Origin of the sequence: Streptomyces sp. NPDC088261 (genome assembly GCF_044740805.1) — a bacterium.
In the GTDB taxonomy this organism is placed as follows: Bacteria; Actinomycetota; Actinomycetes; order Streptomycetales; family Streptomycetaceae; genus Streptomyces.
Map to the genome: position 1 here is coordinate 513,526 of NZ_JBIURL010000001.1, position 115,343 is coordinate 628,868.

Here is a 115,343-nt window from a genome sequence, read left to right on the forward strand (position 1 = left end):
GGGAGGACGGGTGAGGGGTGAGGGGTGACGGGTCACGCGTGACGGGTCACGCGTGAAAGGCGGCGGCTGACAGCATGCGGGCCCCGAGGCCCGCTCAGTCGCGTACCGGCGGGGCCGCCAGCCCCAGCCGCCGGTCCTTCAGCGCCGGGAACTGCTCGCGTGTCACCGCCACCCGCGCCGGGTCCAGCTCGACCGTCAGGACCTCCTCGCCGTCCCCCGCCTCGGCCAGCACCTCGCCCCACGGGTCCACGACCACGCTGTGCCCCGCCTGCTCCACGCCCGCGTGGGTCCCGGCGGTCCCGCAGGCCAGGACGTACGACTGGTTCTCCACCGCGCGGGCCCGCGCCAGCAGCGACCAGTGCGCGCGCCGCCGCGCGGGCCAGCCGGCCGGGACGACGAGCACCTGCGCGCCCGCGTCGACCAGGCCCCGGAAGAGCTCGGGGAAGCGGAGGTCGTAGCAGGTGGCGAGGCCGATCGTGGTGTCGGGGAGCGCCACGGTGACCAGTTCGGCGCCCGCGTCCATCAGCGTCGCCTCGCCCTTGTCGAAGCCGAAGCGGTGGATCTTCCGGTACGTACGGACCAGCTCGCCGGCGGGGGAGATGACCAGCGAGGTGTTGAAGAGGCGGTCGGAACCCCCGTCCCGCACCCGCTCCACGATCGACCCCGCGTGCAGCCAGACCCCCGCGTCGCGCGCCGCCGCCGACATCGCCCCGAACGTCGGGCCGTCCGGCGTTTCCGCCTCCACGGCAAAAAGTTCGTACGCGAATGCCCCCATGGGCCACAGTTCCGGCAGCACCACCAGGTCCGCGCCGCGCTGTTCCCGTACCAGCGCCGCCACCCGCCACCTACGGGATTCGACCGATTCGTCCGGGTCTACTGCGATCTGGAGGAGAGAGGCGCGCACAGTACCACCGTCCTGGCATTCGAGCCGTCAACACGGGCCTACGATCGTCACACGAAAGCACTGCCGGGGTGCCATCGGGCAGCGTAACTTAGCTGCCGAGCCTCCCACGCAGCCCGCAGACCGCAGCCAGCAAGCAAGCCAGCCCGCGTACCGCAGAACCGCCGAGGGGTCCCGTGACCGTCCATCCCAGCCTTCAAACCTACGCCGATGCCTGGACCCACTCCATCGAGGCCATAGTCGAGCTGGTGCAGCCGCTCGTCGAGGGCGAATGGAACTGGCGCACACCGTGCCCCGCCTGGTCCGTACGCGATGTCGTCTCGCACGTCATCGGCATGGAGTCTGAAATGCTCGGGGACCCACGGCCGATCCACTCCCTGCCGCGTGATCTCTACCACGTGCAGACCGAGTTCGCCCGGTACATGGAGATGCAGGTCGACGTGCGGCGGCACCACACCGCGCCGGAGATGACGGCCGAGCTGGAGTACACGATCATCCGCCGCAACCGTCAGCTGCGGAACGAGACCCGCTCGCCCGACACGATGGTCCGGGCCCCTCTGGGCAAGGAGCAGACCCTCGAAACCGCCCTGCGCGCGCGGGCGTTCGACGTCTGGGTCCATGAGCAGGATCTCCGTACGACCCTGAACCGGCCGGGCAACCTCGACTCCCCCGGCGCCCACGTGACCCGCGACGCGCTGCTGGCCGCGCTGCCGAAGGTCGTCGCCAAGGACGCGGGCCTGCCGCCCAACTCCGCCGTGGTCATCGATGTGCACGGCCCGCTGGAGTTCCTGCGGACGGTCCGGGTGGACGGGGACGGCCGCGGCTCGATCGACGGCTCGCCCTCGCTCGGCCCGCTGGTGTCCCTGGCGCTGGACTGGGAGACGTACTACCGGCTGGCGTGCGGCCGGGTGCGGTACAACGCGGTGGCGGACCGCGTGAAGATCGACGGCGACCAGGAGCTGGCGGCGGCGATCCTGCGCGAGTTCGCGGTCACGCGCTAGCGGGTCGGGGCAGTCGGTCCGCGAGGCCCCGCACGCCTCACGCGGCCGCGCCCAGGCCTCACGCCGCCGCGGTCACGCCGGACCTCACGCGGCCGGCACGGTCACGCCGGTACGTGCACGGCCTCCACCCGGCTCGCCACCAGCCGCTCCCGCTCCCGCCGTTGCGTACGCGCCCGCAGGCGCAGGATCTGCACCACGCCGAGCGCTTCGAGGACGAAGACGGACGAGAAGGCGATCCGGTAGTCGCCGCCGGTCGCGTCCAGCAGGACGCCGACGGCGAGCAGCGTGAACATCGAGGCGACAAAACCGCCCATGTTGACGATTCCGGAGGCCGTGCCCTGACGCTCGGGCGGGTTCGCGGGGCGGGCGAAGTCGAAGCCGATCATCGACGCGGGGCCGCAGGCGCCGAGGACCACGCAGAGGGTGATCAGCAGCCACCCCGGCGCGTGCGCGCCCGAGTACGCGAGGGTCGCCGCCCACAGCACCGCCGTCGCGCCGACCGTGCCGAGGGCGAGCGGGATCCTGGCCTCGTGGTGGCGGCCGATGACCTGCCCGTACACCAGCCCGACGACCATGTTGGAGAGCACGACGAGGGTCAGCAGTTCACCGGCGGAGGCGCGGGACATGCCCTGCGCCTCCACCAGGAACGGCATGCCCCAGAGCAGCAGGAAGATCATCGCGGGGAACTGCCCGGTGAAGTGCACCCACAGCCCGAGGCGGGTGCCCGGCTCACGCCAGGACTCGGCTATCTGCTTGCGTACGTAGGCCGTTCCGGCGTGCCGGGACGGCGGCGGCTCGTGGCCCTCCGGGTGGTCCTTGAGGAACAGGAGCAGCAGCACGAGGACGACCACCCCCGCCAGCGAACTGCCCGCGAAGGTCGTGGTCCAGCCGAGGCCGTGCAGGGTGCGGGAGATGAAGACGGTGGAGACGAGGTTGCCGGCCATCCCGAAGAACGCGGCGACCTGCGCGATCATCGGCCCGCGCCGGGCCGGGAACCACCGGGTGCCGAGCCGCAGGACGCTGATGAACGTCATCGCGTCGCCGCAGCCCAGCAGGGCGCGCGACGCGAGAGCCGTACCGTACGAGGTCGAGAACGCGAAGCCCAGCTGGCCGACGGTGAAGAGGACCACGCCGAACGTCAGCATCCGCTTCGTGCCGACCCGGTCGACCAGGAGGCCGACGGGTATCTGCATGCCCGCGTACACGAGGAGCTGGAGGATCGAGAAGGTGGAGAGGGCGGAGGCGTTGACGTCGAAGCGGTCCGCCGCGTCGAGTCCGGCCACTCCCAGGCTCGTACGGAAGATGACGGCGACGAAGTAGACCGCGACGCCGATGCCCCAGACGCCCAGGGCGCGGCGCCCGCCCGGTGGGTCGCCCGGCAGGCCGACGGCGGCGGCGCTCACCGGTCCTCACCCCTGACCAGCACCTTGACGCGGCTCACATGGCGGCGGATGCTCCGCGCGGCGCCCTCGGCGTCGCCGGACCTGACGGCGTCGAGGAGTTCGGCGTGCTCCTCGATGCTCTTGGCGACCCGCTCGGGGTGGGCCTCCAGCACCGCCACGCCCATCCGCAACTGCCGGTCCCTGAGCTGGTCGTAGAGCTTCGACAGGATCTCGTTGCCCGCGTAGCGCACGATCTCCGCGTGGAAGCACCGGTCGGTGACGGCGAAGGCGGCGAGATCGCCGATCCTGGCCTTCTCGCGCTGCTCCTCCAGCACCTCTTCCAGCCGGGCGATCAGCCGGGCGGAGGCCGGGACCGCCTTCCGTACGGCGAACTCCTCGACCAGCAGCCGCGTTTCGACCACGTCGGCGATCTCCTGCACGGAGACGGCGAGGACCAGCGCGCCCTTCTTGGGGTAGAGCTTGATCAGCCCTTCCACCTCCAGCTTGAGCAGCGCTTCCCGGACCGGGGTACGGGACACCCCGACGGCCTCGGCGAGTTCGCCCTCGGTGAGGAGGGTGCCGCCCTCGTAGCGGCGGTCGAGGACGGCCTGCTTGATGTGGCTGTAGACGCGGTCGGCGGCGGGCGGCTGTTTGGCGGGGGACTGGTCGACGGGGGCGGCGGAAGGCATGCGCACAGCTTAGATACAACAGAGGTGCAACAGAACCTCCGTCCGCATGGCGGACCGCGCCCGGTCCCGACCCGGTCCCGGCCCGGCTCCGCCCCGCCGCCGCCGCCCGCCGCCCGCCGCCCGCCGAACATCAAACATTCGCAAACTCGTGCGCCCCGTACATCCCTGGGGGATCCTCAGGAGTCTTACCTCGGACCCCTCTTTCAGGAGGGCCCGCACACGTCGCTTGTCACCGCATTCGCGAACTCGGAGCGTTTCCTTTGATATCCACCCTCCCGGGCATACGCAAGGCCGCCGTGGTCGCTCTCGGCGCCGGTCTCCTGCTGGCCGCCTCTCCCCTGGCCTCCTCCGCGCAGGCCGCCACCAAACCGACGGTCGGCGGCAAGGGCGCCTTCCTGCTGAACAACTCGTCCAGCGCCACGGTCTTCAGCAAGGCCCCCGACACCAAGCGCCAGATGGCCAGCACCACGAAGATCATGACGGCCGCCGTGGTGCTCAGCACCAAGGGCGTCGACCTCAACAAGAAGGTCACCGTCAAGCAGACCTACCGCGACTACGTGGCCAAGGAAGGCGCGAGCACCGCCGACCTCAGGACCGGCGACAAGGTGACGGTCCGCCAGCTCCTGTACGGGACGATGCTGCCCTCCGGCTGTGACGCGGCGTACGCGCTGGCCGACACGTACGGCACGGGAACCACCGTCGCCGCCCGGACGAAGTCGTTCATCTCGAAGATGAACGCGAAGGCGAAGTCGCTCGGCCTCAAGAACACCAAGTTCGACTCGTTCGACGGCATCTCGGCCGGCGGCAACAACTACACGACCCCGCGCGACCTCGCGAAGATCGCGCAGTACGCGATGAAGAACAGCAACTTCCGCGCCGTCGTGAAGGCGACGAAGTACGTGGCCCCGGCGACGACGAGCACCGGCAAGAAGCGCACGTACACCTGGTACAACACGAACAAGCTCCTCGGCTCCTACAAGGGCGCCATCGGCATCAAGACGGGCACCGGCACCGCCGCGGGCCCCTGCCTGGTCTTCGCCGCCACCCGTGGCAGCAAGACGCTGGTGGGTGTGGTCCTGAACGGCTCGGACCGTTACGCGGACGCCGCGAAGCTGCTCGACTACGGCTTCGGCACGAAGACCGCCAAGACGATGAAGCTGCGCACGCTGCCGGCCTCCGCCCAGCAGGACTGACCGCGCGGCACGGCTGATCGACCGGACGCCGGTCCACTGATCGCGAACCGGCACGAAGGGGGCGGGGCCACGACGGTGGCCCCGCCCCTTCATGACGAAGAGGGATGACCGGAATGGCGAACATATCCGTCGTGCGGGCGGACGACTCCGACGCGGACGAGGTGACGGCCGTCCTCTCGACCGGGTTCCACCAGGACCCCGTGAGCGGCTGGATCTTCCCGGACGAGGCCGACCGCGTACGGCTGCACCCGCCGTTCTTCCGCCCCTTCGTGGAGCTGACGCTCGCCGAGGGCGCGATCTGGACGACCCCCGACCGCGCGGCCGTGGCGCTCTGGCTGCCGGTCGACGTCACGGCGCACGGCGGCGGGCCGGACCTCAGGGCGCTGTACGAGCCCCTCCTCGGCGCGTACCACGCGGAGCGGATCGGGGCGTTCGACATCCGGTCCTCGGCCAACCACCCGGCCCACACGAACCACCAGTACCTGCCGTTCATCGCCGTACGGCCGGAGCGGCTGGGCGAGGGGCTCGGTACGGCCCTGCTGACCGACCGCCTGGACGACCTCGACCGGCAGGGCGTGCCGTCGTACCTGGAGGCGAGCAACGAGCGCAGCGCGAAGCTGTACGCGCGCCTGGGCTACGCCCACCTGGACGTCACCACGGATCTGCCGGGCGGGCCGACGCTGTACCCGATGTGGCGCGATCCGGCGCGCTGAGAGGCCGACGAACAGACGAACCCACGAACTGAAGGCATACCGACAGCGGGCCGCGGACGTCTCACGTCCGCGGCCCGCCCGTGTTCCGGTGCCGTGCCGTCAGGCCCAGGTGATCAGCCGCTTGGGCTGTTCCAGGATCGCGGCGATGTCCGCCAGGACCTTCGAGCCCAGCTCCCCGTCGATCAGGCGGTGGTCGAAGGACAGCGCCAGGGTGGTGACCTGGCGGGCCTTGACCTTGCCCTTGTGCACCCAGGGCTGGAGCTTGATCGCGCCGACGGCGAGGATCGCCGACTCGCCCGGGTTGAGGATCGGCGTACCGGTGTCCACGCCGAAGACCCCGACGTTGGTGATGGTCACCGTGCCGCCCTGCATCGCCACCGGCGTCGTCCGGCCCTCGCGGGCCGTGGACACCAGGTCGCCGAGCGCGGCGGCCAGTTGGGGCAGGGTCTTGTCGTGCGCGTCCTTGATGTTCGGGACGAGCAGACCGCGCGGGGTCGCGGCGGCGATGCCCAGGTTCACGTAGTGCTTGACCACGATCTCCTGGCGCGCCTCGTCCCAGGTCGCGTTCACCTCGGGGTGGCGCTTGATCGCGACGAGCAGGGCCTTGGCGATGAGGAGCAGCGGGTTGACCCGCACGCCCGCCATCTCCTTGTCGGCCTTCAACTCCTCGACCAGCTTCATCGTGCGGGTCACGTCGACGGTGACGAACTCCGTGACGTGCGGCGCGGTGAACGCGCTGCCCACCATGGCCGCCGCCGTGGCCTTCCGTACCCCCTTGATGGGGATACGGGTCTCCCGCGCGCCGGCCGCCGGGGCGGGGGCCGCCACGGGGGCGGTCGCCGGTACGGGGGCGGGGGCGGGCGCCTGGACGGGCTCGGCGGGCGCGGTCGCCGCGTGGACGTCCTCGCGCGTGATGACCCCGTCGGGACCGGTCGGGGTGATCGCCCCCAGGTCCACGCCGAGGTCCTTGGCCAGCTTGCGCACGGGCGGCTTGGCCAGCGGCCGGGTCCGCGCGGGCTCCTGGACCGGTACGGCCACGGAGGTCGCGTAGCCGTTCATCTCGGCCTGTACGGCGGCGGCCGCCGCCCCCTGCCCGGGGACGGACGGGGACGGGGTCGCGGGGCCCCTGCGGGCGCGGCGCTTGGTGGACGCCTCGGCGACTCCGTACCCGACGAGGACGGGCGTACGACCGGCGGAGGCGGCGGTACCGGTCCCGGTGGAAGCGGAAGCGGAACCGGCGCCCGTAGCGGCAGAGGACGAGGCGGGCGCGGAAGCCTCCGAAGCCTCCGAAGAGGACGCAGACGACGGAGCCACCGGCTCCGCCCCCCCGCTCCCCGGCGCCACGTCCACCGTGATGATGGACTCCCCGACGTCGACGGTCGTGCCCTCGGCGAAGCGCAGCTCGTGCACCACCCCGTCGTACGGGATGGGCAGTTCGACCGCCGCCTTCGCGGTCTCGACCTCGCACACCACCTGGCCGTCGGTGACGACGTCACCGGGCTGGACGTACCACTTGAGGATCTCGGCCTCGGTGAGCCCCTCGCCCACGTCGGGCATCTTGAACTCGCGGTAGCGCGTGGACGTGTCAGCAGTCATGGTCACGGCACTCCTCAGTACGCGAGCGAGCGGTCGACGGCGTCGAGCACCCGGTCCAGGCCCGGGAGGTATTCGTCCTCCAGGCGGGCCGGCGGATACGGCGCGTGGAAGCCGCCGACGCGCAGCACCGGGGCCTCCAGGTGGTAGAAACACCGCTCCGTGACGCGGGCGGCGATCTCCGCGCCCGAGCCGTAGAACACCGGCGCCTCGTGCACCACCACCAGCCGGCCGGTCTTCTCCACCGACGTCTGGACGGTGTCGAAGTCGATCGGGGAGATCGACCGCAGGTCCAGGACCTCCAGCGACTTGCCCTCCTCGGCGGCGGCCGCCGCGGCCTCCAGGCAGACCTTCACCATGGGGCCGTACGCCGCCAGGGTGAGATCGGAGCCGCTGAGCGCGACCCGCGCCCTGTGCAGCGGGCCGGGGATGGCCTCGGGGTCGACCTCGCTCTTGTCCCAGTAGCGCCGCTTCGGCTCGAAGAAGATCACCGGGTCGTCGCTGAGGATGGCCTGCTGCATCATCCAGTACGCGTCCGAGGACGTCGACGGCGAGACGATCTTCAACCCGGCGACGTGCGCGAACAGCGCCTCGGGGGACTCCGAGTGGTGCTCGACCGCGCCGATGCCCCCGCCGTACGGGATACGGATCACGACGGGCATCTTGATCTTGCCGAGCGCGCGGGCGTGCATCTTCGCGAGCTGCGTGACGATCTGGTCGTACGCGGGGAAGACGAAGCCGTCGAACTGGATCTCGACGACCGGGCGGTAGCCGCGCAGCGCGAGGCCGATCGCCGTGCCGACGATGCCCGACTCGGCGAGCGGGGTGTCGATGACCCGGCCCTCGCCGAAGTCCTTCTGGAGCCCGTCCGTCACCCGGAAGACCCCGCCGAGCTTTCCGACGTCCTCGCCCATGATCAGGACCTTGGGATCGGTCTCCAGGGCCTTGCGCAGCGATTCGTTGATCGCCTTCGCGAGAGGAAGCTTCTGTACGGCCATGATCACTTACCCCCCTCGGCGGAGTCGGCGGAATCGGCGAACGACGCCTGGTACGCGGCGAACTGCGCGCGCTCCTCGTCGACGAGCGCGCTCCCGTCCGCGTACACATGGTCGAAGATCGCCAGACGGTCGGGGTCCGGCATCGCCCGTACGGCCTCGCGGACGCGCCTGCCGAGCGCCTCGCTCTCCTCCTCCAGACCGGTGAAGTACGCCTCGTCGGCGTGCCCCTCCCGCTCCAGGAGGCGGCGCAATCGCAGGATCGGGTCCTTGGCCCGCCAGGACTCCGTCTCCTCGTCGGCGCGGTACTTGGTCGGGTCGTCGGACGTGGTGTGGGCGCCCATGCGGTACGTGAACGCCTCGACCAGCATCGGCCCCTCGCCCCGGCGCGCCCGCGCCAGCGCGGAGCGGGTCACCGCCAGACAGGCCAGGACGTCGTTGCCGTCGACCCGGACGCCGGGGAAGCCGTACCCCTGCGCGCGCTGGTAGAGCGGCACCCGCATCTGCTTCTCGGTGGGCTCGGAGATCGCCCACTGGTTGTTCTGGCAGAAGAAGACCACCGGCGCGTTGTAGACGGCGGCGAAGGTGAACGACTCCGCGACGTCGCCCTGGCTGGAGGCGCCGTCGCCGAAGTACGCGATCACGGCGCTGTCGGCGCCGTCCTTCGCCACCCCCATGGCGTAACCGACGGCGTGCAGGGTCTGTGAGCCGATGACGATCGTGTACAGGTGGAAGTTGTTGGTGCCCGGGTCCCAGCCGCCGTGGTTCACGCCGCGGAACATGCCGAGCAGGTTGATCGGGTCGACTCCGCGGACCCAGGCCACTCCGTGCTCACGGTAGGTGGGGAAGACGTAGTCGTCGTCGTGCAGGGCGCGGCCCGAACCGATCTGGGCGGCCTCCTGGCCCAGCAGCGACGCCCACAGCCCGAGCTCTCCCTGGCGCTGGAGCGAGGTGGCCTCGGCGTCGAAGCGCCGGGTCAGCACCATGTCCCGGTACAGGCCCCGCAGCTCCTCGGGGGTCAGGTCGATCTCGTATTCCGGGTGCTCCACGCGCTCACCCTCGGGGGTGAGCAGCTGTACGAGCTGGGGCTCGGAACTCTGCTGCTGCGGCGTCCTCCTGGCGCTGGTGCGCTTGGTGCCGCTACTGCGTCGCGGTTTGCGCGGGGCAGTGCTCTCCACGGTCACGTGCGTGCTCCTCCGTCTGTCCGGCCCCCGGGATCCGCCGGGAACCAGTGCGGCTCGCCGCTTCCGTCCGTCCGCACAGGGTGGGTGCGGGTCGGCCGGGACCGGCGTGACAAGTTGCCCCGGCGAGCGCCCTGTCAGAGGCACGTTACCCAGTGGGCGGCATTCCCGCGAAACCCCTTGTGACCTGCGATTTTGCTCGGATATCCAAGTAAATCGAGGGAAGTCGGAAACACCCACTGGTCACAGCCTTGCAGGCCGCCGGAACAACGGCACGTTATCCCGGCGGATCCGTGCCAGGGAAGGGCAGGCGGAGGGTGAGTGTGTGAGACTGATTTATGTGGGTGAAGACGGAAAAATCTCAGTATTCCTGGTCGATGACCACGAAGTCGTCCGCCGCGGTGTCCACGAGTTGCTCTCCGTGGAGGCGGACATCGAGGTGGTCGGCGAGGCGGGCACGGCCGCCGACGCGATGGCGAGGATCCCCGCCACCCGTCCGGACGTGGCGGTGCTCGACGTACGGCTGCCGGACGGCAGCGGGGTCGAGGTGTGCCGCGAGATCCGCTCGCGCGACGAGGACATCAAGTGCCTGATGCTGACGTCGTTCTCGGACGACGAGGCGCTGTTCGACGCCATCATGGCCGGGGCCTCGGGCTATGTGCTCAAGGCGATCCGGGGCAGCGAACTGCTGAGCGCGGTACGGGACGTGGCGGCGGGACGCTCGCTGCTCGACCCGGTGGCGACCGCCCGGGTGCTCCAGCGCCTGCGGGACGGCAGCGGCCCCAAGCCGGACGACAAGCTGTCGGGCCTGACGGACCAGGAGCGCAGGATCCTCGACCTGATCGGCGAGGGCATGACGAACCGCGCGATCGGCGAGCAGCTGCACCTCGCCGAGAAGACGATCAAGAACTACGTGTCCAGCCTGCTGTCCAAGCTCGGCATGGAACGGCGCTCGCAGGCCGCCGCGTACGTGGCCCGCCTCCAGGCCGAAAGGCACTGATACGCCCCGATTCCGACCGGAGTGCGCGGGCCCTTTCGGGACCAACGTCCCGCGGCATCGGGGGCTGCCTCCCCTGGTGAGAGGGGGCGCGGTGACGGAGAGTGGACGTCATGCCCACCACGACCCAGGAACTCCGCGCACTGGAGCTGCTCACCCTCGTCTCGTACGGACGGGTGGCGACGACGATGCGAGCAATGCCGTTCGTCGCGCCGGCGCGCCACGTCGTGGCGGACGGGGACGTGCTGCTGCGGATGCACGCGGGCCACGGCTACCACCGGGCCTGCGCGGGCGGGGTGGTGGCGTTCGGCGCGGACAACTTCAACGTGGAGGGTTCCGGCCTCTGGTCGGTGCAGCTCACGGGGACCGCACAGATCATCGAACCGACCCCCGCAGAGCTGGAGCTGTTCGGCCCGGCGCCGACCCTGATCGACGGCGAACCCTACGAACCGGCATATATGCGACTGACGCCGCAGTTCTTCTCCGTACACACGCTCGACTACTCCGCAGGGCGACAGACCAGGCACACCGTGTGATCTAACATCTGACATGTGCTGCGCTCATATGCAATGGCTGTGCCCGCCGCGATGCCGGCGACCCCCACCCTCACGTTCGTTCCACCCGCTCACCGGCCCACCGCCCACTCCCGTCCGCCCGTCGGAGCGCTGCTCCGCCGCTACCGCGGCGCGGGCGAGCCGCTCTCCTGCGAACCGGTCGCCCAAGGGCTGCTGAACCGCGGCTACCGGCTGGCGACCACCCGGGGCTCCTACTTCCTCAAGCACCACCTGGACGGCGACCACGAGGCCGTCGCCCGCCAGCACCGGGCCACCCGGCGATTACCGGGCCACGGCGTGCCGGTGGCCGAGGCCGTCGAGAACGCCGCCGGCGAGACCGTCACCGTCATCGGCGGCCACTGCTTCGCCCTCCACCCCTGGATCGAGGGGCGCCACCGCGACGGCGCCCAGCTGACCCGCGCCGGATCGGAGCGCCTCGGCGCCCTCCTCGGGCTCGTCCACACCGGCCTGGAGCAGGTGATGGAGGCGGACCCGGTGGCCCTCACCCACGCCCTCACGTACGACAGCCAGGACCCCGCCTCGACGTTCGCCCTCATCGACGAACTCCTCGCCCTGGCCCGGCACAACGCCCCCCGCAACGCCTTCGACGAACTGGCCGAGCACCGCCTGACCGAGCGTCGGACCCTGCTGGAACGTCACGCCCACCGCCGCCCGCCCCCGGGCGCGGAACCGGCCACGGGATGGGTGCACGGCGACTTCCACCCGCTGAACCTGCTCTACCGGGGCGCCGAGCCGGCCGCGATCGTGGACTGGGACCGGCTGGGCGTGCAGCCGCGCGCCGAGGAGGCCGTACGGGCGGCGGCGATCTTCTTCGTACGGCCGACCGGTGAGCTGGACCTGACGAAGGTACGGGCCTACGCGCGCGGCTACCGGCGGGCGGCCGGCGCGGGCTCCGCCGAACTGGCCGCCGCCGTGCACCGGGTGTGGTGGGAGCGGCTCAACGACTTCTGGATACTCCGGTGGCGCTACCAGCTGGACGACCGGAGGGCCGACCCGCAGTTCGCCGCGGTGTCGGCCCTGGCGGTGTGGTGGACGCGGGAGTACGAGGCGGTGCGTGAGGCGTTCGCGGGGTGACGCGACAGCGCGGTGACCGCACGGGGGTGCGAACGCCTCACGCGGGGCGGGTACGGGGTCAGGGGGTGGTGGCGCCTTCCGTGCCCGCCACGGCCCCGGCGTCCGTGCCCGCGACCGCGCCCCCGTCGGTGGCGCCCGGGTCGCCCGTCGTGGCCGGCTCCGAAGGCCCGCCCGACGGCTCGCCGTTGGTGCTGCCGCCGTCCGTGGTGCCCCCGTCCGTCGTACCGCCCTCGGTGCCCCCCGTGTCCGTGCCGGTGTCCGGCGAGGACGGCGTCTCCGACGGCTCCTTGGAGGGGGAGAACGACGGGGTCGGCTTGCGCGGAGGCGTGTAGTCCGGCTGCTGCTGGCCGCCCGACGACGTGTCGGGCTCCTCGGTCTCCTCCGACTTGGACTCGCTCGGCGTGGGCTTGTCGGAGGGCGTCGACTCGCTCGGGCTGACCGAGGGCTTCGGGTTCTTGTCGCTGTCGTCCTTCGCGCCCATGCCCTGCACCGCGAAGGCGACACCCGCCACGATCGCGACCAGCGCCAGCGCGACGAACAGCAGCATCTTGCCGCGCCCGCCACCGCCCTGGCCGCCGTGACTGTTCACGTACGCGCCGTCGTTCGGGTTCATCGGCGGCAGGATCGGGCGCTGCGAGGTCTCGCCGTGCGGCGGGTGCCCCATCGCGGTCGTCGCGGCCATGCCCATCGGCGGGGTGCCCCCGCCGTGCGCGTCGACCGGGCCGGTGTTCCAGGTGTGGGTGTGGCTGCCCTGCTGCTGGAGCATCTGCATGCCGTACTGGATGAGCCCGCGCATCTCCTCGGCGCTCTGGAACCGGTCGTCCGGTTCTTTCGCGAGGGAGCGCATCACCATGCCGTCGAGCTCCGGCGGCGCCAGCGGGGAGACCTCCGAGGGCGGCACCGGGATGTCCTGCACATGCTGGTAGACGACGGACAGCGGCGTCTCACCGGTGAACGGGGGCCGCTGCGCCAGCAGTTCGTACAGCAGGCAGCCCGTCGCGTACAGGTCGGACCGGTGGTCGACCGACTTGCCCAGCGCCTGCTCGGGGGAGAGGTACTGGGGCGTGCCCATGACCATGCCGGTCTGCGTCATCGTCGACTGCGCGCCGTGCAGGGCACGCGCGATGCCGAAGTCCATGACCTTGACCGCGCCGCTGTGCGTGATGATCACGTTCGCGGGCTTGATGTCGCGGTGCACGATGCCGTGCTGGTGCGAGTAGGCCAGCGCCTCCAGCACGCCGGAGACGATGATCAGCGCCTGCTCGGGCGGCGGGGCCTCCGCCTCCATCAGCAGCTCGCGGATCGTGCGGCCCTCGACCAGCTCCATCACGATGTACGGCACGACCTGGCCGTTGACGACGTCCTCGCCGGAGTCGTACACCGCCACCACCGCGTGGTGGTTGAGCCCGGCGACCGACTGTGCCTCACGGGTGAAGCGGGCCTTGGAGATGGGGTCCTCGGCCAGATCGGCCCGGAGCAGCTTCACCGCCACGGTGCGCCCGAGCCGTACGTCCTCGGCCGCGAACACCTCGGCCATACCGCCGCGGCCCAGGCGATGGGTCATCCGGTAGCGGCCGTCGCCGACCAGTCCGCCCTCGCCCCAGGAGTCCGCGGCATCCGACACTCCGCCGCCGCTTGCTTCCGGTTCGGGTGCCATCAGTCCTCGCCGTCGTTTCTGTCCGCGTCAAGTCCGCCAGCGCGGCCCGCGGTGGTTCGGGGATTTTCAGGGGTACGGGAATTTTCGGGGGTACGGGGATTCTCAAGGGTGCTATGCCACGTCACGCTACAGCCTTCGTGTGACACGCCGGTTCAGGATGGACCGGTCATGAAACCCGTACGGACGGGGCCGCGCAAATTACATGGAGTTCCTGTAACGCTTCCGAGACGCTCTGTCGCGCTTACGGTCACGGTACGGGCACCCGGCTTGACGTGTCCGGGGCCTGGGGCAGACTTGGCGCGTCATCGCGCAACAACGCGCGACCGTCATCGCGCACCAACGGGAACATCGCGTCAGCGGCACGGCATTCAGCGCGCACCTGCCGGCGCGCCGAGGGGGAAGCACAGTCATGAGCCAGGACGGCGCACGGGGCCGCTACGCGGGCGGTTCGGTCGCGGGCGGCCGGTACCAGCTTCGCGACCTGCTCGGCGAGGGCGGCATGGCGTCCGTCTACCTCGCCTACGACTCGGCGCTCGACCGCCAGGTCGCCATCAAGACCCTCCACACGGAACTGGCGCGCGAGCAGTCGTTCCGCGAGCGGTTCCGCCGCGAGGCGCAGGCCGTGGCCAAGCTGTCGCACCCGAACATCGTCTCGGTCTTCGACACCGGCGAGGACACCCTCTTCGAGCACGGCGCGGCCGGCGGCACCGGCGCGATGATGCCGTACATCGTCATGGAGTACGTGGAGGGGCAGCCGCTCGGCTCCCTGCTCCAGGCGGACGTCGCGCGGCTCGGCGCGATGCCGGCCGACCGGGCGCTCGGCGTGGCGGCGGACGTGCTGGCCGCGCTGGAGGCCAGCCACGAGATGGGGCTGGTCCACCGGGACATCAAGCCGGGCAATGTGATGATCAACCGGCGTGACGTGGTCAAGGTCATGGACTTCGGCATCGCGCGCGCCATGCAGTCGGGTGTCACGTCGATGACGCAGACCGGCATGGTCGTCGGCACCCCGCAGTACCTCTCCCCCGAACAGGCGCTGGGGCGCGGGGTCGACGCCCGCTCCGACCTCTACTCGGTCGGCGTCATGCTCTTCCAGCTGCTGACGGGCCGGCTGCCGTTCGACGCGGACTCGGCGCTGGCGATCGCGTACGCGCACGTGCAGGAGGAGGCCGTCGCGCCGTCCTCGGTCAACCGGTCGCTGACGCCCGCGATCGACGCGCTGGTCGCGCGGGCGCTCAAGAAGAACCCGAACGAGCGTTTCCCGAGCGCCGCCGCGATGAGCGCCGAGTGCCGGCGGGTGCTGCCGTCCGGTCCCGCGGGCGCGCCGGTGATCATCCAGGGCGCGCCGCCGAACAGCGGGGCGGGGGTCGGCTCGGCGGTCTTCCCGCCGGTCGACCAGTCCGCGCAGGCGCCGGGGCCGTACGACATGCGGACGCCGTACCAGCCGCCGGCGCACCAGACACAGCCTCAGCAGCCCCGGCCCCCTCAGCACCCGGGCGTGTACGGGCCGCCGGCCCCGGCGCCGCAGGTGGCCGGCCCCGGCTACGGGTACCCGCAGGCCGCCCCGTACCAGAATCCGGGCCAGCACACCCCGCCGCCGTACGGGATCGCTCCGCAGCAGACCGGGGGCGGGACGGGCGGCAAGAAGCGGAACGTGCCGGTCATCGTGGGCGCGATCGTCGTAGCCCTGCTGGCGATCGGCGGGCTGGCGACGGCCATGTCGCGGGGCAGCGGCTCCGAGGACAACGGCGGCGGCGGGGCGGACCCGACCTCCAGCAGCGCGGCGGTGGACGGCTACCGGCCGCCGGACCGCAGCCGGACCATCGACGAGGACGCGTGCACGGATCCGCAGGAGGACCCGTCGGACCCGGCCAAGATCTCCGTACCGGACTTCCGGTACAAGGACATCCTCTCCGTGAAGAAGTGCCTGAACGCGGCGCACTGGAAGTACGAGCAGCCGACGACGGTCCAGAACGGGCAGTACGCCAAGGAGACCGTGATCGAGCAGTACCCGACGCAGGGCACGGGCGTCGATCCCAAGACGGTGACCTTCACGCTGCGGCTCGCTTCGGGGTCGGCGCAGTGACGCGGTCCGACCCTTGGCCCTTCGCGCAGGCCTCCTTCGCGTAGTCCTCGTAGTCCTTACGGGGGAGGTCGGTCGCCCGGGATGCCGGAGTTGTCACTCCATGTGACGCTGGGTCCGTGATGCCCAGGCTCCGCACCCACTGCGCTCTCGCGGTCGCGTCCTTGCTGCTGGCCGCGCCGCTCGCGCGGGCCGAGGAATCCCCCTCCCCGTCCGCCGGACCCTCGCTCTCCCCCGACCCGACCGTGTCCCTGGCGGGACGGGAGGCCGGGGAGGGGCACTCCCGGCCCGGCCGGCCGACGGGGCCCCAGGTCTCCCGGCCGGGGGACACACCGGAGGAGCCGCCCGAAGACCTGCCGGAGGACAGCGCGGACCCGGACTCCACCGCCCCGCCGGACAGCCCGGCCCCCGCGTCCCCCTCCCTCACCCCGTCCCCCTCGCCCACCGGCCCTTCCCGCACGTCCCGCCCCCGGCCCTCCGCGTCCCCGGCGCCGACCTCCCGGCGCCCGCACCGCAGGCAGGCGTCCCCGGCCCCGCCGGAGCCCCGGACGACGGAACGCTCCGACAGCGCCGCCGCGAAGCCACGGGACACGGCGGACCCCTCCCGCCGACCGGAGTCCCCGCCGCCCGCCGCCGCCCGGGAACCCGGCGCGCGCGCCTTCCCGGAGCCCGTCGCGGAGCCGGTGGCGGTCCTGACCCTGGGAACCGGCATCACGCTGATCGGTCTCGGGCTCGGCTTCCTCGGCCTGCGGCTGCGCCGCCGCTGATCCGGTTCCCGCGACGCCGTCCCAGGTCTGTCGCGGTGCCGTCACCGGGCCGTATCCCTCTCACGACGGACCCGTGAGGTCCCTCTCAGGTCGCTTGCGGCCGGCGACCTACCGGGTATACATACTGAGTATGTCGATTCGCCACGGGCTTCTCGCCCTCCTGGAACGTGGCCCGCGCTACGGCTCCCAGCTCCGTACGGAGTTCGAGTCCCGTACGGGATCCACCTGGCCGCTCAACGTGGGCCAGGTCTACACGACCCTGAACCGTCTGGAGCGGGACGGCATGGTCACGCAGGACGGCGAGGACGAGGCGGGCCACGCCCTCTACGTGATCACGGAGCCGGGCCGCGGCGAACTGCGGGCGTGGTTCCGCAGGCCCGTCGACCGCACCAGCCCGCCCCGGGACGAGCTGGCCATCAAGCTCGCCATGGCGGTGGGCGCCCCGGGCGTCGACATCCGGGAGGTCATCCAGTCCCAGCGCCACCACACGATCCAGGCGATGCAGGACTACACCCGCCTCAAGGCCCAGACCCTGGACAGCACGCCGGCCGACCGCGACGAGGTGGCGTGGCTGCTCGTGCTGGACCAGCTCATCTTCCAGACCGAGGCCGAGGCCCGCTGGCTCGACCACTGCGAGGTACGGCTGATCCGGCTCGCGAGGCGTCAGGAGACGGCGGGCGGGGCGGGCGAGGCGACCGCGGGGACCTCCGCCGGGCCGGCGGAGGTCCCCGCGGTCGCGGCGGCCCCCGCGCCGGCGCCCCTCGCGCCGGAGCCGCCGGAACCGACCGCGACCACCCCCACTCGCCGGGGCCGCCGCCGCTGACCGGACCTCGCCCCGCCACGCCTCACCCGTCCCGGGCGCACGCCGCCCGTCCCATCGCCTTCAGCTCACCATCCGTACGCGCGCACACGACCGCGTACGCACAGAGGGGGACCCACCCATGCCCAAAACACCCCAGACCCCGCGGCAACCGGTGCTGCGGCTCCAGGAACTGACCCGCGTCCACGGCAGCGGAGCCACCGAGGTGCACGCCCTGCGCGGCATCGACCTCGACGTGTTCCCCGGCGAACTCGTCGCCGTCATGGGCCCGTCGGGCTCCGGGAAGTCCACGCTGCTCACCCTCGCGGGCGGCCTCGACCACCCCACCTCCGGGCACGTGATCGTCGAGGGGACGGACCTCACCACCGCCGACCGCAAGCGGCTCGCGGCCCTGCGCCGCCGCAGCATCGGCTACGTCTTCCAGGACTACAACCTGATCCCCGCTCTCACGGCGGCGGAGAACATCGCGCTCCCCCGCGAGCTGGACGGCACCTCGGCCCGCAAGGCCCGCGTCGAAGCCCTCGCCGCGCTGGACGAGATGGGTCTCGGCCAGCTCGCCGACCGCTTCCCCGACGAGATGTCCGGCGGCCAGCAGCAGCGGGTGGCCATCGCCCGCGCCCTCGTCGGCGACCGCAGGCTGGTGCTCGCCGACGAGCCCACCGGCGCCCTGGACTCCGAGACCGGGGAATCCGTCCTCGCCCTGCTGCGCAGCCGCTGCGACGCGGGCGCCGCCGGCGTCCTGGTCACCCACGAGCCGCGCTTCGCGGCCTGGGCGGACCGGGTCGTCTTCCTGCGGGACGGCTCCGTCGTCGACCAGACCGTCCGCAGCGAGGCGGACTCGCTCCTCACCGGTCAGGCGGCGGACCTGTGATCACCTGGTTCCACTCCTGGCGGGCCGCCCTGCGCATCGCCCGCCGCGACGCCTGGCGCTTCAAGGGCCGCAGCTTCCTCGTCCTCGCGATGATCGCGCTCCCCATCCTCGGGGTCAGCGCCATGGATCTGACCATACGCAGCGCCGAACTCTCCCCGCGGGAGACCCTGACGCGCGAACTCGGGCGCGCGGACGCCCGGCTCAGCGATCCGGGGCTCGCCGGGGTGCCCCTCCTCCAGGGGCCCACGGGTACGGAGTACGCCCCCGCGAAGGACTACGGCGACCGGAGCTGGCCGGACGGTCCCACCGACCTCAGGAAGGCGCTTCCCGCCGGGGCCAGCACCCTGACGGATGCGAGCGGCAGCGCGAAGCTCCGTACGACCCACGGGCTGCTCCAGGCCCAGGTCCGCGAGCTGAAGGCCACCGACCCGGCGGCCGAGGGGATCCTGCGCCTGGACCGCGGCCGTTTCCCGGCCCGCGCCGACGAGGTCGCCGCGACCACCCAGTTCCTGGAGACCAGCGGTCTGCGCGTCGGGTCGAAGCTCACCGCACGCGGACTCGACAGGGCCTACCGGATCGTCGGCGCCTACGAACTGCCCGACGAACTGAACACCGCCCAGATCAACGCCCTCCCCGGCGCGCTGCTCGCGCCGGGGAGGGCAGGCCCTCCAGGCCCAGGGACTGGACAGCTCGCCCCCGGACACCACCCAACTGGTGTCCGTTCCGGGTGGTTTCACGTGGAACATGGTCCAGCGGGCCAACACCAAGGGTGTGGTGGTCGTCTCCCGCGCCGTGGCCCTCTCGCCGCCCGCCGACGCGGACGTGCCGCTCTACCGGACGCCCGGCTGGATCTCCTACCGGACCGACCCGGCGACCGACCCGGCCGCGCTCGCCGCGGCGGGTACCGTCGTCGGCCTCGCCATGCTGGAGATCTGCCTGCTGGCCGGTCCCGCCTTCGCCGTCGGCGCCCGCCGCTCGCGCCGTCAACTGGGCCTGGTCGGGGCCAACGGCGGCGACCGGCGCCACATCCGGGCCATCGTCCTCGGCGGCGGTCTGGTCATCGGAGTCGTCGCGGCGGTGGTCGGCACCGTCCTCGGCGTCGCCCTCACGTTCGCCCTGCGACCGGTCCTGGAGAGCTATCTGGGCCAGCGCTTCGGCGGCTTCGACGTACGGCCCCTCGAACTGCTCGGGATCGCGGCGCTCGCCGTGCTCACCGGCCTGCTCGCCGCGATCGTCCCGGCCGTCACCGCGTCCCGGCAGACCGTCCTGTCCTCCCTCACCGGCCGGCGCGGCGTCCGCCGGAGCAACCGGGTGCTGCCGGCGGTGGGCCTGGTCGCGATCGCGCTCGGTGCGGCGATCGCGCTGTACGGGTCGACCGTGTCGGACAGCTATGTGATCGTCGCGGGCGGCAGCGCCCTCGCCGAGCTGGGGGTGGTCGCGATGACCCCCGTCCTGGTGGGACTGTTCGGCAGGGTGGGCCGCTGGCTGCCGCTCTCGCCCCGGCTGGCCCTCCGGGACGCCGTCCGCAACCGGGGCCGTACGGCTCCGGCCGTCGCCGCCGTCCTGGCGGCGGTCGCGGGGACCGTGGCGGTGGCCACGTACACCGCGAGCAGCGACGCCCAGAACCGGGCCGCGTACGTCCCCGACACGCCGAACGGCGTGGTGTCGCTCGTCATCACCGACGACGGCGGCCGGGACGTGCCGGCCGCCCGCGCCGCCGTACAGCGGGAGCTGCCCGTCGCCGTGTCCGCGAAGGTCGGCCGTCTTGTCGTCGGTCCCCCGCGCTGCTCGTCCGACAGCTCGGGCGAGGGCTGCGGGGCCGCCGAGGTGGCCGTACCGGACGCGAACCAGTGCCCGCTGTGGAAGGAGGAGAACGCCGACAAGGAGTTCACCTCCGCCGAGCGCCTGACACTGCGCGCCGACCCCCGCTGCCAGGACGTGGCCGTCTACCCCTCGGCCGGCGACGTGGTGGTCGCGGACAGCGCGCTCCTCCAGGTGCTCGGGATCAAGGACCCCGGCGCCGGGAAGGCGCTGGCGGCGGGCGAGATCGTCTCGTTCGACCCGCGAAACGTGGACGCGCGCGGGCAGATCGGCATCCAGCTGATCCCCGACGTCCGCGCGGCCGACCAGGCGAGGGACCAGGGCAAGAAGCTGCCGGCCGACATCAAGAAGTTCACCGCGCACGAGGTCCCCGGCAAGCCGAACGCGTACGGGTTCAAGATGATCATCCCGGCCGCCGCTGCCGAGGCGGCGGGCTTCGGCACCGTCCCGGTCGGCGGCTACTGGTCGACCACCGAGATGCCCAGTACCGCGCAGGAGCAGCGGCTCACCGCCGCTCTCGACACCCTCGGCGCCAACCCCTCCCTCGACATCGAGAAGGGGTACGTCGGCGAGAACAACATCGTTCTCCTCGCGCTGGGCGTCTTCGCCGGGCTCGTGACCATCGGCGCCGCCGGAATCGCCACCGGTCTCGCCCAGGCGGACGCCGAGGCCGACCTCAAGACGCTCGCCGCCGTCGGCGCGCCGTCCCGGGTCCGCAGGACCCTCAGCGGATTCCAGTGCGGGCTGGTGGCGGGGATGGGCGTCCTGCTCGGCACCGCCGCGGGGCTGCTGCCCGCCGTCGCCCTCCGGCTGACCGAGCGGCGGGCGGGGGAGAACCGCTACCGGCAGGCGCTCACCGACGGCCTGGGCGACGCGGTGCTGCCGCACGTCCCGATCATCGTCCCGTGGGGGACGGTGGCCGCCCTGCTGGTCGCGGTCCCGGTGGGCGCCGCCCTGCTGGCCGCCGTGGTCACCCGCTCCCACGGGACGCTGGGGCGCCGCGCGGCGACATAGACCGGGTGCGAGACAATGAATACATGGAAATGTCGAGGAACGAACGGTCGCAGGAGAGCCCTCATGTCCTGGTGGTGGGACAGGACGGGACGGCGCTCGGCGGCGGTGGAACCGACGACGAGCCGCGTGAGATCCCGGTGACGGACATGGTCGAGCAGCCCGCCAAGGTCATGCGCATCGGCAGCATGATCAAGCAGCTGCTCGAAGAGGTGCGCGCGGCCCCTCTGGACGAGGCGAGCCGGGTACGGCTCAAGGAGATCCACGCCAGCTCCGTCAAGGAACTGGAAGACGGGCTCGCTCCCGAGCTGGTCGAGGAGCTGGAGCGGCTCTCCCTCCCCTTCACCGACGAGGCCATCCCCTCCGAGGCGGAGCTGCGCATCGCGCAGGCCCAGTTGGTGGGGTGGCTGGAGGGTCTCTTCCACGGGATCCAGACGGCACTGTTCGCCCAGCAGATGGCGGCCAGGGCCCAGCTCGAACAGATGCGCCGCGCCCTCCCGCCGGGCTCGGTGCAGGAGGACGACGAGGAACAGGGCGCCCACGGCGCGATCCGCTCGGGGCCCTACCTCTAGGACTCGGGGCCCTACCTCTAGGGCGTGTGCGGCACCCTCGGAGGGGTGCCGCACACCGGCCGCCGGTCGGATCGTTCAGGCCGTCGGGGCGAGCAGCAGGATCTTGCCCACGTGGGTGCTGGACTCCAGGACGCGGTGTGCCTCGGCCGCCTCCGCCATCGGCAGCGTCCGGTCCACGATCGGACGGACCCGCCCGTCGGCGACGAGCGGCCAGACGTTGTCCCGTACGGCGGCGACGATGGCCGCCTTCTCCGCCCGGGGACGGGCCCGCAGCGAGGTCGCCGTGATGGTGCCGCGCTTGCTCAGGAGCGCGCCGATGTTCAGCTCGGCCTTCACCCCGCCCTGCATCCCGATCACCGCGAGCCGGCCGTTCACGGCCAGCGCCTTCACGTTCTGGGCCAGGTACTTCGCGCCGACGATGTCGAGGATGACGTCCGCGCCCGCCCCGCCCGTCGCCTTGCGTATCTCCGTGACGAAGTCCTGCTCGCGGTAGTCGATCAGGATGTCCGCGCCCAGCTCCGCGCAGCGCGCCAGCTTCTCGGGGCCGCCCGCCGTCACCGCGACCCGGGCGCCGAGCGCCTTGGCGACCTGGATCCCCATCGTGCCGATGCCGCTGCCGCCGCCGTGCAGCAGCAGCGTCTCCCCGGCGGTGAGCCGCCCGAGCATGAAGACGTTCGACCAGACCGTACAGGCCACCTCGGGAAGCGCGGCGGCCTCCGCCAGGCTCACCCCCGTGGGTACGGGCAGCAGTTGGCCGGCCGGGACGACGACCTTCTCGGCGTACCCGCCACCGGCCAGCAGGGCGCACACCTCGTCGCCGACGGCCCACCCCGTGACCCCGGGGCCGAGCGCGGCCACGCGGCCCGCGCACTCCAGGCCGGGGTAGACCGAGGATCCTGGCGGTGGGTCGTAGTGGCCCTGCCGTTGCAGGACGTCGGCGCGGTTGACCGCGCTCGCCACGACGTCGACAAGTACCTCGCCCTCGCCGGGGACGGGATCGGGGACTTCGGCCCACACGAGCGCCTCGGGGCCACCGGGTTCCGGAATCGTGATCGCATGCATGGCCGTGAGGCTACCCCCCGCCCCCCGGCGGATATCCGTCCGCGACGCTCAGGTTCCGGCCCCCGCAGCGGTCAGCTCCCGGCCTCCGCGACGGTCAGCCCCCGGCCTCCGGATCCGTCGGGTTCTGGGCGCGCACGATGGTGATCAGCCGGTCGGTCAGCTGGAGCGGGCTCGCGGACGGATCGTCGTACCCGATCAGCCGGTGCCCGCGCAGCACGCTCACCACCAGGTCCTCGGTCTCCCGGACGCTCCGCCCCACCTCCGCCTTTATGACAGGCCGTTCGATGAGGTCAAGGCCGGTGCCCTGCTGGATCAGGTCCTCCATCACCGTGCCGGCCATCGGGCTGAGCACGGACATCCCGAGGAGCCGGCCGGCCGCGCTGGCGCTGGTGATCACCGCGTCGGCGCCGGACTGGCGCAGCAGCGGCGCGTTCTCCTCCTCGCGGACGGCGGCGACGATCTTCGCCGACCGGTTGAGCTGGCGCGCGGTCAGCGTGACCAGCACGGCCGTGTCGTCCCGCTGGGTGGCGATGACGATCTGACGGGCCTTCTGGACCTCGGCGCGCAGCAGCACCTCACTGCGGGTCGCGTCGCCGAGGACCCCGACGAAGCCCTGGGCGTTGGCGGCCTCGATCACCTTGGCCGACGGGTCGACAATGACGATCTGGTCCTTCCGCAGACCCGTGGCGCACAGGGTCTGCATCGCCGACCGCCCCTTGGTGCCGTATCCGACGATGACCGTGTGCTCGCGCAAGTGGGACCTCCAGCGGTTCTGCCGCCATTCCTCACGGGTGCGTTCCGTGAGGACCTCGAGAGTGGTGCCGACCAGGATGATGAGGAAGAGCACGCGCAGCGGGGTCACGAGCAGCACGTTGACCAGCCGTGCGCTGTCGCTGTACGGGACGATGTCGCCGTACCCGGTCGTGGAGAGCGTGACGGTGGCGTAGTAGACGGCGTCGAGGAAGTCGACCGAGTCGTCCGAGTTGTCGTGGTAGCCCTTGTTGTCGAGCCAGACGATGAAGACCGTCACGAACAGCACCACCAGCGCCATCACGAGCCGGCGGGTCACCTGGACGAGCGGGCGCTGGACCTGCTGACGCGGCAACTGCACCCGGGCGGTGACCAGATGCTCGTCGGCGTTCCTGGCTATGGCGTCATGGCCGGGAAGTTTCACGTGAAACACCCGCCGTCGGTCGAAGCGCTCCAGGGCAGGTCGAGGACGTCGACGTCCTCGCCGGGCCGCGCGCCGCCCGGCGGGACGACCGCCAGCCCGTCGGCGGCGGCGATGCCCCGCAGCATGGCGGGACCGTTGAAGTGCAGCGGCACCACGGCGTCGTCGCGGTGGACCACCGGGACGAGTCGGGTGTCGTGCGGATGGCCCTGCGCCTCGTCGCGCAGCGGCGCCCGGTACGGCGGGGGCACCGGGCGTCCGGCGAGCGCCCGGAGCAGGGGTTCGGCGAGCGTCAGCAGTCCGGAGACGGCGGCGAGGGGGTTGCCGGGCAGCCCCACCAGGTGCCGTCCCGAGGGCAGCCGGGCCAGGACCATGGGGTGGCCGGGGCGCACGGCGACCCCGTCGACCAGCAACTCGGCCTCGGCGGCCCGGAGGACGGGATGGACATGGTCGACCGGACCGCCGGCCGTACCGCCCGTCGTGATGACCAGGTCGGCCGTGGACCCGGTCACCGCGCGGTACAGGTCGTCCTCGTCGTCACCGATCCGGCGGGTGGCGACCACCTCCACGCCGAGCGCGCGCAGCCAGGGCGCGAGCATCGGCCCCAGGGCGTCCCGGATGAACCCGTCGCGGGGAAGCCCCCCGGTCAGCAACTCGTCGCCGAGCACCAGCACTTCGACGGCGGGGCGGGGGACGGTCAGCAGCTCGTCGTACCCGGCGGCGGCGGCCAGGCCCAGCACGGCCGGGGTGACCAGCGACCCGGCGGGGAGCAACGGCTCGCCGGAGCGGCACTCCTGGCCCCGCGACCTGATGTCCTGGCCGGGGACGACCACGCGCTCGGCGTGGAGATGTCCGGTGACGTCGGTACGGGCGTGCTCGCTGCGGATCACGGCGGTCGCCTCGGGCGGAACCCGGGCGCCGGTGGCGATCCGTACCGCTGAGCCGTCGGGAAGCGGTACGGACTCGCCGTGTCCGGCGAGGATCCCGGACCGCCCGGCGGCGTCGCCGCGCACGGGCGCGCCCTCCGGGGTCCTGACGGCCCAGGGGCCGGGGCCCGCGACCGCCCAGCCGTCCATGGCGGAGGTGTCGAACGACGGCAGGTCGGTGAGCGCGACCAGCGCCTCGGCGAGCACCTCGCCCAGGGCGTGGTCGAGCGCCACGCGCCGGGCCCGCGCGGCCGGGGCGGCCCGCCCGGAGGCCCCGGCGAGGGCGCGCGCGTCGGCCCACTCCGTACCGTGCCGCCGATCGCCCCCGGGCGCGCGGTCACCGGCGGGGCGGCTCCCGGCGGGGCGGCTCCCGGCGGGGTCCTGGCGGTGGGCGTGGGCGTGGCCTTGGCCGTGATCCTGGCCGAGATCGTGATCGTGACTCTGATCCTGATCCTGACTCTGGTCGTGATCCTGAACCTGATCGTCAGCCTGGTCGTGAGCGTGAGCCGTGTCGTCCTCGGACGCCGGATCGTGGGGCTGGTCGCGTGGGGTGCGTGAGTCGGCCGGGGCAGGGGTGGGGCGCGCGTCGCCCGCGTCCGGGTGGGCTTCGATGTCGTACGGCACGTCGGTGTCGTACGGGACGTACGCGTCCGGCGAGTGGTACGGCGCGCGCGGCGACGGGTGCGCGCCGGACCGGTCCCTCGCCACCAGGGCCAGGGCCTCCTCGACGCCCTCGACCTCGCGGTCCTGGGCGGTCATCCGGCGTCGGCCCCCTTGGCGCCCCCGGCATCCGCGGCGGGACCGTCCGTCCCGGCCGCCTCGTCGGCCCAGCGGAGGGCCAGCGCCACCGCCTTGCGGGTCGCCGCCTCGACCGCTTCCGGGCCGTCGCCGCCGGCCCGGCCCGCCGCGTACCCGACCAGGAAGGTCGTCAGCGGGGCCGCCGGCCTGGCGACGCCGTGCGCGGCGTCGCGGGCGAGGTCCAGGAGGAGAGGGATGTCGACGTCCAGCTCGATGCCGAGTTCGTCCTTGACTGCGGTGATCCATTCTTCCAGCACGGTCCCATGCTCTCTGATACGGGCCCGGGCCGTGGAGATGTCTTCCCAGGTGTCGCAGTCGAACGAGGCGAAGGGATCGGCATCGACGCGGGCGAGGTCGAGTTCGTGCGACAGCAGACGCAGGGGCAGACCGGTGAGGTTCCCGTGTTCCGTGGCCAGCAGGGCCAGTTCACGGCGCAGCGGCTCGGCCCGGTAGGCGGCGACGAGCGGCTGGTCCCGCCCGTCCGCGTCGACCAGCAGCGCCGCCTCCCGGCCGCTGGTGTCCAGCGCCTCGGTCAGCCGGTGGACGGTCGGGGCGCCGAGGAACGGCAGGTCGGCGGAGAGGACGACCACGGTGTCCGCCTCGACGTGGCGCGCCCCCGCGTCGAGCGCGGCGAGCGGCCCGCCGCCCGGCGGGTCCTCCCGCGCCCAGCGCACGGGTCTGACCGTCGGGCGCCTGCCGCCCACGACGACGGTCCTGCCGGCCCCTTCACAGGCCGCCAGGACCCGGTCGAGCAGGGCACGGCCCCCGACCCGCACGGCGGGCTTGTCGATCCCGCCGAGGCGCTTGGCGGCGCCTCCGGCGAGCACGATGGCGTCATACGCGGTCATGACAGAAGTATGACGGTCCACGCTCCGCGATCGGCCGTTCCCGGCAAAGGACCCTCGTCCTACGAGGCCCGGACCTCGTTCACAGGGTCCGCAGCAGCACCGCCGGGTTCTCGACGCAGTCCGCCACATAACGGAGGAAGCCGCCCGCCGTACCGCCGTCGCACACCCGGTGGTCGAAGGTGAGGGACAGCTGGACGACCTGCCGTACGGCCAACTCCCCCCGGTGCACCCACGGCTTGGGAATGATCCGGCCGACCCCGAGCATCGCCGCCTCCGGGTGATTGATGATCGGCGTCGAGCCGTCGACCCCGAACACCCCGTAGTTGTTGAGCGTGAACGTCCCGCCGGTCAGGTCGCCCGGTGTCAGCGTGCCGGACCGGCCGGCCTCCGTCAGACGGGCGAACTCGGCGCTCAGGGACTCCGCGTCACGGCGGTGCGCGTCCCGTACGACCGGGACCACCAGCCCGCGTTCGGTCTGGGCGGCGAAGCCCAGATGCACGTCCGGCAGCCGCACGATCTCCCTGGCGGCCGCGTCCACCGTGGAGTTCAGCTCCGGGTGCCGGGCGAGGCCCGCGACACAGATCCGGGCGAGCAGCGCGAGGAGGGAGATCTTCGGGCCGCCGGCCGCGTTCATCGCCGTACGGGCCACCATCAGTTCCGTCGCGTCCGCGTCGACCCAGCAGGTGGCGTCCGGGATCTCGTGGCGGCTGCGGGACAGCTTGTCCGCGACCGCGCCCCGGACGCCCCGCAACGGCACCCGGACGACGTCCGGCCGCGCGTTCGAGGATCCGGCGGTTCCCACGGGCTCCGTGGAGCCGGATGCGGGGATCTGCGTCTCCGCCGTCGCCCGGCGGATGGCCTGTTCGACGTCGGAGCGCAGGATCAGACCCTCGCGCCCCGAGCCGGACAGCGTCCGCAGATCGAGGCCGTTCTGCCGCGCGAGCCTGCGGACCAGCGGCGAGACGACCGCGACAGGACCGGCCGGACCGGCAGACCCGTTGACCTGCGCCACGACGGGCGCGGGCACCGGAGCGGGGACGGCCGGTGTGGCAGGGACGGCGGCGGCCGCCGGGGACGCCTGCCGGACCCGGCGCCTGCGCGCGGCCGGCGCGCCCGTACCGTACCCGACCAGCACATTGCCCGACCCCTCGTCGGCCGAGGGCGCCTCCGGGGCAGCGCCCTGCTCCGGCTCCCGCCCCCCGTCCGCCGCCGGTTCCGACCCGCCCACCGCGACGGTCAGCAGCGGGGCCCCGACGGGCAGTTCCGTGCCCTCCTCGCCGTAGCGCGCGGTGACCACACCCCCGTACGGGCAGGGCACCTCGACCATCGCCTTGGCCGTCTCGACCTCCACGACCGGCTGGTCTATGGCGACGACGTCGCCCACCTCCACCAGCCAGTGGACGATCTCCGCCTCGGTCAGCCCTTCCCCGAGGTCCGGCAGCCTGAATTCGAGCACCTGGGCCATCAGCTCTCCGTCTCCCACTGGAGCCGCGCGACCGCGTCCAGCACCCGGTCCACGCCGGGAAGATGGTGCTTCTCCAGCATGGGCGGCGGATACGGGATGTCGAATCCCGCGACCCGCAGCACCGGCGCCTCCAGGTGGTGGAAGCACCGTTCGGTGACCCGGGCGGCGATCTCCCCGCCGGGTCCGCCGAATCCGGCGGACTCGTGGACGACCACCGCCCGGCCCGTACGCCGTACGGAAGCGGCCACCGTCTCGTCGTCGAACGGCACCAGGGAGCGCAGGTCGACGACCTCCAGGTCCCAGCCCTCGGCGCGGGCCGCCTCGGCCGCCTCCAGACAGACGGGCACGGAGGGCCCGTACGTGATGAGCGTGGCGCTCGTGCCCCGGCGCCGTACGACCGCGCGCCCGATCGGCTCCACCGCGGCCGGCTCCTCCGGCGACCACTGCGCCTTCGACCAGTACAGCCGCTTCGGCTCCAGGAAGACCACCGGGTCGTCGGAGGCGATCGCGGCCCGCAGCATGCCGTACGCGTCGTCCACCGTCGCCGGGGTGACGACATGGAGTCCGGCGGTCGCCATGTAGTACGCCTCGGAGGAGTCGCTGTGGTGCTCGACCCCGCCGATCCCGCCGCCGTACGGCACCCGCACGGTGATCGGCAGCGGCATCGCCCCGCGCGTGCGGTTGCGCATCTTCGCCACATGGCTGATGAGCTGCTCGAACGACGGATAGGCGAAGGCGTCGAACTGCATCTCCACCACGGGCCGCAGCCCGTACATCGCCATGCCGACGGCCGTCCCCAGGATGCCCGCCTCGGCGAGCGGGGTGTCCGTGCAGCGGTCGTCGCCGAACTCCGCCGCCAGGCCGTCGGTGATCCGGAAGACCCCGCCCAGCGTGCCGACGTCCTCTCCCAGGACGTGGACGGCCGGGTCCTCGGCCATCGCGTCCCGCAGCGCGCGCTGGAGGGCGGACGCCATCGTGGCGGGCTTCACCGCGGTGGTGGTCATCGCCGCTCACCCGCCGCTTCCCCGCCGGTGACGCCGGTGATCGCGGTGCTCCCGGCGTTCCGGCCGTCCCCGGAAGGCGCCGGATCCGCCGCCGCCTCCAGCTCCGCCCGGAGCAGCGCCGCCTGCTCCGCCAACTGGGTGGTCTGCTCCGCGTAGACATGCGTGAACAGGTCCATGGGGTCGAGCGCCGGCTCGGCGTTCATCCGCTCCCGCAGCCGCGCCGCCATCACCTCGGCGCCCTGGGCCGCCTTCTCGACCCCGGCCTCGTCCAGGACCCCGCGCTCCAGCAGGTCGCGCTCCATGAGCTTCACAGGGTCGTGCGCGCGCCACGCCTGGACCTCGTCGTCCTCGCGGTAGCGCGTCGCGTCGTCGGCGTTCGTGTGGGCCTCCACGCGGTACGTCACGGCCTCGACCAGCGTCGGGCCGTCACCGCGCCGGGCCCGGTCCATGGCCTCGGCGAGGACGGTGTGCACCGCGATCGCGTCGTTCCCGTCGACCAGGCGGCCCGGCATCCCGTACCCGACGGCCTTGTGGGCCAGGGAGGGCGCCGCGCTCTGCTTGGCGAGCGGTACGGAGATCGCGAAGCCGTTGTTCTGCACGAGGAAGACGACCGGGGCCCGCCACACGGCCGCGAAGTTCAGCGCCTCGTGGAAGTCGCCCTCGCTGGTCCCGCCGTCGCCCACCAGGGCGAGCGCGACCACGTCGTCGCCCTTGAGGCGGGCGGCGTGCGCCAGGCCCACCGCGTGCGGCAGCTGGGTGGCGAGGGGCGTGGAGAGGGGCGCGACGCGGTGCTCGTGCGGGTCGTACCCGGTGTGCCAGTCGCCGCGCAGCAGCGTCAGGGCCTGTACGGGGTCGAGCCCGCGCGCCACGGCCGCGAGGGTGTCGCGGTAGCTGGGGAAGAGCCAGTCCCGGTCCTCCAGGACGAGCGCGGCGGCGACCTCGCAGGCCTCCTGGCCGGTGCTGGACGGGTAGACGGCGAGCCTGCCCTGCTTGGTCAGGGCCGTGGCCTGCGTGTTGTACCGGCGGCCGCGGACCAGCTCCGTGTAGAGCCGCAGCAGGAGCGCGGGGTCGGCGCCGGCCGCGGCGGGCGTGCCGAGCACGCGGAACGGCTCGGGGTCCGGGAGCAGCGGGGCCGGGTCGGTACGCGGCTGCCACGCCGGGGGCGGGGTGGGCCGGCGGACGGCGGCACCCGGCAGTTCCTGAACCGACGTACTGCTCTTCTTCACGCGTGCACCTCCTCGTGGGAAACGAACCTGGGGTGCCGGGATGTGGCACGCCTCACCTACCGATTGTTCGGTCGTGGCGGCAATTTGGCTACACACGCCCTCAGCCTGTGGACAAACGGTGCCGGGCGGCCTGGGATGGACACAGGTCGTCCATGGGGGAGAGGCGGGGAGACATGGGAGCTGAACAAATGGCCGAGGGCACGGACCGGGCGTCCGGCACGGAGGGCGGCGAGGGCGCGGGTCCGACCCCGCCACCCATCTCGCCGCCGGCCCCGCCACCGCCCGCCCCTCCAGTCGTACCGCCGGCCGTTCCGCCGGCGCTTCCGCCCGTCGTACCGCTCGCCGTCCCGCCGGCAGCTCTGCCGCCGCGTCCGCTGGACGCGATAGACCGCGACATTCTGCGGATCCTCCGCGCGGACGGCCGGGCCTCCGTACGCTCCGTGGCCGAGCGGGTCCACGTCTCGCGCGCCAACGCCTACGCGCGGATCAACCGGCTGATCGACGACGGCGTGATACGGGGGTTCAGCGCCCGGGTGAACGAGGAGCGGGCGGGGCAGGGTGCCTCCGCCTACATCACCCTCAAGATCGTGCAGAACTCCTGGCGCACGGTGCGCGAGCAGCTCCAAGGGCTGCCGGGCGCCACCCACATCGCGCTGGTCAGCGGCGACTTCGACGTGCTGCTGCTGGTCCACACGGCGGACAACAGGACGCTGCGCGAGCTGGTCCTCACCCGGCTCCAGGCGATCCCCGAAGTGCTCTCGACCCGCACGCTGCTGGTCTTCGAGGAGACGGACCTGGACCAGGGGCCTCCGGGCCCCCAGGCCCCGCCCCCGCGCGCGCCTCTTTAGGAAGCGGCCGGCTCAGGTCCTCGCGGCCCCCTGTCCGGACCCCCTACTTCGCCCGTTCCGTGCGCAGCCCGTCGAAGGCCAGTCGTACCACCGCGTCCGCGACCTGTTCGCGGTCGTACCCGCCGGCCGGCTGCGGCCGGTACCACTCCACCAGCGAATTGATCGTCCCGAAGAGCAGCCGGGTCGCCAGCCGCGTGTCCATGTCGGCCCGCAGGTCCCCGTCGGCCGCCGCGTCCTTGAGAAGACCGGCCACCCTCTGGTCGAACTCCCTGCGCCGCTCCATCGCCCAGCGCTCGGTCTGTGTGTTGCCGCGCACGCGCAGCAGCAGGGTCACGTACGGCAGCTCGGCCATCAGCACCTCGACCGTGCGGCGGACGACGTACTCGACCTGTTCGACCGCCCGGCCCCGCGACGCCCCGTCCTCGTCGAGGATCCCGAAGAGCCCGTCGAGCGCCCGGCTGACCGCGAGCCTCAGCAGCTCCTCCTTGCCCGCCACGTGGTGGTATATGGACGATTTGGAGATCCCGGCCGCCTTGGAGAGATGCTCCATGGACGTGCCGTCGTACCCCCGCTCGTTGAAGACCCGCACGGCGACGGTCAGCAGGGTCTCGGGCGTGTACGTGTCCCGCTTGGGCGTGGTCATGACGCGTCGTCCTCCAGCGCGGCGGCCAGGCGGCGGAGCGCCTGGGAAGGGGCGTAGCGGCCCGTGGGGTACTCGTCGTGGAGGAGTTCCAGCGCGGTCAGCACCCAGCGCGCGCCCAGGTCCGCGCCCCACTCGATGGGCCCGCGCGGGTAGTTGACGCCCAGGCGCATCGCGGTGTCGACGGCCTCGCCGGTCGCCACCCCGCGCGCCCGCGCGTCGAGCGCGAAGTCGACGAGCATCGCGACCGTACGGCTCACGATCATGCCGGGGACGTCGGCGATGACGCTCACGTCCTTGCCCAGCGCCTGGAACAGTCCGACGGCGTGCGCGAGGGACGCCTCGTCCACCCGGGACGCGGGGGCGAGCGCGATCCGTGTCGCGGTGCGGTAGTCCAGCGCGAGATCGAAGTGGATCACGGGCATCCCGGCGTTGTCGGCGGCCGAGCCGTCGGACAGGAACAGGCGCGTCCCGCCGGGCAGTTCGATCCAGCCGGGGTGGTCCGGTTCGGCGTCGTCCCCGCGTACGACGTCGATGCCCGCCTCCGCGATCAGCTCGGGCAGCACCCCCGCCGAGAAGAGGTCGCCGTGCACGGAGACGGACGCGGGCGCCGCTTCCGGCGCGGCGGTGTGCGGCTCGTGCGGCTCGGCCCCGGCCGCGTCCTCTCCGTACGAGAACCAGCCCCGGCCGGACTTGCGGCCCAGCCGCCCCGACTCCACCAGCCGGCGCTGCGCCAGCGACGGAGTGAACTTCTGATCGTAGGAGAATGCCTCCCAGACGGACCGGGTGACGGACTCGTTGACGTCCTGGCCGATCAGGTCGGTCAGCGCGAAGGGGCCCATCCGGAAGCCGCCGCTCTCCCGCAGGACGGCGTCGATGGTGGCGGCGTCGGCGCCCCCCTCCTCGTACACCCGCAGGGCCTCGGCGTAGAAGGGGCGCGCGATCCGGTTGACGATGAAGCCGGGGGTGTCCTCGCTGCGTACCGGCGTCTTGCCCCAGGCCAGGACGGTGTCGTAGGCGTCCTGGGCGGTCTCCGGGTCCGTGGCGAAGCCGCCGACGACCTCCACGAGGGGCAGGAGGGGGGCCGGGTTGAAGAAGTGCAGTCCCACGCAGCGCCCGGGGCGGCGCAGGCCGCCCGCGACGGCGGTGACGGAGAGGGAGGAGGTGTTGGTGGCGAGGACGCAGTCGTCCCCGACGGTGTCCTCCAGGGCCGCGAACAGCGCCCGCTTGACCGTGAGGTCCTCCAGGACGGCCTCCACGACGAGCGCGGCGTCCGCCAGCTCCGAGAGGCGCGTGGCCGGACGCAGCCGCGCGCGGGCGGCGTCCCGCTCCGCCGGGCCGAGCCTGCCCTTCTCCACCAGCCGGTCGAGACGGGCGAGGAGCGCGGCGGCGGCCTCCTGCGCCCGGCCTGGCACCGCGTCGTGGAGCCGAACGGGGTGACCCGCCACCAGCGCCACCTGGGCGATTCCCTGGCCCATGGTGCCGGTGCCGACGACCGCGACGACACGGCCCGTCTCGATTGCTGTCATGAACGCAATCCTCCCGCATAAGTTGTCCACAGATGAGCGGGCGCCGGACGCAGGGTTATCCACAGGTTCGCCCGGCCCACTTGTCCCGACCGATCGTTCGGTTACTCTAGCTCTGACTGTTCGCTCATGCCCCCGTTCCCGCCCAGCTCGACGAGGAGTTGGTCCTTCATGGCCGCCCGTCTCAGCCCCCAGCAGCTCTCCGAGAAGCACCGGCCCACGCTCGACCAGGCCCTCGACACCATCCGCACCCGCGCCTACTGGTCGCCGCACCCCGAGCACCCGAAGGCGTACGGCGAGAGCGCGCCCGCCGACGGCCTCGCCGCCTTCGAGGCCCTGCGCGGCACCCGCTTCGAGCTGGACCAGCCCGGCACGGACGGCTGGACGGGCGACGAGGTCTCGCCGTACGGCCCGGCGCTGGAGGTCACGTACCCGCACGCCGACCTGGACGTGCTGCTCCCGGCCATGCGCGCGGGCCTCGGCGCCTGGCGGGACGCGGGGCCGGAGACGCGCGCCCTGGTCTGCGTGGAGATCCTGGCGCGGATCAGCGCCCGGACGCACGAGTTCGCGCACGCGGTGATGCACACCAGCGGGCAGGCATTCATGATGGCGTTCCAGGCGGGCGGGCCGCACGCCCAGGACCGCGGCCTCGAAGCCGTGGCGTACGCGTTCGCGGAGCAGACCCGCACCCCGTCGGTGGCGGACTGGTCCAAGCCGCAGGGCAAGCGCGACCCCCTGGAGCTGACGAAGTCCTTCACGGCCGTCCCGCGCGGCATCGCGCTGCTGGTCGGCTGCAACACGTTCCCCACGTGGAACGGGTATCCGGGCCTCTTCGCCTCCCTGGCCACCGGCAACGCCGTCCTCGTCAAGCCGCACCCGCGCGCGGTCCTGCCGCTCGCGCTGACGGTGCGGGTCGCCCGCGACGTGCTCGCCGAGAGCGGCTTCGACCCGAATCTGGTCGCGCTGGCCGCGGAGCGTCCCGGCGAGGGCATCGCCAAGACGCTGGCCGTCCGCCCCGAGATCAGGATCATCGACTACACGGGGTCCACCGCGTTCGGCGACTGGCTGGAGACCCACGCCCGCCAGGCGCAGGTCTACACGGAGAAGGCCGGGGTCAACACCGTCCTCGTCGACTCCACCGACGACTACCGGGGCATGCTCTCCAACCTGGCCTTCTCCCTGTCGCTGTACAGCGGCCAGATGTGCACCACGCCGCAGAACCTGCTCATCCCCAAGGACGGCATCACGACCGACGCGGGCGAGAAGTCGTACGACGAGGTGGTGGCGGACCTCGCCGCCGCGGTGGACGGCCTGCTGGGCGATGACGCGCGGGCCAACGCGCTGCTCGGCGCGCTGGTGAACGACGGGGTGAAGGACCGGCTGGCGTCGGCCGGCACGCTCGGCGAGGTCGCGCTCGCCTCCCGCGAGGTCCCGCACCCGGACTTCCCGGACGCCGTGGTGCGTACGCCCGCGATCGTGCGGGCCGACGGCTCGCGCAAGGCGTGGGACAAGGCCTGGGAGGAGGGCGTCGAGGCGGAGGTGCCGTATCTGTCCGAGTGCTTCGGCCCGGTGTCCTTCGCGGTCGCCGTGGACTCGACGGAGGACGCCCTGGAGCTGCTGCGGCGCACCGTGCGCGAGCGGGGCGCGATGACCGTCGGCGCGTACACGACCTCCGAGGCCACCGAGCGCGCCGTCGAGGAGGTCTGCCTGGAGGAGTCCGCGCAGCTCTCGCTGAATCTGACCGGCGGGGTGTACGTGAACCAGACGGCGGCGTTCTCCGACTTCCACGGCTCCGGCGGCAACCCGGCGGCCAACGCCGCCCTGTGCGACGCGGCCTTCGTCGCCCACCGCTTCCGTGTGGTGGAGGTCCGCCGCCAGGCATGAGGTCTCGCGGGGGTGTCCGCCCGGCCGGGTCTCCGGAGCCGGGCGGGCGCCCCGGGGCGGGCGCCCCGAGGCAGGGGTCAGGCTGCGGGGGTCAGGCTGCGGGGGTCAGGCTGCGGGGGGCGGGGGCGACGTCAGGCGGAGGCCGTCAGACGGCGGGCGGCGCCGGGACGTCCGCGTAGCGCTGGATCCACGCGTGCATGGCGATCGCCGCCGCCGCGCCCGCGTTGATCGAGCGCGTCGAGCCGAACTGGGCGATCGAGCACACCATCGCGGCGTGCTTCCTGGCCTCCTCGGTCAGCCCGGGGCCCTCCTGCCCGAAGAGCAGGACGCAGCGGCGCGGCAGCGCGGTCCGCTCCAGCGGTACGGCCCCGGGCAGGTTGTCGATCCCGATGATCGGCAGGCCCTCGGCCGCCGCCCAGGCGGTCAGCTCCTCGGTGCCGGAGTGGTGGCGTACGTGCTGGTAGCGGTCGGTGACCATCGCCCCGCGCCGGTTCCAGCGCCGCCGCCCCACGATGTGGACCTCCCGGGCGAGGAAGGCGTTGGCGGTACGGACCACGGACCCGATGTTGAAGTCGTGGCCCCAGTTCTCCACCGCCACGTGGAAGTCGTGCCGCCGGGTGTCGAGATCGGCGACGATCGCCTCGTGCGTCCAGTAGCGGTACCCGTCGACCACGTTGCGCCGGTCGCCGCCGGCCAGCAGCGCGGGGTCGTACCGCTCGCCCCGCGGCCAGGGCTCCGGATGGGGCCCGACACCGATCTCCTTGCCGAACCCGTCGTCGTACTGGACGGGCTCAACGGGCGCCTCGTCCCCGGCCCGTGCTTCGCTGCTCACCCCACGAGAGTACGGGGCTCCGGATCCCGCTCGCCGCGCTGTCCGGGGAGGGCCGCGGTCCGGCCGGACAGCCGGCGCCACCGCCCCGACACCCGGTCCCCGAGCCACCGCAGGAAGGCCGTCGGCAGGAAGACGGCGTCGGCGGCGATCATCGCCAGGGAGAAGAACGGCAGCCCGAGGAGCACCGCGATGCCCGCGTGCTCCAGGATCATCGCGACCAGCAGGACGTTCTTGACGCGCCGGTTGAAGAGCGTGAACGGGAAGGCGACCTGGACCACCACCGTGGCGTACGTCACCAGCATTACCACCACCCCGCTGGCGGCGAGGACGCCGGAGAGCGCGGGCCAGGGCGTGAAGTAGTCCAGTTTGAGCGGGAAGTACAGCGCGGTGCCGTCCTGCCAGCGCGTGCCCTGGATCTTGTACCAGCCGGCGGTCGCGTACACGAGACAGACCTCGGCCATGATGACCATCAGCCCGGCGTTGTGGAGAAGGTTCGCGAGGACGTCGAGCAGCGCGCGCGGCTGCCCGCCCGGCGCGTAGAGCCCCGTCAGCCACCACAGCCCCTGCGCCGCCCACGCGCCCCAGAACAGGACCGCCAGCCAGGTCTCGATCTCGAACCGGTCCGCCGTCAGCGTCCCGGCGAGGAGGAGGGCGCCCATGACGACCCACAGGACGGGCCCCACCCGGTCCCGTACGGCGGCCGTACTCTCCCCGCCGGCGGCCCCGGTGCCCCCGGCGGCCGCCGCGCGGGCGGCCCGCGCCGCCCGCCGGGCGTCCAGCGACCAGACCTGACCGCAGCGGGTCACCACGAGATAGATCGCCATCAGGTGGATGACGTTGTCGCCGCCGTCGCCCATGAAGATGCTGCGGTTCTGGAGCGACAGCACGCCGAACATGAACAGCACCGACATCGTGCGGGTGCGCCAGCCGGCCATCAGCAGCGCGGCCGACACGACGGCCACGGCGAAGACGATCTCGAACCAGATCGCGCTGTCCGACCACATCAGCCCGCTGAACGCGCCGTTCCTGGCGATCAGTTGCCGCGCCATGGTCCAGCTCCACGGCCCGTCGGGCCCGTACAGCTCCCGGCGGTGCGGCAGTTCACGCAGCAGGAAGAGCAGCCAGGTGCCGGCGAACCCGATCCGGACGACCGCGCTCTGGTACGGCCCGAGGGCCGTCCCCGTGACCCGCTGGACGGCGTACGCGTACCGCTGCCCGGCCTTCCGCCCGACGACCGGAAGGCCGGCCTCCCGCCGGCTCACCCGCTCGCCCCCGTCCGGCCGTTCCGTACGCCTCCGGGAAGATCCGCCGAGGTCACACCCCACCAGGGGCAGACCCGGTAGGAGGGCCGTGTGTCGAACGTCTGCGTGCTCCACGCGGGCGCGTCCACGGTCGTCGAGACGGACCTGAGCTGGATCCGCTGCACAGGACCGCCCAGCCGGTGGTCCTCCAGCCGCAGCATCACTATCCGCCGCAGGTACTGCTCGGACAGCTGCCCGCGCACTCCCTGCGGCCGGTTGTCCGCGTCGTGGGAGCCGGTGAAGAAGTCCCAGCCGCGCCGCAGCTCGTTCTGGTCGACGTGGCTCGGGAAGGGATTGCCGCGTATCGCCGCGCCGTCCTCGGCGGAGAGGTCGATCCAGTCGGTGGTCGTCCGCGCGCCGCCGGGCGCCTGCACCTCGGCCCGTACCTGCACGTCGATGTTCTGCTGGAGCGGATTGGGCGCGAAGAGCTTCCAGTTCTGCTCGAACTCGGGGTAGATCCAGCTGTCGACGGCCGCGCCGTGCCGCTTGGTCAGCGTGTTGGACGGGGCGACGTGCAGGAAGACCATGCCGAGGTGGACGCAGGCCAGCACTCCGACGACCGCCAGCGCGAGGGCGGCCACCACCTGGTACGGAAGGGAGAGACCCGCTATGCCCGCGCCGGGCGGCGGCCCGGCCTTCACACCCTCACGGTCGTACGAATCCATCCCACCTCGATCACCACCCGGGAGCGGTCCCGGACCGGCCCCCCGGTCACTCCTCCATCAGAGGACAAACGCCGGACCGCCGTTGTCACTGACCATCGGACGCCCCGCGCCGTCCCAGGCGAGCATGCCGCCGTCCACGTTCACCGCGTCGACGCCCTGCTGCACCAGATACCGCGTGACCTGCGCGGAGCGGCCACCGACCCGGCACATCACATACGCCTTCCGCCCGTCGGCCACGGCCTCGGTCACCTCGCCGAACCGGCCGACGAAGTCGCTCATCGGAACGTGCAGCGCGCCCTCGACATGACCGGCCGCCCACTCGTCGTCCTCCCGGACGTCCAGCACGAAGCCGTCGGACGGAACCGCCGCGACGTCCACGGAGGGCAGCGGGGCGAAGTTCATGGGTGTCGCCTTCTCTCGTACCTGTCCGAGCCGGCCGGGTGAGGCCGACTCCGGAAACCTACCCCGCCAGCTGTGCCAGCTGACTCTCCCGCTCGGAGACCTCGGCGAGCAACTGCTCGGCGATCTCCTCCAGCAGCCGGTCCGGGTCGTCGGGGGCCATCCGCAGCATCGCGCCGATGGCGCTCTCCTCCAGCTCCTTGGCGACCAGTGTCAGCAGCTCCTTGCGCTGCGAGAGCCATTCCAGCCTGGCGTACAGCTCCTCGCTCTCGCCGCGCCGGTGCTCCGCGGGCGCGGGCCCCGCCGCCCACTCCTCGGTCAGCTCCCGCAGCAGCGGCTCGTCCCCGCGCCCGTACGCGGCGTTGACGCGCGTGATGAACTCCTCGCGCCTGGCCCGCTCCTTGTCGTCCTGCGCCAGGTCCGGATGCGCCTTGCGCGCCAGCTCGCGGTAGAGCTTGCGCGCCTCGTCACTGGGCCTGACCCGCTTGGGCGGCCGTACGGGCTGGTCGGTCAGCATCGCCGCCGCCTCGGGCGACAGCCCCTCCGAGTCGAGCCAGTCGTGGAACAGCTCCTCCACCCCCGGCATGGGCTGCACCAGCGCCCGGGCCTCCTCGGCCCTGCGCACGTCCGCCGGGTCGCCGGTACGGGCGGCCCGCGCCTCGGCGATCATCGCGTCCAGCTCGTCGAGCCTGGCGTACATCGGCCCGAGCCGCTGGTGGTGCAGCCGGGAGAAGTTCTCCACCTCGACCCGGAAGGTCTCCAGCGCGATCTCGAACTCGATGAGGGCCTGCTCGGCGGCGCGCACGGCCTTCTCCAGCCGCGCCTCGGGCCGGGGCACGGCGGCCTCGGCCGCGCCTCCCGCGTCCGCCGTCGCGCGCGACACGCTCGTCGCGTCCTGTACGTCCTGCTCGTCGTCGTTACGGATCGTCGGCTCCCCAGGGGCGTCGTGCATCACCCGTCCAGCGTACGGGCGATCCGACCGGCCCCCGCCCCGCCTCCCGGACCGGGCCCCCGCCCCGGCCGACGACGCCCGCCGTCAGACCCCCTCCTCCGCCGCGATCCGCCCGCTCCTGACCGCCGCCACCAGCTCCGCGTGATCCGCCTCCGTACGGTCCGCGTACGCGACGGCAAAGGCCGCCACCGCCACGTCCAGCTCCTCGTTCTTGCCGCAGTACCCCGCGATCAGCCGGGGATCCACGCTGTGCGCGTGCGCCCGCGCCAGCAGCGCCCCGGTCATCCGCCCGTAGTCGTCTATCTGGTCCGCGGGCAGCGCGGCCGGATCCACGCTGCCCTTGCGGTTCCTGAACTGCCGTACCTGGTACGGCCGTCCGGCCACCGTCGTCCACCCCAGCAGGCTGTCGCTGACCACCTGCATCCGCTTCTGCCCGAGCACCACCCGGCGCCCCTCGTGCGTCACCCCGGGCACCTCGAACCCGGCGGCCGGCAGGTACGGCAGCAGGGCGGAGCCGCGCGCCTCCTTCACCTGGAGCACCAGCGGCTCCCCCCGGTGGTCGAGGAGCAGCACCACGTACGACCGGGTCCCGACGCTGCCGGTGCCGACGACCCGGAACGCCACGTCGTGGATCGCGTACCGCGCGAGCAGCGGCAGCCGGTCCTCCGACAGGGTCCCCAGATACTCCTCCAGCGAGGCGGCCACGGCCGCCGCCTCCTCGTCGGGCACCCGCCGCAGGACGGGCGGGGCGTCCACGAAGCGCCGCGTCCCGCCCCGGCGTCCGTCCGCGCCCGGGGAGCCGTCGGCCTCCGGCACGGCCTCGGTCGACCGGGCGGCGAACCGCGCGCTCGTGTTGTTGCGCGCCTTCTCCGACACCCGCTCCAGCGTGCCGGCCAGATCCCGCGCGTCGGCGTGCGAGACCAACCGCTCGTCGGCGATCGCGTTCCACGCGTCGAGCGCGGGGAGCTTCGCCAGCAGCCGCATCGTGCGCCGGTACGACCCCACCGCGTCGCAGGCGCCCCGCCGGCACGTCTCCTCGTCCGCGCCCGCCTCGCGTCCCGCCAGCACCAGCGAGGTGGCGAGCCGTTTGACGTCCCACTCCCAGGGGCCGACGACGGTTTCGTCGAAGTCGTTGAGGTCGATGACGAGTTGGCCGCGCGAGTCCCCGTACAGACCGAAGTTCCCCGCGTGCGCGTCCCCGCAGATCTGCGCGCCGACCCCGGTGACCGGCGTGCCGACCAGGTCGTGGGCCATCAGCCCCGCCGAGCCCCGCAGGAACGCGAAGGGGGTGGCCGCCATCCGCCCCACCCGCAGCGGCGTCAGCCCCGGCACCCGGCCGCGGCCGGACTCCTCGACCGCCCGCACCGCGTCCGGCCGCCCGGCCGCGAGGACGAGGGAGTCGTGCGCCGAGCGCGGCACCCGGGACCGCAGCGCGTGCCCGCGCGCCTTGGGCGTGGGGGCTCCGGCCACGGACGCGCGCGGCGCGAAACCGGACACCTCCGGAATCCGTACGCCGCCGTGACCCGCCTGTCCCCCGGAACCCTGTCCCGCGGAACCGCCCGACCGCCCCGCCACCGCCGATCCGACCTCGCCCATGGCGTGCCGCCTCCCCCGTGCTCGTACGTGCTCGTGCCCGCTCCCGCAGAATCAGGCCAACATCAACCGAGCACGACGTTACCGCCGGGCCAAGCCGGCCGCCTCCCCCTGTGGACAACTACGGACAGGCAGGCGTTCCGGCCATCAACCGGCCACAAGAGCGCGTCGGATCCAGCGGATCTAGCAGTGCCCGTCGGGCGGCGGCTCGCGCAGGTATGACTCCGACCACATTCTCAGCTCTTTGAGCGCGGGCTCCATCGCCTGTCCCGCCTCCGTCAGCCGGTACGCGACCCGCAGCGGCGGCCCGTCGTCGACCTCCCGTACGACCAGCCCCGCGGCCGCCAGTTCCGTGAGCCGGTCGGAGAGCATGCGCTCGCTGATCCCGGGGATGGCGCGCCGCAGTTCGGCGAAGTGGACCGCCCGCTGCATCAGCACGGAAACGATCGGGCCCGTCCAGCGCTTGCCGAACAGCTCGAAGACGCGGGTGATCCCCACGTCGACCTTCCTGCACGCGTCCTCGCTGTGCTCCGCGTTGTCCTCCGCCATGCCCCCAGAGTACTGGCGATCCCCGAACGGGATGAAAAAAAGTAAGCGACTATGTTATCCATAGGTACGCACAGAATCTTGGTTCCTTACGGAGCTTCGCCCTCTGTGCGCGACCACCCCCGCCCCTGCCCGATGGAGACCCGCCATGGCCACGCTTCTGCACCTCGACTCCGCCCTCTTCCCCCAGGGCTCCGCCTCCCGCGACATCACGGCCACCTTCGTGAAGTCCTGGCTGGAGCAGCACCCGGAGGGCAAGGTCGTCTACCGCGACCTCGCCGCCTCCCCGATCCCCCACCTGGACGCGGCGGCCCTCGGCGCGGGACCGGACCACGAGCTGCGCGCCGAGCTGGCCGCCGAACTCGCCGAGGCCGACGCCGTCCTCATAGGCGCCCCGATGTACAACTTCACGATCCCCTCCACCCTCAAGGCGTGGCTCGACCAGGTGATCATCGTGGGCTCCAACACGGGCGCCGACAGCCAGGTGACGGGCACTCCGTTCACGATCGTCGCCAGCCGCGGCGGCTCGTACGCCCCCGGCACCCCCCGCGAGGACTTCGAGTTCGTCCAGAACTACCTGGAGAAGGTCCTGACCGGCATGCTCGGCGTCACGGAGATCGACTTCATCGTCCCGGAGCTGACCCTGGCCCCCGTGAAGCCGGAGATGTCCGACCTGATCCCGCTCGCCGAGGCGTCCCGCGCGAAGGCCCACGAGGAGGCGGTCCAGAAGGCCAAGGCCCTGGCCGCCCGCCACGCGGCCTGACCCCGCCCCGGCCGACCGCCGGCGGGTCTCCCGGCAACTCCCGGGAGACCCGGCCCCGCACAGCAGCCGCTCCCGCCCGCCCGTACGCCTCCTCCAGCGCGCCGGAGCCGAGCGTCCACCCCAGAGACCCGGCCCGGAGACCGACCCGGAGACCAGTGACATGCGTCACTGCGCGCACTCCCCGGCGTACGGAACGACGCCGCGACCACCGAGGGAGCGCGCCCGTCCCCGCCCCGGACCGGACGCGGGCCGCCGCGCCCCCACGCCACCGCACATACGAAGAGCGGGCCCCCGCCAGGACTTTCGTCTCCGGCCGGGGCCCGCTCTTCGGTTTCTCTGTGCGCGAGGGGGGAGTTGAACCCCCACGCCCTTTCGGGCACTGGAACCTGAATCCAGCGCGTCTGCCTATTCCGCCACCCGCGCATTGGGTGTGCCGTCCGGTGCCTCACCTGCTGGTGTGCGCTCCTGGCGACATCGAGAAGATTAGCACGCCGGCGGGGGTCGAATCACATCCGTTTGTTTGGCCGGCCCGGTCCCGGAACAGGGAACGAACAGGGGCGGCCCCCACTCCTCCTCCACGCACCCGGGGTGCGGGACACTGTCGGGAGGCCGCCTCTACGATCCGTGTGAGAGGTGACACTCATCAACGGGGCGGACATGGGGAACCAGCCTATTTCCCGGCGCGTGGATACGATCAGTAAGCAGTACCAGGACAGCAACGACCGAGGAGGTGCCCCATGGGAGTCATGAAGCGTTTCGAACAGCGTCTCGAAGGTTTGGTCAACGGCACCTTCGCGAAGGTCTTCAAGTCCGAGGTCCAGCCCGTGGAGATCGCCGGCGCCCTCCAACGCGAGTGCGACAACAACGCGACGATCTGGAACCGCGAGCGGACCGTCGTACCCAACGACTTCATCGTCGAGCTGAGCACGCCCGACTACGAGCGGCTCAGCCCGTACTCCGGACAGCTCGGGGACGAACTGTCCGGGCTGGTCCGCGACTACGCGAAGCAGCAGCGCTACACCTTCATGGGCCCCATCAAGGTCCACCTGGAGAAGGCGGAGGACCTCGACACCGGTCTGTACCGGGTGCGCAGCCGCACCCTGGCGTCGAGCACGTCCCAGGCCTCGGGGCCCGCCCCCGCGGCCCCCCAGGGCGGCTACGGCTACCCGCCCGCCGCCGCGCCCCCCATGCCCGCCGCACCCCCGCCAGGAGGCCCGGGACGCGGACCGGGACCGGTTCCCGGACCCGGCCACGCCGCCGGACCCGGCCCGGCGGCAGCGCCCGGCGGACTGCCGGGCACCCAGGTACGACGCTGGATCGAGATCAACGGCACCCGCCACCAGATCTCCCGCGCGACACTCGTGCTCGGCCGCAGCACCGAGGCCGACGTGCGGATCGACGACCCCGGCGTATCGCGGCGGCACTGCGAGATCCGGGTCGGTACGCCCTCGACCATCCAGGATCTCGGGTCCACCAACGGCATCGTGGTAGACGGACAGCACACCACCCGCGCTACGCTCCGCGACGGCTCGCGGATCGTCGTGGGCAATTCCACCATCGTTTACCGGCAAGCCGAAGGGTGAAGCGGGGGCAATGTCAGAGCTGACCCTGACGGTCATGCGGCTAGGTTTCCTGGCCGTTCTGTGGCTGTTCGTGATCGTGGCCGTCCAGGTCATCCGCAGCGACCTGTTCGGAACACGCGTCACCCAGCGCGGCTCACGCCGCAACGCGGACGCCAGACCGCAACAGGCACGCCAGACCGCGGCGGCGGCCCCGCCGCCGCAACGCCAGCAGCAGGGAGGCCGGCAGCGCCGCGGCGCCCCCACCAAGCTGGTCGTCTCCGAAGGCATCCTGACCGGCACCACGGTCGCGCTCCAGGGCCAGACCATCACCCTGGGCCGCGCGCACGACTCAACGATCGTGCTGGACGACGACTACGCGTCCAGCAGGCATGCCAGGATCTACCCGGACCGTGACGGCCAGTGGATCGTCGAGGATCTCGGGTCCACCAACGGCACGTATCTCGACCGGACCCGGCTCACGACCCCGACACCGATTCCGCTGGGCTCACCGATCCGCATCGGGAAGACCGTCATCGAGCTGCGGAAGTAGTACGACAATGAGCGAGCGGAGCGAGCGAGCCGCAGCGGTCCCGACAGCGGACCGGAGCAGGCTCCCGACCGGAGGGTGGGCAGTGTGGCTCGAGACCGGCTGGCGCGACAGTCGACCGGCGAGCCGACGGGCGAGGTGCGCATGAGTCTGTCGCTGCGCTTCGCCGCCGGGTCGCACAAAGGCATGATCCGGGAGGGCAACGAGGACTCCGGCTACGCCGGCCCCCGATTGCTCGCCATCGCCGACGGCATGGGCGGCCAGGCCGCCGGTGAGGTCGCCTCCTCCGAGGTGATCTCCACCCTCGTGCAGCTCGACGACGACGTGCCGGGCTCCGACATCCTCACCTCGCTCGGTACGGCGGTCCAGCGCGCCAACGACCAGCTCCGCCTCATGGTCGAGGAGGACCCGCAGCTGGAGGGCATGGGCACCACGCTCACCGCCCTCCTGTGGACCGGCCAGCGCCTCGGCCTCGTCCACGTCGGCGACTCCCGCGCGTACCTCCTGCGCGACGGCGTCCTCACGCAGATCACCCAGGACCACACCTGGGTGCAACGCCTGGTGGACGAGGGCCGGATCACCGAGGAAGAGGCCACCACCCACCCGCAGCGCTCCCTGCTGATGCGCGCCCTGGGCAGCGGCGACCACGTCGAGCCGGACCTCTCCATCCGTGAGGTACGGGCGGGCGACCGGTACTTGATCTGTTCGGACGGTCTCTCCGGCGTCGTCTCCCACCAGACCATGGAAGAGGCCCTCGCCGGCTACCAGGGCCCGCAGGAGACCATCCAGACCCTCATCGAGCTGGCCCTGCGCGGCGGCGGCCCGGACAACATCACCTGCATCGTCGCCGACGTCCTGGACGTCGACGCCAACGACACCCTCGCCGCCCAGCTCAACGACACCCCCGTCGTCGTCGGCGCCGTCGCCGAGAACCAGCTCCCGCCCAGCGCCGCGGAGAACGCCGCCGCGATGCAGACCCCCGCGGGCCGCGCGGCCGGCCTCGGCCGCGCCGTACCGCAGCAGCCCGCCGGCGGCTTCGGCCCGCCCGGCAGCGGCGACGACCCCGGCTACGGCGGCATGCCGCCCGAGGGCGGGTACGGGACGTACAGCGACGACGACTTCGTCAAGCCCCGCGGCGGCCGCAAGTGGGCGAAGAGGTCCTTCTACGTCGTCCTGGCGCTCGCCGTGGTCGGCGGCGGCCTGTACGGCGGCTACCGCTGGACGCAGACCCAGTACTACGTCGGCTCCAACAAGCAGCATGTCGCGCTCTACCGGGGCATCAGCCAGGACCTCGCCTGGGTCTCGCTCTCGAAGGTCCACAAGGACCACCCCGAGATCGAACTCAAGTACCTCCCGGCCTACCAGCGCAAGCAGGTCGAGGGCACCATCACCGAAGGCAACCTGAGCGAGGCCGGCAAGAAGATCGACGCGCTCGCCGTCCAGGCCTCGGCCTGCAAGAAGGACGAGCAGCGCCGCGCCGCCGAGCGGGCGGCCGACGTGGCCGACAGCGAGGAGCAGGTGGGCGGCACCAAGCCGACCGACAAGCCCTCGCCCGGCCCGACCGACACCACCAAGCCCGACAAAGCCACTCCCCATCCGGGCCCCAGCCTCTCGGAAGAGGAGCAGAAAGTGGCCTCGAACTGCGGGAAGCAGTAGCGGCCGAGGGGGCCTCTTCACCACCATGAGCGTTGTCACGAACACCACCACCATCGGCGCCATCGAGGCACCGAGCCGCCGCAACACCGAACTGGCCCTGCTGGCCTTCGCGGTCGCCATCCCGATCTTCGCGTACCTGAACGTGGGTCTCGCGATCAACGGGAAGGTGCCGACCGGCATGCTCGGTTACGGGCTCGGCATCGGTCTCCTCGCCGGCACCGCCCATCTCGTGGTGCGCAAGTTCGCCCCGTACGCGGACCCGCTGCTGCTCCCGCTGGCCACCCTGCTCAACGGCCTCGGGCTCGTCGTCATCTGGCGGCTCGACCAGTCACCGAAGCTGATCCGGCTCTCGAAGATCGCGTACGGCGCCTTCTCCCCGTCGGCGCCCAAGCAGCTCCTCTACTCGGCCATCGGCGTGGCACTGTTCCTGGTCGTGCTGATCCTGCTCAAGGATCACCGCATCCTCCAGCGGTACACGTACATCTCCATGTTCGTGGCCCTGGTCCTGCTGATCCTCCCGGTCTTCTTCCCCGCCGTGAACGGCGCGAAGATCTGGATCAGCCTCGGCCCCTTCACCATCCAGCCGGGAGAGTTCGCGAAGATCATCATCGCGATCTTCTTCTCCGGGTACCTCATGGTGAAACGCGACGCGCTCGCCCTCGCCAGCCGCCGCTTCATGGGCCTGTACCTGCCCCGCGGCCGCGACCTCGGACCGATCCTGGCCGTCTGGGCCATGTCGATCCTGATCCTGGTCTTCGAGACCGACCTCGGTACGTCGCTGCTGTTCTTCGGCGTCTTCATCGTCATGCTGTACGTCGCCACCGAGCGCACCAGCTGGATCGTCTTCGGCCTCCTGATGTCCGGGGCAGGTGCCGTGGGTGTGGCCACCTTCGAACCGCACGTCCAGGACCGCGTCAACGCCTGGCTCGACCCGTTCGGCTGCTACAAGACCAACGGCGCCTGCCAGCAGATCGGCGACGCCCTGCTGTCCTTCGGCTCCGGCGGCACGCTCGGCACGGGCCTCGGCCAGGGCCACTCGGACCTGATCGGCTTCGCCGCCAACTCCGACTTCGTCCTCTCCACCGTCGGCGAGGAGTTCGGACTCGCCGGCACGATGGCCTTCCTGCTGCTGTACGGACTGATCGTGGAGCGCGGTGTACGGACCGCCCTCGCCGCCCGCGACCCGTTCGGCAAGCTCCTCGCCATCGGCCTCTCCGGCGCCTTCGCCATCCAGGTCTTCGTCGTCGCCGGCGGTGTGATGGGTCTCATCCCGCTCACCGGCATGACCCTCCCGTTCGTCGCCTACGGCGGTTCGTCCGTGCTCGCCAACTGGGTCCTGATCGGCATCCTGATCCGGATCAGCGACACCGCGCGCAGGCCCGCGCCGGCCCCCGCCCCGTCACCCGACGCCGAGATGACCCAGGTGGTCCGACCGTGAACAAACCCCTGCGACGGGTCGCCATCTTCTGCGGCCTGCTGATCCTCGCGCTCCTCATCCGCGACAACTGGCTCCAGTACGTCCGCGCGGACGAGCTGAACTCCAGCGATTTCAACCGCCGGGTCCTGATCGAGCGCTACGCGCACGAGCGCGGCAACATCATCGTGGACGGGAAGCCGATAACAGGCTCCACGAAGACGGACAGCAGCGACTTCGCGTACAAGCGCACCTACGTGAACGGCCCCATGTGGGCCCCCGTCACCGGATACGCCTCGCAGGCCTTCGACGCCACCCAGATCGAGAAGCTGGAGGACGGCATCCTCACCGGCAACGACGACCAGCTGTTCTTCGACCGGACGCTGGCGATGTTCACGGGGGAGAAGAAGCAGGGCGGCGACGTCGTCCTCACCCTCAGCGGCGCCGCGCAGAAGGCCGCCTACGAGGGCCTCGGGAAGAAGAAGGGCGCCGTCGCCGCGATCGACCCGAAGACCGGCAAGATCCTCGCTCTGGCCTCCACCCCCAGCTACGACCCGTCCTCGTTCGCCGGCAACAGCGACAAGGACGGCGAGGCGTGGAGCAAGCTCGAAGAGGACAAGGACCAGCCGAAGCTCAACCGGGCACTGCGTGAGACCTATCCGCCCGGCTCCACCTTCAAGGTGGTCACGGCGGCGGCGGCCCTGGAGCACGGCGTCGTGAGCGGCATCGACGACAAGACCGACTCGCCCGACCCGTACACCATGCCCGGCACCACCACGAAGCTGCCGAACGAGGGCAACATCCCCTGCAAGAACGCCACCCTCCGCGTGGCGCTCCAGTACTCGTGCAACACCGTCTTCGGCAAGCTCGGCGTGGACGTCGGCGCGGACAACATGCTGGAGACGGCGAAGAAGTTCGGCTTCAACTCGGAGCAGTTCGTCCCGGTCCGCGCCAACGCGTCGATCTTCCCCGAGAAGATCAACGAGTCGCAGACCGCGCTCTCCTCCATCGGCCAGTTCGACACCCGCACCACCCCGCTCCAGATGGCCATGGTCGCCGCCGCGATCGCCAACGACGGCAAGCTGATGAAGCCGTACATGATCGACCAGCTGCGGGCGCCCAACCTGGACCAGCTCAGCCAGACCGACCCGGAGGAGCTGAGCCGCCCCCTCACCCAGGAGCACGCGCAGATGCTCCAGCAGATGATGGAGACGGTCGTCAAGGAAGGCACCGGCACCAAGGCGCAGATAGACGGTGTGACGGTCGGCGGCAAGACCGGTACCGCCCAGCACGGCGAGAACAACAGCAAGAACCCGTACGCGTGGTTCATCTCGTACGCCAAGACCGACTCCGGATCCCCGGTCGCCGTGGCCGTCGTGGTCGAGGACAGCGACGCCAGCCGCGACGACATCTCGGGCGGCGGCCTCGCCGCTCCCATCGCCAGGGACGTGATGAAGGCGGTCATCGACAGCAAGAAGTGACGCCGGTCACGGCTCACGTCCATATCTGCACATTGCGATACCGGTCGCGTATCAGGTGTCCGGTACGGGCGGACCGCACGGGGCGTGCCCGGTAGCGTAGGCGCGTACAGCACATCGCCGGAGACCACTCACCGGTGCGATCGGGACTGACGGAGAGGGCCGGAACAGTTATGGAAGAGCCGCGTCGCCTCGGCGGCCGGTACGAGCTGGGCGCGGTGCTCGGCCGTGGTGGCATGGCCGAGGTGTACCTCGCGCACGACACCCGGCTCGGCCGATCCGTCGCTGTGAAGACGCTCCGGGCCGACCTGGCCCGCGACCCGTCGTTCCAGGCCCGGTTCCGCCGGGAGGCCCAGTCCGCCGCCTCGCTCAACCACCCGGCGATCGTCGCGGTCTACGACACCGGCGAGGACTACGTCGACGGCGTCTCCCTCCCGTACATCGTGATGGAGCACGTCGACGGTTCGACCCTGCGTGAGCTGCTGCACTCCGGGCGCAGGCTGCTGCCCGAGCGCACGCTGGAGATGACCGTCGGGATCCTCCAGGCGCTGGAGTACTCGCACCGCGCCGGGATCGTCCACCGCGACATCAAGCCCGCCAACGTCATGCTGACGCGCACCGGCCAGGTCAAGGTCATGGACTTCGGCATCGCCCGTGCGATGGGCGACTCCGGCATGACGATGACGCAGACGTCCGCCGTCATAGGAACCGCCCAGTACCTCTCCCCGGAGCAGGCCAAGGGCGAACAGGTCGACGCGCGCTCCGACCTGTACTCCACCGGCTGCCTGCTCTACGAGCTGCTCGCGGTCCGGCCGCCGTTCGTCGGGGACTCCCCGGTCGCGGTGGCCTACCAGCATGTACGGGAAGAGCCGCAGCCCCCCAGCGTGTACGACCCCGAGATCACGCCCGAGATGGACGCGATCGTCCTCAAGGCCCTCGTCAAGGACCGGGACTACCGCTACCAGTCCGCCGACGAGATGCGCGCCGACATCGAGGCCTGCCTCGACGGCCAGCCCGTCGGCGCGACCGCCGCCATGGGCGCGGTCGGCTACGGCGGCGGGTACGGCGGCGACGGGGACCACGCGACCACCGCGCTGCGCACGGCCGACCCGGCCACGTCGATGCTCCCCCCGATGAACCCGGGCGACGGGGGCTTCGGCGGAGGCGGCTACGACGGGGGCGGCCCCGGCCGCCGGCGCCAGCCGAAGAAGTCCAACACCTCGACGATCCTGCTGATCGTCGCCGGTGTGCTGGTCCTGGTCGGGGCGATCCTGATCGGGCAGGCGGTCTTCAACGGCGACGACGACGCCAAGAGCAAGGTGCCGATCCCCACGCTCGTCGGGAAGACCCTCACGGAGGCCGAGACGCTGGCGACCAACGCCGGGGTCAAGGTCGCCCAGTCCAGCAGCGAACGCTGCGACCAGCCCAAGAACGCCATTTGCAGCCAGGTCCCGGCCCCGGAGGCCGGTGAGATGAACGAGGGCGACACGATCAACGTCGTCGTCTCGGAGGGCGCGCCGAAGGTCGAGGTCCCGGACGTCACGGACAAGGACCTGAAGGACGCGACGCGTCTCCTGGAGGACAAGGGCTTCAAGGTCGGCGACCCGAAGCAGGTCGAGTCGGACGAAGACCCCGGCACGGTCCTGGAACAGGACCCGGCGGGCAACGCCCAGGCCGAGAAGGGCGCCGAGATCACGCTGACGATCGCCAAGCAGGCCCTGGTCGACGTCCGCGACGTGACCAACGGCCAGCAGTTCGACTCCGCGAGGTCGCAGTTGGAGGACACGCTGGGCTTCACCGTCAAGCGGGTGGACGTGGACAGCGACCAGCCCGCGGGCATCGTCATCAAACAGGATCCCCCCGGCGGCACCAAGGCCCCGAAGGGCAGCCAGATCACCCTTCAGGTCTCCAAGGGCCCGCAGCAGCAGAAGGTCGCCGTCCCGGACCAGCTGGCGGGGAAGCGGGTCGGCGAGGTCAAGGCGATCCTCCAGAGCCAGGGGCTCAGCGCGACCTTCGCCCCGAACTCGCCCCAGGACGACAACGCCATCGTCCTCAACGTCACCCCGCCCTCGGGCACCCAGGTCGACAAGGGATCGGCCGTCGTCCTGATCACGGTGAACGCCGGCGGCCAGAACGGCGGGAACAACAACGGCGGCGGCGGCGAAGGCGACGGCAACGACGGCGGCTTCTTCGGAGGCGCGTCCGGAGTCGCCTTCCGTACGGAGGACTGACCGCCGCACGGCACGCGCCGCACGGCACCCGTCCCGCGTCCTGACAACGAGGAAGCCCTGGTCCCCACTAGTGTGGGCGCCAGGGCTTCCTCGTGTACGACACCGGCCCTCAGCGCAGCTCCGGCGGCAGGGTGCGGTTCTTGTCGACCTTTTCCGTGCGGACCAGTTCCGCCCAGACGATGTAGCGGTAGTCCGAGGTGTAGATCGGGGTGCAGGTCGTCAGGGTCAGGTAGCGGCCCGGCTTCTTCTTGCCCGACTCCTTGGGGACCGGCAGCAGGACGTTCACGTTGTACTTGGACGTCTTCGGCAGCTCTTTGTAGACCTTGTAGACGTACCAGGTGTCCTTGGTCTCGAAGACGACCGGGTCGCCGACCTCGATCTTGTGGATGTTGTGGAACTTCGCGCCGTGGCCGTCGCGGTGCGCCGCCAGCGTGAAGTTGCCCTTCTTGTCCCAGGGCAGCGCCGACTTGACCGGCTCGGTGTAGTAGCCGGCGATCCCGTTGTTCAGGGACTTCGGCTCCGTGCCCTTCTTGACGAGCACTTCGCCGTTGTCCATCGCCGGGACGTGCAGGAAGCCGATGCCGTCCTTCGAGTCGAAGGACCGGGGGGTGCCGTCGCCGCCCCCGCCGTCCGTGCCGCCCCGCGCCCAGTTGTCGCGTACCTCGTTGCCCTGCTTGGTGGCCTCGCGGTCGGCGAGCACGTTGGTCCACCACAGCGAGTAGACGACGAACAGGCCGAGCACCAGGCCCGCGGTGATGAGCAGTTCGCCGAAGACGCTGACCACCGACGCGACCCGGCTCCTGGGCGGCCGGCCCGGAGACGGGTCGGGGCCGGCCGGCGCGGCGGGCGCGTCCGGTCCCGGCGGCGGTGGTGCCCCGGTCTGCTCGTCGTGTTCGGTTCTCGCTGCCACCGCACCCGCCCCCGTCCCAGTCCAGTCGGCCGGCCCCCCGGCCGGGCTCAGCCGACGAGATCGTCCGGCTTGCCCTTGCTGCGTGGCCGTTCGTCCACCATCTTGCCCCACACGATCATCCGGTACGTACTGGTGAATTCGGGCGTGCAGGTCGTCAGCGTGATGTAACGGCCGGGACCCGCGAAACCCGACTGCGGGGGCACCGGGTCGATCACGCTCACGTTCGACGGCGAGGTCTGCGGCAGGGTCTTGGTCATCGCGTACGTGTAGTAGGCGTCCTGCGTCTCGACGATGATCTTGTCGCCCGGCTGCAACCGGTTGATGTAACGGAACGGCTCGCCATGGGTGTTGCGATGGCCCGCCACCGCGAAGTTGCCCTGCTTGTCCTGTGGCATCGCCGTCTTGAGCTTGCCCTCGGCGTAGTGCCCGACCATGCCGTGGTCGAGGACCTTCGACTTGCTGATGCCCTCGGCGATCGGCACCACGACGTCCAGCTTGGGGATGTGCATGATGGCGAAGCCCTGACCCGGCGCGAAGACCCCGGGCTGGCGGCCCTTGGCCCAGCTGTCCTGGATCTTGTTCGTCTCCTTGCCGGCGTACTGGTCGGCCCGGACGTTCGTCCACCAGAGCTGGTACGTGACGAACAGCAGCATCAGCACGCCGAACGTGATGAACAGTTCGCCCACGACACGGCTCACGACCACCGCGGGGCTGTCCTTCGCCGCGCGCGCGGCGCGGCGGGCCTCGACGCGGGAGAGCGGCTTGGCCGGCGCGGAGCCGTGCGCGGCCGTCCCCGGGCCGTTCCCGGCCTCGGCCGCCCCGGGCTCCTGACGCCTGCGTCCCCGGCCGCCCTTGGCCGCTTTACGGCGCTCCGCGCGCCCGCCCTGCTCGGCACCGGCCCGCCCGGAGCCGGCCCGCCCGGTGGTGGCGGACCCGGCGGACCGCGCCGCGGTCGCGCGGCGCAGGTCGTCGGTACGGAGGCCGATGGTCGCGTCGTCGGGAAGGTCGGCCGGAGGACGGGCCGGCGAAGTGAAGGAGAGGGGGGCGGATATCAGCGTCTCGTCCAGCGCCCCCGGTACGGACTCGGCGGCGGGCGGCGCGGCATGCGCCGCCCCGGACGCGGGACGCCCGGGAACGGGAGCGGGGCCGGCTTCCCGTACGGACGCCGGACCGCGACCCAAACCTGCACCCGCACCGCCGCCCGCGCCCTGATCGGCCACGGGCCGCTCGGGCGGCAGAGCCGCGGACACGGGCGCGGCGGCGGCCGAAGGCCCCGGACCCACCGCCGCAGAAGGGGCCGACGGAGCCGCAGGAGCCTGTCCTCCGGCCCCAGGGGCCCCGGCGGCGGCCGGAGCCTGCCCCGGCGTCTCCTGTCGGCTCTCCGGCCCCCGGTGACGGCCGTGACGCCCCCGGGGCGCCGGCACCTCACCGCTCGCCACCGGCCGGCCAGACGGCTGCCCCGGAATCCCACCGGACATCCCGCCCGGCACCTGCCCCGCGGGCTGCCCCGGAGCCGCGCCCGGCACCGCCCCGGAAGCCGCCCCCGGCACCGCCCCCGGAAGCGGATCGTTCAGCGGGTCCGCCAGGCCGCCCACCGCCGCCCTCAGCGCGGCCTCCGCCGCCGCGGCCTCGACAGCCTCGGCATCGAGGGCCTCCTCGCGCGCGTACGGGGCCCCCTGGCCGCCCGCGTCGTGTTCCGGGCGGAGTGCCGTCACGCGAGCGCCTTGCCCACCACCGGTGCGAGGCCCGACGACCGGCCGACCGCACCCGGATCCCCGCACCGCGCCAGCCAGTTCGCCAGCATCAGGTGGCCGTGCTCGGTGAGCACCGACTCGGGATGGAACTGGACGCCCTCCACGGGCAGTTCACGATGGCGCACGCCCATGATGATGCCGTCGGCCGTCCGCGCCGTGACCTCCAGCTCGGCCGGCAGCTCCGCGGGGTCCGCCGCCAGCGAGTGGTACCGGGTCGCGGTGAACGGCGAGGGCAGCCCGGCGAAGACGCCCCGGCCCTCGTGCGTGACGAGCGAGGTCTTGCCGTGCAGCAGCTCGGGGGCGCGGCCCACGACCCCTCCGTACGCCACCGCCATCGACTGCATGCCGAGGCAGACCCCGAAGACGGGCACCCCGGTCGTGGCGCAGTGGCGCACCATGTCGACGCAGACACCGGCCTCTTCGGGGGTCCCGGGGCCGGGGGAGAGCAGGACGCCGTCGAAGCCGTCCTGGGCGTGCGCGGTGGTGACCTCGTCGTTGCGCAGCACCTCGCACTCGGCCCCGAGCTGGTAGAGGTACTGGACGAGGTTGAAGACGAAGCTGTCGTAGTTGTCCACGACCAGGATGCGGGCGCTCATCCGGCGGACCCCGATCCGTCGACCGTCACGTCGTTGAACGGGAGCAGCGGCTCCGCCCACGGGAAGACGTACTGGAAGAGCACGTAGACGACTGCCAGCGCCAGCACGAGCGAGATGGCCGCCCGCGCCCACACGTTGCCCGGCAGATGCCGCCAGATCCAGCCGTACATGCTGTCCCTTCCGTTGGGTACCGCACCAGCCGGTACAGCAACAGACTAAAGGGCGGCGGGGACACATGGGCGGTGCACCGGGGAGCTGTACGGACGTTCGGGTTTGCCGTTCGTCACAGCGGCCGCCGTGAACGCGGTGCGCGCGGGCCACGTACCGGAGTGTCCGGCTCCGCCCGCGGGCGCCCCGCCCGGCTGTCCGGTCCGGCTATCCGGTGGGCGTCGCGTAGTGGAGGTCGACCGTGCCGGTGTAGCCGGGGAGGGTCTCCCGCTTGTGCTCGTCGACCTGCCAGCCCAGGCCGTACGCCTTCACGTACAGCTGGTAGTTCTGGAGGGCCGGGGAGTCCGCGAGGGCCTGGGACAGCTTCTCCTGGTCGCCCACCGCGGTGATCCGGTACGGCGGCGAGTAGACGCGTCCTTGGAGGATGAGCGTGTTGCCCACGCAGCGCACCGCGCTGGTGGAGATCAGCCGCTGGTCCATGACCCGGATGCCCTGGGCCCCGCCGTGCCACAGGGCGTTGACGACGGCCTGGAGGTCCTGCTGGTGGATGACGAGGTCGTTGGGTTGCGGCTCGGGGTAGCCGGGGTTGGCGGTGGCGTCCGGCGGGGCGTCGTCGAGGGTGACGGTGAGGGCGGAGCCGGTCAGCTCCTCCGTGCCCGCGGTCTTCTCGAGGGCGCGCAGCCGGGCGTCCTCGGCCTCGGTGGAGCCGTCGTCCCGGCTGGCGAGGGCGTCGACCTGGCGCCGTACCTCGGCGGCGGAGCGCCCCAGGTCGGCGTTCTTGCGGTCGCGCTCGTGGATGAGGTCGGAGAGCTTGAGCAACGAGGCGTCGGTACGGATGTTGGTGCCCTTGGCCGTGTTGAAGCTGGTCACGAAGATCAGGCCGGCGAGGGCGAAGACGGCGGCCGTGAGCAGCCTGACCGGCCGGGGGACCAGGCGGCGGCGCGGTCCTTCCGGCGCGGGCCGGGGAGCCCCCTCGGGGACCCCTGGCGGAGAGTCGGCGGAATTGCTCAACGTACCCTTATCTCCTTAGACGCCACGGAAGCACTACGCTAACGGACGCCTGGGGAGGCAGCGTTCCCCCTGTTCCCCGCCCGGCACCCCGTTTCAGTCCCCTGCGCGGTCACGCAGCGCATCGACAGGAGAGTTCCTCGTGCCGAAGTCACGTATCCGCAAGAAGGCCGACTTCACGCCGCCGCCGGCCGCGAAGCAGGCGACCAACATAAGGCTGACGAACCGCAGCTGGGTCGCCCCGGTCATGCTGGCCATGTTCCTGATCGGCCTGGTCTGGATCGTCCTCTTCTATGTGACCGACGGCAGCCTGCCGCTGGAGAGCTTCCGTAACTGGAACATCGTGGTCGGCTTCGGCTTCATCGCCATCGGCTTCGGTGTCTCCACCCAGTGGAAGTAGCCGCTCCGCCGCGGAGCTAGCCGCTCCGCCCCCGGGGCGTCAAGCTCTCCCCAGGCTTATCCACAGCGTTGTCCACAGCAGGGGAAAAGGTCAGAAGATCTGTGGATAACTCCACGGAATGTTGACGCCGGTGTGACTGCGTCCGCCGCTCCCGCCGCACAGCCGCCCCTTGTCGTTGCTGGTCAGACCCACATCAGCGACAAGGGGCACTGATGTTCCCCACAGCATGCACAAGATCCGACACGCACTGTGGACAACTCGGCCCGCGGAGCGGCGGCGGCTCTCTCAGGCGAGGGCGGCCGTACGGACCACGATGATCGCGAGCGTCGCCGCCAGCACGAGCGCGGCCGTCCCGTACTGCACGAGGGCCCGCCGTTCCCGGGGCGCGTGGACGAGGCCGATGGCCACGAGGGTGCCCGCGACCAGGCCGCCGATGTGGGCCTGCCAGGCGATGTCCGGGATGCTGAAGGTGAAGATGAGGTTCACCACGAGCAGTCCGATGACGGGCCGCAGGTCGTAGTTGAGCTTGCGCATCAGGACGGCCGTGGCACCGAAGAGCCCGAAGATGGCGCCGGACGCGCCCAGCGAGGGGGAGTTCTGGGCGGCGAGCAGATAGGTGAGGGCGCTGCCCGCCAGTCCGGAGATCAGATAGAGGGCGAGGTAGCGGGCGCGGCCGAGCGCCGCTTCCAGCGGTCCGCCCATCCACCACAGGCTCAGCATGTTGAAGCCGATGTGCCAGACCTGCTGATGCAGGAACGTGGCGGTGATCAGCCGGTACCACTGCCCGTCCGCGACCCCCACGTCGTGTCCGGCCACCGGGTCGAAGTACTTCCCGACCAGGTCGAAGCGGTTGACGAAGTCGGTGCTCTGCCAGGCGATGACGAACACCACGACGTTGAGGGCGACCAGGATCTTGGTCAGCAGCCGGGGGTCGCGGGCGACGGTGGCGCCGACGACCGTCCGCGGCCGGCCGGCGGCCGGCGGGTGCCCCGTACCGGACCCCTGCCGTACGCATTCCGGGCACTGGAAGCCCACCGAGGCGTCGACCATGCACGCGGGGCATATGGGCCGCTCGCACCGGGTGCAGCGGACGCCGGTCTCCTGCCCAGGATGCCGGTAGCAGCTGGGCAGGCTTGCGCTCGCCTGGTCCATCGGTCCCTCCCGCCTGGTGACGGCGTCCGGCACGGAGCGCGCCGGGCCGCCGGGCCGTCATGTAACCACTACGGACGGACGGGGCACGAGGTTCCCGTCGGGGTCGGCGGGTCTCGGCGGCGCCGGTCCGGCCCCCGCCCCCGGGTCCCGCACCCGCCCCGCCCGCGGGTCTCGCCCGCCGGGTCCCGTCCCCCGGTCAGCGGGTCTCGATGACGACCGACTCCAGGACGACGTCCTGCAACGGACGGTTGGTGCGCGGATTCGTCTGCGTACCGGCGATGGCGTCCACGACCTTCTGGCCTGCCTCGCCGCTGACCTCGCCGAAGATGGTGTGCTTGCGGTTCAGCCAGGTGGTCGGCGACACGGTGATGAAGAACTGCGAGCCGTTGGTGCCGGGCCCCGCGTTCGCCATCGCCAGGAGGTACGGCCGGTCGAAGGCCAGCTCCGGGTGGAACTCGTCGGCGAACTCGTAGCCGGGCCCCCCGGTGCCGTTGCCCAGCGGGTCCCCGCCCTGGATCATGAACCCGCTCATGACGCGGTGGAAGACCGTGCCGTCGTACAGGCGGTCGTCCGACTTCCTGCCGGTCGCCGGGTGGGTCCACTCGCGCCCGCCCTCGGCGAGCTCCACAAAGTTCTTGACCGTCTTGGGCGCGTGATGCGGCAGGAGCCGGATCTCGATGTCCCCCTGGCTGGTCCTCAGGGTGGCGTAAAGCTGCTCGGCCACGATCTGCCTTCCGTGTGTCGTCGCTGACTCCCGCGATCCTCGCACGGAAGGGGCACGGCACGGACCGAGGTGTACGAAGGTGCTCACGGAGGTGTACGGAGGGGCTTCGGCGGACAGGCGCGGACAAGTACACGCGCAGTACACACGCCGAAAAAAGGCTCGCCGGGTCCCGCCGGGACAGGCGCATGCCGAAGCGAAGCGTGGCATTGTCGTGCACGAGGTCCCAAAGGACCGCAATGCCCGAGCATCACCCAAGTCGCCTTCCATGACCCGGATGCCCGCATCGCATGCCGAGACCGAGCCCAGCGGGCATGATCTCGAAAAGGGTGGATAGGCGATATACGGAACGCCACCGAGGAGGATGATCCTGTGACCCGCATGGACAGCGTGCGCGCCGCTACCGGTTCGGCGAAGGAGAGCGTGCAGCACGCCGCGGAAGCGGTGGCGCCTTACGCCGGCACGGCCAAGGAACAGGCCGCGTTGTACGCGCACGAGGCGCGTGTTCGACTGGCCCCTACCGTGTCGAAGGCCGCTCAGCAAGCTCGTATCCAGTACGGCGCGTATGTGGCGCCCCATGTGCCCCCGAAGTTCGATGACGCCGCTCACCAGGCCGCCGCGCGTACTCACCAGGCCGCGGCGCTTACCAAGAAGGCCGCCCGTCAGGCGGCCGACTACACGGTGCCGCGGGTCGAGCAGGCGGTGGCCACCGCACAGCCCATGGCCCAGGAGGCCGCGGCGCGTTCGGCGGCCGCGCTGGCCGCGCTGCGCGGACAGATCACCGCGAAGGAAGTACGGCAGCTGGTGAAGAAGCACCAGCGGCGGGCACGGGCCGGGCGTCTCGCCAAGGGCCTGTTGGTCCTCGGCGCGGTGACCGGTGGGGCTTTCGCCGCCTGGAAGTGGTGGGACAAGCAGGCCAACCCGGACTGGCTGGTGGAACCGCCGGCCGCCACGGAGCTGTCCGACCGCGCACCGCTGACGTCCGTGGACGGCAGCCGGGAGGCGGTGGATCCGCTCGATCCCGAGGTCCTGGCCAAGCAGGCCGAGGCGGAGGCCGCCGAGCGGGACAGGCGTGAGGGCCGGGACGACCGGGACTGATCACGCGGTTCGGCCGCGGCGATGGCGGGCGCCGGAAGACCGAAAGGCTTCCGGCGCCTCACGCTGCGACGAGGGCGGCGTCGGCGGCGGCGTGTTCCTGGGTGCGGTCCGCCCCTTGGACGCGGTCCGCCGCAGGGGCACGGTCGGCCTCCTGCGTACGGTCCGCCTCTGGTGTGCCGTTCGCGTCGTGGGTACGGCCATCCGCCCCGGTCTCCGTCGGCAGGACCGCCGGCAGGTGACGGACCGACGGTGACGACCCGTGCGCCTCGGCGGTGATGCGCTGCTTGATGGTGGGCGGCAGGGCCCGCCCCCGCGGCGGTGCGACCGGCACCACCGCCCTCGTGGGTGCGCGTTCGGTCAGCCGGTGCGGTCCGGCGGCGACGGCGGGAGCCGGCGCGGGAGCGGGCTGCTCGGCCGGCTGCGCCGATACGGCGCCGCCGGCGGCCGTCGCGGGGGACGTGAGTCCCAGGGAGGCGAGCACCGCGAAGAACGCGGTGATGAAGACGGCCCACAACTTCTTGACCTTGATGGCGGCCATGACCCCTCTTTCAGCTCTCTGATGGTGCGATGTCATGCGATGTCGGGTGCGTCGATCGGGCTGGTCGATCGGGTTGATCGATCTACATACCTTCCTCATGATGTGTACGCATCTCGGGAATCCAGGGAGCGACGCCGCAGCTGCGCAGTTCTTCGGATGAACACCACTCGTACGGTCCAACCGGCCCGCGGAGCCACACCCCCGCACCGGCCCCCCACCCCCGCAAAAGACCGCTCCGACCTGCGCCGACACCCCCCAGCACCCTTCACGACGCCCGGCAAGTCGAGCCGTATCCCGCGGAGGTGCGGGCAGGTGGGTCAAGCAGAATTGTTTCGCTGGTGGATCCCGGGGAGCGGCGACGCGGAAGGTGGCGCCGGAGTCATGCCTCTGGCATATACACGAGGCATGGACGATCCTCGTGAACTTCTTCTTCTCGGTCCCGTTCGGTTATCGGCCGCCCGGCGAGGCGGTGAGGAGCCGGGCCCGGTCCCAGACGGCGGCGGCGTGCCGCTGCCGTCGGTAGGGGCGCAGGCGGGCGCGCAGCCGGGCGAGGGACTGCTCGGTCCTGACGGACTTCAGGTGCGGGTAGTGGTCGAGGAAGGCGTGCCAGTGGACACACGCCTCCTCCAGGTGCCCCAGGGTCAGGAGGGTCTCGGCGAGGCCCGCCTGGGTGAGGGCGAAGGCCCGCCGCCGGCCGGGGGCACGGTGGGCGGCTGAGTCCCGCAGCGTCGACAGGCCGTCCGCGGCGTGTCCGAGGGTGAGCAGGGTCTGGGCGCGCTGGTAGTCGAGCCCGGCGCGCGGGTACGAGGTGAAGGGGCCGGGCGGTCCCGAGGACTGCCCGTGCTGGGTCTCCGCCGTGTTGAGGTCACCCAGCGCGGCGCGCCGCTGCCGGTCGTGGGCGCGGGCCAGCGCGCGCTGGACGTGCAGGAAGGCGAGCGTGGCCGGCGGGGCGGCCGGTCCCGCCGCCTGTATGGCGACGTCCATGAGGTGCAGGGCGGGGCGGTGGTGGCCCAGGCGCAGGGCCTGGGTGCTCATGGCGCGCAGGGTGATCGCGTACGTGGAGCGGTTGCCGCCCGCGTGGGCGAGGCCCAGGGCCGTACGGTAATAGTGCTGGGCGAGCCCGAGGTGGCCCGTGTCGGCGGTCATGCTTGCCAGGACGTGGGTGAGTTGGGCGCCGGCGGTGAGCAGGTCGCCGCGGAGCCGGTCGGGGGCGCTGCGCTTGAGGAGAAGGCTGACGTCGTCGGCGAGGTAGGCGGCCAGCGCGGTTCTGGCGTGGGCGCCGCCGTGATGCTCGGTCAGGTCGGTGAACACCTGCGTCATGTCCCGCAGCCGTTGCACGTCCGCCGTGGTGGCGTGGCGCGAGCGGCCCTCCCAGGGTGCGGCGACCGGGGGTCTGTCGGGCCAGGCGAGCCGGTTGAGGGTGGTCAGCGGGTAGGCGGCCTGGCTGCCGGCGGACTTGAGGAGGGAGGCCCGGCGGGCCGGGTCCGTGTCGCCGCGGGAGAGGGCGGCCAGCCGCGCCACCGGATCGCCCTGTCCCGGCCAGATCTGCGGGGGCTGGTCCCGGTCGCGGGCGAGCGGGACCAGCCCGGTGTCCTGGGCGGTGATCAGCCGGCCGGTACGGGTGGTGAGGGCGGCGGCCACCAGGTCGGGCACGGGCGGCCGCGGGCGGGACCCGGAGAGCCAGTGCGCCACGGACGTACGGTCGTAGTGCAGTTCCAACGCGTGCGCGGTGCCCAGGGCGTTGACCGCGCGGGCCAGCTCCCCGGAACTCCATCTGGCCTCCACGAGCAGCGCGGCGAGGAGTGTGTTGGGGGCGCTGCGGCCCATATCCGTTCCCTGCCCTTCCCGGCGTGGTGCTGCGTATGCCGGTGGGATGCCCGCCCCTCAAAGTCACTAAAGGTCGGCCACGCCGGCCACGTCCGCCACGTCGGCGACGTACGCCCGCAGGGTGCGGGGCTCCAGCCCGTACCTCCGTTTGAAGGTCGGGTTGCGCCGGCCCAGCTCGACCCGGCTCCGCCCCGAGGCCCATGCCTCCCGCATGACATGGGCGTACGACACGTAGAACGGGCTGTAGCCGGAGGTGTCCTCCTGTGCGTACCCGACCGCCCAGTAGTGGAAGCGGGAGTCGTCGGTGAGGGCGAGCGCGGAGCTGACCGTCCGGTCCCCGGCCCGCAGTTCCACGGCGCGTACGCAGTCGCCGAGGGCCAGGGTGAATTCCTGGAAGAGGCCGGGGCGGTAGTAGTCGGCGTTGTCGTACTTGGCGGCGGTGGTACGGGCCAGGCTGACGAACGTGTCCAGGTCCGCGCCCCCGGCGCCGGTCGTACGGGCGGTGACGCCGGCCTCGTCGGCCTTGCGCAGGTCGCGCCTGAGGTTCTGCCGGGCCTTGCGCGAGACGCCGCCCCGCGCCAGCTGGTCGTCGAATCCGGAGTAGCGCTCCAGGGGGAGGCCCCATCCGGTGTCGATGTCGACCCCGTGCAGCCCGGCGCCGGTGAGCAGCGCGTCGAGCGGTCCCGCGGCGTCCACGTTGACCATGCCGTACAACCGCGCCCCCCAGTCCGCCGCGACCTCCCGCAGCCCGGCGACGGCGAGCCGGGCCGCGGCCCCGCCCCCGGGTCCCGGCCGGACCGGGAGCACGGTGTCGTAGCAGTGCCAGACATGGCTGAGCAGGACGGGCCGGCCGATGGCGCGGGGGTGGTGGTCGGCGATGACCCGCATCGGGTCGACGTCTTGTTGCAGATACGCGGGCAGCGCGGCGTGCGGCCGTCCCGACCGGTCCGTGACCAGGAGGTACGCGGTGCGCAGGACCGGGTGGAGCGGGTGTTTCTCGAAGGCGCGGAGGAAGGGGCGGCGGAAGAAGACGGGGGCGTCGGCGGCCGTCATCAGCTCGTCCCAGCGTGCGTCGATGTCGTCGATCGCGGTGTGGACGTGGAGTGTGTGTTCCATGGGGCGCGCCTCTCACTCGCCGGGGGCTCGATCGGGCTCAGGGGCAGGGACAGGGGCAGGGGCACAAGCAGGGGCAGGGGCGGAGACCGGATCGGCTGTCCCGGGGGCGGCCCAGTCGAGGAGCACCTTGCTGCCGCGCCCCTCGGCCGCCGTGGCGAAGCCCTTCTCGTACTCCGCCGCGTCGAAGTGGTCCGTGACGACGAACGACGGGTCGAACCCCTCGTCCAGCAGGCCCGCCATCGTGTGCCAGGTGTCGAACACCCGCCGGCCGCTGACCCCCTGAATGGTCAGCATGCGCATCGAGATGTCCGCCCAGTCGGTGGGCACGTCCCGGTCGGGCAGGCCCAGGAACGCGATCCGGCCGCCCGGGGCCATGGCGCCCAGCAGGTCGTGCAGCGCCGACGGGCTGCCGGACATCTCGAAGCCGATGTCGAAGCCGTCCTCCAGGCCGGGCGCGGCGGCGTCGAACGTCCCGTCCGCCCCGCCCGCCTCGATCAGCAGGTGCGCCCCGGCCCGGCGGGCGATGTCGAGCCGGGAGGGGTTGACGTCGCTGACCGCGACCAGCCGGGCGCCGCGGTGGACGGCGACGGCGGCGGCCATGGCCCCGATCGGTCCGGCCCCGGTGACCAGGACCGTACGGTCGCGGACCGGAAAGCTGTCCGCGACGTGCACGGCGTTGCCGAAGGCGTCGAACATGGCGGCGACGTCGAGGGACACGCCCTCCCGGTGGACCCAGACGTTCTCGGCCGGCAGGACGACGTACTCCGCGAAGGCCCCGTCGTACCGCACCCCCAGACCCCGCGTGTCGAGGCACAGATGCTTCCTGTCGGCACGGCAGTTGACGCACGTGCCGCAGGTCAGATGGCCTTCCGCGCTGACGAGCTGGCCCGGCGGCAGACCGCCGACGCCGCTCCCCGTCCGCACGATCTCGCCGACGAACTCATGGCCGATGATCCGCGGGGTCTCCACCGTGCGCCGGGCCCAGGGGGTGCCGTCGTAGATGTGCAGGTCCGTACCGCAGATTCCGGTACGGAGCACCTTGATGAGGACGTCGTGGCGCCCCGGTACGGGAACGGGCACGTCCAGGTACTCCAGGCCCCCGCCGGGTCCGGTCTTGACCAGTGCCTTCATCGAGTGCTTCACCGGGTGCCCGCCGGGGTGGGGGCGGGGGCGTCGGGTGCCCGGGAGACGGCGGCCAGGGGGACGGCGATCCGCTGGTCGTTCATGTCGAGGAGCCACTGGTCGATGTCCAGCAGCCACCACTCGCGGACTTCGAGGAGGTAGAACCGGCGCGGGCCGTCGTCGCGGAATTCGTCCAGGGGCAGCCGCCATTGCCGGCGGACCTCCTCGTCGGGGAAGTTCCGGAGGTAGTAGTACTCGCTCAGCTCTTCCAGCCGGTCCGGTCCCACCGCCCGCGCGGTGGCGGTGAACTGGGCCCCGTCGAGCCCGAGTCCGGGCAGTCCGGTCAGATAGACCGAGCCGGACAGCCGGGGGTCGGCCTCGATGTTGCGCGAGTGCCGTGCCCGGCGCAGGGAGTACCAGAGCAGCCGCAACGGCTCCCTCAGCGGTACGTAGTTGACGGTGGACGCCCACGCCCCCTCGGGGCCCTGGGTCGCCAGCGTCATGAAACGGGTGTTCTCGATCAGGTGGTCACTGCGTTCGGTCAGTTTCGCCAGAGTGGTCATGGGCCGGTGAACTCCTTGCGGGTGTCGAGGATCGCCGCGTGCGGAGCGGACAGATAAGGCGCCCAGAATTCGGCGGGCCTGGCCGCGGCGGCGGGCGCGAGGCGGTGCGACTGCCACCGGACGGGGCCGAACCCGGCGTCCGCCAGGGCCTTTTCGAGGGCGGCGGCGCTCCAGTAGCGCGCCGTGACCCGGAGTTCGTGGCCGCCGCCCGGCGACAGTTCGAGTTCCAGCGGTGAGCCGTCCGTGAGCGGGGGGTCCAGATGCAGGCGGAAGCCGTAGCGGGCGTAGTGGTCGGCGTCGTACGCCACTTCGGGGTGGACGGGCAGCGTCACGAACCGCCCGCCCGGCCGCAGGGCGTCGGCGGCGGACCGGCACAGGGCCGTCAGTTCGTCGTGGGTCGTGGCGTACGGGAGCACGTACACCCCGAGAACGAGGTCGAAGGTGCCCGCGAGGGCGGGCGGCAGCGAGCCGGTGAGGTAGTTGATGCCGAGCCGGTCCTTCGCCTCCCGGTCACGGGCGTGCTCGATCATGCCCCGGGACGCGTCGGTCCCGAGGACGTGCCCGGCCCCGGCCCGGGCGAGCATGCGGCTGTAGACGCCGTTGCCGCAGCCCATGTCGAGGACGCGGAGCTGCGACATGTCCCCCAACAGGCCGAGGACGCTGGGGAATTCGAGGTGCTGCCGGAACGGTCCTGCCGAGAACTCCTCGTAGACGAGGGCTGCCTGGTCGAACGGGGTCATCGAAAATCCTTCCGCGTCGAGGGGGCACCTTCCAGCAAACCTCCGCCGGTCCGGCAGGCGAAACGGATCCGGGGCCGGGTGCGTGAACGCGTTGAACGCGCCGGCCGGGGGGGGCAGGGCACCTGCGCTGTCGTCCGCCGAGGGGACATGCCTGCGGTGTCGCGGTACGCCGCCCTCGCCGCCATCCCGCGCGCCGCGCGCACCCCGCGTGCCCCGCGCGGTAAGGACCTGTCATGACTCACGACGCGAACAACGACCCGGCCCGCGGCGACGTCTGGGACCGCGCGCTCGCCGCCCTCGCCGCCGACGCCGAAGGGCCCGTCCTGACGCCCGGCGAGCTCGGCTACGAGGACGAACTCGCCGTGTTCAACCTCGCCGTCACCCACCACCCCGCCGTGGCCGTCGGAGCGGCCGGCACCGCCGACGTCTCCCTCGCCGTCCGGACCGCCGGGGCCCTCGGCCTCGCCGTCGCGATCCTCAACACCGGCCACGGCCCGGCGCTCCCGGCGGCCTCCGACACCCTGCTGATCACGACCCGCCGGATGACGGACCTGACGATCGACGCCGCCGCCCGTACCGCACGGATCCAGGCCGGCGTGCGCTTCCAGCAGCTCGTGGACGCCGCCGCCGCCCACGGCCTCGCGCCCCTCCCCGGCTCCTCACCCGGCGTCGGAGTGGTCGGATACACCCTCGGCGGCGGAGCCAGCCCCGTCCTGGGCCGCGCCCACGGCTGGGCGGCCGACCACGTCACCGCCCTCGAAGTGGTCACCGCCGACGGCGAGATCCGCCAGGTCTCCCCGGACGCCGGGAGCGACCTGTTCGCGGCGGTCCTGGGCTCCAAGAGCAACTTCGGCGTGGTCACCGCGATGGAGTTCGGGCTCTTCCCCGTGACGCGCCTGTCCGCGGGAGCCCTCTTCTACGCCGGGTCGGACGCGCGCACGGTCCTGGAGGCGTACCGGCGTTTCACCACCACCGCCCCGCACGGGATGAGCTCCGGCCTCGCCCTCTTCGACCTGCCCCCGCTGCCGGACCTCCCCGAGTTCATGCGGGGCAAACCGGCCGTGTCCCTGCGCCTGTCCTACCTGGGACCGGGGGACGAGGGCGAGGCACTGATCGCCCCGCTGCGCCGGGTGGCCCCCGTCCTGATGGACACCGTCTCGGAGAAACCCTTCACCGCGTTCGGCGCCATCAGCATGGATCCGACCGACCCGGCGCCCGCCGTCGAGCACTTCGGCCTCCTCAAGGAGCTGACCGAGGACACCGTCCAGGCCCTCGCCGACGGCTTCGGCCCCGGCTCCGGCATCACCCTCGTCGACCTCCGCCACCTCGAAGGCGCCTACAGCGACCCGCCCGCCACCCCCAACGCCGTGGGCGCGCGCGACGCCGCCTTCTCGCTCTTCGCCCTCACCGTCGTACCGCCCGGCCAGGAGGTGTCCGCGTACGCGACCTCGGGCCTCGGGCTCTTCGAGCGCCTCGCCCCCTGGCTCAGCGAGGCGAAGCACCCCGGCTTCCTCTCACCCGCCGACGCCACCCCCGGGGAGACCCGCAAGGCCTACGCGCCGGAGGTGTACGAGCGGCTGCGCGGCGTCAAGGCGCTCTACGACCCGGACAACACCTTCCGTATCAACCACAACATCCCCCCGTACGAGAACGCGTAGCCGGACGAGAACGTGTGGCCGTACAAGGCCCGTCACCCGGCCCGTCACCCGGCCCGTCCCTCAGCGGGACACCCCGGCGGCCGCCCGGTTGAAGCTCGCGCGATACGCCGTGGGGGTCAGCCCGACGCGGCCCACCATGTGCTTGCGCAGGGAGTCCGCACTCCCCAGACCGCTCTTCCGGGCCACCTGGTCCATGGGCAGCCCGGTGGTCTCCAGCAGCTCTCGGGCCCGGTCGACACGCCGGTGCAGCAACCACTGGAGCGGGCTCAGCCCCGTCTCCGCGTGGAAGCGCCGGCTGAGGGTGCGCACGCTCGTGCCGGCATGACCGGCCAGGTCGGCCAGGGTGAGCGGGCGGTCGAGGTGTTCGAGCGCCCAGGCGCGCGTGGGGGCGAGCCAGGAGCCGCGCTCCGGCGGCAGCGGGGTCTCGATGAACTGCGACTGCCCGCCCGGCCGTACGGGAGGTACAACCGCGAGCCGCGCGGCGGTGTGGGCGACCGCCGCGCCGTAGTCGACGGCGATCAGGTGCAGGCACAGGTCGATGGCGGCGGCCGCGCCCGCCGAGGTGAACACCCCGCCGTCCTCCACGAAGAGGAGGTCGGGCTGCACGTCGACGGACGGGAAACGGGTCGCGAGCTCGCCGGCCAGCCCCCAGTGGGTCGTGGCGCGCAACCCGTCGAGCAGCCCGGCCTGGGCCAGGACGAAGGCCCCCGTACAGAGGGACGCGATCCGCGCGCCGCCGGCCGCCGCCTTCCGCAGGGCGTCGAGGGCCTCCGGGGGAGCCTCCCCGCCACCGCTGCCGACGGCGATGACGGTGTCGGCGCCCTCGACCGCGTCCAGGCCGTCCGGCACCACGATGTCGGGGCCGCCGACGGTGGGCATCGGTCCTGGCCGGGCCGTACAGACGCGCACGTCGTAGAACGGAACGCTGTGGAAGACCATGAGCGGGATCGAGACGTCGAAGCCGAGCACCGGCGGCACGATCACCGCGGCGACACGGTGCGCCGTCGCGGTGACGCGGGGCGGGTCCAGAGCCATGGCCAGATCCTCCGGAGGGTTGGCATTCCGGCCAGTATCGTACGAGGCCGGGACGCGGCACCGTTCTCCGCATGAGAACTCATGTGATCGTGGGCCGCGGGGCCGCCGCGTCGAGGACCGCCCTGCTGCTGGCCGAGGACGGCGAGCGGGTACGGATGATCAGCCGGACCGGCGGCGGGCCGGACCACCCGCTCATCGAGCGGGTCGCCGCGGACGCGACCGACACCGACCGGCTCACCGGGCTGACGGACGGGGCCGACACCCTCTTCACCACCGCCGCGCCGCCGTACCACCTCTGGCCCGAGCAGTTCCCGGTCCTGTCGGCGTCGCTGCTGACCGCGGTGATACGGACCGGGGCCGCGTACGTCATGCTCGGCAACCACTACGCGTACGGGCCCGTGAGGGGGCCGGTCACGCCGGACCTGCCCCTGGCCGCGGCCGGCCCCAAGGGGCGGGCGCGGGCGCGGGTCTGGGAGGAGGCCGCGGCCTCGGGGGTGAAGGTCACCGAGGTGCGGGCCGCGCAGTTCTACGGCGCCGGCGCCTTCTCCGTATTCAGCTTCCTGGTGCAGCGGCAGGTGCTGGAAGGAAAGCTGGCCCTGGTGCCGCAGGAACTCGACCTGCCCCACAGCTACTCGGCGATCGGCGACACCGCGCGCACGCTGGTCGCGGTGAGCCGCGACGACCAGGCGTACGGCCGGGCCTGGCACGTACCCACCTCGACCCTGTCGGTCCGGGACCTGGCCGTACGACTCGCGGAACTGGCGGGGGCACCGGAACCCCGCCTGGAAGAACTGACCGAACGCGACCTGACCCTGCTCGCCTTCACCGACCCGTTCTGGGCCGAGATGAACGAAGTCCTCACCGAGCCCGGCCACCCGTTCGTCGTCGACCACGCCGAGACCGGGAAGAGGTTCGGCGTGACCGCCACCCCGCCGGACGACGTACTCCGCGAAGTGATCTAGGAGGGCACACAGACCTCCTTGCCCTTCAGGGTGCCCTGTCCGACCACTTCGATCAGCGGATAGACACAACCGGCGGCGAGGTACGTGGACCAGGTCTCGGTTCCCGTGTTCGCTCCCGGGACGAGCGGCCCGTGGACGGTCCTGCTGAAGTTCGCCGCGCCGCCGGTCGTGTTCTGCCAGCCGAGCCGCACGTGCACGGCGTCCCCCGAACGCTTCCAGTAGCCGACCCCGATCCTCCCCGGGCCGCCGACCCGCCCGTTGACGTCGATGCAGAGATCGCCCCTGCCGAGGTCCGTACAACGCTGGACGTACGCCCGCGCGGAAGCGGTCTCGGCCGCCTGCGCGGACGCCGCGGTGGCAACGAGCAACAGAGCACCGACGGCGGCGGCCGCCCGGGTCGTGGTGAGCATGGTCATGGTCGTCAGATCCCCTTCGTCGTCAACCCGTCGCTGTCCCCTCGTCTATCGGCAGCGAATGGGGCCGGGTTGAGAGAACAGGGACGGGTGGAGAAGCGGGCACACGTCGAGTGCGGCCCGCCGAGGCGGTGCCGGGCAGTTCGCCGCGGTGCGATTCGTGAGCCGGGCGTACGCGGGGTCAGGTCAGGGGATGAGGAGCGTCTTGACCATGCCGTCCGCCTTGTCCTGGAAGGTCTGGTAGGCGCGCTCCGCCTCCTCCAGGGGCAGATGGTGCGTGGCGAAGTCGTCGACTCCCAGGGGGTCGCTCTCGTTGAGCAGCGGGAGGATGTCGTCCACCCAGTGCTTGACGTTGGCCTGGCCCATGCGGAGCTGGATCTGCTTGTCGAAGAGGGTCATCATCGGGACCGGGTCGACGGCACCGCCGTAGACGCCGATGACGGAGATCGTTCCGCCGCGCCGCACCACGTCGACGGCGAGGGTGAACGCGCCCATGTCGTCCAGCCCCGCGTGCTCCATCAGCTTCTGGCCCAAGGTGTCGGGAAGGACGTTGGCGAGTTTCTGCGCGGCGCCGGCGGCTCCCGCCCCGTGGGCCTCCATCCCGACCGCGTCGATGACGGCGTCGCTGCCGCGCCCGTCGGTCAGGCGCCGGATCTCGTCACCGAGGCCGTCGCCGAACTCGTCGAGGTCGAGGGTGTGCACGCCGCGTGCGCGTGCCCTGGCCAGCCGCTCGGGGACGAGGTCGACGCCGATGACCTGCCCGGCCCCGCGGTGCAGGGCGATCCGGGCGGCCATGTCCCCGATGGGGCCGAGGCCGAGGACGCACACACTGCCACCGGGCGGGATCGCCGCGTACTCGACGGCCTGCCACGCTGTCGGCAGGACGTCGGACAGGTAGACGAACCGGTCGTCCGGCGGGCCGTGCTCGACCTTGACCGGCAGCGTGTTGCCGAAGGGGACACGCAGGAACTCCGCCTGCCCGCCGGGGACTTCTCCGTACAGCTTGGAGAACCCGAAGAGCGAGGCTCCGGTGCCGCGGGCACGCACCTGGGTCGTCTCGCACTGGGAGTGCAGCCCCTGACGGCACATCCAGCAGGTACCGCAGGAGACGTTGAACGGCACAACCACCCGGTCGCCCGCCGACAGGGCCGTCACCTCGGGGCCGACGTCCTCCACGATGCCCATCGGTTCGTGGCCCAGGATGTCGCCCGGCTCCAGGTAGGGCCCCAGAACCTCGTACAGATGCAGATCCGAGCCGCAGATGCCGGTGGACGTCACCCGGACCACGAGGTCGGTCGGATCCACGATCCGCGGATCCGGCACCGTCTCGACACTGACCTCGCCCTTGTCCTGCCAGGTCAAAGCCCTCATGATGCCTCCAAAGGTCTCCGTCCCCCCACGGGCACGACCGCGCCTCCCCCTCTCTTCCGGTATACGCCACCGTCGTACACCTCCGCGAGCGCACACGAAAAGACCCTCCTCCGATCCACGTTTCCGCGGGTCGGAGGGGGGTCTGGAAAGTGGAGCCTAGGGGAGTCGAACCCCTGACATCTGCCATGCAAAGACAGCGCTCTACCAACTGAGCTAAGGCCCCGCGTACGGGTCGGGTACGACCGAGTGGCTGAGAAGCCCTGGGCCGTCACCGGGGAACAGCGTACCGGGTGTACCCCGTGATCCTCCAAAATAATGGGGGCTCCCCGTGCCCGACCACGCTCCGTAGGATGCCCCACGAGGTTCGCAGCAGCGAAGCTGCCGCGTTTGGGGAAGCGATGGGGAGACGCGCATGGATGCCGCACAGCAGGAATCGACGGCCAGAGCCAGAGAACTCCAACGAAGTTGGTACGGAGAGCCGCTGGGGGCGCTCTTCCGGCGTCTCATCGACGATCTCGGCCTGAACCAGGCCAGGCTCGCCGCCGTTCTCGGCCTGTCGGCCCCGATGCTCTCCCAGCTGATGAGCGGCCAGCGCGCGAAGATCGGCAACCCCGCCGTCGTCCAGCGCGTCCAGTCCCTCCAGGACCTGGCGGCCCAGGTGTGCGACGGCAGCGTCAGCGCCGGGGAGGCCACGGACCGGATGGACGAGATCAAGAAGTCGCAGGGCGGCTCCGTCCTCACCGGCACCGGCCAGACGACCAACTCCTCGGGAGCCCCGACGGTGCGCCGGGTCGTCCGCGAGATCCAGTCGCTGCTGCGGTCGGTCGCCGCGGCCGGCGACATCATCGACGCGGCCGCCGCCCTCGCCCCCACCCAGCCCGAACTGGCAGAGTTCCTCCGGGTGTACGGCGCGGGGCGCACCGCCGAGGCGGTCGCCCACTACGAGGCGCACCAGAACTAGCCGGAGGCCCGGCCGCGGCCAGGGGGCACGGCGGCCGGGCAGACAGAGCGGCTGGGCAGAAAACAGCGGCCGGGCGTACAGACCGGCTGGGCGGACAGAGCGAGCGGGACGACGGGGAGCGGACGCGGCGCCATGGGTGAGGTCTTCGCGGGGCGGTACGAACTGGTCGACCCGATCGGGCGCGGGGGTGCGGGAGCCGTCTGGCGCGCCTGGGACCACCGCCGCCGCCGCTACGTAGCGGCCAAGGTCCTCCAGCAGAGCGACGCGCACGCGCTGCTGCGGTTCGTCAGGGAACAGGCCCTCAGGATCGACCACCCGCACGTCCTCGCCCCGGCCAGCTGGTCCGCGGACGACGACAAGGTGCTGTTCACCATGGATCTGGTGAGCGGCGGGTCGCTGGCCCACGTCATAGGGGACTACGGCCCCCTTCCTCCCCCGTTCGTCTGCACCCTCCTCGACCAGCTGCTGTCCGGTCTCGCCGCGGTCCACGCGGAAGGCGTCGTGCACCGCGACATCAAACCGGCGAACATCCTGATGGAGGCCACCGGAAAGGCACGGCCACATCTGCGCCTCTCCGACTTCGGCATCGCCATGCGCAAGGGCGAGCCGCGCCTGACCGAGACCGACTACGTGCTGGGGACGCCCGGCTACTTCGCACCCGAGCAGATGATGGGCTCCGAGCCCGATTTCCCCGCCGATCTCTTCGCCGTCGGCCTGGTCGCGCTCTATCTGTTGCAGGGTCAGAAGCCGGACGCTCGCGCCCTGATCGAGTACTTCGCCGCGCACGGCACCCCCGGGGCGCCGCAGGGCGTCCCCGAGCCGCTGTGGCAGGTGCTGGCGGGCCTGCTCCAGCCGGACCCGCGGGTGCGGTTCCGTACGGCCACCGGCGCGCGCAAGGCGCTGGCGGAGGCGGTGGAACTGCTCCCGGAGCCCGACAGCGACGACGAACCCGTCGAGATCTTCGACCAGATCGGCCCGCTCCCCTCCTCGTTCGGCCCCTCGGGCCCCCTCACGGTCCCGCCGCAGGATCCCGCGCCGGCCGCGGGGCCGGGCCACGGCGCGATGTCGGAGACCGGCAGCTTCCACCTCCCGCCTCCGCCAGCCCGGCAGGAGCCCGGGCCGTCGACCTCCCAGCCGGTCCGGCCCGTCCCGCCCGTCCAAGCCCCACAGGCCCAGCAGGCCCAGCAACAGTCCACGCAGTCGACGCAGTCCCCGCAGCCCCCACTCCCGCTCACCCCGCACCCGACCACCCCCCACCCGGCCTCCCCGCCTCCCTTCCCTCCGCCCCCGCACCAGCCCTTCGGGCCGCCGCAGGACCCGTCCCACGCCTCGCCCCACGCCCCGACCGTCTCCGTACCACCCGCCCCCGTACCGCCGTACGAACCGGCTCTCACCGCTCAGTACACCGCTCGCTCCCCGGAGGTTCCCCCGTCTCACAGGCGTCCGGCGCCTCCCACACGTCCGGGACCGCCCCCGAAGGTGACGGTCCCGGTGCTGCTGCTCGCGCTGGCCTGCTTCGCCGTGGGCATCTGGGCCCTGACCCAGACCTGACAGACCCCCGGGCCGGGGTCGGCCGGCCCCACCCCGGCCCCCCTTCCGCCGTACAGACGTACCGCCCTACCGCCCTACCGGGCGATCCCGACCCGCGCCGCGCGCCGCCGCGCGAGCAGCGTCCACGCCCCGAGCCAGAGCACCAGCAGCGTGCCCGTCCCGATCCCGGCCGCCGCCACCAGCGCCATCGTGGCGCTGTCCGCCGCGGCCTCCGGCTCGCCCCGTCCGCTGGACGCCTCGTCCAACTTCCCCTCGTCCACGGTGAAGTCGCCCGCAGGACCCGCGTAGGCCGGCCCGTTCTTCGCCGTGCCCTCGATGTTCACCCGCAGCGTCAGCCCGTACGCCTTCGCGCCGAACGTCCTGCCGACCTCGGGGTTGAGGCTGACGCGCAGGTAGTACCAGCCCGCGAACCGCATCTCCTTGTCGCCGGTGCGCGAGCCGAAGCGGTTCTCGTACGCGACCGGCGGCAGCGGGTCGAGCGCGGTCGTCTTCTGCCTGCCGTCGTACGACACCGAGCCGGAGCTGCCGACGAGCCCGCGCGCCGGGTTGTACAGGGACATCGCGAGCGCGCCGCTCACGAAGCCCTGCCCGGAGGAGCTGCCGAGATCGGCGCTGACGAACAGCTGCTGCCCCCAGTCGACCGGCACCCGGAAGAAGAGGGAGGCGCCCGGCTCGATCTCCGCCGTCCACTCGCCGCGGGTCAGTCCCTTGGCGTCGTAGAAGCCCGCGCCGCCCGCCCGTTCCCTCGGCCCTTCGGTGGCGGGTACGGGGGAGGCGCTGGGCCACACGGACGGCGCCGCGGTGGGACCTCCGGGCGCCTTGACCGCGGGTTCCCGGACGTGGCGGATCTCCAGGTCCCACGGGGTGGTGGTGGAGCCCTCGTCGCTGACGCGCTCCACGACGACGAAGTAGGGACCAGCCTCCTGGCAGGAGTACGCGCCTTTCTCGATCATCCGGTAGGCGTAGGCGGCGAGCGGGCGGGGGAACTGCGCCGCCGCGCCGAACTGCGCGTCGTTGGAACTGCAATCGTTGCCCTGGCGGTTCTGCAACGACACCTTGATCTTGTCGCCGTACGCGACCTTGGCGGTGGCGGGCGGGACGGCCACGGCGGAGACGTACGCGTTGGTCGTCGCGTCCAGGTCCACACGGTAGGTGAGGCGGTCGCCCGGTCCTATGGAGTCCCGGTAGGTGACCCCGGCGTCGAGGGGCCGCGCGTCGCTGGTGGTGGCGGCGCCGGTGACGGGCCGGGCGCCGGGCTGGAAGGCGTACGGAGCGGGCGCCGCGACCCCGGAGACCCCTCGCCCGGCCCCCACCGCGCCACCCGCACCCCAGGCCACCCCGGGCACCGCCACAAGTCCGAACGCCCCGGCGCACACGACGCCAGAAACCACCGCACCCGGCCTCCGACCACCCCACCCAGCCACAAGCTTCCCCCTCACGCACACCCACACCCGGGCCCGACCCGCGCACCCACACCCACACCCACACACCGCGGGTCCATCCTGCCCCGCCCCCCTCACCGCTGTCCGCCCGGCGGCCCGAATCCCCGCCCCGGAGCCGCTTTGCCAAGGCAACCGGACAGCACGAAGCCCCGGCCGCTCGGCGACCGGGGCTCGCATTCAGGACTGCTGCGTCTCACACACCCGAACCTGCGGGCACGGAGTCGGTCGCCTCCGTCCACAGATCCTGCTCGGCGCGGTCCGCCTGGATCTGGCGGTACACGAGGAGCCCGCCGATGGCAGCCAGTGCAACCAAGAGAAGCTTCTTCACCGCGCGACCTCGTCTTTCCTTGACGTAGGGGACTTCTGGCGCCCGACTATACACACCGACCGATACCGATCGGTGACCTCCCCGCACGCCAACTCCCCCCTACCGAACGACGAACAACCCCACCCAAAAGTGCCCCACCGCACCCTGCCGGGTGGTGCCTCCCGTCTGACGAGACAGACCTCTGCCCCGACGTTCGTCCGGCCCTCACCGCTCTCCAGCGGGCAGGGGCGCGCGTCGTGATCGCGGGTAACCGGACGGCCCGGATCGGTGAGCTGCCCCGGTCAGGGGTACTCCCCCCGCGTGCTCGCGGCCTCCGGCGCCGGCGCCATCGCCGAGGAGACGGTTTACGTCGGCGATCACCAGCGAACGACGTCTTCCCTGCGGCGGCTGTCGGCCTGCCGGCGACTCCTTACCGGCGCTTCGCCGCCCCACAAGGCTGGTTGAGCGCCCGCCGCAGCACCGTCGTCGCGTCGACTCCCGGCCAGCGAAGCGGGATCTCCTCCACGGCGCGCGCGATGAGGAGGTCCAGCGTCGCCGGTGCCGCACTGTGCACGGCCTCGCGGAGGTAGTCGTCCAGTTCGTTGACGTCGCCCGGAAGGTCGAGAGAGCAGACCAGGGGAATGCCGTCGGTCCGGTATCGCCCCGCGGGAATGCCGACCCTCTCCGGATGGACGCAGACAGGAATGCCGTCGGCCGTGTACCGGTGTCCGTCGGCCGGGTCGAAGGGGAATTCCCGGGACGGCCGTTCGGCGACATCGAACTCCCCTAGCGGGAAGAGGCGGCCGGGGCAGACCCCGCACGCCCGCTGTCCGTCGCCGACGACGAAGGGCTGAGGCTGAGCCATGGGACGACCCTAGTCCGCCCGGGACGACGGCCCGTCTGGATCAGCGGGGTGGCGACACCCACACATGGTCGCGCCACGAGACGACCGTACGGCTGACAGAAGCCCGCCGCCCGCGACGGACCGCCGTCAGGGTTTGCGGGCCCACGCCTGCACCAGAAGGCTCTCGCGGACCGTGGTACGGGGCTGCTCAAGGTGCTCCTGGAGCGCGCCGGTCAGGGCGTCGAGTTCAACGGGCGTGAGCGGGGTGTGCTCCAGGAGGCGGTCGCGGAAGAGGTGGGCGAAGGAGAGGAGCAGGGTCTGGTAGCGGTCACCGGGGCGCCAGTAATAGGCGTGGGCGGTGGCCCGTACGTCCGTCAGACCCGCTTCGCTCAAGAGGCCCGGCAGCCGCGCGCCGATGTGGACGTCGCCCCCGAAGACCTCGGTGAGGAGGGCCTTGAGGCGGCTCCACGCCGGGTGGGGCGGATCGCACTGCCAGGTCGCCCAGTCGAACTCCTGGACGGCGACCCACCCCCCGGACCGGACGGAGGCGGCCATCGAGCCGAGGATCCGGCGCGGATGAGTCGTATTGATCAGCAGCAGCCGGCAGTGCACCAGGTCGTACGCCGCCTCGGCGGCCGCCGCCGGCGGCAACGCCTCGTGGCGGACTTCGACGTTGTCCAGGGCGAGTTCGGCGACGGACTCCCGCGCCCAGCCGATCATCCGGTCATCGGTGTCGAGGCCGGTGACCGACCCCCCGGGGCCGACTCGTTCGCTGAGGAGGTCGAGGACGCCCAGCGGGCCGCAGCCCAGGTCGAGCGCGTTCGCCCGCGGTGGCAAGGGGATCGTGTCCAGGAGGGCGGCCGCGGCCGGCCGCAGGAGTTCGCACTGGGCGAGGAGACGTTCCTGCTCGGCACCCGAGGACCCGAGCCGGTAGTCGACCACGTCGAGCATCTCGCCCGCCTCGACCGCCTCGACCACCTCCACCGCCTCGACCACCGTCGAAGATCCCACTTCTCGTACCGGAGTCGTCGGGGCCTGGCTCACGTGTCCTCGATTCGGCTCGCACAGCCACCGCGGCACGGAAACACGCAGTGACCGGAATGTCACGAGAAGTAGTACCCTGCCGCCGGACGCCCTGGCAAACCCGCCCCCGCGAACCGCGTCGAACACCCTTCTGACGCACGGCCCTTTCGAGTGAGCGCCGGTCGGACGGCCGGACACCCCTCACGGCCCCGCCCATCCCGCGTCACCGTGCGGACCCGCCCTGACCAGCGAAGACCGGACCGGTCGGCCCATCCGCCGACCCACCCCAGACGGTCGCGGCAGCACACGACACACCCACCTCTACCGCCGCAAAACGTCTAACCTGTCACAGGCGCCACAACAGGTGACTTGCAGGATCGTTGCTGCTCCCCCTTTGGGCTGCCGATGTACGGCTGTCGACCAGACCGAGGATGTCGTGTCCCCCCATACTCTTCAGCCTGGACCGGAGCCCGCCCTGCGCGGCCTGGATCCTGCCGCGATGGCCTTCTCCTCCGCCGCCACGCGGATGCTCCTGACCAGCGAGGGCCTGACCACCCCCCTCCTCCAGGCGATCGTGCGAGGCCCCCTGCGCGCCCGGGCCCGCGACGTACGGACCATCAGCCCGGCCGCCCTCCCGCCCGACATCCGCGCGGCCCTCCGCCCGAGCGGCACCGACCACTGCCTGCTCCGCCGCGCACGCCTCCTGACGGTCACCGGCCGGCCCGTGTCGGACAACACGGTCGCGGCCCTCTGCGGAGTGGACCCCCGAGTGGACCGAGCCGTCGCCGACCCCTCCCAACCGGTGGGATTCGCCCTCGCCGAGGCGGGGGTGACCCTGCACCGGCGCATCGTCCACGTGGGCCGCGCCACCTGGCCGGACGGCGCCACCTGCGCGGTCAAGACGTACACCCTCGACACCCAGGACCGCCCCCTCCTCTGCATCCAGGAACTGTTCAACCCGTACATCGTCGAAGCCGCCGTCCACACGGAGACCCAGCCGGGCTGAAACCCCCCGGGCGCGCGGCGCGACGTGCCCTCGTGAGAGACGTCACATCCCGGCCGACCGGGCACACCAGCCGCTCCCGCCCGCCCAGTTGAAGGTGTATCCCCGAAGACACGTCCGAAAGCCGTTCAGTCGATTGCCCACTTCGACGACACGGCTTCGGCCGCACACTTCAACCCCCACGACTTTCGCGCGCGACTTCTCACCAACCCCTTGGAAGAACCCCCACCCCGTGAAGTCCCCGCGAAGTCCCCCGCAGACGCCAAAGACCCCTAGGCATCAATGCCTAGGGGTCTTCACGCGGGTGGGGCTAACAGGATTTGAACCTGTGGCCTCATCCTTATCAGGGATGCGCTCTAACCAACTGAGCTATAGCCCCGCGCTGCCCCCAAAGATTAGCGCACTCCGGGGCCAGCCCCAAAATCGATACCCGCTGCTCACTCGTCCTCGGCGAGCGTGAGCTCCACGCCGCCCACGAAGCCCGCCGACAGGTTGTAGATGAAGGCGCCCAGCGTCGACAGCGCGGTGGCCAGGACCACGTCGATCACCGCGATGACCGACGTGAAGAGGAGCACCCGCGGCAGCGACAGGAACGACTGGAGGTCGAAGCCGTTGGACTCGTTGGAGCCCGTCGCCTCGCTGATCGTGCCGCCGACCGTCGTGAAGACGCCCATGGCGTCCATGACCATCCACAGCACCGCCGCCGCCACGACCGTGCACACGCCCAGCGCGATGGAGAGCAGGAAGCTGACCTTCATCACCGACCACGGATCGGCCTTCGCCACCCGCAGTCGCGCCTTGCGTGTACGCGGGGTCGTACGCGCCCCTGTCCTCGGCAGCCGTACCGCCGAGGCAGGCGCCCCGGCGACACCCGCGACACCCGCCGCCCCAGCGGCCTGAGCCGTGAAGCCGTGCTGCCCGCCGTGCGTCCCGCCGGCCCCGGCGGACCCAGCGGGCCCACCGGTTCCAGCAGGGCCGCCGGCATGCGTCCCGCCGCCCGGCGAGGGATACGCCTGCGGCGGGTGATAAGGCTGCGCGGCCGACTGCGACTGCTCAGCGCCGTACGTATCGAACGGGGGCTGCTGCCCCCGGGCGTCCGTCACCCCAACCCCCTGGGAGTCCGTGGCAGGGCCACGAGCACCGTTCCCTCCGGAAGCGGCCGATCCGGCGCCCGTGGCTCCACTCACGCTTTACTCCTCGTGCTCCCCTGCCGAAGGCTGAGTGCCCTCGGCGACCTCGGCCGTACCGGCCACCTCGCCCGTACCGGCCTCTGCCGTGCCCGCCTCGTCGGCCGCCGGGTCAACCACCCCGTCGACCTCCTCGGCCTCACGGCCCGCCTCGGCATTGCGGGCGACGCCGACGACGGCATCCCGCTTGCCGAGATTGATCAGTTGAACGCCCATGGTGTCACGGCCGGTCTCCCGGACTTCGTTGACTCGCGTGCGAATCACACCGCCGCCCAGGGTGATGGCAAGGATCTCATCCGTCTCCTCGACCACCAACGCGCCCACCAGAGAACCGCGGTCCTCCACAATCTTCGCAGCCTTGATGCCGAGCCCACCACGTCCTTGGACGCGATACTCACCCACCGCGGTTCGCTTCGCGTACCCACCATCTGTGGCGGTGAAGACGAACGTACCGGGCCTGACGACATTCATCGACAGCAGTTCGTCGCCTTCGCGGAAGCTCATCCCCTTAACGCCCGATGTGGCGCGCCCCATCGGACGCAACGCCTCGTCGGTCGCCGTGAACCGGATCGACTGCGCCTTCCTGCTGATGAGCAGCAGATCGTCCTCCGCCGACACCAGCTCCGCGCCGATCAGCTCGTCGTCCGCGCCCGACTCCGTCTCCCGGAGGTTGATCGCGATGACACCGCCCGACCTCGGCGAGTCGTAGTCCTTCAGCGGGGTCTTCTTCACCAGACCGCCCTTGGTCGCCAGGACCAGGTACGGCACCGCGTCGTAGTCGCGGATCGCCAGGATCTCGGCGATCTGCTCGTCCGGCTGGAACGCCAGCAGGTTGGCCACGTGCTGCCCGCGCGCGTCCCGGCCGGCGTCCGGGAGCTCGTACGCCTTCGCCCGGTACACCCGGCCCTTGTTGGTGAAGAACAGCAGCCAGTGGTGCGTCGTCGACACGAAGAAGTGGTCGACGATGTCGTCTTCCTTGAGCTTCGTCCCGCGCACGCCCTTGCCGCCGCGCCGCTGCGAGCGGTAGTCGTCCGTCTTCGTACGCTTCACATAGCCGCCACGGCTGATCGTGACGACGATGTCCTCCTCGGCGATCAGGTCCTCGATGGACATGTCACCGTCGAAGGGCACCAGCTTGGACCGCCGGTCGTCGCCGAACTTCTCGACGATGACGGCCAGTTCGTCACTGACGATCTGACGCTGCTTCTGCGGCGACGCCAGGATCGCGTTGTACTCGTTGATCTTCAGCTGGAGCTCGTCGTGCTCGGCGACGATCTTCTGCCGCTCCAGGGCCGCCAGGCGGCGCAGCTGCATCTCCAGGATCGCGTTCGCCTGGATCTCGTCGATCTCCAGCAGGCCCATCAGGCCCGTACGCGCGATCTCGACCGTGTCGCTGCGCCGGATCAGCGCGATGACGTCGTCGATCGCGTCCAGCGCCTTGAGCAGCCCGCGCAGGATGTGCGCGCGCTCCTCCGCCTTGCGCAGCCGGTACTTCGTCCGCCGGACGATGACCTCGATCTGGTGCGTCACCCAGTGGCGGATGAACGCGTCCAGGGACAGCGTGCGCGGCACCCCGTCGACCAGGGCCAGCATGTTCGCGCCGAAGTTGTTCTGGAGCTCGGTGTGCTTGTACAGGTTGTTCAGTACGACCTTGGCGACCGCGTCCCGCTTGAGGACGATCACCAGCCGCTGCCCCGTACGCGAGGACGTCTCGTCCCGGACGTCGGCGATCCCGCCGACCTTCCCGTCCTTGACCAGGTCCGCGATCTTCTGCGCGAGGTTGTCCGGGTTGGTCTGGTACGGAAGCTCCGTGACGACCAGGCACTGGCGGTTCTGGATCTCCTCGACCGCCACCACCGCGCGCATCGTGATCGAGCCGCGGCCCGTGCGGTACGCGTCCTCGATGCCCTTGCGGCCCACCACCAGCGCGCCCGACGGGAAGTCGGGGCCCTTGATGCGCTCGATCAGCGCGTCGAGCAGCTCCTCGTGCGAGGCGTCCGGGTGCTCCAGCGCCCACTGCGCGCCGGCCGCCACCTCCCGCAGGTTGTGCGGCGGGATGTTGGTGGCCATGCCGACCGCGATCCCGGCCGAACCGTTGATCAGCAGGTTCGGGAAGCGCGCCGGCAGGACCGTCGGCTCCTGGTTGCGGCCGTCGTAGTTGTCCTTGAAGTCGACGGTCTCCTCGTCGATGTCACGGAGCATCTCCATGGACAGCGGCATCAGCTTGCACTCGGTGTACCGCATCGCGGCCGCCGGGTCGTTGCCGGGAGAACCGAAGTTGCCGTTCGAGTCCACCAGCGGCATCCGCATCGACCACGGCTGCGCGAGACGGACCAGCGCGTCGTAGATCGAGGAGTCGCCGTGCGGGTGGTACGTACCCATGACGTCACCGACGACGCGGGCACACTTGTAGAAGCCCTTCTCGGGCCGGTAGCCGCCGTCGTACATCGCGTACAGCACCCGGCGGTGCACGGGCTTCAGACCGTCCCGTACGTCCGGCAGCGCGCGCGACACGATGACGGACATCGCGTAGTCGAGGTACGAGCGCTGCATCTCCGTCTCGAGCCCGACCGGCTCGACGCGCAGCGCCAGGCCCTCCACGGCGGTGGCGGTCTCCACGATGACGGGGGCGTCGGGGGCGGCTCCGGCCCCCTCGGGGTTCTCGGGGGCGTCGCTGTTTTCAGGGGTGTTCTGGTCGGCCATTGCTGGTCAGTGTTCCTTTCGGCCTTTTCGAATCCGTCAGCTGAGACCGACTCAGATGTCGAGGAAGCGGACGTCCTTGGCGTTGCGCTGGATGAAGGAACGCCGGGCCTCGACGTCCTCGCCCATCAGCACCGAGAAGAGATCGTCGGCCTGCGCCGCGTCGTCCAGCGTGACCTGGCCGAGCACCCGGTGGTCGATGTCCATCGTGGTGATCCGCAGCTCTTCGGCGTTCATCTCGCCCAGCCCCTTGAAGCGCTGGATCGAGTCCTCACGGATCCGCTTGCCGTTCTGCTTGCCCAGCTCGATCAGCGCGTCGCGCTCCCGGTCCGAGTACGCGTACTCGAAGTCGTCCTTGCCCCACTTGATCTTGTACAGCGGCGGACGCGACAGGTACACGTGCCCCGCCTCGACCAGCGGCCGCATGAAGCGGAACAGGAAGGTCAGCAGGAGGGTGTTGATGTGCTGCCCGTCGACGTCGGCGTCCGCCATCAGAATGATCTTGTGATAGCGGAGCTTCTCGATGTCGAAGTCCTCGTGCACCCCGGTGCCGAACGCCGAGATCAGCGCCTGCACCTCGGTGTTCTGGAGGATCTTGTCGAGCCGCGCCTTCTCGACGTTCAGGATCTTGCCGCGGATCGGCAGGATCGCCTGGTACATCGGGTTGCGGCCCGACTTCGCGGAACCACCGGCCGAGTCACCCTCGACGATGAAGATCTCGCACTTCGCCGGGTCGTTCGACTGGCAGTCGCTCAGCTTGCCCGGCAGGGACGCGCTCTCCAGCAGCCCCTTGCGGCGCGTCAGGTCACGCGCCTTGCGGGCCGCCACGCGCGCCGTCGCCGCCTGGATCGCCTTGCGGATGATGTCCGCGGCCTCGGTCGGGTTGCGGTCGAACCAGTCCGTCAGGTGTTCGTGCACGATCTTCTGCACGAACGTCTTCGCCTCGGTGTTGCCCAGCTTCGTCTTCGTCTGGCCCTCGAACTGCGGCTCGCCCAGCTTCACCGAGATGATCGCCGTCAGACCCTCGCGGATGTCCTCGCCGGCGAGGTTGTCGTCCTTCTCGCGCAGGAACTTCTTCTCGCGCGCGTACCGGTTGACCAGGCCCGTCATGGCCGCACGGAAGCCCTCCTCGTGCGTACCGCCCTCATGCGTGTGGATCGTGTTGGCGAAGGAGTACACCCCCTCGCTGTACTGCGCGTTCCACTGCATGGCGATCTCCACCGAGAGCAGCCGCTCCTTGTCCTCGGCCTCGATGTCGATGACCGTGGGGTGGATCAGCTCGCCCTTGCGCGAGTTCAGGTACTTCACGAAGTCGACGATGCCGCCCTCGTAGAAGTACGTGACGGTACGGACCTTCTCGTCCTCCGCCTTCTCGGCGGCGTCCGTACCCGCCACGTCCGCGCCCGCGACGGCCTTCGCCGACTCGCGCTCGTCCGTCAGCGTCAGGGTGAGCCCCTTGTTCAGGAACGCCATCTCCTGGAACCGCCGCGACAGCGTCTCGAACGAGTACTCGGTCGTCTCGAAGACGTCCGGGTCGGCCCAGAACGTCACCGACGTACCGGTGTCGGCCGTCTCCTCGTTCTGCGCCAGCGGGGCGGTCGGCACACCGAGCTTGTAGTCCTGCGTCCAGCGGTGGCCGTCGGTCTTGACCTCCACGGCGACCTTCGTCGACAGGGCGTTCACGACCGAGACGCCGACGCCGTGCAGACCACCGGAGACGGCGTAACCGCCACCGCCGAACTTGCCGCCCGCGTGCAGCACCGTCAGCACGACCTCGACGGCCGGCTTGCCCTCGGACGGGACGATGCCCACCGGGATACCGCGCCCGTTGTCGATCACACGCACCCCGCCGTCGGCGAGGATCGTCACGTCGATGGTGTCCGCGTGACCCGCCAGGGCCTCGTCGACGGAGTTGTCGACGACCTCGTACACCAAGTGATGCAGACCACGCTCGCCGGTCGACCCGATGTACATCCCGGGGCGCTTGCGGACCGCGTCGAGGCCCTCCAGCACGGTGATGGCACTGGCGTTGTAGGAGGAGGTCACCTCGCCGTGCTCACCAGTGGTCGAGGCGGACGGAGTCTTCTCTTTGGGGTTGCCGGAATCGGCCACGAAGCGCCCTTTCTGGCACAGCACAGGCCGTTCACCGGCAAGCGGGGACGGCTGCGTCGTTCGGCTTGTAGCGACGTCTCCCGCAAGCAGAGCGGGATTTCCCACCAGTCTACCGGTAGCGCCGACCCGAATGGGGGTTTGCCGGTACCTGAGTCCTCATGTGCCGCCCTGAATGAGCGCCTACCGACTCCCCATATTCGGGACGGGGCTCCAAGAGGCTCACACGGGCGTTGAGCGCTTCGGCCTGTCAACCTTCCGCTACGGTGAGGGACGCCTCACTCTCCCCGTACGCTTCCCCAGGTCACAGCGCTGCCGGAGAGCAACACGCGCCGCCGCGCGCCGGGCGCCGCCCAGCCGCCCCGTACCGGCGGACGCCGTCGCCCCACGAAACCGGACCGAGACCGTGCCGGGACCGCGCCGGGGCCGCTCCCACGCCGCTGACCTGGGCAGATCGCCGATCGCCTGGAACCAGGCGCGTAAGCCGGGGAAACAGGCGCGTCAGGGCTCCCGGGGGCGTGCGGGAGGCCGTACGAGACCCCCGCACCGAAACACCACGGACCCCGCACCTCATCCGTACGTGTCGCCGGGACCCTTGCTCCCCGGCGCCCGCAGCCGGCCGTACCGCTGCGGCGGACCCGTCGGCCCCAACACCTTGATCACCCGTACGGTGCCGTGCCCCAGATCCTCGTTCAACCGCGCCACCAGACGCGGCGCCAGCAACCGCAGCTGCGTCGCCCACGCCGTCGAGTCGCACTGCACCGTCAGGACCCGCTCGTCCTCCTCGTACTTCTGCGGCACACAGTGCTTCGCCACGTCGTCCCCGACGATCTGCGGCCACCGGCCCATCACCCCGCCCACGGCCGCCGGCGCCTCCCAGCCCCGCTCCGTGATCAGCCGGCTGATCGCCGCACCCAGCGGCAACGGATCACGGCCGTCCGCCCGGGCACCCGACCGCAGCCCCCCGCCCCGCCTGGCCTGCTTCTTCTGCTGCGCGGCGTCCCCGCGCGCCCGGGCCTGCTCCTTCGCCGCGCGCAGCGCCACCCGCGCCAGATCCACCCCCGACGACTCCGGAGGCGCACTCGCGCCCGGGCCCGCGTCCGCCTCCGGCAGCTCGGGAGGCCGCTCGGACCCGCCGGGACCCGCCGCCCCGGCGCCCCGCCGCGCGCCGCTCACGCCCGCTCCACCGCGCCGTCGGCCACCAGGAACCGCGTCCCCGCCAGCACCCCAGGCACGTCGTCGTCCACCGCCGCCGTCACCAGCACCTGCTCCCCCGGCGCCACCAGCTCCGCCAACCGCTCCCGCCGCCGCGCGTCCAGCTCCGCGAACACGTCGTCCAGCACCAGCACCGGCTCGTTGCCCTCGGCCCTCAGCAAGTCGTACGAAGCCAGCCGCAGCGCCAGCGCGAACGACCACGACTCCCCATGACTCGCGTAGCCCTTCGCAGGCAGCTGCCCCAGCTTCAGCACCAGATCGTCGCGGTGCGGCCCGACCAGCGTCACCCCGCGCTCGATCTCCTGCTTCCGCACCCCCGCCAACGCCGCCAGCAGCCGCTCGTACAGCTCCTCACGCCCGTGGCCCAGCCCCCCGGCGTCGGCGGGGTCAGCCCCGTCGCCGGCCTCACCGGCCTCCACCGCCGACGAGCGGTACTCCAGCCCCACCGGACCGCCCCCGGGCGCCAGCTGCTCGTACGCCTTGTCCGTCAGCGGACGCAGCGTCCCGACCAGATCCACCCGCTGCGCCAGCAACTCCGCACCCACCCGCGCCAGATGCTGGTCCCACACGTCCAGCGTCGACAGGTCCATGCCACGCCCGCCGTGCCGGCGCGCCATCGCCGCCGACTTCAACAGCGTGTTCCGCTGCCGCAGCACCCGGTCGTAGTCCGACCGCACCCCCGCCATCCGCGGCGACCGCGCCGTCACCAGCTCGTCGAGGAGCCGCCGGCGCTCACCCGGATCGCCCTTCACCAGCGCCAGATCCTCCGGCGCGAACAGGACCGTCCGTACGATCCCCAGCACATCCCGCGGCCTGACCTGCGACGACCTGTTGATACGCGCCCGGTTCGCCCGGCCCGGATTCAGCTCCAGCTCCACCAGCTGCGACCGCTCGCCCTGCGTCACCGCCGCCCGGATCACCGCCCGGTCCGCGCCCATCCGTACCAACGGCGCGTCCGACGACACCCGGTGACTGCCGAGCGAGGCCAGATACCCGACCGCCTCGACCAGATTCGTCTTCCCCTGCCCGTTCGCCCCCACGAACACGGTGACGCCCGGGTCGAGCGGAACCTCGACCCGGGCGTACGACCGGAAGTCGGCCAGCGACAAATGCGTGACGTGCATGGATGTGCGCCGGCCTCCCCGGTGGAGCTACTTCGCCTGCTTCGACTCGACGGAGTGACCGCCGAACTGGTTGCGCAGCGCCGCGACCATCTTCATCTGCGGCGAATCGTCCTGACGCGACGCGAACCGCGCGAACAGCGACGCGGTGATCGCGGGCAGCGGCACCGCGTGGTCGATGGCCGCCTCGACCGTCCACCGGCCCTCGCCCGAGTCCTCCGCGAAGCCCCTCAGCTGGTCCAGGTGCTCGTCGTCGTCCAGCGCCTTGACCGCCAGGTCCAGCAGCCAGGAACGGATGACCGTGCCCTCCTGCCAGGAGCGGAAGACCTCACGGACGTCCGTGACCGAGCCGGCCTTCTCCAGCAGCTCCCAGCCCTCGGCGTAGGCCTGCATCATCGCGTACTCGATGCCGTTGTGAACCATCTTCGCGAAGTGGCCCGCCCCGACCTTGCCCGCGTGCACCGAGCCGAAATCACCCTCCGGCTTGAGCGCGTCGAAGATCGGCTGCGCCTTCGCCACGTCCTCCGGCGTACCGCCGTACATCAGCGCGTAGCCGTTCTCCAGGCCCCAGACACCGCCCGAGACACCGCAGTCGACAAAGCCGATCCCCTTGATGCCCAGCTCCACGGCGTGCTTCTCGTCGTCCGTCCAGCGGGAGTTCCCGCCGTCCACCACGACGTCCCCCGGGGACAGCAGACCGGCCAGCTCGTCGATCGTGGACTGCGTCGCGGCACCGGACGGGACCATCACCCACACGACCCGGGGGCCCTTGAGCGTGCTCACCAGCTCTTCGATGCTGTGCACATCGGCGACGTCCGGGTTGCGGTCATATCCGACGACGGTGTGGCCTGCGCGGCGAATGCGCTCGCGCATGTTGCCGCCCATCTTGCCGAGACCGATGAGACCGAGCTCCATCAGTGGTTCCTTAAGCGTCGAGGCGATTCGTACCCGCGCCCGAGCCTACGCCCGGGCGCCTCCACTCACCTGTGGGGTCAGCCGCTCAGGCGAACCGGCATGATGAGGTATTTGTACGATTCGTCCGCCTCGGCCTTGACATCCGCCTTGCCGCTCAGCAGCGCCGGCTTGGTGGAAGTCGTGAACGACAGTTGCGCCACCGGTGAGTCGATGGCGCTCAGACCGTCCAGCAGGAACGTCGGGTTGAAGGCGATCGAGATGTCGTCGCCGTCCAGCTGCGCGTCCACCCTTTCCACAGCCTGTGCGTCGTCGCTGGAACCCGCCTCCAGGATCAGCACGCCCTGCTCGAAACTCAGGCGCACCGGCGTGTTCCGCTCGGCGACCAGGGCCACGCGCTTGACGGCCTCCACGAACGGGGCCGTCTCGATCACCGCGATCGAGTTGAACTCCGTCGGGAACAGCGTCCGGTACTTCGGCAGGTCGCCTTCGAGCAGCCGGGTCGTCGTCCGCCGCCCCGCGCCCTCGAAACCGATCAGCCCCTCGCCCGCACCCGCGCCGGAGAGCGCCAGGGTGACCGTGTCACCGCTGGTGAGCGCCTTGGCGGTGTCCAGGAGCGTCTTGGCGGGCACCAGCGCGACCGCGGAGATGTCCGCTGCCTCCGGCTTCCACAGGAACTCGCGAACCGCGAAGCGGTAGCGGTCGGTCGAGGCCAGGGTGACCGTGTCGCCCTCGATCTCGATCCGTACGCCGGTCAGCACCGGCAGCGTGTCGTCGCGGCCCGCGGCGATGGCGACCTGGGAGGCGGCCGAGGCGAAGATCTCGCCGGGGACGGTGCCCGTCGCGGTCGGCATCTGCGGCAGCGCCGGGTACTCGTCCACCGGCAGGGTGTGGAGGGTGAACCGGGACGAGCCGCAGACCACGGTGGCCCGCACCCCGTCCGTGGAGATCTCCACCGGGCGGTTGGGGAGGGCGCGGCAGATGTCGGCGAGGAGCCGGCCGGAGACGAGGACGGTGCCGTCCTCCTCCACCTCGGCGTCCACCGAGACCCGCGCCGAGACCTCGTAGTCGAAGCTGGAGAAGCTGAGGGCGCCTTCCTCGGCCTTCAGCAGAAGACCTGCGAGTACCGGCGCCGGGGGCCGTGCCGGGAGGCTCCGGGCCACCCAGGCCACCGCCTCGGCGAGTACGTCGCGCTCCACCCGGATCTTCACCGGAACCGCCTCCTGCTTTGCTCGCTCGTCCTGCCGGCCTTCGTCGTCGGCCCTGATGCCGGGGACCAGTCTGACGCACGGCACCGACAGTCCGTGCTGCTGCGGGTCAAGTCGAGGGGGGCGCGGCGGAGGGCTTCCTCGCCGACTTGTGCACAGGGCCCACTTCGAAACGGATCCCTGGCTAACTATGAGTGGGAGTAGTAGTAGGGCCTGTGGAAACCGTGGATAACGTCGTTTGCGCAGGTCAGACCCGTTTTTTTGTCCACCGGCCCTGTGGGCGGCATCCGTGGACAACTCGGTCCCTCTGTGGACGGGCGAAAGTTCTGCACAACCGATGCACAGGCGAGGGCCACTTACCCCCAGGTCCGTCCCCAGCTTTACCCACGTTCCCCACAGCCCAATCCAGGGTTCTGGTGTGACGCCTTTCACTCGACTCAGCGACGGCGGACGTTTTGTTGCCGAACAGTGGACAGCGCTGTGGGCAAGTTGTGGGTAAGAGGGCTTGTCCTGTGGGCCGCCGGTGGACAACGTATCCACGACCCTGTGGACAGAAAATTCCTCCACAGGCTGTGGACAACTGTCGCGCACAAATCCACAGGCGCCTGACCAGCAACGATAATCCCGCACCTGCCTCGCCTGTGGAAGCGTTCTGGACAACTTCCTGGGTCCCCAGGCTGTGGACGGAAGATCACCCCCAGGTCTGTGGAGAAGTCCGCGGGAGCGCCCGGTGTTCGAAACAGCCGGTACGGCGGGCGACGCGCCGGAACGGCGAAGGGCGCCCGGGAACATGCTTCCCGGGCGCCCTTCGAGCGGGTCCTGTCGGCCGTGTCAGCCGTTCTTGATGCGGTTCGTGAGCTCCGTGACCTGGTTGTAGATGGACCGCCGCTCGGCCATCAGCGCCCTGATCTTCCGGTCCGCGTGCATCACCGTCGTATGGTCCCGGCCGCCGAACTGCGCCCCGATCTTCGGCAGCGAGAGATCCGTCAGCTCACGGCACAGATACATCGCGATCTGGCGGGCCGTCACCAGGACCCGGCTGCGGGACGACCCGCAGAGATCCTCCACGGTCAGCCCGAAGTAGTCCGCGGTCGCCGCCATGATGGCGCTCGCGGTGATCTCCGGGGCCGCGTCCTCGCCCCCGGGGATCAGGTCCTTGAGGACGATCTCCGTGAGGCCGAGGTCCACCGGCTGCCGGTTGAGGGACGCGAACGCGGTCACCCGGATCAGCGCGCCCTCCAGCTCACGGATGTTGCGCGAGATCCGCGACGCGATGAACTCCAGCACCTCCGGCGGCGCGTTCAGCTGCTCCTGCACCGCCTTCTTGCGGAGGATCGCGATACGCGTCTCCAGCTCGGGCGGCTGCACATCGGTGGTCAGCCCCCACTCGAAGCGGTTGCGCAGCCGGTCCTCCAGGGTGATCAGCTGCTTGGGCGGCCGGTCCGAGGACAGCACGATCTGCTTGTTCGCGTTGTGGAGCGTGTTGAACGTGTGGAAGAACTCCTCCTGCGTCGACTCCTTGCTCGCCAGGAACTGGATGTCGTCCACCAGGAGGATGTCGACGTCGCGGTACCGCTTGCGGAAGGTGTCGCCCTTGCCGTCCCGGATCGAGTTGATGAACTCGTTCGTGAACTCCTCGGAGCTCACGTACCGCACCCGCGTCCCCGGATAGAGGCTGCGCGCGTAGTGCCCGATCGCGTGGAGCAGGTGGGTCTTGCCGAGCCCGGACTCCCCGTAGATGAAGAGCGGGTTGTACGCCTTCGCCGGCGCCTCGGCCACCGCGACCGCCGCCGCGTGCGCGAACCGGTTGGAGGCGCCGATGACGAAGGTGTCGAAGAGGTACTTGGGGTTGAGCCGGGCGTGCGGCTCCCCCGGCCGCGGCGCCGGCGAGGGCTGCGCGCCCAGCGGCCCCGGCGCGCCCCGGTGCCGGCCCCCGCTGGGGCCGCCGCCGTGCTGCGGCGCCTGGGGGTCCTGGAGGTCGTGCCGCTCGTGCGGCTGCTCGTACTGCGAGCGGTCGGGACCCTGCGGCTGCCGGTAGTCGTGCTGCGGCTGCTGGGGGCGGGTGGTGGCGTACGGATCACGGTCCTGGTAGCCGCCGAGCCGGGGCTGCCACGCGAGATCGTCCTGGGACTGCGGCCAGGCGCCGGGGTCGGGGCGCTGGCGCTGCTGGTAGTCCGGGTACGCGGGGCGTACCGACGGCATCCCGTCGTCCTGCGGGCGGTGCCCGTAGTTGTCGTATGTATCTGTCTGCCGCTGCTCGTCGTGGAGCGAGGACTGGTAGCGGTGCTGCTGGGGTACGGCAGGGGCGGGGGCGGGCTCGCCGGCCGAGTCGTCCACGGTGATCGCGATCCGGATGGGCCGGCCGCACTCATGGCTGAGGGTCTCGCTGATCAACGGGGCGAGGCGGCCCTCCAGGACCCGCTTGCCCCATTCGTTGGGGACGGCGAGCAGCGCCGTGTCGGCCACCAGCGCGAGAGGCTGGCAGCGCTCGATCCACTGCTTGTCCTTGGGCTCGACGCCCTGCTGGCCCTCCCTGAGGAGCTGCTCCAGCACTCGTGGCCACACTGCGGCAAGATCGGCAGGTACATCAGCCACAAGGCACGCTCTCTCACAGGTCCCACGAATATGTGGTTCTCGGGACGGGGTGGGAAGACCGGCGGAAAAAGAAGCCGGAGTTCCGTCACGGTAGTCAGGCCGGGGTCCGACGTTCAAGTCGTTGTCCACAGCCTGTGCACAATGGGGGGTGGCAGCTCACTGGTTTGACCGGATGGCGTAGCCGCGCGTACCGTGACCAGGTCGAGTTGTCGATGGCTGCTGCCGCCTGCCTCCGATGGGCAAAGATCACGATCTGTGGTTGTGAAGCGGTGCACTCGGGCGTGAACGCGAGCTTCTCGTGGGCGCACGGTGACAGCCAGGCGACGCCCCGCCATCACTTATCACTTTCTGGAGCCCTCGAGTGAGCAAGCGCACCTTCCAGCCGAACAACCGTCGTCGTGCGAAGACCCACGGCTTCCGTCTGCGCATGCGCACCCGCGCCGGTCGTGCGATCCTCGCGACCCGCCGTGGCAAGGGTCGCGCCCGTCTGTCCGCCTGATCACCTACAGGTCATGACGTGCTGCCTTCCGAGAATCGGCTGAGGCGGCGCGAGGACTTCGCGACCGCGGTACGCCGAGGACGCCGGGCCGGACGCCCGCTTCTTGTCGTCCATCTGCACAGCGGTGCAACGGACCCGCACGCGCCTGGGGAGAGCGCTTCCCCGGTACGTGCGGGTTTCGTCGTAAGCAAGGCTGTGGGCGGGGCGGTGGTGCGGACCCGGGTGAAGCGGAGACTTCGGCATCTCCTACGCGACCGACTGCTTGAGCTGCCCCCCGGTAGCCTGGTTGTCGTACGGGCGCTACCCGAAGCGGGTGGCGCCGAATATGAACGACTGGCCCGAGACCTGGACGCCGCTCTTCAGCGGCTGCTGGGAGGGGGCACGCGATGAAGTACCCGCTGCTGGCTCTGATCAAGCTGTACCAGTGGACGATCAGCCCGCTTCTGGGCCCCGTCTGCCGGTACTACCCGTCGTGTTCGCACTACGGGTACACGGCCATCGACCGGCACGGCGCGGTGAAAGGCACGGCGCTGACCGCCTGGCGCATTCTGCGGTGCAATCCGTGGTCGCCGGGCGGCGTGGACCATGTCCCACCGCGCAAGCGTCCGCGTTGGCACGAACTGCTGCGCGACGCGTGGCGGGGCAGCAAGAGCGGGCACTCCGTCGCCGGCGTGCCTTCCGGGGCGTCGGCCCCCGAACCTCCCAGTCCGGCCGCAGAGACCTCGCCCAAAGCTCAAGGAGCCTGATTAGTGGACACGATTGCCGGATTCTTCAGTTTCATCACCACGCCAGTCTCGTGGGTCATTGTCCAATTCCACAGTCTGTACGGGGCGATCTTCGGGCCCGACACGGGCTGGGCCTGGGGCCTGTCCATCGTGTCCCTGGTGGTGCTGATCCGGATCTGTCTGATCCCGCTTTTTGTGAAGCAGATCAAGTCGACCCGGAACATGCAGGTCCTTCAGCCCAAGATGAAGGCGATCCAGGAGCGCTACAAGAACGACAAGCAGCGCCAGTCCGAAGAGATGATGAAGCTGTACAAGGAGACGGGCACCAACCCGCTCTCCTCGTGTCTTCCGATCCTGGCGCAGTCGCCATTCTTCTTCGCGCTCTACCACGTGCTGTCGAGCATCGCCAACGGCAAGACGATGGGCGTGATCGACCAGGGCTTGCTGGACAGCGCCCGTAAGGCACACATCTTCGGCGCCCCGCTGGCGTCGAAGTTCCTGGAGAGCAGCTCGAAGGTCGAGGCGCTGGGCGCGTCGCTGACCAACGTGCGCATCGTCACAGCGATCATGATCCTTCTGATGTCGGCGTCGCAGTTCTACACGCAGCGCCAGCTCATGACGAAGAACGTCGACCTGACGGTCAAGACGCCGTACATGCAGCAGCAGAAGATGCTGATGTACATCTTCCCGGTCATCTTCGCCGTCACGGGCATCAACTTCCCCGTCGGTGTGCTCGTCTACTGGCTGACCACCAACGTGTGGACCATGGGTCAGCAGATGTACGTGATCAACCAGAACCCGACACCGGGCAGCAAGGCGCAGGACGCGTACCTCGGCCGTCTGCTGAAGAACATCACGACGCACGAGCAGGTCACGTCCAAGCGAAAGCGGACCATCGTCGGAGCGATCGTGGCCAAGGGCCCCGACCGCAACGACAACGAGCGTAAGTTCTTCCTGAACCTGGCGAAGGCGGGTCTGGTGCCCCAGGCCGACGGCACGGTGGTCAAGACCGACCCGGCGGCGGCCGAGGCCGAGGCGGGTGCCGCCGCGGCGAGGCGGCAGCAGCCGAAGCGCCTCACCAAGGCGCAGCGCCAGGCGGCGGCCGCCCAGGCGACGGCGGACCAGAAGCCGGCCGGTCACGCGCCGGAGAACAAGGCGGCGGACGACGCCGCTCCGGTGGCGAAGACCTCGCTGGAGAAGCAGGACGAGCCGCGGGACTCCACGTCCAAGCCGTCGGGCAAGCCCGCCGCCGGTTCCTCCCCACGCCAAGCCAAGGCGGGACAGCGCAAGGGCCAGCAGCGGCCCAAGCACCCGTCCAAGAAGTAACGAAGGAGTCCATCCGTGACGGAAGGCACCATCTCCGCCGCCGCCGAGGGGGGCGACACCCTGACCCGCCTTGAGCAGGAAGGGGAGATCGCCGCCGACTACCTCGAAGGCCTGCTCGACATCGCCGACCTCGACGGTGACATCGACATGGACGTCGAGGCCGACCGGGCCGCTGTGTCGATCATCAGCGACAGCGGCCGGGATCTCCAGAAGCTCGTCGGGCGGGACGGCGAGGTCCTGGAGGCGCTCCAGGAGCTGACGCGGCTCGCGGTGCACCGGGAGACCGGGGACCGCAGCCGGCTGATGCTCGACATCGCCGGCTTCCGGGCGAAGAAGCGCACCGAGCTCGCCGAGCTGGGTGCCAAGGCGGCGGACGAGGTCAAGTCCACCGGTGCCCCGGTGAAGCTCGATCCCATGACGCCTTTCGAGCGCAAGGTCGTGCACGACGCGGTCGCCGCCGCGGGTCTGCGCAGTGAGTCCGAGGGCGAGGAGCCGCAGCGCTTCGTCGTGGTCCTCCCTGCCTGATCGCTCCTCTCTTTTCGGCCCCGCCCTGTTCGCAGGCGGGGCCGAATTTTGTCAGCCTGTTAGTCAGCCGCCCTCGGGGTGGTTCGGTACGGAAGGACGGTCCCCGTGACAGAGGCAGCAGAGCTTTCCCCTCCGCCGGACGAGGCGCGGACTCTTTTCGGCGCGTCCTTCTCCTCGGCGGTCCGCTATGCGGAGCTGCTGGCGGACGCGGGGGTCAAGCGCGGCCTGATCGGGCCGCGGGAGGTTCCGCGCCTGTGGGAGCGGCATCTGCTGAACTGCGCGGTGCTGTCCGAGGTCGTCCCCGAGGGGGTGACGGTCTGCGACGTCGGCTCGGGCGCGGGGCTGCCGGGCATACCGCTGGCCCTGGTGCGGCCGGATCTCAAGATCACGCTGCTGGAGCCGCTGCTGCGGCGTACCAACTTTCTCCAGGAAGTGGTCGAGCTGCTGGGGCTGGACCACGTCACGGTGGTCCGTGGGCGGGCCGAGGAGGTCCTGGGCACCCTGCCGCCGGTCCATGTGGTGACGGCGCGCGCGGTGGCCCCGCTGGACCGCCTGGCGGGCTGGGGAGTGCCGCTGCTGCGTCCCTACGGGGAGATGCTGCTCCTGAAGGGCGACACCGCCGAAGAAGAGGTCAAGGGGGCCAGGGCCGCGCTCAGCAAGCTCGGCGTGCTGGAGGCCTCGGTGCTGCGGGTCGGGGAGGGTGTGGTCGATCCGCTGGCCACGGTGGTGCGGGTGGAGGTCGGGGAGAGCCCCGGTGGCGTACGGTTCGCAGCGAAGCGGGCGAAGGCCGCGCGGACCAGCCGCACGCGGCGGCGCCGCTGAGCCGTACAGTCCGTAGTGCCTATCAGTGATGCTCCATACAAGCTGCCATACCTACGCATTGCGGAGTGTCGTGACGGTCTGAACCTGCGGCGGATGCATCGTGTTTCACGTGAAACACCGTTCATTGCTTCAGGGAATCATCGGCCGTGGCCGCGCGGCGGCGACGCCGCGTGGTCGAAAGTCCCTCGTTCGAGGCATGGGGTTGTCCACAGAGGTGGATTCATCCACAGAACCACGGGCCTCACTGGTTCACGACCCCGAAAGCATGGCAGGCTCTATTCATTGCGAGTCTGAAGTCGAGGAGAGTGAATCCTTGCGGTCCGACGCCAACATCGCGGGACCGATGACCGATCCGGTCCCCGGTCCCCGTACTGAGTCGGCGGGGGAGGATGTTTCACGTGAAACACCGCCCCCGATGGACGACACCCCCATTGGCCGTGCCGCTCAACTGGCGGTGGAGGCTCTCGGCCGCGCCGGCGAGGGCTTGCCCCGCCCGGAGCAGACGCGTGTCATGGTCGTCGCCAATCAGAAGGGCGGGGTGGGGAAGACCACGACCACGGTCAACCTGGCCGCCTCGCTCGCGCTGCACGGCGCGCGCGTTCTGGTGATCGACCTCGATCCACAGGGCAATGCCTCCACGGCGCTCGGGATCGACCATCACGCCGAAGTCCCCTCGATCTATGACGTCCTGGTGGAGAGCAGGCCACTGTCCGAAGTGGTCCAGCCTGTGCCCGACGTCGAAGGCCTCTTCTGTGCCCCGGCCACCATCGATCTCGCCGGTGCGGAGATCGAACTGGTGTCGCTGGTGGCGCGGGAGAGCCGGCTCCAGCGGGCGATCGACGCGTACGAGCAGCCGTTGGACTACATCCTCATCGACTGCCCGCCGTCGCTCGGCCTGCTGACCGTCAACGCGATGGTCGCCGGCGCGGAGGTGCTGATCCCCATCCAGTGCGAGTACTACGCGCTGGAGGGGCTGGGTCAGCTCCTGCGCAACGTCGACCTGGTCCGTGGGCATCTCAACCCCACGCTGCACGTGTCGACGATCCTGCTCACCATGTACGACGGCAGGACCCGTCTTGCCTCGCAGGTGGCGGAGGAAGTACGCAGTCACTTCGGGAAGGAGGTGCTGCGGACGAGCATCCCTCGGTCCGTACGCATCTCGGAGGCGCCGAGCTACGGCCAGACGGTGCTGACGTACGATCCGGGATCCAGCGGATCCCTGTCCTATCTCGAAGCCGCCCGTGAGATCGCTCTTCGGGGGGTCGGGGTGCACTATGACGCCCAGCAGGCCCATGTGGGCAGCCAGAACAACCAGCAGATGTCGGAGGGGATCCAGTGAGTGAGCGACGTAGAGGGTTGGGGCGTGGGCTTGGTGCGCTGATCCCTGCCGCTCCCCAGGAGAAGCAGGTGCCCTCCACCGGAGTGGCCACGGCGGCTCCGGGAGCGACGCCGACGCTGACCGCCGAGCGGGGTGTGGCGGCCGCGAAGGTCACCGCCCTCCCGTCGGCGGCTTCGGTGCCGGACGCGGAGAGGATCACCCCGGAGCAGGACGAGGCGCCCGAGCCCGCCCCGGCGGCCGGTGCGCACTTCGCCGAGCTGCCGATCGACTCCATCACGCCCAACCCGCGGCAGCCCCGCGAGGTGTTCGACGAGGACGCCCTCGCCGAACTGGTCACCTCCATCAAGGAGGTGGGGCTCCTCCAGCCCGTCGTCGTACGGCAGGTGGGCCCGGAGCGCTATGAGCTGATCATGGGCGAGCGGCGCTGGCGGGCCTGCCGCGAGGCGGGCCTGGAGCGCATCCCCTCGATCGTCCGCGCCACGGACGACGAGAAGCTGCTGCTCGACGCGCTGCTGGAGAACCTGCACCGCGCCCAGCTGAACCCGCTGGAAGAGGCCGCGGCCTACGACCAGTTGCTCAAGGACTTCAACTGCACGCATGACCAGCTGGCCGACCGGATCGGGCGCTCGCGTCCGCAGGTCTCCAACACCCTGCGGCTGCTGCGGCTGTCCCCGTCCGTCCAACGCCGCGTTGCCGCAGGGGTGCTGTCGGCGGGTCACGCCCGGGCGCTCCTCGCCGTGGAGGACTCCGCGGAGCAGGACCGGCTGGCCCACCGCATCGTGGCGGAAGGGCTGTCGGTGCGGTCGATCGAAGAGATCGTGAAGCTGATGGAATCGGGGCCGCAGGCCGGCCCCAAGGCCAAGGGCCCCCGGGCGGGTGCCCGGCTGTCCCCGGCGCTGGGCGACCTCGCCTCGCGCCTGTCGGACCGCTTCGAGACCCGGGTGAAGGTCGACCTGGGGCAGAAGAAGGGAAAGATCGTCGTCGAGTTCGCCTCGATGGACGACCTGGACCGGATCCTTGGCACGCTGGCCCCCGGTGAGGGCCGGATCCTCGACCAGGTCCTCACCGAGGACGCCGGGGAGGACGACGAGAGCTGACGCTCGTCACGCTGACGCTCGTCAACAGGCCACAGGGCGGGCTGTGTTCTCCGGTTACCGGAACACAGCCCGCCCTTTGCTGTCTCTCGGTGTGCGAGGAACCCTGAGGTGGATACGATTCGTTCTGGTATGGCGCATCCACTGTGATCCGCGACGTGCGAGGGAAGTGAGGAACAGCCTCTATGGGGCGTCGGCTTGTACCGCTCACGCTGGACAACCTTCCGGACCTCCCCCCACGCTGCCGGGCGTGTGTCTTCTGGGAGCTCGATCCGGTCAGCGGAGAAGCCGCGGTAAAGGCGGGTACCCCTGAGACGGAGAAAGAGGCGTGGATCTCCGCCGTCCTGCTGGAGTGGGGATCGTGCGGCCGGCTGGCGTATGTAGACGACGTGCCCGTGGGGTATGTGCTGTACGCGCCTCCCGCGTACGTGCCACGGGCCACGGCCTTTCCGACGAGCCCGGTCTCCCCTGACGCCGTCCAGCTGATGACCGCCTGGATCGTGCCGGAGTACCAGGGGCAGGGACTGGGCCGCGCGATGGTGCAGACCGTGGCGAAGGACCTGCTGCGGCGGGAGTTCAAGGCCGTCGAGGCGTTCGGCAACGCGCGCTGGAAGGAGCCGGCCTGTGTGCTGCCCGCCGATCACCTGCTGGCGGTCGGCTTCAAGACCGTCCGCCCGCATCCGACGTACCCCCGCCTGAGGCTGGAGCTGCGCACCATGCTCTCGTGGAAGGAAGACGTGGAGCTGGCGCTGGACCGGCTGCTCGGCAAGGTGCACAAGGAGCCCGCGCTCCGGCCGTTGTGAGCCGGGGGCCGGTCGGCCCGTACACGCGGAACGGGCCCACCCCGGCGGGGTGGGCCCGTTTCACGTGAAACATCGCGAGGCGTCAGGCCTTGGTGACCTGCTCACCGATGAAGCCCTCCAAGTCGCGCACCAGCGCGGCCTTGGGCTTCGCACCGACGATGGTCTTCGCGACCTCGCCGTTCTGGTAGACGTTCAGCGTCGGGATGGACATGACGCCGTACTTCGCTGCGGTGGCCGGGTTCTCGTCAATGTTCAGCTTGACGATCTCGATCTGGTCCCCGTGCTCGGCCGCGATGGCTTCCAGCGACGGAGCGATCTGGCGGCAGGGTCCGCACCATTCGGCCCAGAAGTCCACCAGTACGGGCTTGTCACTCTTGAGAACGTCTTCTTCGAATGAATCGTCGGTCACATGCTTCAGGGCGCCGGCCACGGCGGCCTCCTTCGGGTTGTGGGTGGAGCAGGGGTGAAGTGGATCGTGTCGGTCAGAAGGTCGCGGTCTTCTCGGGCTCGGCCGTGTGCGCGTTGTCGACGTCGCTCAGCGCCGCGAGGAAGCGCTCGGCGTCGAGGGCGGCGGAACACCCGGTGCCCGCGGCGGTGATCGCCTGGCGGTAGGTGTGGTCGACAACGTCGCCGGCGCCGAACACACCGGACAGGTTCGTCCGCGTCGACGGGGCGGCCACGGTGAGGTAGCCCTCGTCGTCGAGGTCGAGCTGACCCTTGAAGAGCTCGGTCCGCGGGTCATGGCCCACCGCGATGAACAGGCCGGTCACCGCGAGCGCGGAGGTCTCGCCCGTCGTGGTGTTGCGCAACGTCAGGCCCGAGAGCTTCTGGTCGCCGTGGATCTCCGCGACTTCACTGTCCCAAGCGAACTTGATCTTGGGGTCGGCGAACGCGCGGTCCTGCATGGCCTTGGACGCCCGCAGGGTGTCACGGCGGTGGACGATCGTGACGGACTTGGCGAACCGCGACAGGAAGGTCGCTTCCTCCATCGCGGTGTCACCGCCACCGATCACGGCGATGTCCTGGTCCTTGAAGAAGAACCCGTCACAGGTGGCACACCAGGAAACACCACGCCCGGAGAGCGTGTCCTCGTTGGGCAGGCCGAGCTTGCGGTGCTGGGACCCGGTCGTGACGATCACCGCCTTGGCACGGTGAACCGTGCCCGCGGTATCGGTCACGGTCTTGATCTCACCGGTGAGGTCGACGGCGATCACATCGTCGGGAACCAGCTCGGCGCCAAAGCGCTCCGCCTGTGCCCTCATGTTGTCCATCAGATCCGGACCCATGATGCCGTCACGGAAGCCGGGGAAGTTCTCCACATCGGTGGTGTTCATCAGCGCACCGCCTGCGGTCACCGCTCCCTCGAAGACCAGCGGCCGCAGTGCCGCGCGCGCTGTGTACAGCGCTGCGGTGTAGCCGGCGGGCCCGGAACCGATGATGATCACATTACGGACGTCGCTCACGGGATTCTTCCTCGTCTCTGCAGACTGCTTACTGCCTACTGGGGCCAGATCCACGACCTACACCCACGCAACGGATCCTACGGGTCTTACATTCCCGTGGACCCGTGGCGGCGCGGAGGGGTGGTCAGTGGCGCGGGTAGGAGTGCGTCAGCAGGACGGTGCCCTTGCCCGTGGGGGCGGTGTCGACGCAGGCCGCGTCGATCACGTACGCCTGGACCCTGGTGCTGTCACCCGGGTCGGGCAGGACGACGAGGTAGGCGCTGCTGCCCTGGTAGACGCCCTGATCGACGGCGAGGACGGGGTCGGTGCGGCCGGTGCCCAGCTGGATACACGCCGGTACCGGGGGTACGGACTGCATCAGGGGAGTGTTGGTCGTCCGCTCGTCCGCGCCGGGGTTGTCCTGCTGCGGCCGGAGGCTCTTCTGCCCCGAGGACGTGCGGGGGGACGCTCCGGAGGACGCGGAAGGGTCGGCGGCGAGAAGCGCGTCCACCCGCTCCCGGAGATCGCCCTCCGAGATCACCTGGGGGCCGACCGTGGCGGACTTGGCGGCGGAGGCGGAGTCGGCGGACTTGGCACCCGGGGACGACGTCGCGATCGAGTGGAGCAGGAAGACGCTCACGCCGACGGCCGCGGTGCCGAAGAGGGCACCGAGGACGGTGGTGCGGCGGCGACGGCGGCTCCGGGCGCTCCGGCCGGGGCCGGTGGCCGCCCGGGGACGGCCGGCGGGCCGGTCGGTCCGTACGGGGTCCGAGGCGGCCGCCCCCTCACCTGACACGTCGGGGGAGGCGTCGGAAGAGGGTGCGGGGGCCGATGTTTCACGTGAAACATCGGCAGGGTCCGCGGCCGCGTCTGCGGCAGCGTCGTCGGCGTCCGTGCCTGATCCGGTGCCTGTGTCGTCGGGCGCGGTCGCGGCCAGGAGCGCTTCCGCCGCCAGCGCCGCGTCGATACGCCCGGCGAGGTCCGCGGGCATCCTCGGCGGCCCGGGCAGGGTGCCGAGCAGCCCCCTGATCTCTTCCAGCGACGCACGGACGTCGGCGCACAGCGCACACCCGTCGAGGTGCTCCTGCACCTCCGCGGCCCGGGACGGCGCCAGCAGCCCCTCCGTCAGGTCGGAGATCTCCGAGACGTCCGGGTGCTGAGTTGTGTCGGTCGTCGATGTCACGCGCGCCCACCTCCGCCCTTCACTACAGGATCACTCGGTGCTGAATCCTTCGGCTCCGATGCCGATGGGACGGATGTCCCCGGCGACCGGTTCCTTCCCCCGGCGGGCGGACCGCTATCCCCGGGGTCCGCCCGCAGATGGGTGAGGAGGGGAAGCAGTCTGGCCCGGCCGCGGGCACAGCGGCTCTTCACCGTCCCGGTGGGCACCCCCAGCACCCGTGCGGCCTCCGCCACCGGGTATCCCTGCATGTCCACCAGCACCAGTGCGGCGCGCTGGTCGACGGGGAGCCTGGCCAGGGCCGCCAGCAGCTCACGGTGGAGGTCCTGGCGCTCGGCGGGCGCCTCCGCGGACTCGTGGGGTTCGAGGAGCTGCTCCAGCCGCTCGGTGTCCTCCATGGGAGAGGTCTTGCGGGAGGCGACCTTGCGGGCCCGGTCGAGGCAGGCGTTCACGGTGATGCGGTGCAGCCAGGTCGTCACGGCGGACTGGCCGCGGAACGTGTGGGCGGCCCGGAAGGCGGAGACCAGGGCGTCCTGGACGGCGTCGGCCGCCTCCTCGCGGTCCCCCAGCGTGCGCAGGGCGACCGCCCAGAGCCGGTCGCGATGGCGCCGTACCAGCTCGCCGAAGGCATCCGGGTCGCCCGCGACGTGTGCGGCCAGGAGATCCTGGTCGTTCGTGTCGCCGAGCGCGGCGTCGTCCAACGGTGAGCCCCCTCCCCTGGTCCGGCCGGCCGGCCCGGTCAGCCGGTGATCTTGATTTCGGAGACCTTGCCCCGGAAGAAGGAACCGTCGGACGGCGGGAGCTTGGTCAGCCAGACCAGAACGTACCGCGTCCGGAACGGCTTGCCGGGCTTGAGGGTGACATCCGTACCGGATCCTTCCGCGATCTTCCCGAAGCCCGTCAGTTCGGCCGGCTGCTCCGTCGTCCCGGGGGACGCGGCGCGCAGCTCCACCGTCGTGTCCCCGCCGTCGAAGGAGACCTTCACACTCCGGACGCTCCGGGCGCGGCCCAGGTCCAGGATGATGCCGACCCCGGGCTTGAGGTTCCCCAGCCGCGCGCTCAGGTAGCCGTCGGTGTTCCAGTACGTGCTGGGGTCACCGTCGTAGCTGTTCCCTATCCCGGCGGGCTTCTCCGACCTGTCCGAGCCGAACGGGTCGAAGTCGTGGGCGCCGACGATGGCGATCGGCCTGGCGGGGCGCGGTGCCTTGTCCCCGGTGTCGTTCGTGGTGCGGGTGGTCCCGGGGTCGTCCCGGTTGTTCTCGCTGCCGAGGACCCGGTCGGCGACCTGCCAGCTGCCCAGGCCCAGCGCCGCGATGAGGAGCGCGGCGACCGTCCATTTCAGCGCCTTGCCGGTGCGGCCCTGGAGCGGGGGCGGCGGGACCGGCACGGGCCGGCTGGGAACGGTCCCGGGGCCGCCCGGCTGCTGGCCGTACGCGCCCGGCTGCCCGTAGGTGCCCTGCTGGTACGTGGTGCGCTGGTAGTCCGGCGGCGACACGAACGACGGGTCGGGCGGCCGGATGCGCGGCATCTCCGCGACGGCCGCGGCCAGTTCGTCCGGTGTGGTGCAGGGCGGCTCCTGGCGGGAGGCCGTGGCCCCGTCGTTGACCAGGGCCCGCATCGCGAGCTCGGACAGGCCGCGGTGGATGCCCGCGCGCACCTGGTCCGGCGCGATCAGGCCGACCCCCTTCGGCAGCCCGGAGAGTCCGTACGCGTCGGTGTCGTACGGCCAGCGCTGGGTCAGCGCGGCGTAGAGCAGCGCGCCGATCGCCTCGGTGTCGGTGCGCTGGGGCCGGTCGGCGCGGATGCCGCGCAGCGCGGCGTTCACCGCGAGCCCCCGGATGCGGTACTGGCCGCTGGAGGTGCGCAGGACCGCTCCGGGGGTCAGCCGCAGATGGGCGAGGCCTTCCCGGTGGGCGGCCGCCATGGCCTGGGAGAGCTGGCTGACGAGCTGGTAGGCGTCGTGGGGCTCCAGGGGTCCCGCGGCGAGCAGCGCGGTGAGCTCGACGGAGTCGGGCAGCCACTCGTGGACGACGTAGACGAGGTCGTTCTCCTCGACGGCGTCCAGGACCTGGACGAAGCGGGGGTCGCCGAGCAGTGCGGCGGACCGGGCCGCGGCGAGCACGGAACGCGCCCGTGGGTGGTCCGCGGGCAGGAGATGTACGCCGACGGCGCGGCGCAGTTTCTCGTCCACGGCACGCCAGCTGCTGAAACCGTCCAGACGGGTGACGCACTCCTCCAGGCGGTAGCGTCTCGCGAGCTTGTGACCGCTGTGCAGTTCCGGTGCGGCGACGGTCGGCTCGGTGCCCCGCCGTTCGCCGTCCTTGCCCGCGGCGGACGCGTCCGCCGTGTGCTGGGTCTTCGACAACCCGTCGGCCGTGGCCTTGTCCGCCTTGGCGGTCGGCGGCTCGTCGCCGCCGTTGTCGGCCACGTCGACGGCAGCCGTGCTACGTTCCGCCACCGTCGCTCCTGCCTCCCCATCCGTTGCGTGCTGTCCAACAGCCAAGCCAATTGTGCCCACAGTCGGACGCTATGCACGACACGCGGCGGCCGGTGATGGTTGTGCCCGGCCGCCCCGCTCTAGCGTCCCAGCCGTCCGCGCACCATGCCCACCATGGAGTTGAGTTCTTCGATCCGCATCTTCTTCGCCGCGACGAAGAAGACGGCCAACAGGACCATCCCACCGCCCAGGAGCGCGACCAGCGACGCCCCGGCGCTGCTGCCGAGCGACTGGAGGAGGAAGTAGGCCGCCGCGCCCGCGAGCAGGGCCGCCGGGACGGAGGCCAGGCACAGACGGGCGTACGTCCGCATGACCCGGCCGCCGTCCAGATCCCCGCCGAGGCGCTTCTTGAGCCTGCGCCAGGCGATACCGACCCCGACCGCGTAGGCCAGCCCGTACGAGGCGGCCATGCCGACGACGGCCCAGCGGGAGGGCAGCACCACGTAGCAGAGGGCGGAGGCGCCGGCGTTGACCGCCGCGACGATCACCGTGTTGTAGAAGGGGGTGCGGGTGTCCTCGTACGCGTAGAAGCCGCGCAGCACCACGTACTGCACCGAGTACGGGATCAGCCCGAGGCCGAACGCCATGAGGATGAAGCCCATGGACCGCGCCGACTCCAGGCCGCTCGACGAGAACAGCAGCGTGGACATCGGGACACCCAGCGCCAGGAACGCGAAGGCGATGGGGACGATCGCGACCGCCGAGTTGCGCAGCCCCTGGGAGATGTCGTCGCGCACCGCGCCCGGGTCGTCGTCCTGCGCGGCGCGGGAGATCCGCGGCAGCAGGGCGGCCATGACGGAGACGGTGATGATGGCCTGCGGCATGCCCCAGATCAGCTGGGCGTTGCTGTAGGCCAGGATGCCCGTGCCGTCCTTGCCGGACGCGTGACCGGCCGCGGTCGCCAGCTGGGTGACGACCAGGACGCCCGCCTGGTTGGCGAGGACGAACAGGACCGTCCACTTGGCGAGCTTGACGGTCTTGCCGAGGCCGTGGCCCTTCCAGTCGAACCGGGGACGGAACCGGAACCCGGCCTCGCGCAGGTACGGGATCATCGCCAGGGCCTGCACGGTGAGACCGAGGAGGGTGCCGACGCCCAGCAGCCGCACGCCGTCCGGCGGGATGGTCCGTACCGTCATCTCCGAGGTGTCGGCGGTGCCGTACACCCAGATGAACAGGCCGAACGTGGCGATCACGACGATGTTGTTGAGGACCGGGGTCCACATCATCGCGCCGAACTTCCCGCGCGCGTTGAGGATCTGGCCCATGACCACGTGCACACCCATGAAGAAGATCGTGGGCAGGCAGTAGCGGGCGAAGGTGACGGCCACGTTGTTCGCGGCCGCGTTGCCCGCGATCGTGTCCGACATCAGCTGGATCAGCAGCGGCGCCGCGAAGACCGCCACGGCCACGATGACACCCAGCGCCACCACGACCAGCGTCAGCAGACGGTTGGCGTAGGCCACCCCGCCGTCCTCGTCGTTCTTCATCGACCGCACGAGCTGCGGGACGAAGACGGAGTTCAGACCGCCGCCGACGGTCAGGATGTAGATCATCGTCGGCAGGGTCGCCGCCACCGTGTACGAGTCACCGAGCAGCGCGGCACCCAGCGCGGCGGTGATCACCAGGCTCCGTACAAAACCGGTGAGCCGCGACACCAGCGTGCCCGCGGCCATCAGCGCGCTCGACTTCAGCAGACCCGAGGCCCGTCCACCGGCCTTCGCGGGCGGCGGCGGCACCGGGACCGGCTCGGGCTCCGTCGCGACCGGAGTCCTGGCCAGGCCCTGCTGATCCCGGTACAGGTGCGCGAACGCGTCCGGCGGCGGCGCCTCCGCGCCGGCCTGCGAGACCAGCTCGTCGACCCCCGTGAACTGGGTGGTGCGCGGATCGTCCCCGTACGGCAGATGACGCGACACCCCGGCCGGCTCCGGCGGCGGGGTCTGCGCCCAGACCCGGGGATCCGGCGGGTACTGCTGCGCCGGCGGCTGGTACAGCTGCGTCGTGTCCTGGTACGAGCCCGGAGGCGGCGGCGGGTGCGAGGCGCGGTCGTACAACGCCTCGCTCACCGGATCCTGCGCGGCCACACCCTGCGCCCAGTACGGATCCTGCTGATAGGAGTCCTGGACATAGGGGTCGGGGACCGGGGGATTCTGCGCATAGGGATCCGGGGCATAGGGATCCGGCGTGGCATACGGATCCTGGGCGGGCCTGCCAGAGGGCGGAACCTGGCCTGCCGGATCGCCGGCCGCGCCCTGCCCGCGGTCACCGTCGTACGGCGCGTTCATGGTTACCCCACCTCATCGTCCCCGGCCGACCGGCCACGACATCGCTCAACGGTCCACTTTCTCACCCGTGTCCGACGGGCTTGCGCTTTCCGGTCCGGTGTCCGGTGTCGGGTCACTCCGCTGCCCGGGATCCGCGTCCCCGCCGTCCCCGGGCACGGACGCGCCGTCCCCGGTCACGGCCGCCGCCCTGCGCGCCGCCGTCCGCTTGCGCCGGCTGTACATCTTGACCCCGGCGAGCGCCAGCAGCAGCACCCCGGCGGCCATCACGAGCAGGACCGTCGGGGTGACCTCCGAGACCTTCACGTTGAACGTCATGCTCTTGCCGTACGGCTTGCCGTCCACCGTGTACAGCTGAGCGGTCACCTCGACCCGGCCGTTGGCATTGCCCGCCGCGGAGAACTTCACCGATTGGCTGTGCCCACCGTCGATCTTGATGGGCTGCTCCGCCACGTCCTTGCTGCCGTCGATCTTCAGACGCGTCGGCTGGCCGGACTCCAGGCGCAGCATCAGATGCTCCACCCCCTGGAGCAGGTTGTTCTGCACGGTCACCGGGATGGTCGCGCTGCGCCCCGACAGGGTGAGGTCGGACTTCGGGACCAGCTGCACCTCGTCCGTCAGGATCCGCAGGTACCGGTCCACGCTCCGCCGGTACTGCCCGGCGTCGGTCCGGTCCCCGCGCCACGACGTCGACAGCGAGCGGTTGATCGCGTTGCTGAAGGGCGCGTCGACCCGGTCGGGCAGGCTCAGGACGGCCTTGAACTTGTCGAGCGCGTCCTGGGTGGTCCTGATCTCCTGGAACGCCTGCGTCGGCAGCTCCTGGCCGCGGAGCTTCTTCGGGTAGCGGGAGGCGCCCGGCACCTTCGTATTGGCGTCCGGGTCCGGCTTGGCCGCGGCCGCCGCCGGCAGGTCCGAGGTCTGCGTCCAGCGCTCCGGGTCCAGGCCGTGCAGCGCCCGCGCCATCGACTGCGCCTGGGCGACCGTGGGCATCCGCTGGGGGGCGACCACGATGCTGCGCTGGTTCCCGGGCTGCTGGAGGGTCACCGCGAGGGACTGGGCGAGGAACTTCTGCACCGCGAGGATCGAGTCGTCCGCCGACGTCATGTCGCCCTGAAAGGCGGTGGAGAGCCGGGTGTCGGCCACGACCGCCGTGGTTCCGCCGCCGATGGGCCGGGCCGCGGTGGGTGTGTAGGGCAGGTTGTCCTGGAGGCTGTCGCTGCGGGTGATCACCTTGTGCGCGCCCGCCGACGTCGCCACGTCGACGATCGAGGGATCGATCGCCCCGTTCACCGGCCAGGCGAAATCGACCGACGGCTTCACGTGCAGGATGGTGTCCACGGTGCTCACCGCCGCGTCCGTGGCCGGCTGGAGCTGGCTGAGCGAGCCCGAGACGTCCTTGCCGCGGTGGGCCAGCGACGCCAGGTCGGGATCGGCGAACGGCAGCGCCACGACCTTGCGGTCCTGCACGGCCTTCTCCAGGGAGTTGAGCCACTGCCTGGCCACGGCCTGGCTCTTGCCCGGCACCGTGTTCTTCCCGCTCCTGACCCGGTAGTTGCCGGCCATCGCGTCGGCACTGGCCAGCAGGTCGGGATCGATGACCCAGGTGACGGGAAGCTGATTGCCGAGCGACACCAGCTGATCCAGCCGGCCACCCGGAGCCAGCTCCCCGGCCAGGTCGTCGTTCTCGAAGACCGGCGTCTGCTGGTCGTCGGAGCCGGTCTGCGCCGACATGCGCGTGGTCGAGATCAGCGGCCACAGGTAGGTGATCTGCGTCCGCTTGCGCGTCGCCTCGGGCTGCCAGGGAAGGAAGGTCCGCTGGACGCCCACCACGTGCTCGTACGGGGCGTCCGCCGTGTCCCCGCTCACCGAGACACCGAGTTGGTACACGCCGTCCTCGCCCAGGCCGAGCTTGCCGACCGGGACGGACAGGGAGAAGGTGTACGGCACGCCCGGGGCGAGCTTCGCGAGGTCGACCTGGTACGAGCCGCCGAGCGGCGGCACCTCGGCCGCCGTGTCGGGGGAGCGCTCGGCCGCGTCGTCGATGGCGGTCCGACCGGACAGCGGCGGCCCCACCCGCAGATCCACCCGCGCCTCGGTGACCGGGCTCTTGCTCTTGTTGGTCACCGTGCCCGAGACGACCAGCGTGTCGCCCTTCACCGGAGCACTCGGCGTCAGCGTGTCGAGCGCCACGGTGACTGTACGCGCCCCGGTGGCGGACTCCACCGCGGCCTGGGCCGGGGAAGCCCCCGCACCGGCCGCCAGCGCGCCCAGGAGCGGCGCACCCGCCATCAGGGAGGCTGCGCGCCACAGCCACCGGCGGGCAGGAGAGTGACCCCTCCCCTGGAAGTCTGCCGCCTCGGCCACGCGCTCGCCCGTCCCTCGTCGTCGTCTGCTGCCGTTGGTGGTTGTCGACTGCTGCGTCCACGCATGGTAACGATGTGCGCTGTGGCGAAGTGCTGGGCACCGCCCCACATGATCGGAAGAATCTCATGCCCCGCCCGAAACCCGTGCATCGGAGGCCGGGCCGCCGGAAACGGGGGAGCCCGCACCGGCCGGGACACGTAATCTTTTCTGTTGTGCCGAACGCCAATGAAGACAATCCCAGCGCACTGAACCAGGTGCAGCGCCGTGCGGTCAGCGAACTGCTCCGGGTGTCCCCCGTCGCGGACGACCTCGCACGCCGATTCCAGGATGCCGGATTCACGCTCGCCCTGGTCGGCGGTTCCGTCCGGGACGCCCTCCTCGGCCGGCTCGGCAACGACCTGGACTTCACCACCGACGCCCGCCCCGAGGACGTCCTGAGAATCATCAGGCCGTGGGCGGACTCGGTCTGGGAGGTCGGCATCGCCTTCGGCACGGTCGGCAGCCAGAAGGACGGCTACCAGATCGAGGTCACCACGTACCGCTCCGAGGCCTACGACCGGACCTCACGCAAACCCGAGGTGTCCTACGGGCGGACCATCGAGGAAGACCTCGTCCGCCGCGACTTCACGGTCAACGCGATGGCCGTTGCCCTGCCCGGGAAGGACTTCATCGACCCGCACGGCGGCCGTGACGACCTGGCCGCCCGCGTGCTGCGCACCCCCGGCACCCCCGAGGACTCCTTCTCCGACGACCCGCTGCGCATGCTCCGGGCCGCCCGCTTCGCCGCCCAGCTGGACTTCGAGGTCGCCCCGGACGTCGTCGCCGCCATGAAGGCGATGTCGGAACGGATCGAGATCGTCTCCGCCGAGCGGATCCGCGACGAACTCAACAAGCTGCTCCTCTCCGACCACCCCCGCAAGGGCCTGGCGCTGCTCGTCGACACCGGCCTCGCCGAGCGGATCCTGCCCGAGCTGCCCGCCCTGCGGCTGGAGAGCGACGAGCACCACCGGCACAAGGACGTGTACGAGCACTCACTCACCGTGCTGGAGCAGGCCATCGACCTGGAGGAGGACGGCCCCGACCTCGTCCTGCGGCTGGCCGCGCTGCTCCACGACATCGGCAAGCCCAGGACGCGGCGCTTCGAGAAGGACGGCCGGGTCTCCTTCCACCACCACGAGGTGGTGGGCGCCAAGCTCACCAAGAAGCGCATGACCGCGCTCAAGTACTCCAACGACCTGATCCGTGACGTGTCCCGGCTGGTCGAACTCCACCTGCGGTTCCACGGGTACGGCACCGGCGAGTGGACGGATTCGGCGGTCCGGCGCTACGTCCGCGACGCCGGACCCCTCCTCAGCCGGCTCCACAAGCTGACCCGGTCGGACTGCACCACCCGCAACAAGCGCAAAGCGAACGCCCTCTCCCAGGCCTACGACGGCCTGGAGGACCGGATCGCCCAGCTCCAGGAACAGGAAGAGCTGGAGTCCATCCGGCCCGACCTCGACGGCAACCAGATCATGGAGATCCTGGGCGTCGGCCCCGGACCGGTGATCGGCCGCGCCTACACCTTCCTGCTGGAGCTGCGGCTGGAGAACGGGCCGATGGAACGCGATGCGGCCGTCACCGCCCTCAAGGAGTGGTGGGCCGCCCAGGACTCCGCGCAGGACTGACGGCGGCGGGGTCATGTTTCACGTGAAACATGACCCCCGTCGAGACGTTCCCAGGGCGATGTTTCACGTGAAACATCGCCCTTGCGCGTCATCGCCACGGCGACGGCCGCGTAGAGAAGCGCCACCCCGACCACCAGCGGCGCCGACCGGCCGTCCTGGGGCAGCACCAGCGCGGCCACCCCCGCCGCCGCCACGAAGGCGACGTTGAACAGCACGTCGTACAGCGAGAAGACCCGGCCCCGGAAGGTGTCGTCCACCGCCGTCTGCACCACCGTGTCCGTCGCGATCTTCGCCCCCTGCGTCACCAGGCCGAGGACGAACGCGGCCACCAGCAGCGGCGCGGGCGCGAAGGGCAGCCCCAGAAGCGGCAGCAGCACCGCCGCGGAACCCGCGCACCACACCGTCCAGGCGGCCGTACCGAGCCGCCCCGCCGCCCACGGGGTGAGCACGGCGGCGGCGAAGAACCCGGCCCCGGACACACCGAGGGCCAGGCCGAGCAGCGCCAGCCCGTCCGACTCCCGGTCCGTCCACGCGTACCGGCAGAGCATCAGCAGCATCACCGTCAGCGCCCCGTAGCAGAACCGCATCACCCCCATCGCCGCCAGCGCCCGCGCCGCCGCCGGCCGGCGCGCGAGATGCCGCAGCCCGTCCGCGAGCCCCCGCACGGTGGACGCCACCGCCGCGCCGAACCGCGGCCGGTCCGGCGCCCGTTCGGGGCCCAGCAGCTCACGCGCCATCAGGAGCGAGGCGAGCGCCGCACAGAGATAGAGGACAGCGCCCAGCAGCACCACGGCGGTGGCGGAGTCCAGGACCGTCAGCCGTACGAGGAAGGCCAGACCGCCCCCGGCGGTCGCCGCCAGCGTCCCGGCCGTCGGGGAGAGGGAGTTGGCGACCACCAGGCGCTCCGCGTCCACCACCCGGGGCAGGGCGGCCGAGAGCCCCGCGAGAACGAACCGGTTGACCGCCGTCACCGACAGCGCCGAGACGTAGAACAGCCAGTCCGGCACCTGCGCCAGGATCAGCAGAGCCGTACAGCCGGCCAGCAGGGCGCGCAGCAGGTTCCCGTACAGGAACACCTGCCGGCGCTGCCAGCGGTCCAGCAACACGCCCGCGAACGGGCCGATCAGGGAGTACGGCAGCAGCAGCACCGCCATCGTGGAGGCGATCGCGGCCGGCGAGGTCTGCTTCTCGGGGGAGAAGACGACATAGGTGGCGAGCGCGACCTGGAAGACCCCGTCGGCGGCCTGCGAGAGCAGACGGACGGTCAGCAGGCGGCGGAAGTCACCGAGGCGCAGCAGGACGCGCAGATCACCCACGACGGACATGGAGCCAGCGTCACACACCCGACGGTGACACAGAAGGGACAGGCGGCACAGAAGAGGAGGGTCACCGGGCCGGCGGCCTGGTGACCCTCCTCGATCCTGCTCGATCGTGCTCGAACGGCTTCCGCGAAACGCGGGGTTCTACTTGTCGACCTCGCCGCGGATGAACTTCTCGACGTTCTCACGGGCCTCGTCGTCGAAGTACTGCACCGGCGGGGACTTCATGAAGTACGACGACGCCGAGAGGATCGGGCCGCCGATCCCGCGGTCCTTGGCGATCTTCGCGGCGCGCACGGCGTCGATGATGACCCCCGCGGAGTTCGGGGAGTCCCAGACCTCCAGCTTGTACTCCAGGTTCAGCGGAACGTCACCGAAGGCGCGGCCTTCGAGGCGGACGTAGGCCCACTTGCGGTCGTCGAGCCACGCCACGTAGTCCGACGGGCCGATGTGGACGTTGTCGGCGCCCAGGTCGCGGTCGCGGATCTGCGAGGTGACCGCCTGCGTCTTGGAGATCTTCTTCGACTCCAGGCGCTCACGCTCCAGCATGTTCTTGAAGTCCATGTTGCCGCCGACGTTCAGCTGCATCGTGCGGTCCAGGACCACACCCCGGTCCTCGAAGAGCTTCGCCATCACGCGGTGCGTGATGGTCGCGCCGACCTGGGACTTGATGTCGTCACCGACGATCGGGACACCGGCCTCGGTGAACTTGTCCGCCCACTCCTTCGTACCGGCGATGAAGACCGGGAGGGCGTTGACGAAGGCGACCTTGGCGTCGATGGCGCACTGCGCGTAGTACTTCGCGGCGGCCTCGGAACCGACGGGCAGGTAGCAGACGAGAACGTCCACCTGCCGGTCCCTGAGGGTCTGGACGATGTCGGCCGGCTCGTCGCCGGACTCCTCGATCGTCTCGCGGTAGTACTTGCCCAGGCCGTCCAGCGTGTGGCCACGCTGCACGGTGACGCCGGTGGACGGCACGTCACAGATCTTGATGGTGTTGTTCTCGCTGGCACCGATGGCGTCCGCGAGGTCGAGGCCGACCTTCTTCGCGTCGACATCGAAGGCGGCGACGAACTCGACGTCCCGCACGTGGTACTCGCCGAACTGGACGTGCATCAGACCCGGGACCTTGCCCGCCGGGTCGGCGTCCTTGTAGAACTCGACGCCCTGCACCAGCGAGGCGGCGCAGTTGCCGACGCCGACGATGGCTACGCGAACCGAACCCATTCCGCTTGCTCCCTGTGATCTCAGTGTTCTGATGAGGCCCGCGAGGTGCGGGATCTCATGTGGCCGTGTCGGCGGACGGATCCGGCGGGGCGCCGCGACCCGGGGGCGTACCCCCGGGAGACGCGGTGTCCCGGTGCCGGGGCAGGCCGTCCACCTCCACGGATGTCTCTTCCTGCTCAGCGGGGTCCCCGGGGCCCGACCGTCGCCGGTCCCGCCCCGCCCGCTCGCTCTCGATGAGCTCGTTCAGCCAGCGCACCTCGCGCTCCACGGACTCCATGCCGTGCCGCTGGAGCTCGAGCGTGTAGTCGTCGAGGCGCTCGCGCGTACGGGACAGGGAGGCGCTCATCTTCTCCAGACGCTCCTCCAGCCGGCTGCGGCGGCCTTCCAGCACGCGCATCCGCACCTCACGCTCCGTCTGGCCGAAGAAGGCGAACCGAGCCGCGAAGTGCTCGTCCTCCCAGGCGTCGGGACCGGTGTGCGACAGGAGCTCCTCGAAGTGCTCCTTGCCCGCCGCCGTGAGGCGGTAGACGATTTTCGCCCGGCGGCCCGCCAGGGACGCGGCGAGCGCGTCCTCCGGAGCACTCCCCGGCTCCTCGATCAACCAGCCGCTCGCGACCAGCGTCTTGAGACACGGATAGAGCGTCCCGTAACTGAACGCCCGGAAGATCCCCAGCGACGTATTGAGCCGTTTCCGCAGCTCATAGCCGTGCATGGGGGACTCACGGAGAAGACCGAGGACGGCGAACTCAAGGATGCCCGAGCGTCTGCTCACCCTTCGCCTCCTCCGTCGTTCAGGACCCTTATGCCGTACTGATGTATCGACTCGATACATCACGACGATAGAGGGGAGATGCTCCTGCGACAAGAGGGGACATGGTGAACGGCGTCACATCCTTAATTCTCATCGAGCAACTTGCCTGGTTTGGCATGAACTTCAGCTCTCGGAGGGGTTTGACCGTGCGTAGTCTGTGCGGCATGCAGACCACCGGGGACCCTGGGGTGCGAGTGAACGCCAAGCCACTCGGCCCACCGGATGCATGGCGGATGAGCCCGACACCGGGCCCATCCGTATTGAGGTCGGGGGTACCGGAACTCAACTGCCGCTTCCAGGCGTATGCGCCTGCCCGAGGAGTAGTCGTTCGATGAGCGAGCACCGTCGCAAATCGCCACAGTCGCAGGGTGGCGGACGTGCCGCGGCCAGGCGTGCGGCCCAGCAGCCGTCCGGCCGTCGCGCGGATCATTCCCGTGGAGCCGATTCGGCCGTCCCCTCCGACGCGTACGAGGAGGAGCGCCCCGCCGGGGGCCGCGCCGAGGCCAGGCGCGCCTCGCAGCGCGGCGGCCGGCGCGCCGGACATCCGGAAGGACCACCCGGCCGCGGCCGGGGCGGCCCGCCGCGCAAGAAGCGCCTCATCGACTATCCGCGCCACGACAAGTACGGCTGGCGGCGCTGGACCCCCTCCTGGAAGCTGACCACCGGTCTCTTCCTGGCGTTCTGCGCCTCCCTCATGGGGGCCGCCTCGATCGCGTACGCCATGGTGAAGACGCCGAGCATCGTCGACACCGCGGTGGCCCAGAACAACGTCTACTACTGGGCCGACGGCAGCCAGATGGCGGCCACCGGTGGTGAGGTCAACCGGCAGATCCTCGACTACTCCGAGATCCCGATGGAGATGCAGGAGGCGGTGGTCGCCGCGGAGAACAAGACGTTCTGGGAGGACTCCGGCGTCGACCCCAAGGGCATCGCCCGCGCCTTCGTGAACATGGCCAAGGGCGGCGAGACGCAGGGTGGCTCCACCATCACCCAGCAGTTCGTCAAGAACGCGGTCCTCAACGACCAGAACCAGACCCTGAGCCGCAAGTTCAAGGAGTTGTTCATCTCCATCAAGGTGGGCAACGAGTGGGGCAAGAGAAAGATCATGGCGGGGTACCTGAACTCCTCCTACTACGGACGCGGCGCCTTCGGCCTCCAGGCCGCCGCCCGCACGTACTACGGAGTGGACGCGCAGAAGCTCAACTCCAGCCAGTGCGCCTTCCTCGCCACGCTCCTCAAGGGCGCGACGTACTACGACCCGGCGGGTGCCACGGAGTACGACTCCGCCGCCACCCCCGAGGCCAACCTCAAGCGGGCCTCGGACCGCTGGTCGGGCATCCTCGACGAGCTGGTGGCCGAGAAGAAGCTCACCCCGGCCGAGCGTGCCAAGTACTCCAAGTTCCCGATGCCCGACCCGCTGAAGAAGAACGACAAGCTGGGCGGCCAGACCGGGTACCTGGTCGACCTCGCCAAGTCGTACGTGCTGAACAACACCGACCTCGGCATCGACGCGAAGACGCTGTCCGCGGGCGGCTACGAGATCCACACGACCTTCGAGAAGGACAAGGTCGCGGCTCTCGACAAGGCCGTCAGCAAGGTCTACGACGCGAAGATCGACCCCAAGAAGCGTCCGGAGACCGACACGCACGTCCAGTTCGGCGGCGCCTCCATCGACAACGAGACGGGCGCGATCCTCGCCATCTACGGCGGCCAGGACGCCACCAAGCACTTCACCAACAACGCCAACGAGACCGGCGCCCAGGTCGGATCGACCTTCAAGCCGTTCGTGCTGGCCGCGGCGATGGAGGACGGGGTGCAGGACCCCAAGGGGTCCGGGAAGCGCACGATCGTCGCGCCGGACAAGACGATCTACAACGGCGACAACAAGCTCAAGATCAAGAGGTTCGACGGTTCCATCTGGACCGACAAAGAGGGCAACGAGTGGCGTCAGACCAACGACGGTGGTGAGTCGTTCGGTCCCATCGACCTGCGTGAAGCCATGAAGAAGTCCGCCAACTCCCCGTACGTGCAGCTCGGCATGGACGTCGGCATCCCGCAGGTGAGGCAGGCCGCCATCAGCGCGGGCCTGCTGAACAACGGCTCCATGAACCACAACGACGTCCCGTCGTTCTCCATCGGCATCTCCACGCCGAGCGCCATCCGCATGGCCGGCGCCTACTCCACCTTCGCGTCCAGCGGCAAGCAGCGGGAGCCGTACTCCGTGGAGAAGGTCGTCCAGAAGGGCAAGGCCGTCTACACCCACGAGGGCAAGGTCAAGTCCGCCTTCTCGGCACCGGTCGCGGACACCGTCACGGACGTCCTCAAGACCGTCGTGGAGGACGGCACCGGAAGCAACGCCCAGCTCCCGGGCCACCAGGTCGCCGGCAAGACCGGCACCACCGACGGCAACAAGTCCGCCTGGTTCGTGGGCTACACCAAGCAGATCTCCACCGCGGTCGACATGTACCGGCTCGACGACGACGCGACCAACACGGACCGCAAGTTCGAGGAGATGTTCGGCACCGGCGGGGAGGACAAGATCCACGGAGCCTCCTTCCCCTCCACCATCTGGCGCGACTACATGATGGAAGCCATGAAGGGCAAGAAGCCCCTGCCCTTCCCCGATCCCGAACCCCTCGGCGAAGCCTGGTACGGCGGCGGCGCCAGCCCCAGCCCCACCCCCAGCAAAACCGCCTCGCCCAGCGAGAGCCCCTCCGAGAGCCCCAGCGAAACCCCCTCGGAGACCCCGAGCGAAACCCCCTCCGAAGAACCCTCCCCCTCCGACACCTGCACCAGGCTCTTCGGCTGCGGGGACAACAACGGCGGCCAGAACGGCGGCGGCGACAACGGGGGCGGCAACA

General features: G+C 71.1%; 98 protein-coding genes, 3 tRNA genes and 2 pseudogenes (1 of these 103 running past the window's edge). 39 read left to right on the forward strand and 64 right to left on the reverse strand.

The window, feature by feature from the left end; translation table 11 throughout:
• Positions 1–94: 94 nt before the first annotated feature.
• The gene (locus tag ACIODU_RS02195; protein WP_401762912.1) at positions 95–904 is read right to left on the reverse strand and encodes a carbon-nitrogen family hydrolase; all 810 of its coding nucleotides are present in this window, start codon (positions 902–904) and stop codon (positions 95–97) included.
• A 173-nt stretch (positions 905–1,077) separates the two neighbouring features.
• Between ACIODU_RS02195 and ACIODU_RS02200 the strand changes: the two genes are divergently transcribed.
• Positions 1,078–1,902: a maleylpyruvate isomerase family mycothiol-dependent enzyme gene (locus ACIODU_RS02200; protein ID WP_356418279.1), complete on the forward strand. Its 825-nt coding sequence runs from the start codon at positions 1,078–1,080 to the stop codon at positions 1,900–1,902.
• A 101-nt stretch (positions 1,903–2,003) separates the two neighbouring features.
• Here the strand turns inward: ACIODU_RS02200 and ACIODU_RS02205 are convergent, their stop codons facing one another.
• Positions 2,004–3,305, reverse strand: coding sequence for a nitrate/nitrite transporter (locus tag ACIODU_RS02205; RefSeq protein ID WP_401762915.1), 1,302 nt, complete (start codon positions 3,303–3,305; stop codon positions 2,004–2,006).
• Positions 3,302–3,973, reverse strand: coding sequence for a GntR family transcriptional regulator (locus ACIODU_RS02210; protein ID WP_356418275.1), 672 nt, complete (start codon positions 3,971–3,973; stop codon positions 3,302–3,304). The genes ACIODU_RS02205 and ACIODU_RS02210 overlap by 4 nt, the downstream gene beginning before the upstream one ends.
• Positions 3,974–4,233: 260 nt before the next feature.
• Here ACIODU_RS02210 and ACIODU_RS02215 point away from each other — a divergent pair, with 260 nt between their 5' ends.
• Positions 4,234–5,166 (forward strand): serine hydrolase, encoded by a 933-nt coding sequence (locus tag ACIODU_RS02215; protein WP_356418273.1) that lies wholly within the window; start codon positions 4,234–4,236, stop codon positions 5,164–5,166.
• Between the two features lie 113 nt (positions 5,167–5,279).
• Positions 5,280–5,879 (forward strand): GNAT family N-acetyltransferase, encoded by a 600-nt coding sequence (locus ACIODU_RS02220; protein ID WP_401762919.1) that lies wholly within the window; start codon positions 5,280–5,282, stop codon positions 5,877–5,879.
• A 99-nt stretch (positions 5,880–5,978) separates the two neighbouring features.
• Here ACIODU_RS02220 and ACIODU_RS02225 read toward each other — a convergent pair whose 3' ends face one another.
• Genes ACIODU_RS02225 through pdhA (ACIODU_RS02235) form a run of 3 tightly spaced genes read right to left on the reverse strand, consistent with a single transcriptional unit; the run spans position 5,979 to position 9,651 of the window.
• Positions 5,979–7,475, reverse strand: coding sequence for a dihydrolipoamide acetyltransferase family protein (locus ACIODU_RS02225; protein ID WP_401762922.1), 1,497 nt, complete (start codon positions 7,473–7,475; stop codon positions 5,979–5,981).
• A gap of 14 nt (positions 7,476–7,489) precedes the next feature.
• The gene (locus ACIODU_RS02230) at positions 7,490–8,470 is read right to left on the reverse strand and encodes an alpha-ketoacid dehydrogenase subunit beta (RefSeq protein WP_356418267.1); all 981 of its coding nucleotides are present in this window, start codon (positions 8,468–8,470) and stop codon (positions 7,490–7,492) included.
• Between the two features lie 2 nt (positions 8,471–8,472).
• Positions 8,473–9,651: a pyruvate dehydrogenase (acetyl-transferring) E1 component subunit alpha gene (gene pdhA, locus ACIODU_RS02235; protein ID WP_356418265.1), complete on the reverse strand. Its 1,179-nt coding sequence runs from the start codon at positions 9,649–9,651 to the stop codon at positions 8,473–8,475.
• Positions 9,652–9,988: 337 nt separating this feature from the next.
• On the opposite strand from pdhA (ACIODU_RS02235), the gene ACIODU_RS02240 reads away from it, so the two are divergent.
• The 3 genes from ACIODU_RS02240 to ACIODU_RS02250 all read left to right on the forward strand — a co-directional run bounded on the left by ACIODU_RS02240 (position 9,989) and on the right by ACIODU_RS02250 (position 12,294).
• Positions 9,989–10,648 carry a response regulator gene (locus ACIODU_RS02240; RefSeq protein ID WP_401762926.1) on the forward strand — a complete coding sequence of 220 codons (660 nt, stop codon included), beginning with the start codon at positions 9,989–9,991 and terminating at the stop codon, positions 10,646–10,648.
• A gap of 110 nt (positions 10,649–10,758) precedes the next feature.
• Positions 10,759–11,181, forward strand: a complete 423-nt coding sequence (locus ACIODU_RS02245) for a pyridoxamine 5'-phosphate oxidase family protein (RefSeq protein WP_356418261.1) — start codon at positions 10,759–10,761, stop codon at positions 11,179–11,181.
• Between the two features lie 33 nt (positions 11,182–11,214).
• Positions 11,215–12,294, forward strand: coding sequence for a phosphotransferase (locus ACIODU_RS02250; RefSeq protein WP_401762929.1), 1,080 nt, complete (start codon positions 11,215–11,217; stop codon positions 12,292–12,294).
• 58 nt (positions 12,295–12,352) lie between these two features.
• On the opposite strand, the gene ACIODU_RS02255 is transcribed toward ACIODU_RS02250, so the two are convergent.
• Complete coding sequence (locus tag ACIODU_RS02255; RefSeq protein WP_356418259.1) at positions 12,353–13,951, reverse strand: protein kinase domain-containing protein; 1,599 nt, start codon at positions 13,949–13,951, stop codon at positions 12,353–12,355.
• Positions 13,952–14,360: 409 nt separating this feature from the next.
• On the opposite strand from ACIODU_RS02255, the gene ACIODU_RS02260 reads away from it, so the two are divergent.
• From ACIODU_RS02260 to ACIODU_RS02285, 6 genes and pseudogenes are all read left to right on the forward strand, one after another.
• Positions 14,361–16,037: a protein kinase gene (locus tag ACIODU_RS02260; protein ID WP_401762932.1), complete on the forward strand. Its 1,677-nt coding sequence runs from the start codon at positions 14,361–14,363 to the stop codon at positions 16,035–16,037.
• 116 nt (positions 16,038–16,153) lie between these two features.
• Complete coding sequence (locus ACIODU_RS02265) at positions 16,154–16,801, forward strand: hypothetical protein (protein WP_401762935.1); 648 nt, start codon at positions 16,154–16,156, stop codon at positions 16,799–16,801.
• A gap of 130 nt (positions 16,802–16,931) precedes the next feature.
• Positions 16,932–17,624 (forward strand): PadR family transcriptional regulator, encoded by a 693-nt coding sequence (locus tag ACIODU_RS02270; RefSeq protein ID WP_401762938.1) that lies wholly within the window; start codon positions 16,932–16,934, stop codon positions 17,622–17,624.
• 118 nt (positions 17,625–17,742) lie between these two features.
• Positions 17,743–18,492, forward strand: coding sequence for an ABC transporter ATP-binding protein (locus ACIODU_RS02275; RefSeq protein ID WP_401762940.1), 750 nt, complete (start codon positions 17,743–17,745; stop codon positions 18,490–18,492).
• Positions 18,489–21,327: pseudogene (locus ACIODU_RS02280) on the forward strand (FtsX-like permease family protein). Before ACIODU_RS02275 ends, ACIODU_RS02280 begins: the two are co-directional and overlap by 4 nt.
• A gap of 23 nt (positions 21,328–21,350) precedes the next feature.
• Positions 21,351–21,896 (forward strand): bacterial proteasome activator family protein, encoded by a 546-nt coding sequence (locus tag ACIODU_RS02285; protein WP_356418247.1) that lies wholly within the window; start codon positions 21,351–21,353, stop codon positions 21,894–21,896.
• A gap of 75 nt (positions 21,897–21,971) precedes the next feature.
• Here ACIODU_RS02285 and ACIODU_RS02290 read toward each other — a convergent pair whose 3' ends face one another.
• The 7 genes from ACIODU_RS02290 to pdhA (ACIODU_RS02320) form a co-directional block, all read right to left on the reverse strand.
• Positions 21,972–22,958 carry an NAD(P)H-quinone oxidoreductase gene (locus ACIODU_RS02290; RefSeq protein ID WP_401762943.1) on the reverse strand — a complete coding sequence of 329 codons (987 nt, stop codon included), beginning with the start codon at positions 22,956–22,958 and terminating at the stop codon, positions 21,972–21,974.
• Between the two features lie 94 nt (positions 22,959–23,052).
• Complete coding sequence (locus tag ACIODU_RS02295; RefSeq protein WP_401762946.1) at positions 23,053–24,132, reverse strand: potassium channel family protein; 1,080 nt, start codon at positions 24,130–24,132, stop codon at positions 23,053–23,055.
• On the reverse strand, positions 24,129–25,814 hold the full coding sequence (locus ACIODU_RS02300) for a molybdopterin molybdotransferase MoeA (protein WP_401762948.1): 1,686 nt from the start codon (positions 25,812–25,814) through the stop codon (positions 24,129–24,131). The genes ACIODU_RS02295 and ACIODU_RS02300 overlap by 4 nt, the downstream gene beginning before the upstream one ends.
• On the reverse strand, positions 25,811–26,701 hold the full coding sequence (locus tag ACIODU_RS02305) for an NTP transferase domain-containing protein (protein ID WP_356418239.1): 891 nt from the start codon (positions 26,699–26,701) through the stop codon (positions 25,811–25,813). Before ACIODU_RS02305 ends, ACIODU_RS02300 begins: the two co-directional genes overlap by 4 nt.
• 79 nt (positions 26,702–26,780) lie before the next feature.
• Positions 26,781–28,166, reverse strand: a complete 1,386-nt coding sequence (locus ACIODU_RS02310; protein ID WP_401762951.1) for a dihydrolipoamide acetyltransferase family protein — start codon at positions 28,164–28,166, stop codon at positions 26,781–26,783.
• The gene (locus ACIODU_RS02315; protein ID WP_401762954.1) at positions 28,166–29,170 is read right to left on the reverse strand and encodes an alpha-ketoacid dehydrogenase subunit beta; all 1,005 of its coding nucleotides are present in this window, start codon (positions 29,168–29,170) and stop codon (positions 28,166–28,168) included. Before ACIODU_RS02315 ends, ACIODU_RS02310 begins: the two co-directional genes overlap by 1 nt.
• A complete protein-coding gene (gene pdhA / locus ACIODU_RS02320) occupies positions 29,167–30,396 on the reverse strand; it encodes a pyruvate dehydrogenase (acetyl-transferring) E1 component subunit alpha (protein ID WP_401762957.1) in 1,230 nt (409 codons plus the stop codon). Before pdhA (ACIODU_RS02320) ends, ACIODU_RS02315 begins: the two co-directional genes overlap by 4 nt.
• Positions 30,397–30,569: 173 nt before the next feature.
• Between pdhA (ACIODU_RS02320) and ACIODU_RS02325 the strand changes: the two genes are divergently transcribed.
• A complete protein-coding gene (locus ACIODU_RS02325) occupies positions 30,570–31,244 on the forward strand; it encodes an Lrp/AsnC family transcriptional regulator (RefSeq protein ID WP_401762960.1) in 675 nt (224 codons plus the stop codon).
• A 43-nt stretch (positions 31,245–31,287) separates the two neighbouring features.
• Here the strand turns inward: ACIODU_RS02325 and ACIODU_RS02330 are convergent, their stop codons facing one another.
• Both ACIODU_RS02330 and ACIODU_RS02335 read right to left on the reverse strand, forming a co-directional pair.
• Complete coding sequence (locus ACIODU_RS02330; protein WP_356418229.1) at positions 31,288–31,887, reverse strand: TetR/AcrR family transcriptional regulator; 600 nt, start codon at positions 31,885–31,887, stop codon at positions 31,288–31,290.
• The gene (locus ACIODU_RS02335) at positions 31,884–33,413 is read right to left on the reverse strand and encodes a 3-hydroxyacyl-CoA dehydrogenase (protein WP_401762963.1); all 1,530 of its coding nucleotides are present in this window, start codon (positions 33,411–33,413) and stop codon (positions 31,884–31,886) included. Before ACIODU_RS02335 ends, ACIODU_RS02330 begins: the two co-directional genes overlap by 4 nt.
• Before the next feature lie 168 nt (positions 33,414–33,581).
• Between ACIODU_RS02335 and paaN the strand changes: the two genes are divergently transcribed.
• The gene (paaN, locus tag ACIODU_RS02340) at positions 33,582–35,294 is read left to right on the forward strand and encodes a phenylacetic acid degradation protein PaaN (RefSeq protein ID WP_401762965.1); all 1,713 of its coding nucleotides are present in this window, start codon (positions 33,582–33,584) and stop codon (positions 35,292–35,294) included.
• Positions 35,295–35,439: 145 nt separating this feature from the next.
• On the opposite strand, the gene ACIODU_RS02345 is transcribed toward paaN, so the two are convergent.
• The 7 genes from ACIODU_RS02345 to ACIODU_RS02375 form a co-directional block, all read right to left on the reverse strand.
• Entirely contained in the window at positions 35,440–36,126 is a 687-nt protein-coding gene (locus ACIODU_RS02345) for a TrmH family RNA methyltransferase (protein ID WP_356418223.1), read from the reverse strand.
• Complete coding sequence (locus ACIODU_RS02350) at positions 36,123–37,388, reverse strand: HTTM domain-containing protein (RefSeq protein WP_401762969.1); 1,266 nt, start codon at positions 37,386–37,388, stop codon at positions 36,123–36,125. The genes ACIODU_RS02345 and ACIODU_RS02350 overlap by 4 nt, the downstream gene beginning before the upstream one ends.
• Entirely contained in the window at positions 37,385–38,092 is a 708-nt protein-coding gene (locus ACIODU_RS02355) for a DUF5819 family protein (protein ID WP_401762972.1), read from the reverse strand. Before ACIODU_RS02355 ends, ACIODU_RS02350 begins: the two co-directional genes overlap by 4 nt.
• A gap of 57 nt (positions 38,093–38,149) precedes the next feature.
• Positions 38,150–38,494 (reverse strand): rhodanese-like domain-containing protein, encoded by a 345-nt coding sequence (locus ACIODU_RS02360; RefSeq protein WP_356418218.1) that lies wholly within the window; start codon positions 38,492–38,494, stop codon positions 38,150–38,152.
• A gap of 58 nt (positions 38,495–38,552) precedes the next feature.
• Positions 38,553–39,443, reverse strand: coding sequence for a J domain-containing protein (locus ACIODU_RS02365; protein WP_401762975.1), 891 nt, complete (start codon positions 39,441–39,443; stop codon positions 38,553–38,555).
• A gap of 84 nt (positions 39,444–39,527) precedes the next feature.
• Positions 39,528–41,039 (reverse strand): DUF2252 domain-containing protein, encoded by a 1,512-nt coding sequence (locus tag ACIODU_RS02370; RefSeq protein ID WP_401762978.1) that lies wholly within the window; start codon positions 41,037–41,039, stop codon positions 39,528–39,530.
• Between the two features lie 180 nt (positions 41,040–41,219).
• The gene (locus ACIODU_RS02375; protein WP_356418212.1) at positions 41,220–41,585 is read right to left on the reverse strand and encodes a helix-turn-helix domain-containing protein; all 366 of its coding nucleotides are present in this window, start codon (positions 41,583–41,585) and stop codon (positions 41,220–41,222) included.
• A gap of 145 nt (positions 41,586–41,730) precedes the next feature.
• On the opposite strand from ACIODU_RS02375, the gene ACIODU_RS02380 reads away from it, so the two are divergent.
• The gene (locus tag ACIODU_RS02380; RefSeq protein ID WP_401762981.1) at positions 41,731–42,345 is read left to right on the forward strand and encodes an FMN-dependent NADH-azoreductase; all 615 of its coding nucleotides are present in this window, start codon (positions 41,731–41,733) and stop codon (positions 42,343–42,345) included.
• Between the two features lie 339 nt (positions 42,346–42,684).
• On the opposite strand, the gene ACIODU_RS02385 is transcribed toward ACIODU_RS02380, so the two are convergent.
• A tRNA-Leu gene (locus ACIODU_RS02385) sits at positions 42,685–42,768 on the reverse strand.
• Between the two features lie 314 nt (positions 42,769–43,082).
• Between ACIODU_RS02385 and ACIODU_RS02390 the strand changes: the two genes are divergently transcribed.
• From ACIODU_RS02390 to pknB, 6 genes are all read left to right on the forward strand, one after another.
• Positions 43,083–43,928: a DUF3662 and FHA domain-containing protein gene (locus tag ACIODU_RS02390; RefSeq protein WP_356418208.1), complete on the forward strand. Its 846-nt coding sequence runs from the start codon at positions 43,083–43,085 to the stop codon at positions 43,926–43,928.
• A 10-nt stretch (positions 43,929–43,938) separates the two neighbouring features.
• On the forward strand, positions 43,939–44,457 hold the full coding sequence (locus tag ACIODU_RS02395) for an FHA domain-containing protein (RefSeq protein WP_161310923.1): 519 nt from the start codon (positions 43,939–43,941) through the stop codon (positions 44,455–44,457).
• A gap of 84 nt (positions 44,458–44,541) precedes the next feature.
• Positions 44,542–46,110: a PP2C family protein-serine/threonine phosphatase gene (locus tag ACIODU_RS02400; RefSeq protein WP_401762986.1), complete on the forward strand. Its 1,569-nt coding sequence runs from the start codon at positions 44,542–44,544 to the stop codon at positions 46,108–46,110.
• 25 nt (positions 46,111–46,135) lie between these two features.
• Positions 46,136–47,548 (forward strand): FtsW/RodA/SpoVE family cell cycle protein, encoded by a 1,413-nt coding sequence (locus tag ACIODU_RS02405; protein ID WP_356418206.1) that lies wholly within the window; start codon positions 46,136–46,138, stop codon positions 47,546–47,548.
• Entirely contained in the window at positions 47,545–49,005 is a 1,461-nt protein-coding gene (locus tag ACIODU_RS02410) for a peptidoglycan D,D-transpeptidase FtsI family protein (protein WP_401762990.1), read from the forward strand. Before ACIODU_RS02405 ends, ACIODU_RS02410 begins: the two co-directional genes overlap by 4 nt.
• 170 nt (positions 49,006–49,175) lie before the next feature.
• Positions 49,176–51,233, forward strand: a complete 2,058-nt coding sequence (gene pknB / locus ACIODU_RS02415; RefSeq protein ID WP_401762993.1) for a Stk1 family PASTA domain-containing Ser/Thr kinase — start codon at positions 49,176–49,178, stop codon at positions 51,231–51,233.
• A gap of 109 nt (positions 51,234–51,342) precedes the next feature.
• Here pknB and ACIODU_RS02420 read toward each other — a convergent pair whose 3' ends face one another.
• The 5 genes from ACIODU_RS02420 to ACIODU_RS02440 all read right to left on the reverse strand — a co-directional run bounded on the left by ACIODU_RS02420 (position 51,343) and on the right by ACIODU_RS02440 (position 55,672).
• Positions 51,343–52,143, reverse strand: coding sequence for a class E sortase (locus tag ACIODU_RS02420; protein WP_401762996.1), 801 nt, complete (start codon positions 52,141–52,143; stop codon positions 51,343–51,345).
• 47 nt (positions 52,144–52,190) lie between these two features.
• Entirely contained in the window at positions 52,191–53,621 is a 1,431-nt protein-coding gene (locus ACIODU_RS02425; protein WP_401763507.1) for a class E sortase, read from the reverse strand.
• A 233-nt stretch (positions 53,622–53,854) separates the two neighbouring features.
• The gene (locus ACIODU_RS02430) at positions 53,855–54,493 is read right to left on the reverse strand and encodes an aminodeoxychorismate/anthranilate synthase component II (protein ID WP_356418196.1); all 639 of its coding nucleotides are present in this window, start codon (positions 54,491–54,493) and stop codon (positions 53,855–53,857) included.
• Entirely contained in the window at positions 54,490–54,663 is a 174-nt protein-coding gene (locus tag ACIODU_RS02435) for a hypothetical protein (protein WP_202534728.1), read from the reverse strand. Before ACIODU_RS02435 ends, ACIODU_RS02430 begins: the two co-directional genes overlap by 4 nt.
• Before the next feature lie 205 nt (positions 54,664–54,868).
• Entirely contained in the window at positions 54,869–55,672 is an 804-nt protein-coding gene (locus ACIODU_RS02440) for a DUF881 domain-containing protein (RefSeq protein ID WP_401762998.1), read from the reverse strand.
• A gap of 139 nt (positions 55,673–55,811) precedes the next feature.
• On the opposite strand from ACIODU_RS02440, the gene crgA reads away from it, so the two are divergent.
• Positions 55,812–56,069: a cell division protein CrgA gene (gene crgA / locus ACIODU_RS02445; RefSeq protein WP_161312913.1), complete on the forward strand. Its 258-nt coding sequence runs from the start codon at positions 55,812–55,814 to the stop codon at positions 56,067–56,069.
• Positions 56,070–56,354: 285 nt separating this feature from the next.
• Here crgA and ACIODU_RS02450 read toward each other — a convergent pair whose 3' ends face one another.
• Positions 56,355–57,221, reverse strand: a complete 867-nt coding sequence (locus ACIODU_RS02450; RefSeq protein ID WP_401763002.1) for a rhomboid family intramembrane serine protease — start codon at positions 57,219–57,221, stop codon at positions 56,355–56,357.
• 196 nt (positions 57,222–57,417) lie between these two features.
• A complete protein-coding gene (locus tag ACIODU_RS02455; RefSeq protein ID WP_401763004.1) occupies positions 57,418–57,945 on the reverse strand; it encodes a peptidylprolyl isomerase in 528 nt (175 codons plus the stop codon).
• A 369-nt stretch (positions 57,946–58,314) separates the two neighbouring features.
• On the opposite strand from ACIODU_RS02455, the gene ACIODU_RS02460 reads away from it, so the two are divergent.
• The gene (locus ACIODU_RS02460) at positions 58,315–59,040 is read left to right on the forward strand and encodes a DUF5324 family protein (RefSeq protein ID WP_356418190.1); all 726 of its coding nucleotides are present in this window, start codon (positions 58,315–58,317) and stop codon (positions 59,038–59,040) included.
• Positions 59,041–59,265: 225 nt separating this feature from the next.
• Here the strand turns inward: ACIODU_RS02460 and ACIODU_RS02465 are convergent.
• From ACIODU_RS02465 to ACIODU_RS02490, 6 genes and pseudogenes are all read right to left on the reverse strand, one after another.
• Positions 59,266–59,578, reverse strand: a pseudogene (locus ACIODU_RS02465) (DUF6344 domain-containing protein); the annotation flags it as partial.
• Between the two features lie 447 nt (positions 59,579–60,025).
• Positions 60,026–61,405, reverse strand: coding sequence for a hypothetical protein (locus tag ACIODU_RS02470; protein ID WP_356418186.1), 1,380 nt, complete (start codon positions 61,403–61,405; stop codon positions 60,026–60,028).
• Positions 61,406–61,471: 66 nt separating this feature from the next.
• Positions 61,472–62,521 carry a GNAT family N-acetyltransferase gene (locus ACIODU_RS02475; RefSeq protein WP_401763008.1) on the reverse strand — a complete coding sequence of 350 codons (1,050 nt, stop codon included), beginning with the start codon at positions 62,519–62,521 and terminating at the stop codon, positions 61,472–61,474.
• 12 nt (positions 62,522–62,533) lie between these two features.
• Positions 62,534–63,652: an L-threonine 3-dehydrogenase gene (gene tdh / locus ACIODU_RS02480; RefSeq protein WP_401763010.1), complete on the reverse strand. Its 1,119-nt coding sequence runs from the start codon at positions 63,650–63,652 to the stop codon at positions 62,534–62,536.
• A gap of 8 nt (positions 63,653–63,660) precedes the next feature.
• Complete coding sequence (locus ACIODU_RS02485) at positions 63,661–64,206, reverse strand: pyridoxamine 5'-phosphate oxidase family protein (protein ID WP_401763012.1); 546 nt, start codon at positions 64,204–64,206, stop codon at positions 63,661–63,663.
• Entirely contained in the window at positions 64,203–64,946 is a 744-nt protein-coding gene (locus tag ACIODU_RS02490; protein ID WP_401763014.1) for a class I SAM-dependent methyltransferase, read from the reverse strand. Before ACIODU_RS02490 ends, ACIODU_RS02485 begins: the two co-directional genes overlap by 4 nt.
• A 233-nt stretch (positions 64,947–65,179) precedes the next feature.
• Between ACIODU_RS02490 and ACIODU_RS02495 the strand changes: the two genes are divergently transcribed.
• Positions 65,180–66,604 (forward strand): FAD-binding oxidoreductase, encoded by a 1,425-nt coding sequence (locus ACIODU_RS02495; RefSeq protein WP_401763017.1) that lies wholly within the window; start codon positions 65,180–65,182, stop codon positions 66,602–66,604.
• Between the two features lie 60 nt (positions 66,605–66,664).
• Here ACIODU_RS02495 and ACIODU_RS02500 read toward each other — a convergent pair whose 3' ends face one another.
• The gene (locus tag ACIODU_RS02500) at positions 66,665–67,639 is read right to left on the reverse strand and encodes a GlxA family transcriptional regulator (protein ID WP_401763020.1); all 975 of its coding nucleotides are present in this window, start codon (positions 67,637–67,639) and stop codon (positions 66,665–66,667) included.
• Between the two features lie 71 nt (positions 67,640–67,710).
• Here ACIODU_RS02500 and ACIODU_RS02505 point away from each other — a divergent pair, with 71 nt between their 5' ends.
• On the forward strand, positions 67,711–68,601 hold the full coding sequence (locus ACIODU_RS02505; protein WP_401763021.1) for an NAD-dependent epimerase: 891 nt from the start codon (positions 67,711–67,713) through the stop codon (positions 68,599–68,601).
• Here ACIODU_RS02505 and ACIODU_RS02510 read toward each other — a convergent pair.
• The 3 genes from ACIODU_RS02510 to ACIODU_RS02520 all read right to left on the reverse strand — a co-directional run bounded on the left by ACIODU_RS02510 (position 68,598) and on the right by ACIODU_RS02520 (position 70,608).
• Positions 68,598–69,017 (reverse strand): hypothetical protein, encoded by a 420-nt coding sequence (locus tag ACIODU_RS02510; protein WP_401763024.1) that lies wholly within the window; start codon positions 69,015–69,017, stop codon positions 68,598–68,600. The two genes, ACIODU_RS02505 and ACIODU_RS02510, sit on opposite strands and share 4 nt — an antisense overlap.
• Positions 69,018–69,200: 183 nt before the next feature.
• A complete protein-coding gene (locus ACIODU_RS02515) occupies positions 69,201–70,385 on the reverse strand; it encodes an alcohol dehydrogenase catalytic domain-containing protein (RefSeq protein ID WP_356418169.1) in 1,185 nt (394 codons plus the stop codon).
• A 150-nt stretch (positions 70,386–70,535) separates the two neighbouring features.
• A tRNA-Ala gene (locus ACIODU_RS02520) sits at positions 70,536–70,608 on the reverse strand.
• Positions 70,609–70,797: 189 nt separating this feature from the next.
• Between ACIODU_RS02520 and ACIODU_RS02525 the strand changes: the two genes are divergently transcribed.
• Together ACIODU_RS02525 and ACIODU_RS02530 are read left to right on the forward strand one after the other, a co-directional pair.
• A complete protein-coding gene (locus ACIODU_RS02525; RefSeq protein WP_161310305.1) occupies positions 70,798–71,346 on the forward strand; it encodes a DNA-binding protein in 549 nt (182 codons plus the stop codon).
• Positions 71,347–71,478: 132 nt separating this feature from the next.
• Positions 71,479–72,897 (forward strand): serine/threonine-protein kinase, encoded by a 1,419-nt coding sequence (locus ACIODU_RS02530; protein ID WP_401763028.1) that lies wholly within the window; start codon positions 71,479–71,481, stop codon positions 72,895–72,897.
• 74 nt (positions 72,898–72,971) lie between these two features.
• Here ACIODU_RS02530 and ACIODU_RS02535 read toward each other — a convergent pair whose 3' ends face one another.
• The 4 genes from ACIODU_RS02535 to ACIODU_RS02550 form a co-directional block, all read right to left on the reverse strand.
• On the reverse strand, positions 72,972–74,288 hold the full coding sequence (locus tag ACIODU_RS02535; RefSeq protein ID WP_401763031.1) for a hypothetical protein: 1,317 nt from the start codon (positions 74,286–74,288) through the stop codon (positions 72,972–72,974).
• A gap of 244 nt (positions 74,289–74,532) precedes the next feature.
• Entirely contained in the window at positions 74,533–74,667 is a 135-nt protein-coding gene (locus ACIODU_RS02540; protein WP_003958712.1) for a DLW-39 family protein, read from the reverse strand.
• 409 nt (positions 74,668–75,076) lie between these two features.
• Complete coding sequence (locus ACIODU_RS02545) at positions 75,077–75,511, reverse strand: hypothetical protein (RefSeq protein ID WP_401763034.1); 435 nt, start codon at positions 75,509–75,511, stop codon at positions 75,077–75,079.
• A gap of 126 nt (positions 75,512–75,637) precedes the next feature.
• A complete protein-coding gene (locus tag ACIODU_RS02550) occupies positions 75,638–76,501 on the reverse strand; it encodes a methyltransferase domain-containing protein (RefSeq protein WP_401763036.1) in 864 nt (287 codons plus the stop codon).
• 511 nt (positions 76,502–77,012) lie between these two features.
• Between ACIODU_RS02550 and ACIODU_RS02555 the strand changes: the two genes are divergently transcribed.
• Complete coding sequence (locus ACIODU_RS02555; protein ID WP_356418155.1) at positions 77,013–77,519, forward strand: hypothetical protein; 507 nt, start codon at positions 77,013–77,015, stop codon at positions 77,517–77,519.
• Positions 77,520–77,821: 302 nt separating this feature from the next.
• Here the strand turns inward: ACIODU_RS02555 and ACIODU_RS02560 are convergent.
• The 9 genes from ACIODU_RS02560 to dnaA all read right to left on the reverse strand — a co-directional run bounded on the left by ACIODU_RS02560 (position 77,822) and on the right by dnaA (position 90,563).
• A tRNA-Ile gene (locus tag ACIODU_RS02560) sits at positions 77,822–77,895 on the reverse strand.
• Between the two features lie 58 nt (positions 77,896–77,953).
• On the reverse strand, positions 77,954–78,619 hold the full coding sequence (locus ACIODU_RS02565; protein WP_401763039.1) for a DUF3566 domain-containing protein: 666 nt from the start codon (positions 78,617–78,619) through the stop codon (positions 77,954–77,956).
• Positions 78,620–78,706: 87 nt separating this feature from the next.
• On the reverse strand, positions 78,707–81,406 hold the full coding sequence (gene gyrA / locus ACIODU_RS02570) for a DNA gyrase subunit A (protein ID WP_356418151.1): 2,700 nt from the start codon (positions 81,404–81,406) through the stop codon (positions 78,707–78,709).
• 51 nt (positions 81,407–81,457) lie between these two features.
• Positions 81,458–83,539 carry a DNA topoisomerase (ATP-hydrolyzing) subunit B gene (gene gyrB, locus ACIODU_RS02575; RefSeq protein WP_356418149.1) on the reverse strand — a complete coding sequence of 694 codons (2,082 nt, stop codon included), beginning with the start codon at positions 83,537–83,539 and terminating at the stop codon, positions 81,458–81,460.
• A 543-nt stretch (positions 83,540–84,082) separates the two neighbouring features.
• The gene (locus ACIODU_RS02580) at positions 84,083–84,688 is read right to left on the reverse strand and encodes a DUF721 domain-containing protein (protein ID WP_401763043.1); all 606 of its coding nucleotides are present in this window, start codon (positions 84,686–84,688) and stop codon (positions 84,083–84,085) included.
• A complete protein-coding gene (gene recF / locus ACIODU_RS02585; RefSeq protein WP_401763044.1) occupies positions 84,685–85,851 on the reverse strand; it encodes a DNA replication/repair protein RecF in 1,167 nt (388 codons plus the stop codon). Before recF ends, ACIODU_RS02580 begins: the two co-directional genes overlap by 4 nt.
• A gap of 27 nt (positions 85,852–85,878) precedes the next feature.
• Positions 85,879–86,763: a phosphogluconate dehydrogenase (NAD(+)-dependent, decarboxylating) gene (gene gnd, locus ACIODU_RS02590; protein WP_356418145.1), complete on the reverse strand. Its 885-nt coding sequence runs from the start codon at positions 86,761–86,763 to the stop codon at positions 85,879–85,881.
• Positions 86,764–86,840: 77 nt separating this feature from the next.
• Positions 86,841–87,971, reverse strand: a complete 1,131-nt coding sequence (gene dnaN / locus ACIODU_RS02595; RefSeq protein WP_401763510.1) for a DNA polymerase III subunit beta — start codon at positions 87,969–87,971, stop codon at positions 86,841–86,843.
• Positions 87,972–88,799: 828 nt separating this feature from the next.
• On the reverse strand, positions 88,800–90,563 hold the full coding sequence (dnaA, locus tag ACIODU_RS02600) for a chromosomal replication initiator protein DnaA (RefSeq protein ID WP_401763048.1): 1,764 nt from the start codon (positions 90,561–90,563) through the stop codon (positions 88,800–88,802).
• A gap of 361 nt (positions 90,564–90,924) precedes the next feature.
• Here dnaA and rpmH point away from each other — a divergent pair, with 361 nt between their 5' ends.
• The 9 genes from rpmH (at position 90,925) to ACIODU_RS02645 (ending at position 97,696) form a co-directional block, all read left to right on the forward strand.
• Positions 90,925–91,062, forward strand: coding sequence for a 50S ribosomal protein L34 (rpmH, locus tag ACIODU_RS02605; protein WP_030354375.1), 138 nt, complete (start codon positions 90,925–90,927; stop codon positions 91,060–91,062).
• Positions 91,063–91,080: 18 nt separating this feature from the next.
• Positions 91,081–91,452: a ribonuclease P protein component gene (gene rnpA, locus ACIODU_RS02610; protein WP_356418139.1), complete on the forward strand. Its 372-nt coding sequence runs from the start codon at positions 91,081–91,083 to the stop codon at positions 91,450–91,452.
• Positions 91,449–91,808, forward strand: coding sequence for a membrane protein insertion efficiency factor YidD (yidD, locus tag ACIODU_RS02615; protein ID WP_356418137.1), 360 nt, complete (start codon positions 91,449–91,451; stop codon positions 91,806–91,808). The genes rnpA and yidD overlap by 4 nt, the downstream gene beginning before the upstream one ends.
• A gap of 3 nt (positions 91,809–91,811) precedes the next feature.
• On the forward strand, positions 91,812–93,113 hold the full coding sequence (gene yidC, locus ACIODU_RS02620; protein ID WP_356418135.1) for a membrane protein insertase YidC: 1,302 nt from the start codon (positions 91,812–91,814) through the stop codon (positions 93,111–93,113).
• A 15-nt stretch (positions 93,114–93,128) separates the two neighbouring features.
• The gene (locus tag ACIODU_RS02625; RefSeq protein WP_161311682.1) at positions 93,129–93,638 is read left to right on the forward strand and encodes a R3H domain-containing nucleic acid-binding protein; all 510 of its coding nucleotides are present in this window, start codon (positions 93,129–93,131) and stop codon (positions 93,636–93,638) included.
• Between the two features lie 105 nt (positions 93,639–93,743).
• Complete coding sequence (gene rsmG / locus ACIODU_RS02630; protein WP_161311683.1) at positions 93,744–94,460, forward strand: 16S rRNA (guanine(527)-N(7))-methyltransferase RsmG; 717 nt, start codon at positions 93,744–93,746, stop codon at positions 94,458–94,460.
• Positions 94,461–94,725: 265 nt separating this feature from the next.
• Positions 94,726–95,799 carry a ParA family protein gene (locus tag ACIODU_RS02635; protein ID WP_356418132.1) on the forward strand — a complete coding sequence of 358 codons (1,074 nt, stop codon included), beginning with the start codon at positions 94,726–94,728 and terminating at the stop codon, positions 95,797–95,799.
• Positions 95,796–96,896, forward strand: a complete 1,101-nt coding sequence (locus ACIODU_RS02640; RefSeq protein WP_401763054.1) for a ParB/RepB/Spo0J family partition protein — start codon at positions 95,796–95,798, stop codon at positions 96,894–96,896. Before ACIODU_RS02635 ends, ACIODU_RS02640 begins: the two co-directional genes overlap by 4 nt.
• 182 nt (positions 96,897–97,078) lie before the next feature.
• Complete coding sequence (locus tag ACIODU_RS02645) at positions 97,079–97,696, forward strand: GNAT family N-acetyltransferase (protein ID WP_327235607.1); 618 nt, start codon at positions 97,079–97,081, stop codon at positions 97,694–97,696.
• An 82-nt stretch (positions 97,697–97,778) separates the two neighbouring features.
• On the opposite strand, the gene trxA is transcribed toward ACIODU_RS02645, so the two are convergent.
• The 7 genes from trxA to ACIODU_RS02680 form a co-directional block, all read right to left on the reverse strand.
• Positions 97,779–98,126 carry a thioredoxin gene (gene trxA, locus ACIODU_RS02650; RefSeq protein WP_356418128.1) on the reverse strand — a complete coding sequence of 116 codons (348 nt, stop codon included), beginning with the start codon at positions 98,124–98,126 and terminating at the stop codon, positions 97,779–97,781.
• Between the two features lie 52 nt (positions 98,127–98,178).
• Positions 98,179–99,159, reverse strand: coding sequence for a thioredoxin-disulfide reductase (trxB, locus tag ACIODU_RS02655; protein WP_356418126.1), 981 nt, complete (start codon positions 99,157–99,159; stop codon positions 98,179–98,181).
• A gap of 124 nt (positions 99,160–99,283) precedes the next feature.
• Positions 99,284–100,321: an anti-sigma factor family protein gene (locus ACIODU_RS02660; RefSeq protein WP_401763057.1), complete on the reverse strand. Its 1,038-nt coding sequence runs from the start codon at positions 100,319–100,321 to the stop codon at positions 99,284–99,286.
• On the reverse strand, positions 100,318–101,019 hold the full coding sequence (gene sigM / locus ACIODU_RS02665; protein WP_401763059.1) for an RNA polymerase sigma factor SigM: 702 nt from the start codon (positions 101,017–101,019) through the stop codon (positions 100,318–100,320). The genes ACIODU_RS02660 and sigM overlap by 4 nt, the downstream gene beginning before the upstream one ends.
• A gap of 38 nt (positions 101,020–101,057) precedes the next feature.
• Entirely contained in the window at positions 101,058–102,776 is a 1,719-nt protein-coding gene (locus ACIODU_RS02670) for a protein kinase family protein (protein WP_401763062.1), read from the reverse strand.
• A gap of 119 nt (positions 102,777–102,895) precedes the next feature.
• The gene (gene murJ, locus ACIODU_RS02675; protein WP_401763065.1) at positions 102,896–105,097 is read right to left on the reverse strand and encodes a murein biosynthesis integral membrane protein MurJ; all 2,202 of its coding nucleotides are present in this window, start codon (positions 105,095–105,097) and stop codon (positions 102,896–102,898) included.
• A 45-nt stretch (positions 105,098–105,142) separates the two neighbouring features.
• Entirely contained in the window at positions 105,143–107,458 is a 2,316-nt protein-coding gene (locus ACIODU_RS02680; RefSeq protein WP_401763067.1) for a DUF6049 family protein, read from the reverse strand.
• A gap of 212 nt (positions 107,459–107,670) precedes the next feature.
• Between ACIODU_RS02680 and ACIODU_RS02685 the strand changes: the two genes are divergently transcribed.
• Positions 107,671–109,125 carry a CCA tRNA nucleotidyltransferase gene (locus ACIODU_RS02685; protein WP_401763070.1) on the forward strand — a complete coding sequence of 485 codons (1,455 nt, stop codon included), beginning with the start codon at positions 107,671–107,673 and terminating at the stop codon, positions 109,123–109,125.
• An 11-nt stretch (positions 109,126–109,136) separates the two neighbouring features.
• Here the strand turns inward: ACIODU_RS02685 and ACIODU_RS02690 are convergent, their stop codons facing one another.
• From ACIODU_RS02690 to ACIODU_RS02700, 3 genes are all read right to left on the reverse strand, one after another.
• Positions 109,137–110,450: an MFS transporter gene (locus ACIODU_RS02690; RefSeq protein ID WP_401763072.1), complete on the reverse strand. Its 1,314-nt coding sequence runs from the start codon at positions 110,448–110,450 to the stop codon at positions 109,137–109,139.
• A 138-nt stretch (positions 110,451–110,588) separates the two neighbouring features.
• Positions 110,589–111,671, reverse strand: a complete 1,083-nt coding sequence (locus tag ACIODU_RS02695) for an inositol-3-phosphate synthase (protein WP_356418111.1) — start codon at positions 111,669–111,671, stop codon at positions 110,589–110,591.
• 55 nt (positions 111,672–111,726) lie between these two features.
• The gene (locus tag ACIODU_RS02700; protein ID WP_356418109.1) at positions 111,727–112,443 is read right to left on the reverse strand and encodes a helix-turn-helix transcriptional regulator; all 717 of its coding nucleotides are present in this window, start codon (positions 112,441–112,443) and stop codon (positions 111,727–111,729) included.
• A gap of 370 nt (positions 112,444–112,813) precedes the next feature.
• Between ACIODU_RS02700 and ACIODU_RS02705 the strand changes: the two genes are divergently transcribed.
• Positions 112,814–115,343 carry the 5' portion of a transglycosylase domain-containing protein gene (locus ACIODU_RS02705; protein WP_401763074.1) on the forward strand. The gene runs 137 nt beyond the window's last position, so only the first 2,530 of its 2,667 coding nucleotides appear in the window; its start codon is at positions 112,814–112,816; its stop codon lies beyond the right edge, outside the window.

Bases quoted from the DNA above. Each gene is read 5' to 3' on its own strand.
- ACIODU_RS02210 (WP_356418275.1), bottom strand. From the start codon at position 3,973: ATGCCTTCCGCCGCCCCCGTCGACCAGTCCCCCGCCAAACAGCCGCCC.
- ACIODU_RS02220 (WP_401762919.1), top strand. From the start codon at position 5,280: ATGGCGAACATATCCGTCGTGCGGGCGGACGACTCCGACGCGGACGAG.
- ACIODU_RS02225 (WP_401762922.1), bottom strand. From the start codon at position 7,475: ATGACTGCTGACACGTCCACGCGCTACCGCGAGTTCAAGATGCCCGAC.
- ACIODU_RS02230 (WP_356418267.1), bottom strand. From the start codon at position 8,470: ATGGCCGTACAGAAGCTTCCTCTCGCGAAGGCGATCAACGAATCGCTG.
- ACIODU_RS02245 (WP_356418261.1), top strand. From the start codon at position 10,759: ATGCCCACCACGACCCAGGAACTCCGCGCACTGGAGCTGCTCACCCTC.
- ACIODU_RS02250 (WP_401762929.1), top strand. From the start codon at position 11,215: ATGGCTGTGCCCGCCGCGATGCCGGCGACCCCCACCCTCACGTTCGTT.
- ACIODU_RS02255 (WP_356418259.1), bottom strand. From the start codon at position 13,951: ATGGCACCCGAACCGGAAGCAAGCGGCGGCGGAGTGTCGGATGCCGCG.
- ACIODU_RS02260 (WP_401762932.1), top strand. From the start codon at position 14,361: ATGAGCCAGGACGGCGCACGGGGCCGCTACGCGGGCGGTTCGGTCGCG.
- ACIODU_RS02270 (WP_401762938.1), top strand. From the start codon at position 16,932: ATGTCGATTCGCCACGGGCTTCTCGCCCTCCTGGAACGTGGCCCGCGC.
- ACIODU_RS02275 (WP_401762940.1), top strand. From the start codon at position 17,743: ATGCCCAAAACACCCCAGACCCCGCGGCAACCGGTGCTGCGGCTCCAG.
- ACIODU_RS02285 (WP_356418247.1), top strand. From the start codon at position 21,351: ATGGAAATGTCGAGGAACGAACGGTCGCAGGAGAGCCCTCATGTCCTG.
- ACIODU_RS02290 (WP_401762943.1), bottom strand. From the start codon at position 22,958: ATGCATGCGATCACGATTCCGGAACCCGGTGGCCCCGAGGCGCTCGTG.
- ACIODU_RS02300 (WP_401762948.1), bottom strand. From the start codon at position 25,814: ATGACCGCCCAGGACCGCGAGGTCGAGGGCGTCGAGGAGGCCCTGGCC.
- ACIODU_RS02305 (WP_356418239.1), bottom strand. From the start codon at position 26,701: ATGACCGCGTATGACGCCATCGTGCTCGCCGGAGGCGCCGCCAAGCGC.
- ACIODU_RS02310 (WP_401762951.1), bottom strand. From the start codon at position 28,166: ATGGCCCAGGTGCTCGAATTCAGGCTGCCGGACCTCGGGGAAGGGCTG.
- ACIODU_RS02315 (WP_401762954.1), bottom strand. From the start codon at position 29,170: ATGACCACCACCGCGGTGAAGCCCGCCACGATGGCGTCCGCCCTCCAG.
- ACIODU_RS02325 (WP_401762960.1), top strand. From the start codon at position 30,570: ATGGGAGCTGAACAAATGGCCGAGGGCACGGACCGGGCGTCCGGCACG.
- ACIODU_RS02330 (WP_356418229.1), bottom strand. From the start codon at position 31,887: ATGACCACGCCCAAGCGGGACACGTACACGCCCGAGACCCTGCTGACC.
- ACIODU_RS02335 (WP_401762963.1), bottom strand. From the start codon at position 33,413: ATGACAGCAATCGAGACGGGCCGTGTCGTCGCGGTCGTCGGCACCGGC.
- paaN (WP_401762965.1), top strand. From the start codon at position 33,582: ATGGCCGCCCGTCTCAGCCCCCAGCAGCTCTCCGAGAAGCACCGGCCC.
- ACIODU_RS02355 (WP_401762972.1), bottom strand. From the start codon at position 38,092: ATGGATTCGTACGACCGTGAGGGTGTGAAGGCCGGGCCGCCGCCCGGC.
- ACIODU_RS02360 (WP_356418218.1), bottom strand. From the start codon at position 38,494: ATGAACTTCGCCCCGCTGCCCTCCGTGGACGTCGCGGCGGTTCCGTCC.
- ACIODU_RS02365 (WP_401762975.1), bottom strand. From the start codon at position 39,443: ATGCACGACGCCCCTGGGGAGCCGACGATCCGTAACGACGACGAGCAG.
- ACIODU_RS02370 (WP_401762978.1), bottom strand. From the start codon at position 41,039: ATGGGCGAGGTCGGATCGGCGGTGGCGGGGCGGTCGGGCGGTTCCGCG.
- ACIODU_RS02375 (WP_356418212.1), bottom strand. From the start codon at position 41,585: ATGGCGGAGGACAACGCGGAGCACAGCGAGGACGCGTGCAGGAAGGTC.
- ACIODU_RS02380 (WP_401762981.1), top strand. From the start codon at position 41,731: ATGGCCACGCTTCTGCACCTCGACTCCGCCCTCTTCCCCCAGGGCTCC.
- ACIODU_RS02390 (WP_356418208.1), top strand. From the start codon at position 43,083: ATGGGAGTCATGAAGCGTTTCGAACAGCGTCTCGAAGGTTTGGTCAAC.
- ACIODU_RS02395 (WP_161310923.1), top strand. From the start codon at position 43,939: ATGTCAGAGCTGACCCTGACGGTCATGCGGCTAGGTTTCCTGGCCGTT.
- ACIODU_RS02405 (WP_356418206.1), top strand. From the start codon at position 46,136: ATGAGCGTTGTCACGAACACCACCACCATCGGCGCCATCGAGGCACCG.
- pknB (WP_401762993.1), top strand. From the start codon at position 49,176: ATGGAAGAGCCGCGTCGCCTCGGCGGCCGGTACGAGCTGGGCGCGGTG.
- ACIODU_RS02425 (WP_401763507.1), bottom strand. From the start codon at position 53,621: ATGTCCGGTGGGATTCCGGGGCAGCCGTCTGGCCGGCCGGTGGCGAGC.
- ACIODU_RS02430 (WP_356418196.1), bottom strand. From the start codon at position 54,493: ATGAGCGCCCGCATCCTGGTCGTGGACAACTACGACAGCTTCGTCTTC.
- ACIODU_RS02435 (WP_202534728.1), bottom strand. From the start codon at position 54,663: ATGTACGGCTGGATCTGGCGGCATCTGCCGGGCAACGTGTGGGCGCGG.
- ACIODU_RS02450 (WP_401763002.1), bottom strand. From the start codon at position 57,221: ATGGACCAGGCGAGCGCAAGCCTGCCCAGCTGCTACCGGCATCCTGGG.
- ACIODU_RS02470 (WP_356418186.1), bottom strand. From the start codon at position 61,405: ATGGGCCGCAGCGCCCCCAACACACTCCTCGCCGCGCTGCTCGTGGAG.
- ACIODU_RS02475 (WP_401763008.1), bottom strand. From the start codon at position 62,521: ATGGAACACACACTCCACGTCCACACCGCGATCGACGACATCGACGCA.
- tdh (WP_401763010.1), bottom strand. From the start codon at position 63,652: ATGAAGGCACTGGTCAAGACCGGACCCGGCGGGGGCCTGGAGTACCTG.
- ACIODU_RS02485 (WP_401763012.1), bottom strand. From the start codon at position 64,206: ATGACCACTCTGGCGAAACTGACCGAACGCAGTGACCACCTGATCGAG.
- ACIODU_RS02490 (WP_401763014.1), bottom strand. From the start codon at position 64,946: ATGACCCCGTTCGACCAGGCAGCCCTCGTCTACGAGGAGTTCTCGGCA.
- ACIODU_RS02495 (WP_401763017.1), top strand. From the start codon at position 65,180: ATGACTCACGACGCGAACAACGACCCGGCCCGCGGCGACGTCTGGGAC.
- ACIODU_RS02500 (WP_401763020.1), bottom strand. From the start codon at position 67,639: ATGGCTCTGGACCCGCCCCGCGTCACCGCGACGGCGCACCGTGTCGCC.
- ACIODU_RS02505 (WP_401763021.1), top strand. From the start codon at position 67,711: ATGAGAACTCATGTGATCGTGGGCCGCGGGGCCGCCGCGTCGAGGACC.
- ACIODU_RS02510 (WP_401763024.1), bottom strand. From the start codon at position 69,017: ATGACCATGCTCACCACGACCCGGGCGGCCGCCGCCGTCGGTGCTCTG.
- ACIODU_RS02515 (WP_356418169.1), bottom strand. From the start codon at position 70,385: ATGAGGGCTTTGACCTGGCAGGACAAGGGCGAGGTCAGTGTCGAGACG.
- ACIODU_RS02525 (WP_161310305.1), top strand. From the start codon at position 70,798: ATGGATGCCGCACAGCAGGAATCGACGGCCAGAGCCAGAGAACTCCAA.
- ACIODU_RS02530 (WP_401763028.1), top strand. From the start codon at position 71,479: ATGGGTGAGGTCTTCGCGGGGCGGTACGAACTGGTCGACCCGATCGGG.
- ACIODU_RS02545 (WP_401763034.1), bottom strand. From the start codon at position 75,511: ATGGCTCAGCCTCAGCCCTTCGTCGTCGGCGACGGACAGCGGGCGTGC.
- ACIODU_RS02555 (WP_356418155.1), top strand. From the start codon at position 77,013: ATGGCCTTCTCCTCCGCCGCCACGCGGATGCTCCTGACCAGCGAGGGC.
- gyrA (WP_356418151.1), bottom strand. From the start codon at position 81,406: ATGGCCGACCAGAACACCCCTGAAAACAGCGACGCCCCCGAGAACCCC.
- recF (WP_401763044.1), bottom strand. From the start codon at position 85,851: ATGCACGTCACGCATTTGTCGCTGGCCGACTTCCGGTCGTACGCCCGG.
- gnd (WP_356418145.1), bottom strand. From the start codon at position 86,763: ATGGAGCTCGGTCTCATCGGTCTCGGCAAGATGGGCGGCAACATGCGC.
- yidD (WP_356418137.1), top strand. From the start codon at position 91,449: ATGAAGTACCCGCTGCTGGCTCTGATCAAGCTGTACCAGTGGACGATC.
- ACIODU_RS02635 (WP_356418132.1), top strand. From the start codon at position 94,726: ATGGCAGGCTCTATTCATTGCGAGTCTGAAGTCGAGGAGAGTGAATCC.
- ACIODU_RS02645 (WP_327235607.1), top strand. From the start codon at position 97,079: ATGGGGCGTCGGCTTGTACCGCTCACGCTGGACAACCTTCCGGACCTC.
- murJ (WP_401763065.1), bottom strand. From the start codon at position 105,097: ATGAACGCGCCGTACGACGGTGACCGCGGGCAGGGCGCGGCCGGCGAT.
- ACIODU_RS02690 (WP_401763072.1), bottom strand. From the start codon at position 110,450: ATGTCCGTCGTGGGTGATCTGCGCGTCCTGCTGCGCCTCGGTGACTTC.
- ACIODU_RS02695 (WP_356418111.1), bottom strand. From the start codon at position 111,671: ATGGGTTCGGTTCGCGTAGCCATCGTCGGCGTCGGCAACTGCGCCGCC.